The organism is Paenibacillus sp. SJS-P3 (assembly GCF_056711585.1).
Map to the genome: position 1 here is coordinate 15,001 of NZ_CM160043.1, position 115,343 is coordinate 130,343.

Consider the following 115,343-nt stretch of genomic DNA (forward strand, 5'->3'; position numbering starts at 1 on the left):
GCCACCATTTAAAGAGTGCGTAATAGCTCACTGGTCGAGTGACTCTGCGCCGAAAATGTAACGGGGCTAAACACACCACCGAAGCTATGGCATGTACCATTTGGTACTTGGGTAGGGGAGCGTTGTGTATAGGTTGAAGTCAGACCGTAAGGACTGGTGGACAGTACACAAGTGAGAATGCCGGTATGAGTAACGAAAAGATCAGTGAGAATCTGATCCGCCGTAAGCCTAAGGGTTCCTGAGGAAGGTTCGTCCGCTCAGGGTAAGTCGGGACCTAAGGCGAGGCCGAAAGGCGTAGTCGAAGGACAACAGGTTGATATTCCTGTACCACCGCAAGCCGTTATGAGCAATGGAGTGACGCAGAAGGGTAGTGACGCGGACCGATGGATGTGTCCGTCCAAGCAGTGAGGCTGGTTTGTTGGCAAATCCGCAAACCGTAAGGCTGGGCTGTGATGGGGAGGGAAACTTTAGTACCGAAGGTCATGATCTCCAGCTGCCAAGAAAAGCTTCTAGCCAGGCGAAGGTGCCCGTACCGCAAACCGACACAGGTAGGCGAGCAGAGCATGCTAAGGCGCGCGGAGTAACTCTCGTTAAGGAACTCGGCAACATGACCCCGTAACTTCGGGAGAAGGGGTGCCTCGGTAGGGTGAATAGCCCGAGGGGGCCGCAGTGAAAAGGCCCAAGCGACTGTTTAGCAAAAACACAGGTCTGTGCGAAGCCGTAAGGCGAAGTATACGGGCTGACGCCTGCCCGGTGCTGGAAGGTTAAGGGGAGCGGTTAGGGGCAACCCGAAGCTGTGAACCGAAGCCCCAGTAAACGGCGGCCGTAACTATAACGGTCCTAAGGTAGCGAAATTCCTTGTCAGGTAAATTCTGACCCGCACGAATGGCGTAACGACTTGGGCGCTGTCTCAACGAGAGATCCGGTGAAATTTTAATACCTGTGAAGATGCAGGTTACCCGCGACAAGACGGAAAGACCCCATGGAGCTTTACTGCAGCTTGATATTGGACTTTGGTACGATCTGTACAGGATAGGTGGGAGCCTTAGAAGCCGGAGCGCCAGCTTCGGTGGAGGCACCGTTGGGATACCACCCTGATCGTATCGGAGTTCTAACCTGGTACCGTGAAACCGGTACAGGGACCGTGTCAGGCGGGCAGTTTGACTGGGGCGGTCGCCTCCTAAAATGTAACGGAGGCGCCCAAAGGTTCCCTCAGAATGGTTGGAAATCATTCGCAGCGTGCAAAGGCATAAGGGAGCTTGACTGCGAGACCTACAAGTCGAGCAGGGACGAAAGTCGGGCTTAGTGATCCGGTGGTACCGAATGGAAGGGCCATCGCTCAACGGATAAAAGCTACCCTGGGGATAACAGGCTTATCTCCCCCAAGAGTCCACATCGACGGGGAGGTTTGGCACCTCGATGTCGGCTCATCGCATCCTGGGGCTGAAGTAGGTCCCAAGGGTTGGGCTGTTCGCCCATTAAAGCGGTACGCGAGCTGGGTTCAGAACGTCGTGAGACAGTTCGGTCCCTATCTGTCGTGGGCGCAGGAAATTTGAGAGGAGCTGTCCTTAGTACGAGAGGACCGGGATGGACGTACCGCTGGTGTACCAGTTGTTCCGCCAGGAGCACCGCTGGGTAGCTACGTACGGACGGGATAAGCGCTGAAAGCATCTAAGCGCGAAGCCCCCCTCAAGATGAGATTTCCCAGTATGTAAGACCCCTGGTAGACGACCAGGTTGATAGGTTCGGGGTGGAAGCGCAGCAATGCGTGCAGCTGACGAATACTAATCGGTCGAGGGCTTATCCTATGGTAAGAAAAGCAAATGGACTCAGCATCCATGATATTCGTTCGATCCAGTTTTCAAGGCGCAAGCCACGTCTTGAATCAAGCGTAACGTTTGGTGGCGATGGCGGAAGGGAACCACGCGTACCCATCCCGAACACGACCGTTAAGCCTTCCAGCGCCGATGGTACTTGGACCGCAGGGTCCTGGGAGAGTAGGACGTCGCCAAGCACAGAGAGAAGCCTGATCCGCGAGCAATCGCCGGTCAGGCTTTTTTTGATATTCAATGGCATAATGCGACAATAATCCCCCTTGAATTGGAGATTATTGTTTTGCAGGAGGATGTGCGGGTAATAAAAAGAGATTCTTTTTCCGACGCTTATCGGTGATAATACAAATAATAGGGCTCTTCCCAGGGAAGCTTGACGACGCCATCCCTTCTTTCTTTCAGGAGAAAGAAAACGGCGGTCAGATGAGGCGCAAGCAGCCAGAAATGTACAAGCAGCAGGGAAGACAGAGTTTCCGGCTGCAGCCAGGGATAGAACAGCATGATGCAGCACAGCCCTGTCCAGAGCAGATGAATCTGCAGGCGGGTGAAGGCAGCCAGCTCGACAGGGAGCTCGGGAAGATAGCCGACGAGGGGAAATGCAAATCTCCAGGTCCATCTTCGAGACTTGAACTCATGATGGCTGCGCAGTCCGATCAACCGGATCAGAGCGAAATGAAGAAGGGGTATGAACAGCATACCTGCTGCCAAGCCGGCCACGCTGCTGATCGGAGACAGGACAAGCAATGCAACTGCCAGAAGCAGCCCGACAGCCCAATGATAGCGGACCAGTGCAGGTGAAAAATGCAGCTTGCGGACAAGCCGGTACTGATAGATCGTAGCTTCCTTTTGCTCGGACAAAGGCTGAAACATGCTGCTCCTCCTAATTAGGGACTCTTCTTTACTATCGGTCGAGCCGGGGACTCGGTTCAGTTTAATTGGGATAGGCACCGGCAGACGCAGGCTGAATATGGTGTAGGAAGACGTTTATACGAAATTTACATGTATGGATTAATAGATTTCAGGGGATCCTGATAATATCATTGTACTTGAAAGAAAGGCGGATGGACTATGCAGGAGGACGCTTTGTGTGAATGCATCGTATGCGGCCAATTCAAGCCCCAGGACCAGGGACTTCATATCGTATCGGAATTCATTTGCGGCAGTTGCGAGAATGAAATGGTTCAGACGGATGTAAAGGACGAGAAATACCCCTTTTATGTCCATCAGATGAAGCAAATATGGGTGCATAAGAATGTCTGAGCTTTCTTCCTGCGGGAAGAAAGCTTTTTTTTGCTTCTTTTTTCATTACAATGGAAGAAATGAATGCAAACGAAAGGAAAGCTTTTATGAATCAAACGAATATTCCTCTTCTCGCTATGTTGAACTCCCATACAGCCCGCAATCCGGTCTCCTTCCATGTTCCAGGCCACAAAGGGGGAACCGGCAGCAAGACTGTTCTTGATCATGCTGGGGCTGAGAACTCCGGAAATGCGCAGTGGCTCGACATGGTCATGGCAATCGATGTGACCGAGCTGGCAAGCACGGACGATCTCCATGATCCGAGCGGGGCGATCCTGGAAGCTCAGCTGCTCGCGGCAGAATGCTTCGGGGCAGAGGAAACCTCCTTCCTGGTCGGCGGAAGCACGTCGGGAAATATGGCTCTGATCATCGGAACCTGTCTTCCGGGGGATCTGATCCTCGTCCAGCGCAATGTCCACAAATCGGTTCTGAACGGCATTCAGTTAAGCGGGGCCAAAGCGGTATTCCTGGCTCCAGAAATGAACGAGCACACCGGAATAGGATCGGTTCCCTCCTTGCGGACGATTCAAGAGGGGCTCGCCCTCTATCCGGAGGCCAAAGCCGTGTTCCTGTCGAATCCGAACTATTACGGCTTGTCGGCCGATCTTCGCCCTTATGCGGATTATATTCATGAGGCCGGTGCGGTGCTGCTGGTGGATGAAGCCCACGGAGCTCATTACGGGCTGCACCCCTCCTTCCCCGGATCAGCGCTCCAGGCAGAGGCTGACGGAGTTGTCCAGTCCACGCACAAGACACTCTCTGCCCTTACGATGGGAGCCATGCTTCATATGCAAGGAGAGAGGCTGGATCGTTCAAGCGTCAAGCAGGCGCTGACGATGATTCAAAGCTCTTCGCCGTCGTTCCCGATCTTGGCCTCGCTGGACGCTGCCCGCGCCCAGGTCGGCATCTATGGCGAGAATTGGTTTGAGCCTGGATTACAGACCGCGAAGCGAATCCGGGATTGGGCATCGGATCACAATGCGCTGCATCCCTTCCGGTTGTTGGAACGGGAGCTGCAGCAGGAGGAGCTGCGGCTGGATCCTCTCCGAATCGTCTTAGAGGACGCCAGCGGCTGTCTAAGCGGGTTCAGGCTGCAGAAGGAGCTTGAGAAACGCGGCTGCTGGCCGGAGATGGCGGATGTCCGTTATGTCGTTCTTGTCATTGGAGCCAGGAGTGGAGCAAAAGATGCCGATGCGCTTATTGCCGCTCTTGAGGAGATCGCCTCCGTTAATCGATTGGCCCAGCCAGCCGCCAGCAGACGCATTCTCTCTCCGCAACCGGAATCGGAAAAAAGCCGCGCAGAGGTTGTCTCGCTGCCGGTGGTGCTGAGGCGAAGCAAGAGGAGTCCGGATCAAGAAGAAAAGGTGATGATCAAGGATTCGGCAGGCCGGCTTGCCGCTGAGAGAATCATTCCGTACCCGCCGGGAATTCCGCTTGTTTATGAGGGAGAGCGGATAACTCCTGAAACGGCGGCTCATATGCAGAAGCTGCTGAAGGCGGGAGCCAGATTCCAAGGAATGAGCGATGAGGACCGGGGTTGCATCGCAGTCCGTCTTCCTTCCTCGGAGTGAGCCGCTCTATTTGGTCTCTGGGAATGAGAGGGGTGCTGCTTTGCTTTCCTTCCCGGTCCGGAAATGAGCGGCAGAATTAGGCTCGCCTCACTGTCTTCCCATGCTGGGAAAACTCGGCTCTAGAAGCATTCCGATAGGTAAGCGGCGCCGGTCATGGTATGATAGGTAAAAACCGAGCAGGGAGCATGTTACAAGTGGAGCGAGGAAGGTTTATTACGATAGAAGGCGGGGAAGGCGCGGGCAAGACGACGCTGATCCAATCCCTTGCCGCTGGCTTGGAGCAGCAAGGATATGCAGTCCTGACAACGAGGGAGCCCGGAGGCATTCCTATTGCCGAGAAGATCCGAGAGGTCATCCTGGACCGGACGCACACCGGAATGGACAGCCGGACGGAAGCGCTCCTGTATGCGGCGGCTAGAAGGCAGCATCTGACAGAGAAGGTCATTCCGGCGCTGGAGGCGGGGATGACCGTCATCTGCGACCGCTACATCGACAGCAGCCTCGCTTATCAGGGATATGCGCGCGGCCTTGGAATGAGCGCCATTGAAGAAATCAACCGGTTTGCGATCGAAGGCTGGATGCCGGATGTGACGCTGTTTCTGGATTTGCCGGTCGAGATCGGCCTGAGGCGGATCGCCAAGGCGGGAGAAAGGGAAATCAACCGTCTCGATCTGGAACGGGAGTCCTTTCATGCCAAGGTGCGCGCCGGATATCTGAAGCTTCTGAAGATGCACCCGCGGCGGATCGTCCGCATCGATGCGGAGCAATCGCCAGAATCGGTATTAATCGACGCGATGGCCGCTTTATCGATGTGACAAGCAGGAATTCGGCCTGTTTTGTCCAATTTTATATCTAAACAAATAGGAGGAATGAGGATGAAGCTAGTCATTGCCGTTGTACAAGACAAGGACAGCAACCGTCTGTCGAACGCTCTTGTCCGCGAAGGATTCCGTGCCACCAAACTGGCGAGCACCGGAGGATTCCTGAAGGCGGGCAACACCACGTTCATGATCGGGATCGAGGATGAGCGAGTGCATGAAGTGCTGCACTGCATCCGTTCCAACTGCAAGGTCCGCGACCAGCTCGTGACGCCGGTGTCGCCTATGGGCGGGACGACCGATTCGTATATCCCGTTCCCGGTCGAGGTTCAGGTTGGCGGTGCCGCCGTATTCGTCATGCCGGTGGAGCGTTTTGAACATTTCTAATTCAGATCTACCTGACAGGAGCGTGCGCAGATGAAGATCGATCCGGGCTGGCGTCCGCTGGGGCAGGATCGCGCAAGAGACAGCGCGGCGGGCAAGCCGGTGCAGTCCAAATCATTCGCCGATGCGATGCGCTATCAGGACCAAAGCCGAAGCCGAGAAGAGCTGGAGCAGAAGCTGCAGGATATCCAGCAGCAGGGAGAGCGTCTCTCCCGCTCGATGACGATGCGCGAGCTGAAAGCCTACAAAGCGATGGTTAAGCAGTTCCTGGAGATGACCGTTCGACGCGGCGTCGGAATCAAGGATGTGCGCAGCATGGACCGGCGCGGCAGGATCAAGCGGCATAAGCTGCTGGACGAGATTGACGAGAGCCTGCTCGCCATGGCCGATGAGCTGCTGCTGAGCGAGCAAGGGCGCATGGAGCTGCTGCAGCGCGTCGGAGACATCCGCGGCTTGCTGATCAACCTGTTATTTTAGAGCGAGGAAAGGACAGCTATGAGACTTGCGGAAATCCCCGGCCAGGAAAAGGCCAAGCAAATATTGCGGCATGCGCTTCAGAGCGGCAAGGTATCTCATGCCTATCTGTTCCACGGGCCGGGAGGCACGGGCAGGCTGCAGACGGCTCTTGCCTTTGCCCAGGCTCTGTTCTGCACGGCTGGCGGAGACGACGCCTGCGGAGAATGCCTGGAATGCCGCAAGTTCGAGCATGGCAATCAGCCTGATCTTCACCGGATCGCTCCGGATGGCAATTCAATCAAGCTTGGACAAATTGACGACTTGCAGCGGGAGATGTCCTATCGGACAGCGGATCCCTCCCGGCGCAAGGTGTATATCATGGAGAAAGCGGAATCGATGACTCCTCCCGCCTCCAACAGCCTGCTGAAATTCCTTGAAGAGCCTGTCTCTCCGACAGTAGCGATTCTGCTCGCGACGCATGCCGGAGCCGTGCTGCCCACTATTGCCTCCCGTACGCAGCCGGTCCCTTTTTTGCCCTATTCGCCCAAGGAGATGCTGGAGCAGCTCGCGCAGGAAGGATATCCTGCCGCGCATGTCCGCGCAGCCGTCCATTTGGCTTCCGGCCTCGACGGATGCCGCGCTGTAATAGAACAGATTGGGTTTGCAGAAATCCGAAATGTAGTGATACAATTAGGCAAGGAGAGCACTTCCCGATTCACTGCGGGCATGGTGACCGTCCAGCAGAGGCTGATCAAGGCCGATCTGGGTTCGAGCTCGCAGCTGCTACTGTCTTTATTGGTGTTATGGTTCAGAGACATGATTCATTATCAGGCTGGAAGGTCTGAACAGATGGTTTTCATAGATCAGTTGGATTGGATTAGTCAGCATGCGTACACGAAGCCGGCCGCTTACTGGGTTTCGTGCATGGAGCATGCAATGGAGGCAGCGGGGAAGATCAAGGCCAATGTGGCTCCCCAGCTCGCCATAGAGCAATTATTGGTACGTCTACAGGAGGGTTAAATCCTTGTATAATGTCGTCGGTGTCCGCTTCAAAAAAGCGGGCAAGATCTATTACTTTGATCCCGTCGAGCATCCCGTAGGCACGGACCATCACGTTATTGTGGAAACCGCCAGGGGTGTGGAATACGGCAAAGTCGTAGTCGGACAGAAGCAGGTAGACGAATCGGATGTAGTTCTCCCACTCAAAAAAGTCATTCGCATCGCCAGCGATCAGGACGCCAAGGTCGTCGAGGAGAATCGAGGCGCCGCGCAGAACGCGTTCTCGGTCTGCCTGGATAAGATCCGCGCGCATGGGCTCAAGATGAAGCTGGTGGATGTCGAATTCACGTTTGACCGCAATAAAATCATTTTCTATTTCACGGCAGAAGGCCGGATCGACTTCCGTGAGCTCGTCAAGGACTTGGCCAGCGTATTCCGTACCCGGATCGAGCTCAGACAGATCGGCGTGCGCGACGAAGCCAAGATGCTCGGAGGCATCGGTCCTTGCGGACGCGTTCTGTGCTGCTCTTCCTGGCTGGGCGATTTCGATCCCGTATCCATCAAGATGGCCAAGGATCAAAGCTTGTCGCTGAACCCGACGAAAATATCGGGATTATGCGGAAGGCTCATGTGCTGCCTGAAATTTGAGCATGATAACTACGAAAGCGTGCGGGAGGAAATGCCCGCCATCGGCAAGACCGTCGTCACCTCACTCGGAGAAGGACGGGTTACCGGCATCAATGCGGCTTCCAAGAGCGTCTACGTCCAGCTGTTCGAGATCAGCGGAAGACCGAAAGAAATGCCGATCGACGATGTTGTTGTAAAATGAAAATGAACCTGAACGTCATGCATGAAAGCTCTGGGGTGTGAGTTCTTGGAGAATAAAGATCTTTTCCTTCATATGGATGAGCTTGAAACTAGAATGGGCGGCTTTCACAAGGAATTAGGCGAGCTCAAACAAATCGTCAAGCAGCTGGTGGAGGCGAACAAACAGCTCTCGATCGAGAATCGGCAACTGCGCAAGGTGTTGAGGAAGGAAACCAATCCTCACACGGAGAAGGCGATGCAGCCGGTGCATTCCGGTTCATCGGCTCCTGCCCGGCAGCTGGCTTCCGATTCGGGGGCTTTGACCGAGGAACTGCCACAGGCGGTTGGAGAAGGACACGATAATCTGGCAAGGCTTTATTACGAAGGCTTCCATATTTGCAACGTGTACTATGGTCATCTCCGTACTGAAGGAGACTGCCTGTTCTGCCTGTCGTTCCTGAATAAATAATGCAGACCAAGGGACCCGTGAGCGGGTCCTCTTTGTCGTCGCAGAGGTTTTTGGGTTCCTTCCAAGTGGGAGAGGCCGGAAAGGGGAAAGGAAGCATTTTGGATATCGAATTGCAGCCAAGCGAAAGGCTGGACGATCTGCTTACACATGAGCTTCGCATCATCCAGAGCCGGGAAGTGTTCAGCTTCTCCATGGATGCGGTGCTTCTTGCGCATTTTGCCGGAGTTCCGCCCTCTGGACGAATCGTGGATCTATGCACCGGCAACGGGGTCATCCCGCTGCTGCTGACGACGAGGACCCGCGCTTCAATCGATGCCGTGGAAATTCAGCCTCGCCTCGCCGACATGGCTCGCCGCAGCGTGGAAATCAACGGAATGGGAACGCGGATTCGGATCGTAGAGGGAGATCTGCGCGAGAAATCAAGAGAGCTCGGCTGGGGAAGCTATGATGCTGTGACCGTCAATCCGCCTTATATGCCTCCTCTTACGGGAGACCGGAACGGCAATGAGCATTATGCGGTCGCGCGTCATGAAGTGCACGGCACTTTGGAGGAAATTGTCGAGAATTGCGCCAGGCTGGTCCGTACCGGCGGCAAAGTATGTATGGTGCACCGGCCAGGGCGTCTCGTGGAAATCTTGGCATCGATGACCCGCTGGAAGCTGGAGCCGAAGCGGCTTCGATTCGTACATCCCCATGCCGGCTCCGAAGCGAATATGGTGTTGATTGAAGCCGTACGTGATGCCAAGCCTTCGCTGAGGCTGCAGCCGCCGCTGATCGTCTATGCGGACAAGGAGCGATACAGTCAGGAAATCATGGAAATTTACTATGGACATAAAGGAGGCTCTGCGGATGAACAGGCAAAAGAGCTTTGAGGAGCACAGCTGCGGCACGCTTTATCTGGTCGCAACGCCGATCGGCAACCTGGAGGATATCACGATGCGGGCCATCCGCATCCTGAAGGAAGTCTCCATGATTGCTGCGGAGGATACGAGGCAGACCCGCAAGCTGCTCAGCCGCTTCGAGATCGACGGCCGCCTCGTCAGCTATCATGAGCATAACAAAGCAGCCAGCGGCCCTGAGCTTATCCGGCTTCTGGAGGAAGGAAGCAGCATCGCGCTCGTGAGCGACGCCGGGATGCCCGCCATATCCGATCCGGGAGCCGATCTGGTGAAGGATGCCGTGAAACGGGGCATTCCCGTCGTACCCGTGCCGGGAGCCAATGCCGCGCTCGCCGCGCTCATCATCTCGGGATTGCCCACAGAACGCTTCATGTTTGCCGGCTTTCCTCCCCGGGACAAGAAATCGCTGGAGAACTGGCTGCTCGGGCTGAAGCGGCTGGACAGCACGCTGCTGTTCTATGAATCGCCTCACCGGGTAGCGAAAACGCTGCCTGTAATTCGGGCCGTGCTCGGCGATCGAAGGATGGCGATGATTCGCGAGCTGACCAAAAAGCATGAAGAAGCCGTTCGGGGAACCGTCTCGGAATGCGAACAATGGCTGGAGGAGAACGAGCCGCTCGGGGAATACTGTCTTGTTGTCGAGGGAGCGGGAGAAGATGAAGCGGCGGAGCAAGGCCCGTCCTGGTGGGAAGGACTCAGCCTGGAAGAGCATGCATCCAAGTACGAAGAGCAAGGGGAGCCGAGAAAGGAAGCCATTCGGAAAACCGCCGCAGACCGGGGGCTCCAGAAACGGGATGTCTACAACGAGCTCATGCGCAAATAAGCCGGCTTGTCGGCCAGCCTCGTGACAGTGTTTCGCAAAAAGCGAACTTTAAATGGAGCGGGAGGCTGAAGAAGCACAGGAGACCGGCCCGGAATAAAAAAAGGACCTTCCCGGGCTGTCGCCAGCTCAGGAAGGCAAGGTAGGAGTATAAAAAGGTTAGAAATACCTTGGTTAAAGTTGCTAAAGTTAAGTATAACTGATTATGCTTATTTTGTCACAGGGGTAGGCATTTCGGAAAGGCAGGAATTGCAGACGATTTTGCCTTTGAAGTATGCGACGTTCTCCGCGTTGCCGCAGAAGATGCATGCCGGCTCATATTTCTTGAGCATGATGCGTTCTCCGTCTACATAAATTTCCAGAGCGTCTTTCTCGCCGATTCCAAGCGTACGGCGCAGCTCGATTGGAATAACAACGCGGCCAAGCTCGTCAACTTTCCGAACGATACCGGTGGATTTCATCATAATGGGCGACCAGCCTCTCTTGATTTATTTCGTCAACGTTCGACATAAAACTACTTTTTATGATTTTAATAATACCAACCATTCCCAAATCAGTCAACCATCAAAAAGTCTAGTTTTAGCACGTAAATTCAAGGTTTTAGAACAGGAAAGGGATTAAATCTCTAGTTATCTTACTACAAGACTAGAAAAATTGGAAATCTTATTACGACACTATTCGACAAACAGCATGTTTATTTTGTCGAAAGTTTGAACGAAAGGTGGATGACGATGACAAAGCTGGAAGAGGAAAAGGTGTTCAAGGATCCGGTCCACAAGTACATTTACGTTCAGGATCAGCTGATTTGGGACCTGATCGATACGCCGGAATTTCAAAGGCTGAGAAGAATCCGCCAGCTTGGCACCACGTTTCTCACCTTCCATGGCGCGGAGCACAGCCGATTCAGCCATTCGCTCGGCGTCTATGAGCTGACGCGCCGCATCATCTCGCAGTTCGAACGCAGCGAATACCCCGACTGGCCCAGGGAAGAGAAGCTTCTTAGCCTCTGCGCGGCTTTGCTTCATGATCTCGGGCATGGGCCGTTCTCCCATTCCATTGAAGAAATCATGGAATTCGACCATGAGGAATGGAGCTGCTCTATTATAGAAGGAGATACGGAAGTGAACCGGCTCCTGCGTTCCGTCGAGCCTGGATTTCCTGGCAAAGTAGCCTCAGTTATCCGGAAAACCTACGAGAAGCCGATCGTCATTAATTTGGTGTCGAGCCAAATGGATGCGGACCGCATGGATTACCTGCTGCGGGATGCCTACTTTACCGGGGTCAATTACGGTACGTTCGATCTGGACCGGATTCTCCGCGTGCTGCGCCCCCACCAAGGCAGGATTGTCGTCAAGGACAGCGGCATGCATGCGGTCGAGGATTATCTGATGAGCCGATATCAGATGTATTGGCAGGTATATTTCCATCCGGTGACACGCAGCTCGGAGATCGTACTGAGGAAAATTCTTCTGAGGGCCCAGGAGCTGTGCCGTTCGGGCTATTCCTTCTCCTGGATTCCCGAGCCGATCAAGCGGCTGTTCAACCAGGAGCTGGATGTGGTTTCTTATTTGAAGCTGGACGAATCGCTTGTCCAAACGGTTTTTGCCGCTTGGACCGAAGAGGAGGATAAGTTGCTGGCATCATTATGCACCCGATTCCTTAATCGCAAATTGTACAAATATATAACCTTCGACCGCGAACATGAATCAGACGCCCAGTTTTTCTGCGAACGGCTGGCCGCCGCTGGAATGGACCGCGATTACGAGCTGGAGATTGATTTCCCTTATGATCTTCCCTATCATGTGTATCGTTCGGGAATGGACAAGCAGGAGGAAGGAAACCGGGGCAAGCCTCCGATCCTGCTTCTTGACAGCTCCATGCAGCTGACGGAAATATCCGCGCAGTCCGATGTAGTGAGGTCGATAACGGGCATGCACCGCGGCCAATACCGGCTCTTCTACGATGCCGAAGCGGCTTCGCTGCTCAGCTATCGCATGGAACCGGAAATTCGGGAAAGACTTGGCCTGTAGGCCGTATTCGAAAGGAGTCGAAACATGGCAGGATTGATTGACACGCATACGCATCTGGACTCCCCCAAATTCGACAATGACCGCGAGGAAGTAATCCAGCGCGCCCGCGACGCGGGCGTGGAGCTGATGTTCAATGTCGGATTCAACCGCGAGACGATTCCGACGACGCTGGAACTTGCCGAAAAATATCCGTTCATCTACGCCATTGTCGGGTGGCATCCGACGGACAGCGCCGATGTGAGGGAAGGGGACCTCGAACGGGTGGAGGCGCTGATGGCGCATCCAAAGGTCGTCGCTATCGGGGAAATCGGACTGGACTATTATTGGGATACCGCTCCCAAGGATGTCCAGCAGCAAGTATTCCGGGAGCAGATCCGCATCGCGAAGCGTACGGGCAAGCCGATCGTCATTCATAACCGCGATGCCCATGAGGATGTCGTCCGCATTCTTCGGGAAGAGAAGGCGGCTGAGGTCGGAGGCATCATGCACTGCTTCTCCGGCAGCTGGGAGACCGCCAAGCAGTGTCTGGACATGAACTTCTATATTTCGTTCGGCGGGCCGGTGACATTCAAGAATGCCAGGGTGCCGAAAGAAGTTCTTGCGCAGGTTCCACTGGACCGTCTGCTGATCGAAACGGACTCCCCATATCTGGCTCCTCATCCTCATCGAGGGAAGCGGAATGAGTCCGCATTCGTGGCATTGGTTGCCGAGACAGCGGCGGAAATAAAAGGTAAAAATGTGAATGAGATCGTTTCCATCACATCCGCAAATGCAAGAAAATGTTTCCAGCTTTCTTAAAATCGGGCGAAAAAGCTTGTAAAAAGGTGCTTGGTTGAGAAAAATTATATTTTCGCTCCATCAAACCGCCAAAAACGGCCGGATTTTCCTCTAATTTGGCTGAAAGAGTCTTTTATCTCTTCTTTACAATCGGTTGACCAAAACTGTATGATTCAACTCAGAGCTTTGAGTGATGCAGTTTTGTATTCATTCGCTTAATCTCCCCACAAGGGAGAGCGGGGGAACCAAGCAGCGATTCCATGCAGTCCCGGATGACATGATATTCCGGAGCGGACTGGATGGACGAACTGACCTTTTCCAGGGGTGAATTTTGCCAAAAGGCCTTGAGCAGGCCAAGTAGGCGAATAGGGCAGCTCTCTTGTCCGAACCCGTCAGCTAACCTCGTAAGCGCATATAAGAGAGATCAACCTCGTGCTCCACTTTCCATGTGTTCAGCGTGACCAACCCGGGAAGCCACGATACAGATCCTCTGTCGACGGCTTCTTTTTGTTTGAATATTGCGTAAACCGTCGACATAGGGTTAACCGTGGAGGTGAAGCAAGAGGTTGATAGGCGTGCTGCTCGGCACGTACAAAACCTAATAGTCGCGTCTTAAATAGTCATGCGTAACACGAGGCGGCGGGGCTATGTAAGGAGGACCGAAGAAGTGGGCGCAATTCCCTTTAAGGACACCCATGTACAACGATCATCCAGCAAGTCTTTCCAATGGCGATGGAAGCATGAAAACCTGCGTTTGATCCTACTGAGCTTAATTATCTCAATCGCGATGACTTTCATGTTTTTGGTGTTGTTGCACGGAACGTCTGAGAAGAACGTCTCCGTAGTGTTGAACGGACAGGAAACGATCCTGAGCACGAAGCAGGATGTCCTGCAGCACCTACTGGATGAACAAGCTATAACTGTCGGACCGCACGACCAGATTTCAGTTCCGCTGAGCGCGGCGCTCAAGGATGGGGACCGGATCATTGTCGATCAGGCTGTGCCGGTGACGATTATGGCTGACGGAAAGACTACGACGGTGTACACGACCGAAAAAACCGTGAAGGCCGCGATCGGAGAGTCCAATATTCCGATTCGCGAGCAAGACAAAATTTTCCCTGACACCTCCTCGCAGCTGAAACCGAACATGACGATTCGGGTGCTGCGAATCGACAAGCATACGACCACGACAAAGCACGATATTCCTTTCACCGTCATCCGCAAAGAGGATGCTACCTTGGAAAAGGGGCAGCTAAAAATGGTGAAGGCCGGCCAAAATGGCCAATTGGTCAAAACCTTCGAAAAGGTATACCAGGATGGCAAGATGGTATCCATGACGCTGCTCGCCAAATCGATGGAACAGCCCGCCGTGAACAAGATCGTTGCGGTCGGCACCAAGGAAAAGCCGAAGCCTAAAGCAGTCGCTCTCAGCGCGGCGTCTTCGGCATCGCAATCCGTCACCAAATCGGGCCTATCGCTCAAAGCCAAGAAAGTGCTGAACAACGTAACCCTGACGGCTTATACCGCCGGCTTGGCCTCTACGGGCAAATCCAAAGGCGATGCCGGCTACGGCATCACTGCTTCCGGAGCAAAAGTATCGGAAGGCCGTACCATTGCAGTCGACCCGGATGTCATCCCGTTGGGATGGTGGGTATATATAGAAGGAATCGGCTTCCGTCGTGCAGAAGATACGGGGAGCGCGATCAACGGCAAGAAGATCGACGTGTTCTACGAGAGTGAATCTTACGCGAGGCAGTTCGGCAAGAAGCGCGGATACACCGTATACGTGCTGGGTCCAACCAAGCCGAAGCTGAGCTGATTCAAGCGATACGGGTCCGCCTCTACGAGGCGGTCCCGTTTTGGACGTTTACCGGGCATGAGGAGAGTAGAGAGGGCTTTTTTGGCCCATGCTAGTACCACTGCTGTCCTTTTCCGGCCGCAGTCCGGATTCGGACCTGGCTGTCATTCAAGAGGCTCAAGCCTCTTTTTCTTTTTATACCCCTCAAACGCGTATTGAATTAAAGGAGACAAGGCCTTGATCAAAGAAATTATCGTCGTGGAGGGCAAGGACGACACGGCAGCGATTCGGCGCGCCGTGGAAGCCGACACGATCGAAACGAACGGCTCGGCGATCGGCGAGGAAGTGCTGCGCCGGATCGAGCTCGCCATGCAGCGTCGGGGAGTCATCATCTTCACCGATCCCGACCATGCAGGAGAGAGAATACGCAAAATCGTCTCGCAGCGGGTGCCTGGCTGCAAGCATGCTTTTCTGCCGCAGGAGGACGCCCTGTACAAAGGCGACATCGGAGTGGAGAACGCTTCTCCCGAAGCGGTCAGGAGGGCTCTGGCGTCCGTTCGGACGGAGGGAGATCCAGAGAAGGCGGAAATCTCAAACGGTGATCTGCTGGAAGCGGGTCTGCTGGTGCATAGCGATGCGGCCCGGCGGCGCTTGCTCATGGGCAACCGGCTGGGCATCGGCTATTGCAACGGCAAGCAGTTCCTGAAGCGCTGCGCCAGCTTTCAGATCACGAAGGAAGAATTCGGACAAGCCTTGCGGCAGATGGAGGAGGAGATCGCCCATGGACGTAGCGACACCTAGAAGAACGAAGGAAATCATCGAGAGGCATGGTTTCTCCTTCAAGAAGAGCCTGGGGCAGAACTTCCTGATCGACCCCAATATTCTGAACAAGATCGTAACCGCGGCCGGACTGGACCCCACCAAAGGGGCGCTGGAGATCGGTCCCGGCATCGGCGCGTTGACCCAGCAGCTGGCAAGGGAAGCGGGCAAGGTGGCAGCGGTCGAGATCGACCGGCGGCTGATCCCGATTCTTCAGGAAGTGCTGGAAGCCGACGAGAATGTGCATATCGTTCACGGCGACGTGCTGGAGATCGACCTGCAGGCGCTGTTCAAGGAGCAGTTCGGCGAGGTGAGCGGTGTCAGCGTCGTGGCCAATCTGCCTTATTACGTGACGACTCCGATCCTGATGAAGCTTCTGGAGGAGCGGCTGCCGCTGGAGAACATCGTGGTGATGATCCAGAAGGAAGTCGCCGAGCGGATGGCGGCCAAGCCCGGCACGAAAGCCTATGGCAGCCTCAGCGTGGCAGTCCAGTATTACGCGGTGCCGGAGCTTGTCTGCATCGTACCTCATACGGTATTCATTCCGCAGCCGAACGTCGACTCGGCCGTCATCAAGCTGGCGATGCGGGACAAGCCTGCCGTGGACGTGGCGGACGAAGATTTCTTCTTCCGCACGGTTCAAGCCTGCTTCGCGCAGCGCCGCAAGACGATCCACAACAATCTGTCCTCCTGGCTGGGCAAGGACAAGCGGGAAGAGCTTACCCGCATCCTCGAATCGACGGGAATCGATCCCGTGCGGCGCGGCGAGACGCTGTCGCTGCAGGAATATGCCTCTCTGACGGCTGCGCTTGAAGCGCATGGCCTAAAGGGCTGACAGACCCGGCAGCGTTGCTCCGGCTAAGCGAAGCTCTTCATGAGGATCCGTTCGGATTCTGTCATGGAGGGCTTTTTGTATTGGGAGCCGCGCCAGAGACGCAGCGCCGAAAACCCGTTGTCACCTCCGGCGGCCTATGCCCATACCATAAGGCAGAGGTGATGGGCCTAATGAATGAAGGGGATTTTGTCGTTCGGCGCTCCTACGGCGGGGATGTATTGTTCCGCATTGAAGCTGTCCGCGGGGATACCGCCATTTTGAAGGGAGCGGAGTACCGTCTGCTCGCCGACGCGCCGCTCGGCGACCTGACGAAGGTGGGCGATCCGGAGGAGCTGAGCGTCACGAAGTCGGTCCGAAGCAAGGTGAAGGCGTCCAACCAGCGGATGAGCCAAGAGCTGATCGATCAGTCCGTCCATCACGAGATGGACTTCCGTCCCGGAGACTCCAATGCTTCCGCACAAGCATATTTCGACCTGCCAGGCAAAGTTCTGCATCTGGACGGCGACGCCAATTATATGCGCAAAAGCATGCAGCTGTACAATCAGATGAAGGTGCCGGCTCAAGGCCTTCATGTCGGCGAAGCGCAGATGGCGGATCTGCTGTACCATCTGCTGCCGCAGGTGAAGCCGGATGTCGTCGTCATTACCGGCCATGACGGCCTGCTCAAGAACCGCCCTAGTGGCGATCTCTACAGCATAGGCAGTTATAAGAACTCCCAGAACTTCGTCAACGCGGTTCATGTGGCCCGGGAGTATGACAAGAACCGCGACAATCTGATCGTGGTCGCAGGGGCGTGCCAGTCCCATTATGAGGCGCTGCTGCAGTCCGGAGCCAATTTCGCCAGCTCGCCGGGACGCATCCTCATCCATGCGCTCGATCCGGTCTATATCGCAATCAAGGCAAGCTACACCTCGATTCGGGAGCCGATCAACCTGCCGGATGTCATTCACGGCACGATTTCGGGAATCGAAGGGGTGGGCGGAATCGAGACGATGGGACGCTACAGGGTCGGTCTTCCGAAACCGCAGACGATTGCAAATGTGAAGCCAAACCCTTATTATGCGTAAGCTGTAAATCCTTATTCATCTTGAAAACGAAGTCAAAAAATTTTCATTGACACTAAAGTTAGACCGATGATATAATTTTCGTTTATTTGACAACGCCTCCTCCCTTGGGCTATAATGGACAAGGAAAGAGGTGGTAGTTGCCAATGGCTAGAAATGCTTTGTCTGAGATCAAGCGCAGCATGGAAGCACATGTTGGAGCCAAAATCATGCTGCGGGCTAACGGAGGCCGGCGCAAGACGGTTGAACGTTCCGGTGTTTTGGAAGAAACCTACCCATCTGTTTTCATTGTCAAGCTGGATCAGGATCAGCATGCTTTCAAGCGTGTGTCCTATAGTTACGCGGACATTCTGACGGATTCCGTCGAGGTCACCGTCTGCAACGACGAGGGCCAAGTTCGGATCAATCCCGTTCACTGATCGTCCCATATATGCTTAACCGGGGAACTTCGCGCGACCGCTGCCGGCTGTCGTGCTTTTTTTATGCTTGCTTTCGGGGACCGCATATAAGCGGGAGTCCGCTCTCATACTACAGGAAGGGCTGTCGCCGATGGACGCCCAATACAGCCGCAGGGCAAGGAGGCTACGCATGAGCCGCAGAAGACGCAGCATGATGTCCGATCAGCTGAAGGTGGAGCTCGCCAAGGATCTTGGCTTTTACGACACGGTCCAGGAAGAAGGATGGGGCGGCATCAAAGCCAAGGACGCGGGGAATATGGTCAAGCGCGCCATTCAGATGGCCGAGCAGGCCGCAGCACGCCAGAACCAGCGTTAGAGCATAACAAGCGGCTTCCGGCGCGGCTTCCCGCGCAGGGGGCCGCTTTCGCTTTTATCCGTTCGGATGGTATAATAAATCCAGTTTATCTAACGAACGGGTGACGACATATGAAAGTCTACGAGAAGGCCCCGGCCAAAATCAATCTGCTGCTTGACGTGCTGCGCAAGCGTGCGGACGGCTACCACGAGGTTGAAATGATCATGACCATGGTAGATCTGTCGGATCGCTTGGAGATGGAAGAGCTTCAGAGAGACACAATCATCATTTCCAGCCAGGCGGGCTACATACCGCTGGACGAGAAGAATCTGGCCTTCCAAGCCGCGCGTCTCATCAAGGAGCGCTACGATGTGCGCAAAGGCGTGTATATCCATCTGGACAAGAAGATTCCGGTCGCCGCCGGACTCGCAGGGGGAAGCAGCGATGCCGCCGCGGCGCTTCGAGGACTGAACCGCTTGTGGAAGCTCGGCATTCCGGATGAGGAGCTGTGCAAGCTCGGAGCGGAGCTCGGCTCCGACGTGCCGTTCTGCGTCACGGGAGGAACGGCCCTTGCCACGGGACGCGGAGAGATCCTGCAGCGCATCGACAACCCGCCTTCCTGCTGGGTCGTGCTGGCGAAGCCTCCCATCAACGTGTCGACCGCCGATGTCTACGGACGTTTTCGTGCCGACAACATGCCGGGCCATCCTTCGCTCAGCGGCATGATGGAGGCAATCCGCACGGGATCGTTCCAGGGGGTCTGCGAGGAGATGGGCAATGTGCTGGAGGACGTCACCTTGTCCCTATATCCGGAAGTCGCGCAGCTCAAGGAAAGCATGCAGCGCCTCGGAGCGGACGGCGTGCTGATGTCGGGCAGCGGCCCGACGGTATTCGGCCTCGTAACCAAGGAATCCAAGCTCGCCAGAATCTACAATGGACTCCGAGGATTTTGCAAGGAAGTCTATGTGGTAAGAATGCTGACATAGAATGGACATCAACCTTGATTGAATCCGTATAAAGATGGTATATTGTCTTTATAATATTCGGATTTAGCCAGGGGGATTCCCAATGAAGAAATTAAAGCGAAGCGCAAGACTGGTCGAGATGACCCAATATCTATTATCCCGCCCCCATACGTTAATATCTCTTACAGCTTTTGCTGATCGATATCAGTCTGCCAAATCCTCCATCAGCGAGGATCTGGCTATCATCAAGGAAGTATTCGAAGAGGAAGGCATCGGCCAGCTCCAGACGCTGGCTGGAGCGGCGGGCGGAGTGCGCTATATCCCGCGCATGCCGCAGGAGCCGGCGATGGAGATCATCCGGGGCGTATGCCGCGAGCTTGAGCTTCCGGAGCGTGTGCTGCCGGGCGGCTATCTGTACATGACGGATATGCTCGGGCAGCCCGGACTGCTCGCCGATGTCGGCCGGATTTTTGCGACCGCTTTCGCGGACCGCCGCATCGACGTCATCATGACGGTTGAGACCAAGGGGATTCCGCTCGCTTACGCTACCGCGAGCTGCCTCAATCTTCCCGTCGTCATCGTCAGGCGCGACAACAAGGTGACGGAGGGCTCTGCCGTCAGCATCAACTACGTATCCGGCTCCAATAAGCGGATCCAGACGATGTCGCTGGCCCGCCGCGCGCTCAAGGAGCAGTCCCGCGTCCTGATCATCGACGACTTCATGAAGGCGGGAGGAACCGTGCAGGGCATGATGGACCTGCTGCATGAATTCAACGCGACCGTCGCCGGCGTCGGCGTGTTCGTCGAATCCGGAGAGGTCGGGACCGAGGAGCGGCTTCTCGAGGATTACGTGTCTCTGGCCAAGCTGACGGCCGTGGATATGAAGACGAAGCAGACGACCGTCGTTCCAGGCAACTATTTCACTTCCTAGGAGGCTACTTATCCATGAATGTCCAACCGATTACAGCCGCCGGCGCTCCTGCCGCGATCGGCCCCTACTCCCACGCGGTCCAGTTCGGCAGCCTTCTGTTCACATCGGGCCAGATTCCGCTGCTTGAGGACGGATCCCTGATCGAAGGCGGCATCCAGGAACAAGCCCATCAAGTATTCCGCAATCTGCAAGCCGTGCTTGCAGCAGGCGGCTCGTCGCTCGGCAATGTGATCAAGGCGACCGTCTTTCTGAAGGACATGAACCAGTTCGCGGCGGTCAACGAGATCTATGCTTCCTACTTCGGAGAGCACAAGCCGGCCCGTTCGGCCGTAGAAGTCGCACGCCTTCCGAAGGATGTTCTTGTCGAAATCGAACTGATCGCTTCGATCCCTGTCGAATCGTAACGAATTATATTTTTTTCCAAAATTTATTTCTTAAAACGGGTTTCAATTCCCAGAATTAAGAAGGAATCTGCATGGAAATGTGGAATTATACACCAAGTCTTCGATAGGCAAAGGTGGTGAACACAAGTGCAGATTACCGATGTCAGACTCCGCCGCGTTAATTCCGAAGGGCGTATGAAGGCCATTGCTTCCATCACCATTGATAATGAATTTGTCGTTCATGATATTCGCGTCATTGACGGCAACAATGGAATGTTCGTCGCAATGCCAAGCAAGCGTACGCCGGATGGGGAATTCCGGGATATTGCCCACCCGATCTCTTCCACCACTCGGGAGAAGATTCAAGCTGCCGTACTCGCCGAGTACGAGCGCGCAGCAACGGAAGAAGAAGTTGCAATCGAAGAAGGTGCCTGAATCATTAGGGCCTTTCGGACAAATGCATGGATGGGGGGCCCCTCGGGCTCCCTTTCTTTTTGCCCTATGATGGGATATAGTCAGTGTACATAATGGGGAACACAGGAGGGAATCAACCGGTGAATGTGATGGCGGTCGTGCTTGCGGCAGGACAAGGCAAGCGGATGAAATCCAAGCTGTACAAGGTGCTGCATCCCGTATGCGGCAAGCCGATGGTAGGGCATGTCGTGGATACGGTCGAGCAGGCGTCCTGCTCCAGAACCGTCGTTGTCGTCGGCCACGGAGCTGCAGCCGTGCAATCTTATTTGGGAGATCGCGCCGAATTCGTGCTGCAGGAGCAGCAGCTCGGCACCGGACATGCGGTCGTTCAAGCCAAGGAGCTGCTCGGGCAAGAGGAAGGCATTACGCTCGTCGTCTGCGGGGATACGCCGCTCGTGACGGTCGAGACGGTCGATGCGATGATCGAGCTTCATCGGACAAGCGGCGCGGCGGCAACGGTGCTGACGGCCGAATTCCCTAATCCGGCCGGCTACGGCCGTGTCATCCGCGGCGCCGAAGGCGCGGTCGAGCGCATCGTGGAGCAGAAGGACTGCTCCCCTGCCGAAGCCGCTGTCCGCGAGATCAACACGGGCACGTACTGCTTCGACAACCGCAAGCTGTTCGATGCGCTCTCCCGCGTCACCAATGACAACGCTCAGGGAGAATACTACCTGACCGATGTCATCGGCATTTTCGTCTCGGAAGGCGAGACGGTTCAGGCCTACTGCACGAGCGATCTGGCCGAGGCGATCGGCATCAACGACCGCGTCGCGCTCGGAGAGGCGGAAAGCCTCATGCGCCAGCGCATCGTGCGCCGCCATCAAGTGAACGGCGTCACGGTCATCGATACGGGCAGCGCCTATATCGAAGCGGATGTGAAGATCGGAGCCGATACGGTTCTCTACCCCGGCACCGTTCTGAGGGGCTCCACAGTCATCGGAGAGGACTGCATCATCGGCCCGTCGGCGGATATCGCGGACTCCGTCATCGGAGACGGCGTCACCGTCCGCTATTCCACGATCGATCAGTCCGAAGCGGGCGCCGGCAGCTCGATCGGCCCTTACGCCAATCTGCGGCCGGGCTCCAAGCTCGGCAAGGATTGCAAGATCGGCGACTTCGTGGAGCTGAAAAACGCCGTGCTCGGAGATGACAGCAAAGTATCCCATCTGAGCTACGTGGGCGATGCGGAAGTAGGCCGCGGGGTCAATATCGGCTGCGGCGCCATCACGGTCAACTATGACGGCTTCAACAAGTCGAAGACGGTCATCGGCGACGAAGCCTTCATCGGCAGCAACGTCAATCTCATCGCTCCGGTCCATATCGGAGATGGAGCTTATGTCGTAGCCGGCTCCACCGTCACGCATGACGTGCCGGGAGGCGATCTCGCCATCGCCCGAGAGCGCCAGGTGAACAAGCCGGGCTATGCGGACAAGATCCGCTCGAGAGCCAAGGCGAAAAAGGAACGCAGCAAAACGGAATAGCCTTTGCCATTCCCCCTGATCCTCTATAGCGGATCGGGGGGTTTTTGCTGTCTCGGGAAAGAGAGAAGCACTCCAAAAGGAAGCGGCCGGAGATACGCCGCAAGCCCGCCAGGTGTTTAAACGAGCGCCCGGATGGGTATAGTTAGGGAAAGTCGGACAATATGTCCACAGGTGTATGACCTATAGAGGAGGAAAATCGATTATGGCAATTACGATGCAAGCACAGACCCGCACGAACGCTTCCAAAGGAAGCCTGCGCCAGCTCCGCAAGGAGGGAAAGGTGCCTGCGGTTGTATATGGCAAGAAATTGGAATCTTCATCGGTTATTTCCCTGGATGAAAAGGAAATCATGCATCTGCTCCGTTCCCATCCGAACGCGATCATCGAGCTTTCGATTCCGGATGCGGGCAAGCAGCCGGTCATGATCACGGACGTGCAGCGCGACGCGCTTTCCCGCAAGGTGGTCCATATCGATCTTCATCAGATCAATATGAATGAGGAAATCAAGACAACCGTGCGCATCGACCTTATGGGAGATTCCGCCGGCGTCCGCGAAGGCGGCGTCCTGTCGGTGTCTTTGCATGAGCTTGAGATTCAATGCCTCCCGAATGACATTCCAGAATCCATCGAGGCGGATATTTCTTCCCTTGCGGTCGGCGAGAACCTGCTTGTCGGCGATCTGAAGCTGCCTGGCAACGTAACGGCGTTGTCGGATGCCGAGCAGGTCGTCGTGGCCGTCCTTGCTCCGCAGAAGGAAGTTTCCGAGGAGGAAGCCGACGAAGCGGCCAAGGAAGACTTTAAGGGGGCTGCCCGTTCCGAAGATGCCAACGCGGTGGACGAGGAATAGTCCTGCCGCAGCCATGGCGCGTCCCCAGCGGGCGCGCTTTTTCGTTTCCATTCTTGCTGCAGGGAAGGCTGTCGCCCGCACCGCCTGCTCGTAGCCGCAGCAGCGGTCTTTATGGTACAGTGACAGGATAGAAGCGCTCCATGAGGAGCGGCAGGACAAGGAAGGTGCGGCAGCAGATGAAATGGATCGTCGGCTTGGGGAATCCAGGCAGCCAGTATGAGGATACCCGGCATAATATCGGCTTCAAAGTGGTGGATGCTCTGGCAAAAAAATGGGATATAAAGGTCAATACGAGCAAATGCAAGGCGCTGATCGGCGAAGGACGCGTGGGAGCGGAGAAGGTCGTCCTGATCAAGCCGATGACATATATGAACCTGTCCGGCGAGTCGATGCGGGCCTATATGGATTATTTTGGAGCCAAGCTGGAAGACCTCATCGTCGTCTATGACGACATGGATACGGAGACGGGCAAGATCCGCCTGCGCTATCAAGGAGGGCCGGGCGGCCACAACGGCATCAAATCCATCATCCAGCATATGGGCACACAGAATTTCAACCGGATCCGCATGGGAGTGTCGCGCCCGACGAACGGCATGATCATCGCCGATTACGTGCTCTCGAATTTCCCGAAGGCAGACCGGGATGCTGTGCAGGCGATGATCGACAAGGCATGCGATGCGGCGGAGTACGCGCTGGATCATCCGTTCGACGATACGATGGGCAAGTTCAACGCTTGACGGCAAGCCAACGGTTGCAATGATCATTGCGGAGCCGCCTAAATAGAGCGGCATAGAACAGGAAGATCGCTGCCGCCTGCCGGACAGGAGTTAGAAAACCAGAAAGTGGGCATACTGTAGTCAACGATATGTTGGACAGGAGGCCCCACATGGCAATCCATTATGAATGCCGGCACTGCCGGACGCCGCTCGGCTCGATCTCCAGCTTGCAAGGAATTACGGAGAATAGGCTCGGCCTGCATTTCTTGACCCTCGAAGAACGCAGCGATATAATAGCGTATAACCCGGATGGCGATATGGTGGTAAAGGTTGTCTGCGAGTATTGCAGCGAGGCCGTCGCCCGGAATCCGGAACTGCTGCTGGTATCAAGCCCGCTGCAGTAGCATGATGGACGATAAGCAGATTTTCGCGCTTCGCGTATAGCAAGAGCCTTGGCCTGAAGCTGAGGCTTCTTTGCGTGTTCAAGGCGGAGACTTCTTTGGCCCCGAGCGGTATGGGGCCTTGTTGCTGTCCCTCGGGACAGATGCTCTATGCCTGCGCAGCGCACGGTTTTCATATGAAAAGGGGTGCCGCAGCCATTGAAAGCGTTACTTGAGGCTTTTGCCGCGGACCGGGACTTCCAATCGGTCGTCTCCGGGTTCCGCAAAGGGATGAGGGAGCAGCTGATTTCAGGCTTGGCAGGCTCCTCCCGCCAGGTGCTGATGGCGGCTCTGCGCCGCGAATTCGATCAGCCGATCCTGGTCGTGACCCACAATATGTTCTCGGCACAGAAAATCGCCGAGGACCTGCAGGAGCTCTGCAAGGATGATGAAGTCCTGCTGTATCCCGCGAACGAACTGGTCGCCGCCGAAGCCGCCGTCTCGAGTCCCGAGATGCTCGCCCAGCGGATGGATGTGCTCATCCGACTGTCCAGGGGATTCCGCGGGATCGTTGTCGTTCCCTTCTCCGGCGTTCGCCGCTATCTGCCTCTCAAAGGCGTGATGGCAGAAGCGCAGATCGAGATCAAGGTCGGGGATACGCTCCCGCTGGAGCAGTTTCTTCAGCGCATGAACAGCTTAGGCTATGTCCGTGTGGACCGCGTAGAGAACCGGGGAGAGATGAGCGTTCGCGGCGGCATAGCGGACTTCTACCCGCTGACTTCGCCGGTCGCCGTGCGGATGGAATGGTTCGACGACGAGATCGACTCCATCCGTTCGTTCGATCCGGAAGGGCAGCGCTCCATCGACAAGATGAACGCATACACCGTTCCCCCGTGCCAAGAGCTGATCGCGGACGAACGGCGCTTCGGCGCGGCCGCGCAGCATGGCGCGGAGCTGCTCGAGAAGCAGCTGGAGCGCATGACCGACCGAACCGCGAAGGAACGGCTGCGCACGGAAATCGGAGCGGAGCTGGAGCGGCTGCGCCAGCACATCCATTTCCCCGATCTTTATAAATACATCGCCTTGCTCTATCCCGAGCGCCAGACGCTGTTCGACTATATGCCGGAGGATACGCTGCTCGTGCTCGACGAGCCGACGCGGCTCATCGAGACGGGCCGCCAGCTGGAGCGCGACGAGGCGGAGTGGCAGGCTCATCTGCTCTCGAACGGCAAGTCGCTGCCTGGCATCCAGCTGGCCCGCGAGGCGGACGAGGTGCTGCACAACCGCAAGTTCCCGGCGCTCTTCCTTTCACTGTTCCTGCGCCAGATTCCGCATACGCAGCCGCAGAACATCCTGAACTTCATGTGCCGCAGCATGCAGAATTTCCATGGGCAGATGAACGTGCTGAAGGCGGAGATGGAGCGATGGAAAAAAGCCGGCGCAAGCGTGCTCATGCTGGCCGGCGGCAGCGAGCGGATCGAGCGCCTGCGCCGGGTGCTCGGCGATTACGACATCGAACCGCCAGTCATACTGGAAGGCGGCTTGCAGAGCGGCTTCGAGCTTCCGGGCTCGCATCTGGTCGTCATTACGGAGAGCGAGCTGTTCTCGCAGAAATCGCGCAAGACCCGCCGCGTGGACAAGAATATCGACAATGCCGAGCGGATCAAGAGCTATACGGAGCTCAAGGTCGGCGATTATGTCGTCCATCAGAACCATGGCATCGGCAAGTACATGGGCATCGGAACGCTTGAGATCGGCGGCATCCACAAGGACTACATGCATATCATGTATGCCGGCGGCGACAAGCTCTCCGTGCCGATCGACCAGATCGACCTCATCCAGAAATACGTCGGATCCGAGGAGAAGGAGCCGAAGGTCTATAAGCTTGGCGGCAACGAATGGACACGGGTCAAGAACAAGGTCCGCAGCTCCGTCAAGGATATCGCCGACGATCTCATCAAGCTGTACGCCCAGCGCCAGGAAGCCAAGGGCTTCGGCTTCGGACAGGATACGGCCTACCAGAACGAATTCGAGGCGATGTTCCCGTACGACGAGACCCCTGACCAGCTGCGCGCCATTCGCGAAATCAAGAAGGACATGGAGCTGCAGCGTCCGATGGACCGGCTGCTGTGCGGCGACGTCGGCTACGGCAAGACCGAGGTTGCCGTCCGCGCCGCCTTCAAAGCTGCCATCGAAGGCAAGCAGGTTGCCGTGCTCGTGCCGACGACGATCCTCGCCCAGCAGCATTACGAGACATTCCGGGAGCGGTTCGCCGACTTTCCGTTCAATGTCCAGGTGCTCAGCCGCTTCCGCTCCCGCAAGGAGCAGACGGATACGATGAAAGGGCTCAAGGCCGGAACGGTCGACGTCGTCATCGGCACGCATCGTCTGCTGTCGCAAGATATCGTGTTCAAGGACCTCGGACTGCTCATCGTCGACGAGGAGCAGCGGTTCGGCGTGTCCCACAAGGAGAAGCTCAAGCGGCTCAAGACCAATGTGGACGTGCTGACGCTGACGGCGACTCCGATACCGCGGACGCTGCATATGTCCATGCTCGGCGTGCGCGACCTGTCCGTCATCGAGACGCCTCCTGAGAACCGGTTCCCGGTGCAGACCTACGTCGTCGAATACAATACGGCTCTCGTGCGCGAGGCGATCGAGCGCGAGCTGGCCCGCGGCGGACAGGTGTACTACCTGTACAACCGGGTCCAAGGCATTTATCAGATGGCGGAGCTGCTCTCCTCGCTCGTGCCGGAGGCGCGGGTGGCGGTCGGCCACGGGCAGATGTCGGAGCAGGAGCTGGAAAAGACGATTCTCGATTTCCTCGACGGGGAATCGGATGTCCTGGTGAGCACGAGCATCATCGAGACCGGCGTCGACATTCCGAACGTCAACACGCTCATCGTCCATGACGCGGACAAAATGGGCCTGTCCCAGCTGTACCAGCTGCGGGGACGGGTCGGCCGCTCCAACCGGATCGCCTACGCCTACTTCACCTACCAGCGCGACAAGGTGCTGACGGAAGTCGCCGAGAAGAGGCTCCAGTCGATCAAGGAGTTCACGGAGCTCGGCTCCGGCTTCAAGATCGCGATGAGGGATCTTGCCATTCGCGGAGCGGGCAATCTGCTCGGAGCGGAGCAGCATGGCTTCATCGCCTCGGTCGGCTTCGATCTGTATTCGCAGATGCTGGCCGACGAGATCGCCCGCCGCAAGAAGGAAATGTACGGGGAGGAAGAAGAGACGGAGAAGCCTGTCAGCACCGTCATCGACCTCAGCCTGGATGCTTACCTGCCTTCGGATTATATTTACGACAGCATCCAGAAGATCGAGATCTACAAGAAGGTCGCTTCCCTGTCCTCGCTGGACGATGCCGAAGACTTGCGCGAGGAGCTGACCGACCGCTTCGGCGATCTGCCGCAGGCGGTCGATACTCTGCTCGACGTGGCGAGGCTGAAAATCTACGGCTCGTTGTACGGCATCGAGTCCGTAAGCGGCAAGGGCGACGAATGGACGCTCAATTTCGCGGCACGCGCGGCGCAGCGGATCGATATCCGGGCGATTGACAAGCTATGCCTCGACTTCGAGAACCGGTTCAAGCGCGGCGGCGCCAAGGACGCGGTGACGGAGCTGGCGCTGCGGGGCAAGGGACTCGGCAGCGAGGAGCGTCTCGCGCTCACGCTTAGCTTCCTGGAGCGGATGAAGGAAGCGGTGAAGCCGGCAGCACAGCTGGAGAAATCGGCAGGGGGCAAATAAGTCCCCCTGTTCAGGCGACCAGTTTCAATGGACTATTGTCCGGCTTGCAGACCGCAAACCGCTTACATGGCATAGATGGAAAACATCTGGTACACTGGAATCAAGCCTGAAAAGACCGAGAGGAGAACGTTATGCATATTTCGAGCAAGCGCCCTGCCTGGGGACGCAGCCTGCTGCTGATTCTTGCGGCTGTCCTGGCCGTGTCGCTGGCAGCATGCGGCAAGAAGGACAATGGGGAATCCGGCTCCAAGGATTCCGGGAAGACGATCGCCGAGTACAAGGGCGGAACGGTAACGGAAAAGGAATTCACCACGTTCACGAACGTGCTCAAGATCATCAACCCGCAAATGGAGCCATACCTCGGAATGGCCGAATACAAAAATATGCTGCTCGACCAGTATATCGGGTACCACATCGTCTATAACGACGCCTCCAAGGAAGCGAAGGACAAAGCAACCAAGGACGCGGATACCGAATATGGCAAGATCGAGGAAGCCGTTACGAAGGACAAGCTCGACGAAGAGCTCAAGACCAACAGCATCACCTCGACCGACGTGAAGGATTTCATCCGCCTCTCTATCGGCGTATCCGAAGCGATGGCAGCCAAGGTTACGGATGAAGACGTGACGAAATACTTCAATGACAACAAGCAAAGCCTGATCAAGGTCGACGTGCGCCACGTGCTGGTCGGCTTCCAGGATTCCGCCGGCAAGGAACGTTCCAAGGAAGACGCTCTGAAGCGCGCCAAGGAAGCCAAGGCGAAGCTTGAAGCTGCAGGCGCGGACTGGAATGCCCTCGCCAAGGAATACTCCGATGATCCCGGCTCCAGCAGCACCGGAGGCCTGTACTCGAATGCCGATCCTTCCACATATGTAGAGGCATTCAAGAAAGCTTGCCTGGAGCAGAAGGTCGGCGTCGTAGGCGAACCTGTGGAGACAGAATACGGCTACCACGTCATCAAGGTCGAGAAGCGCGATGAGCCGACGCTGGAAAACTCCAAGCAGACGATCAAGGAAACGATCGGCCAGACCAAGCTGAACGATTACATGCAGAATGAAGTTCCAAAGCTGATCACGAAGAAGGAAGAATTCAAGGATCCGTCCCCGAGCCCTGCAGCCAGCCCTGCAGCTAGCCCGGCGGCCAACTCCGGCGCCGAGAACGGTGCGGCTACGAATTCCTCCGACGCGGCAGCGAACAACGGCTCCAAGTAAACCAATGGCTACACCCGCGCGCGGCTTCCGCATGCGGGTGTTTTTTTCCTGAAGAGAATAAAAAGCACCGATGCAGATACGGCTAAGAAGATGGTATCCATCCCATCGAATTACTTGGTAATACTATGTATGATTTGGAAATCGAACGCAGCTGGAGAGAAGCAGGAACAGATGAGCGGCTCCTGTACCGGTTGAAACCCATAAGGCATAAGGGAAATCCAGGAGCCGCCCGTTCGGAATTCCCCCGTTCTGAATAGAGCTCCTGTTCGCCTAGGGCGGGACGGGCGGCTGGAGAATTTGGGAGTACGGGAAGCCAGACTGGGCAAAATAAGTCGGCAAGCCGAATTCAGGCGGGCGGCCTCAGGCAGCTGCAGGCGGGATTTCGAACCCCGCCCGGCCTAGCTCCCGCGGAGGCTCGGACCGGCCGGGCCTGCATAAGAATTTGGGAGCGGATGAATACTATGGTCAGATTCGAAGATATACGCCTGACAAGGATCAGCTCCTGTTTCCGCATAAAAGAAGCAAACGCCAGCGTCCAGTCGACTTTACTACTCTTCAAGGAAAGTGGGGCAACATGACAATGAAAGCAACTGGAATCGTGCGCCGGATCGATGATCTCGGCCGTGTCGTTATCCCGAAGGAAATCCGCCGTACGCTTCGCATCCGCGAAGGAGACCCGCTGGAGATATTTGTCGATCGCGACGGGGAAGTCATCCTCAAGAAGTACTCCCCGATCGGCGAGCTGGGCGACTTCGCCAAGGAATATGCGGAATCGCTCAGCGAAGGCACCGGACACATCACCCTGATCACGGACCGGGATACGGTCATCGCCAGCGCGGGAGCTTCCAAGAAGGAATATATGGACAAGCCGGTCGGTCCTCTGCTGGAAACGGCGATGGACAACCGCAAGACGGCAGTGGAAACGGCAAGCGGCGAATACGAAGTCGTCAAGAACGGTCCCGAAACCTATTCCTCCTTCGTCGCGGCCCCGATCATCGCCGGCGGGGATCCGATCGGCACGGTCGTTCTGCTCAGCAAGGACGATTCCGTCAAAATGGCGCAGATGGAAATCAAGATGTCGGAAACCGCAGCCGGCTTCCTGGCCAAGCAAATGGAACAGTAGCATACAGCAGGACAAGCTTCCTTCGGGCATCACGCGAGCGGGAGCTTGTTTTTTTGCATCCGAATGAAGCGTTCAAGATCCGTCCGCAAGTACGATCAAGCCGCTGTCGCCCGCAAACAGAAGGGTCGCGGCTTGGGCGGGGGAGAGCGTGACCGACTGCGGAGAGAGCAGCGTCCGAAGCGACCCTGCCTCGCACAGCTCCAGCTCGAGCTCGGCCGGGTTCAGCGTGATGTAGGACGAAGATGAGCCGTAAGCCACACTCCGGAACAGCGTGCCTCCATCCCGAATCATGAGGTCGGCAGGGGCTCGGCCGGCAGCCAGATGGAGCAGCCGGATCCGGGCGCGGTCGGCAGACGACTCCCGCTCATCCTCGAACAGGAGAAGCTCCCCGTCTCCGGCTGCAGCCGCCGTCATCCAAGTTCCGCTGCGCAAGTCGAGGTCTGCTGCGGCGACGGGGGATCGGGATTGCTCCTCCTGAATTCTAAGCAGGCAACGGCCTGGACGGACTTCAAGATAGGCGGATGCCCCAAGATAATCGAGCTGCTGAACGGTCGTTCCGAGGTGGAATTCAAGTTTCTCCTTGCCGGTCTGGACATGGAGAAGCCGGATATAAGCGGGCGGGAGCTCGGCTGAATCGGGCAGCTCGGGAGCGGGATGGAGCTCGCCGCCTCCTGTCTGCGGTTCTCTGGGAACAGGGCTTCCCGAATTCGACAAATAGGGGCTATCCGTCGAACTGCCATAAGAAGAGGCCGAAGAGAGCGGCAATCCGCCTGCAGCCGCTGCAGCGGACTTCTGCGGGGCTGCGCCGGCCGCCCAGTCGGGCATGATTGAAGCTGCGCCAGCTGGCCCAGGCCAGAAGCTTGGGGAGGGGTGGCCGTAGCTGCCCGGATAACCCGTCGATGCGGAGAGCCCTTGGAAACCGGAGGGAGCTGGAAAGCCTGGGAAAGAGGGAGGGAACCCCGCTTCCTCGGAACTCCAATGCGGTGCGGCCGCTTGGTAAGGCAGAGCGGCATTTCCTGGCTGCCCATGCGGGGCGGGATAACCGTAGGGGTTGGCGCCGGCGTATCCGGACAAGCCAGGAGCGGCGTTGTAGTTCGCGGATCCGGGATAGGCCGCAGCCGGCTGCCAGGCTTGCGGGCCGTCGAGTCCGGGAAGTCCGGACACGGCGGCAGCCGGAGTTCCGTGAGCCGGAGCGGCGCCGAACGGAAGACCGTGCTGCCGCACAAGCGCGGCCAGCCGGGACAGCGCCTCGGAGTGAAGCTGGCGGTAATAACGCCCCCATTCGGGCTCGCTGTATTCGTAAAGTCCGGCCAGCATGCCGTAAAGGCTGGCCTTCTGCCATTCTTCCCATACGGGCTGATGGTTGGACATGGACAAGTCTCCTCCCTGTCTGGGTCATCGCTCTTCAACACCTGCTATTCGACTATATGCGCCAATGGTTATCCAACATACGGAGTTGGGCCCCGTACTTTCGACAGCTAGTCGTCCTCTTCATCCCGTTCGGGCGAATAAGGTATAATGAGGCGACGAATTCGGTCGGGGAGACAAAGAGGATATGCCGAAGCAGAAGTGGGAGAAAGGCGCGTTAAGCGGTGCGGCGCTGCTTGCGGGAGCGGCTCTGCTGTCCAAGCTTATCGGGACGCTCCAGAAAATACCGCTGCAAAATATTGCAGGCGACCGGGTTTTCGGCATTTATAATGCCGTTTATCCGTTCTATCAGCTGATGCTGGTGCTGGCAACGGCCGGGCTGCCCGTGGCGGTCGCCATCCGTACCGCATCGCTGTTGGAAGAAGGGGACAAGCAGGGAGCGCGCCGCGCGGGAGCGGCCGGCGTCCTGCTGCTCTCGGTGCTTGGAGCGGCCGGGTTCGCCATTTTGTGGACCGGCGCTTCCGGTTTCGCAGACCTGATCGGCGATTCCTCGGCAGAAACATCGATCCGGGCGGTCGCGGCGGCGCTGTGGGTCGTGCCTGCGATGGCCGCTTTGCGTGGTTATACGCAGGGAACAGGGGATATGAGGCCGACCGCCTGGTCGCAGCTGATCGAGCAGCTCGTGCGCGTTGCGGTCATGCTGCTGCTGCTTGATCTGGGATGGTCCGCCGGCTGGGATGATTCCTCGTTGGCGGCCGGGGCGATGTCGGGCTCATTTTTCGGCGGTTTTGCCGGCCTGCTGTTCATGATTCGGATGGTTGCGGGGAGAAGGGGAGCAGGGAATCTGGCAAAGGTTGCGGGGAGAAGAAGGGGCCAAGAGGATCTGGCAAAGGCTGCGGAGCGGCGGCTGCCGCTGCCGCTTGTGCTGAGACTGGCTGCAATGGGGATTGAAATTCGCCGTCTTGCAGTGCTGGCGCTGCCCGTCGCGCTCGGCGCGATCGTGGCGCCGGTGCTTGGGGCCGTCGATGCTTTCACGGTCCCGCGTCTTCTTGCAGCCGCGGGCAGCAGTCCGGCCGAAGCGATGAGCGCTTTCGGCCTTTACAGCCGGGGCCAGCCTCTCGTGCAGCTGGTCTCGATGGTCGCCGCCGCCGCCGCCGGAGCGCTCGTGCCGGCGCTGGTGCGCCAGCGGCGGAGCCGCCCGGAGGCGGCAGCGGCGCAAGCCCGGCTCGCCATGCGCGCAGCCTGGCTGATCGGCCTGGCCTCGGCGGCGGGGCTCGTTCTGCTGGCAGAGCCGCTGAACGTCATGTTCTACACCGATGCGGAGGCGACCGGGACGTTGGCGCTTGTATGCGGCACGGCGCTCTTCGCGGCGGTCACCGCGGTCAGTGCGCCGGTGCTGCAGGGGCTTGGCGCCGTGCGCGCGCCGGTGCTCCTGCTGCTGCTCGCCGCGCTGATCAAGACGGCGCTGAACGCCGCGCTCGTGCCGCCGCTCGGCATCGCTGGCGCCGCTTGGGCCGGCATCGCCGCCACCGGCGCCGCCGCGCTGCTCGGCGCGCTCGCGGCCTCGCGCTCGGCGGCTGCGCTCGGCGCGCCTAACCGTGGCGCTCGGCGCGCCAATGGCGCCGCTGCGGCGCTGGCTGCGCTCGCGGCACTGACCGCCGCGGCGCTCGCGGCCTCGCGCGGCCTCGAGCCGCTGCTCGCCGCCGCGCTGCCGCCGCGCCTGCTCGCCGCGGCGCTCACGCTCGCCGGCGTGCTGGCCGGCGGCGCGGCTTATGCCGCCGCCCTGCTGCGGCTGGGCGGCGTCAGCGCCGCGGAGCTTCGCCAGCTGCCTGGCGGCGAGACGCTCGAAGCCGGGCTGCGCCGCCTGAAGCTTCTGCCTCCGGCCTGAAACTCGCAGCTCAGACCCAGACCTAAATATATTGTTGCTGTTATAAGGGCAGGCTTCCCGGGGAGGCTCAGCACTCAAACTGCATGAGCGCTCCAAAAAACTGTTAATTGCCTATAGCATGGTGGTTAGCCATCATTTTCGCGTCCGAAGACAACAACTCTTCCTTACGGGAACTGCCTCATAGACTCATAGTAATAGTACAGGAGCAAATCAAATGAACGGCATGTGGCATTTCGACGAATATCGGACATAGGATCCGTTATTTGCACTTAAAATGGGTTTTTCGCAATTTATCGGACATAAGATCCGTTATTTGTGAACTTTTATCAAGATAGCGAGAGTGGAGAAGGAAATAGCGGAACCAATGTCCGATAGCCCAGCCACGATCACGAATACGGTCAAATAGCGGAACCAATGTCCGATAGCCCAGCAGCGGACACGAATACGGTCAAATAGCGGAACCGATGTCCGATAGCCCGGCAGCGGACACGTAATCCCCCATGCCCTCCGCCCAGCTTAACGCCAATTCCCTCTGCCGCTTCCGCATTATCCCTGCCCAAAACCGAGTTTGAGGTTAAAATATCCTTATTTTCGGCCTCTGGAACCGGTCCGGCTTGCTTCCGGGGCTCGGGACAAGTAAAGTCAGAGGAGGGCCAAGCGCATGCGGAAGCCGCCCTTACCGGGGCTTTAGCTTCTTCTTGCCTCATAGAGCGCTCTTCTTCGTCCCAAAAGGAGGCATTCACAGCCATGACATCCGGATCATCCAGCCTGCCGGGAGCGGCTGAACACATAACGGCCCGGCCGTCCATCACCGTAGCCGGTCTCGGCACAGGCGACGCGGACCAGCTGACGCTGGGCATATGGCGGAGGCTGCAGGCAGCGGCCAAAGTCTATGTCCGCACCGAGAAACATCCTATGATGAGCATGCTTCGCGAGCAAGGCATCGCCGTGGAGCCGTTCGACCTGTTCTACGAGGAATCGGATTCATTCCCGGAGGTATATGACCGGATCGTCGCCGAGCTGTCTTCCCTGGCCAAGGCGGACTTCGAATCGTCCGGCTCCGGCATCCTGTATGCCGTGCCCGGCCACCCGATGGTCGCCGAGCGCACGGTGCAGCTGCTGCGGGAGGTTTGTCCGCAAGAGGACATCGAGCTGACCGTTCTCGGCGGCGAGAGCTTCCTCGACATGGCCTTCACCCGGCTCGGCTTCGACCCGATCGAGGGCTTCCAGCTGCTCGATTCGGCAGAGCTCAAGACGTCGATGCTGCGGCCGCAGCTGCATACGCTGATCGGCCAGGTCTACGATGCGTTCACCGCGTCGGACGTCAAGCTGACGCTGATGGAGCGGTATCCGGAGGACCATCCGGTCGTCATCGGCCATGCGCTCGGCGTGCCGGGCGAGGAGCGCATTCTCACCGTGCCTCTGTACGAGCTCGACAGGGGCCAAGAGTACGGCAACCTGAGCCTGATCTACATACCGGCCAGCTTCGATGAGCGGCTGCAGAACCGCAGCTTCGACCGGCTGCATGAGATCGTCTCCATTCTGCGCAGTCCCGGGGGCTGTCCGTGGGACCGGGAGCAGACTCATCAGTCCATCCGCAAGAACTTCATCGAAGAGCTGTACGAGGCGCTCGAAGCGATCGACCAGGACGACCCTGACGGCATGCGTGAGGAATTCGGCGACGTCATCCTGCAAGTCATGCTTCATAGCCAGATGGAAGAGGAGACCGGGGCGTTCAACGTCTACGACGTCATCCAGGAGCTGAACGAGAAGCTCGTGTTCCGCCATCCTCATGTGTTCGGCGATACGGGAGCTTCGGATTCCGGAGAGGCGCTCGCCAGCTGGGAACGCATGAAAGCCGAGGAGAAGCGGATCAAAGGCCGGGACGGGGACCGCATCTCCGTACTGGACGGAATTCCGCAGGATCTCCCCGCGCTTATGCGCGCTTACAAGCTGCAGAAGAAGGCCTCCAAGGTCGGCTTCGACTGGGACGAGCTCGGTCCGGTCCTCGCCAAGATCGAAGAGGAGCTTCGCGAGGTGCGGGAGGCTGCGGCGCTTGGAGACAAGGACGCCCAGGCCGGCGAGCTCGGCGACCTGCTCTTCGCGGTCGTCAATGCGGCCCGTTTCCTGGATGCGGATCCCGAAGAGGCGCTGGCCCGCACGAACGCCAAATTCCGCAGCCGCTTTCTCTATATCGAGGAGCAGCTCCGTATAAACGGCAAATCTTTTGACCAGACTGATCTACTAGAAATGGATCGCTGGTGGGATGAAGCGAAGAAGAAAGGTTAATAGCCTCCGTTCGACCCTATTCGCGGCTTCTCGACTCTTTTCCGCAAAAAAATTTGGGCAGGCAGCAGGATTTCTCCGTTCTTGAGACGAATACGTTACCCTCGTAAAATTTTCTCTCATGCTCTTGGGCACCGCTTGCGGGAGAGAAGGCAAGAAGCGGCAGGAAGCCGCCGCCTTGTCCGTCAATAAGGGAACGGCTGCTGCTTGCACAGGGCAACTGTCGCACTTTACATGAACATCCATTATCGGGAGGAAATTACTATGAACAAGAACGACCTGATCAACAGCATCGCAACGAAAAGCGGCCTGACCAAGCGCGACGTAGAATCCGTACTCAACAGCTTCCTCGGCGAAGTAACCGACGCCCTGGCATCCGGCGACAAAGTCCAACTGATCGGCTTCGGAACGTTCGAAACCCGCACTCGTTCCGGCCGCACCGGCCGCAACCCGCAAACGGGCCAAGAAATCACGATTCCGGAATCCAAAGTTCCGGCATTCAAAGCCGGCAACAAACTGAAAGAAGCCATCAAGTAAATTGCGTCTGGACAAATTCCTCAAGGTCTCCCGGCTCATCAAGCGGCGCACGGTCGCCAAGGATGTGTCGGAGCAAGGCCGGGTATGGGTGAACGGCCGCGAAGCCAAGCCGAGCAGCTCGGTCAAAGCCGGTGATGAGCTGCGCATCCAGTACGGGCAGAAGTACATCACCGTCCGCATCGAGCGGACGGCGGAGACGACCCGCAAGGACGAGGCTGCGACGATGTACACCTTGCTCAAGGAAGAAGCGCGCGAGCGGGAGGATGACGGCCTCGGCTTCTAGCCGTGATTCCCGAGACCCTCCGCGCCGCGGGCGCGAATGAATAAGCCGATTGGAATGCAGGCCATCTGCATTCCAATCGGCTTTTTTGTCATGTTGTCAAGAAAATTTGAGAGTTTGGCTATTATAGGGTTGACTCGGCGAGCATGCTTTATTATAGTGAACAAGGGGGTAAGTGATAATGATTCTCATTCTTATACAACTAAAAGATTTACAACTACATAGGCCTATGGAGATTTTCAGCCGGTGAGAATGGCCATTCTTTTGCCGCTGCTGGTGATTCTGTCTTTTACCTCCCTGTTTATCGGCGTGCAGCAGCTGTCTCTGACCGATCTGTTCTCCCTGACGGCCGACCAGAAGGAGCTCATCTGGATCAGCCGGATGCCGAGACTGATCAGCCTGATCATCGCCGGCATGAGCCTCAGCATCGCCGGCCTCATCATGCAGCAGCTCAGCCGCAACAAGTTCGTCTCCCCGTCGACGTCGGGAACGATGGAGGCCGCAGGGCTCGGCCTGCTCGTCGCGCTGCTGGTATTCGACAGCGCGAGCATGATGCAGAAGATGGCGATCAGCTTCGCCTTTGCCTTGGCCGGAACCTTCGTCTTCATGAAGATGCTGGAGAAGATCAAGTTCAAGGACGCGGTGTTCATTCCGCTTGTCGGACTTATGTTCGGCGGCGTGCTGGCCAGCGTGACGACCTTCTTCGCGTACAAATACGACCTCATCCAGAGCGTGAATTCCTGGATGCAGGGCAGCTTCTCCGGCGTGCTGAGAGGCCGCTACGAGCTGCTGTACATCAGCGTGCCGGCGACGATCGCGGCTTATCTGTTCGCCAGCCGCTTCACCATCGCGGGAATGGGCGAGGAATTCTCAGTCAACCTAGGCATCAGCTACAGCAAGATCGTCAACATCGGCCTCGTCCTGATCGCGCTGATCAGCTCCTCGGTCATCCTGACCGTCGGGTCGATTCCGTTCCTCGGGCTGATCATCCCGAATCTCGTCTCCATCTTCCGTGGAGACAACCTGCAGCGCAACCTGCCGATCACGGCCGTCTTCGGCGCGATATTCGTCATCGGCTGCGACATTCTGAGCCGTGTCCTCATCCGCCCCTACGAGCTGCCGATCAGCCTGATCGTCGGCGTTCTCGGCAGCATCATCTTCCTGTACCTCATCATGAGGAGGGATGCGTATGCAAGCTGAGGCGTCCCGCGGATTGTCCGTGAAGAGCAAGCTGCTGGTGCTCGCAGGCCTGGCCGCCGTCATGGCGGCGCTGTTCCTTACGTACGGGGTGGACGATTGGAGCTACGCCCTTCCGAGAAGGCTCAAGAAAGCGGCGGCGATCGTGCTTACCGGCTTTGCGATCGCCTTGTCGACCGTAATCTTCCAGACGATTACGAACAACCGCATTCTGACGCCGAGCATTATCGGACTCGATGCGCTCTATAACTTGCTGCAGACGATCATCGTGTACGCATTCGGGGGCATGGCTTTCCTTGTCGTCAGCAAGCAGGCGAACTACCTGCTGTCGATCGTGCTCATGATGATTTTCTCGGCTTTGCTTTACCGGCTCATGTTCCGCCGCGAGAACAGCAACATTTACCTGCTGCTGCTCACGGGACTCATCTTCGGCACCTTGTTCCAGAGCGGTTCATCCTTCATGCAGGCTCTCATCAATCCGGATGATTTCCTGGTCGTCCAGGCCAAGATGTTCGCCAGCTTCAACAACATCGAGTATGATCTGCTGGCGTTGTCCTACATGCTGATCGGAGCCGTCCTGCTGTGGTACTGGAGGCTGTCCAAGTACATGGATGCCTTGTCCCTCGGCAAGGATCACGCGCTCAATCTCGGCATTCCTTACGAGCGGGTCACACGACAGCTGCTCATCATCATCGCGGTGCTGGTCGCCGTATCGACGGCGCTTGTCGGTCCGATCACCTTCCTGGGCCTGCTCGTCGCCAACACGGCCTACCAGTTCCTCGGCACGTACCGCCATCCCGCTCTGATAACGGGCGCGGCGCTCGTCAGCTTCATCGCTCTCCTCGGAGGACAGTTCCTGGTCGAGCATGTGTTCACCTTCTCAACGACAATCAGCGTCATCATCAACTTTGTAGGCGGAGCCTATTTCCTCTACCTGCTGCTAAAGGAGAATCGAGCGTGATTGAAGCCAGATCCGTATCCAAGAGTTATGCCGGCAAAAAAGTCATCGACGGCGTGTCGGTCACGATCCGTCCGGGAACGATCACCTCGTTCATCGGTCCGAACGGCGCAGGCAAGAGCACGCTGCTGTCGATGATGACCCGCCTGATGGCGCATGACGAGGGCGAGGTTCTCGTCGAGGGCAAGCCGATCGGCTCCTGGGACAACAAGGAGCTGGCGAAGAAGCTCTCCATTCTCAAGCAATCCAATCATATCAATGTCCGGCTTACCGTCCGGGAGCTGGTCAGCTTCGGCCGCTTTCCTTACTGCCAGGGCCGTCTTCGCAAGGAAGACTGGGCTTACGTCGAAGAAGCCATCGATTATATGGAGCTCGGTCCGATGCAGCATAAGTACATCGACCAGCTCAGCGGGGGACAGCGGCAGCGCGCGTATATCGCGATGGTCGTCGCCCAGAACACGGAGTATATCTTCCTCGACGAGCCGCTCAACAATCTGGACATGAAGCATGCCGTCGGCATCATGCATGTCCTGCGCCGTCTGGTGGAGGAGAAGGGGAAGACCGTCATCCTCGTCATCCATGACGTCAATTTCGCAAGCTTCCACTCGGATCATATCGTCGCTCTGAAGGACGGAAAGGTCGTCCGGGAAGGCACGACATCAACGATCGTCACGCAGGAAGTGCTCAAGGAGCTGTACGGGATGGATGTTCCGATCCAGGAAGTGGACGGCAGGCGGGTATGCGTTTATTTCGGCTGAAGAAGCAAGCGGAAATTCCAACTATGACTATATGGAGGCAACACATATGAAAAAGATGAAATGGCTCTCCTTGGCTGCGATCATGGTGCTGACGCTGGTGCTGTCGGCATGCGGCTCCTCGAATTCCAACAACGGCGGCAGCGCGTCTCCTGCTCCAACGGCTTCCCCCGAAGCGAGCCCGGCAGCCCATGCAGGCGGCGAAGCGGCAGCGGACGGCGGCACGGTCACGATCAAGCACAAGCTCGGCGAAGCGACCATCGCGAAGAATCCGCAGAAGATCGTCGCCTTCGACTTCGGCGCTCTCGATACGCTGGACGCGCTTGGCCTGGAGGCGAATATCGCGGGCGCTCCCGCGACAAGCCTTCCAGCTTACCTGGAAAAGTACAAGAGCGGCCAGGTTGCGAACGTAGGCGGACTGAAAGAGCCCGACTTCGAGAAGATCAACTCCGTGAAGCCGGACCTGATCATCATCAGCGGACGCCAGCAGGACTCTTATGACGAATTCAGCAAAATCGCTCCGACTCTGTTCGTCGAGCTGGACCAGACCGATTATTTCAACTCCTTCTCCACCAACGTGAAGACGCTGGCAGGCCTGTTCGGCAAGGAAGCCGACGCGGATGCGAAGCTGGCCGAGATCAAGACGAGCGTGGATGCCGTCAGCGAAAAAGCGAAAGCGGAAGGCAAAAAAGGCCTGATCGTGCTGGCTGCGGGCGGCAAGCTGAGCGCGTACGGAGTAGGCTCGCGCTTCGGCATCATCCACAACGCCATGGGAGTAGAAGCTGTAGATCCGACGTTGAAGGTTGAAACGCACGGCCAAAGCATCACCTCCGAATTCATTGGCGAGAAAAATCCGGATTATCTGTTCGTCATCGACCGCGACGCCGCTCTAGGCGAAGGGGACAACGCGAAGGGCGTCATCGAGAATGAACTCGTGAACAAAACGAATGCGGCCAAGGAAGGCAAAATCATCTACCTGAGCCCGCAATACTGGTATCTCTCCGGCGGCGGACTTCTCTCCGTGTCCGAAATGGTGAAAGAAGTCCAAGCCGGCATTTAAGTTCCGGACAAGGCATACAATAAATTTCGGGAGGCGTCTGTTTCAACTCTCCGGCAGGAGGTTAATGATGCCTACCCCCCACTCCTATAGGTTCTAAAACTCGTCCCCTCCTAATAAGCATAGGCTTATAAGGAGGGGACGAGGCATGATTGAACCTGTAAAAGGGCAGAAGCGGCAAGAGGTCAAGATGCTCAACCGCAAGCTGCTGGAGATAACGGGCGTACTCAACGTCGAAAGCTTCGACAACGAGGAGTTTTTGCTCGAGACAGAGCTTGGCTTTCTAGCCATTCGAGGCCAGAATCTGCATATGAAGCATCTCAGCCTGGAGCAAGAGCTCGTCGCGATCGAAGGGCTTGTCCATTCTCTCGCCTACCTGGACGGAAGCCAGAGCGCCAAATCCAAGGGATTATTCGGGAAGATCTTCAAGTGACGCTGGACACCCAAGGCTGGACGCTTGCCATGATGATGGCGACAGGCCTGCTGATGGGAGGCGTGTTCGACGGATACCGGGTCGTATCCCATGAGCTGCGCTTTCCCCGGTGGATTTTGCCTGCGCTTGATATCGGCTATTGGCTCGCGGCGGCGCTGGCCGCCTTCCGGATTCTGTACGCCACCAACAACGGCGAGGTGCGGGCGTATGTATATCTTGGAATCCTGATCGGGATCTGCTTCTACTTTCTGGCTCTGAGCGGGACGGTCATCGCGCTGGTCCGCTGGCTGATCGTCGCGACCAGAGCGGTCATACGCTTTTTGCTGCGCTGCATGGATCTGCTGCTGATTCGGCCTGTCATAGGCATCTACCGGATTCTTCGGGTTTTGGCCGGATTTTTGGTTGTCTTTTCTATTTTCGTGGTGAAGATTGTGCTACAATTATTGCGACCGCTCGCCAAATTGATTCTCTGGATGATCCGCCCGCTGACGCGGCCGCTCCTATCATGGCTGCAGGGAATAATGATTCGCTGGAAGGTGCAGGAGACTGCCCGCCGCGTGTCGAATGGATTCATTCAGGCTTGGAAGAGGCTTTTCCGCAAGTGATTGGAATGCTTTCCGGTCCTTCAAGCCTTAATCTACACGATGGAACGGGAGGAAATCACGTGACGGATGGTTCGCGCAGAAGATACAAGCTATGGCTTCTGTTCATGACGGTAGTTCTAGCGTGGGCAGGGTATACCCTGTTCTCTCAAATGCAGGCTCAGGCCGCGACCCGGGAACGTCTCGGGACCTCGGAAGCCCGCCTCGCGGAAATACAGAAGACGACGCAGGAGCTGCAGGCCAAGATCAAGCAGCTCAACGACCCGGAATATATCGCTCAGCTGGCAACCAAGCAGCAGGGACTCGTGAAGCCCGGGGAGCAGCTTATACAGCCTAATGACTAAGAAGCCTCAGGACAGCAGGGAAAGCAGGCTCGGGTCTGTTGACCTTGCTTTTGCGATTACGCTATAATTGATTCAAGCGTGCCCTCCTGAGGGAGGGTCGGCATGAACGGTCCCATGAGGAGCAGATCATGCTTCGCACATACTTTTAGGGAGGAACATTTTATTTTATGGCAATAGAAGTGGGCGCCAAATTACAGGGCAAAGTGACAGGCATTACTCATTTTGGGGCATTCGTCGATTTGTCGGGGGGTGTCACCGGCCTCGTACACATCTCCGAGATTGCCGATAACTACGTGAAGGACGTCAAGGACCATTTGAAGCTGGAGGATGTGGTGACGGTCAAAGTCATCAACATCGACCAAGGCGGCAAAATCGGTCTGTCCATCAAGCAGGCGATTGACCGGCCGGAAGGCAGCGCGCCACCTGCTCGCGAGCGCTTCAACCGCGAAGGCGGATCCGGAGGCCCGAGCGGCGGATTCGGACGCGGCCCAGGCGGACCCGGAGGTCCAGGCGGTGCCGGACGCGGTCCGGGCGGCGGTGGAGGCTTCGGCGGCGGAGGCCGTGGACCTGGGGGAGGCGGCGGAGGCCGTCCGTTCAACAAGTCCGGCGCAGGCCGACCTGCATTTGGCAAGCCCTCCTTTGAGGATAAGATGTCCCGTTTCCTAAAAGACAGCGAAGAACGGATCTCGTCGCTCAAGAAGAATACCGAAGGCAAACGCGGAGGACGCGGAGCCAAGCGGGTCTAACAGCAAGCCGATCGGATAGACCCGGAGAACAGAGCCCTTTAGGGGGCTCTGTTCTTTTGCGTTTTGAGGACTTCGGGATGCTCGGCACCCTCTCCTTGACGGAAAACCGATGCTGCCTATCGGAATGACAATGAATACTGAGCCCTTAGACCCTATAAAGTTTCCGTGTTTATTCCAGAAGACCTAACGGAGACTCTCGATTTTGACGATGATATTTGAATATAGCATCAACCAGATTGCGGAGGTTATCGATCATGTGCAAACCAGGCGGCAGCGGGGGAGAAGAAGGGTTCACTCTGGTCGAAATCATGGCCTCGATCGTGATCCTGTCGGTCGTTTCGTTGACGCTGAGCGGGTTTTTCATTCAAGCGATGTCCTATGCCAAGCATAACCAGAGCAAGACGATCGCCGTTCAGCTCGGACGCAACGCGCTCTCCTATCTCCAGAAGCAGCCTTTCCAGCCGCTCAAGGATTATCTATCGGAAAAGGAGGATGGCGCCTCGCCTCGGATTCTAAGCGGCGAAGCCTGTTTGGATCCATCCGAACAGGAAGCATGCCAAGGATTGGCTAAAAATCCGGCCGTCCTCCAGCAGGTTCTGCATCCTGCCATCAACGGAGTTCTGTATACGGTATCAGTACGTTATCAGGAGAGCCTTGCTCCCGGACTCCAGCTCGCCCCCGACGAGCTGGATGAAGTGCGCAAGGGAGATGGAATGCAAAGCCAGATCGGCCGTTATCTGCTGCCTGTCGTCGTGACGGTCGCTCCGAATTCGGGAAGCCCCGGCGACAGCGTGGAAGTGGAGGGGTATTTGATCGATGAAACGATTCGTTGACCGTCTCCGCAGGGAGGATGGAGGGTTCACGCTGATCGAGCTGATTGCCGCTCTCAGCCTGCTGTCGGTTGTCCTGGGCGTTATCTACGCGACGATTACGTTCGGAATGAGCTCCTATGAGCGGGTAAAGATCCAGAATTCCCTGCGTGATGAAGGCGATCTGGCGATGACGGCCATTATGACCAAGCTGTATGCTTTCGGTCCGGCCGAGTTGTCTCAGCTGGGCTCGGGGAGCGGTGTCGAGCTTATTCCTGCTCTTGCGGTCGCAGGAGCGCCGCAGCAGGAATCGATTTGGATTGCAAAGGATAATCAGGGCAAAGGACAGCTGTACATGGGCAAAAAGGCCGGCTCGGAAGAGATGGAATCCGTCTCCGGACAGTCTCTGGCACTGACTTCTTCATTGGTGACGGAGGGCGAGAAGGCCTCGTCAATCGTACTCACCTGCGAGGGAGCCGGCAATAAATGCGCCAGCGGATTGCTGACGATCCGGCTGAGATTGCAACAAACCTACGGGGGGCGGGATTATGCGCTTGATCTGGAAAGCAGATTCGGTTTCTAGGGGACGAGGCAGCCTTCTTGGAGACGAGCGCGGTTCGTCCTTGCTGCTCGTCGTGTTTCTCATTCTCCTGCTCTCCATGCTCGGAGTGGCCGTGCTGGGAGCTGCCCTTGGAGGGGCGATGCGGACGGAGCGCAGCGAGGAGAACGTGCAGAGCCTTCATCTGGCGCAGAAGGGGCTGGACGAAGCAATCGCCGTCATTTACGAGAGGTTCAACAACCGGACCATCGATCCCGATGATCTGGGCAACCAGCTGACGAGCTTTACGCAGAGCTTCAATGAGCAGCTCGATAATGGGATTTCGACCGGAGCGATGAAAGGCGACAGCGAGTTGTCAGCGGGAGCGAAGCCGTTCTATCAGGTTGTCAGCGTACGCTGCACAAAAGAAGAGGAGGGGACGGGGCGCTGCCTTCCTCCCGGATCCAGCGGAGCGGAGGCGAATTACCAATACTCACTGACCGTGACGGCCGAGGCGGAGGTGGATGGAGCCAGGCGCCGGCTGCAGCAGGTCATCGTTCTCGATACATATCCCGATTTCCTCAAGTATGCATTCGGCACCGAGGGATTGCTGACCGTCAATGGCGCTCCCTACTTCATGGGCAATCTGTATGCCGGTCAGGGACTCCGGATGAACGATACAGCGGAATACATCTACAATTCAGCGGCACGGACGCAGACATCCCAGTTCATGTTCCTGGGCGCCAAGAAGGATAAGGACAACAAGGACATCGCCGGCTCCGGAAGGCTGATTACCGGTGCTCCGTTGAATTTGAAATATGGTTATGGACAAACGTACAGGAATAGAGGGGAAATTCCGAGCGGCTATGATCTTCCCTACGACAAGGATCTGGAGAAAGCGGTTGATTTTCCCGAAAAGGATAAGACCAAAAAGCTCGTCGATGTCATCGATCCTATGCCGCCTCAGAAGTTCGTGTCCATCGACGTGCTGAGCTCCTTCCTCGACAAGGTGCGGGATTCGCTCGGGAATTCAGTGAACGACCCGAAAGAGGTGCGTACGGTCATCCAGGATGTGTATGCAAACAATCAAGCACCCGGCCTGATTCAACTGCTGCTGGATAAGAACTATAGCGGAGCTTATGAAAAGCTGGGTTCGATGCCTACGCTTCGGGAGGAGCCGAAGCTGCCGGACATTCTGCTTAACCAGACGCCGAGCCCGGATCCAGTCGTCCCAGAAGATGGAGAAACGGAGGGCGGGATTCCAGATGGTGGAACGCCTGTCTCTGTCAATCTGCCCTCAGATGAGTATGAGGATGCTCTTGCCCGTTATCAGGCAGATCTCCTCGCGTATGAGCAAGAAAAAGCAGCTTACCAGATAAGCATGGATGAGCTGGCCGTTAAGCTGGCTTCCCTGGGCGACACGGCTCAGGGAAGCCCGGGATCAGCCATTCTCGATGGTTCCCTGGAGCTCGGTCCCAGTCTGAAGACCGTTGATTTTGCCAACAAGGGACGCAACAATTGGCTGATCGTGAATGGGGATTTGATTCTGCGAGGGAACAAGCAGGATGCGACGGATAAGCTGCTGCTGCGGGGCAATCTGCTCGTCACCGGCAATGTCCAGATCTCGGGTGATGTAGATGTCGACGCCACCATCCTGACGCTCGGACGCACGGATATCCGCGACGCCAAAATCCGTGGTCTGAAGACGGACGGGCAGGCCGGAAGCAAGAAGGAACTCGTGTTGATCGGGCTCGGTTCTATCGACCTGTACCGGGTGGATTCATTCCAACAGCTGGACGAGCAAGGGTATAATTCGGCATCCGAGCGCGAGCAGCAAGTGCTGGACGCGTTCCTGTACACGGACAGCTCGGCCAGCCTATACGGTGTAGGCAGCGCATTTTGGATGAACGGCGGCTTCTTCGCCAAGCGCAATCTGACGCTCAACGCCACTCTCGGCACCACAATGGAGAACGCGGCTGAGGACCGGCTGGGTTTTGCGGAACAGACCGGTCTTGGCAAGGAACAAGCGCGTTTCATCATCGAATACAACGATCAAGTCTTTGCCCATCAGAATGTCGCTCTGCCGCGCGTGAACAAGGTCCGGCTGACAACGGGGCCGCTTAAGCTTCTGTAGAACAATAAAAGTTAAAATAATAACCAACCCCCGCAATCCCTGCGGGGGTTGGTTATTATTTTTCAATCCGTGATTCAGTAACGGTCGCCTGAAGGGGCGGTAACGGTCAATTGAATCGTTTTTACGACGTCGGTTTGACCATATTTCGCTGTCAGGGTAGCAGTACCGCGGTTTTTAGCGACGATCTGGCCTTGACTGACGTCAGCGATGTTAGGATTGCTGCTGGTCCAGGTCAACATGGAACTGACCTTGGCATAATAGGACTTGTCCGGCAGCACGGTAAGCACTTTATCAAGCGGAATGGTATCCTTCTGGATCAGGGTCAGGCTGGGAGCAAGCCTGTAATCAACGACGGTAAAGACCTTACTGGCGGAAACCGTGTACGCATCTGTAAGCTTGACGCCAGCCTGGAGGGTGACCGGGCCGGGTGATAGGGCGTTGAGCTTCATGCCTGGTGATCCTGAAATCGGAGTTAGCTGAACCCGCGCGGCTCCGCTCCCCAGCGACCAGGAGAGGGGGCTCAGCGGCAAATCTTCGCCAGACGACCAGATGGCGGAGCTTACCGCCGATTGGCCGGATAGGAGCAGCTCTCCGATACCGTTGATCTGCAGAATCGGTGTCCGCACAGATGCAGCGGTCTGAAGCGGGAACGTATATCCGGTATCTCTCATGCTTATTATGGCTTCGATGCTGCCGGCAGGGCTCACCGGCTTCAAGGCCGTCAAGGTGGCGCCTGCGTTGCTGCTGTCCGAAATGTCCAGTCCGTTTCCGGCTGTCCAGGATACAGAGTAGGGAGGAGCTGCGCCGGCCCATCGAATCGCAAGATTACTCGTCTGAGAAGGCAGCAGGCTGCTCTTGCCGATAGCCAGCTCGGGCTTGGCCACGATGTTGACATTAATGGTCCGGATGCTGAGGGTAATGGCCTCGCTATCCTTATCTCCCGCACGCAGCTTCTGCAGAGCTTCAAGCCTCAGGATGCCGCTGCCCGGCGCTATCGCTTCCATTTTCCTGCTCAAAGAATCCGAATTCCCGGACAAGGCTCCGGAAGCGCCGTTCAGCGGGCTCCACGACCAGCGGTAAATGAGTGGCCTGGATGGATCGCCGACAGGAACGATATCTCCCCAGGAGCGGCTCCACTGTGCCCTGTTGTCGCCGGTGACGATATGATTAGGACCAGTCAGCGTAAGATCCGGTTCGACCACATCAAGGACAAGCGTATTGCTCTCGTATGCACCGCCGGTGGTGTTCACGACAGCTTTGATCGTGTATCTCTTGGGAACAGTCGGATAAAAGGAGCCGCTCCAAGTCTTGCTGTCGATCGCAGCCGTGTCCTCGATGCCCATGTCCGTTGCTTGCAGCGGAGAGACGGTCCAGATGGCATTGCTGGTCACGTTTCTGCCCGTTGACTTCACTAGAGCGGCCTGAAGATCGATCCGGCTGCCCAGGACATATGTGAGCTGATTGCTCTTCACCGAGATGGTCAGGCCGGTCTGAATGACCATGACCTCGGCGGAGGAGCTGAGGTCGGTAATCTTGTCCGTGACGGTGATGATGGAGCGGGTGCCTTGCTGCAGTCCCGTCACGATGCCGGTATCGGTGACGCTGACTGCAGATGGATTGCTCGAGCTCCAGTTGAGTCTCGTAATCGTCGCATCTGCAGGCTCATAGACCGGAATCAGCTTGTAGCTGTCGCCGACGCCGAGCTCGGCACCTGCAATCTCCAGCTTCGTCAGCGGCACGACCGCCTCCAGCGATACGGCGTTGAACGTGGCTTGCGAGGGCGTCAGCTGGCCGATGTTGCGGAAGCTGAGCGCAGCGGCATTCATGGAATACCTGTCGGTCTTCGCTGCATTGGCAGTCACGGTGAACGAAATGGGATCGGCGGAGTATGACGACCCGGACGCATCCGGCCGGTACTGGATATCGGCCAGATTGCCGCTTATCGTATAGCCCTCGGCAAGGGTGCCCGATTTGGTGAAGCCGGATGGGAGGCCGCTCACCTCGATGTTGGCGGGCAGCTTCTCCGTGAAGACGGGCGAGGCTATTACCATGCGGCTAGCTTCTCCCTGGCGATTCTGCACCGGTTTGGGAAGGATCCGGTAGTTGAGCTGGAAGTCCTTGCCGCGTATGGCCATGGGGTCCTTGTACAGACCGTCTATGCTTCGGGATACCTCGAGATTCGCGGATACGACCTCAATCTTGACCGGAATGGAGATCTCCGATCGGGCTCCCTGCTTGTCCTGCACCGAGATTTTAACCTCGATATCCCCGCCTTGCGGGAGGGGATTGGAATACGATTCCGAGATGAGGGCTCCCGAAAGCGCTTGGCTGGACTGGTATTTGGTTTCCGTGACCTTTTTGCCGTTCTTGGTGTAGGTGAACTCGACCTTTGCCTGAAGCTTGCGGTCGTTCAGGTCGAGATCCTCCGGAGTGAAGCTCACTGGAATGTCCTGGTAAGCCGGAATGATGTTGGCCGCGGCAGCGCTGTAGGCGACCGGAAGCTGCACGTTCAGCTCCGGCTTGTGATTGGACCCCATGTAGGCCCGGTACATCGTGTTGACGAACAGCTGCTGCTCCCACGGCGGGAAGCTCAGGTCGTGTCCTGTGCCCGAATAAGTGACATTCCCTTTGGAATAGGTGTAGTAGTGGTTATAGCTGTCATAGCTTTTTTTGCCGCTGTCATCGCGGAGTCCACCGGATATGTTGTACCAGGGCACGATGCTCGGGTCCTCCAGATCCAGCACAAAATACTGATCGTGCGTCTTCGCGACCTCTGGAGTCCGCGCGTTTCCGGCCGAATCTGTAATGAGGTTGAACGGGAAGCGCGTCAATAATCCGTCGTTGACATTTTGAACGGTCGTCGAGGTGAGTGGAGCTCCGTAGCCGATGTTTGTATACGTTTTGGTCTGGCCCGTAATCGTTTTGAAGTTGCTCGTCCAGATATTATCCGTGGTGCCGCCGCTGATGAAGACGGTATCGTGGGTGAACATGACGCTTTGTCCCGTCCCGATGAAGTCCTTGACGGCATCTGCCGCGGCCTGCGAGATGCCGGCGGTGGTGTTGTAGGAATCCTTGAATCCAAAGATAAGCATGTCGTAACGACCGTTGCCGATCATGTCGTAGCTTGTTTCCGTTCCTTTGCGGTTGAAGCCGGTCATATCTATGGTGCGGATGCTGATCTTATAGTCGTCTGAAGTCAAATAGGACTGGTTCATACGAGTGCTGCTGGTCAAAGCGCTGCTCGCATCGTTATTGGGCATGACCTGCAGTACGCTGATTTGGGTCTGCTTGTCGCGAAAGCGAATGATGCCGGAGGTGTAGCTTTTGAGGCCGCTCTCCATATCCAAAAGCTCCAGCTTCCAATAATACAGTCCGGAGAAGCCGCGGGGCAACCTGAACTCGAGGCTGCCTGTCGGGCCGGACGTATCGGATGTAGCCACGATTTGATCCGTTGCATAAGGAAGTGAGGAATCTTGATTCAGATAGAGATTGGTGCGGAGCCCGCTGCGGTCCGGTTTTTCGAATTGAAAGGACAGCGTTTCTCCCGACCGATAGATCTGATTCGGATTTTTGGAATAGTTGACAGGGGAAGCGGTGAGCTTTAGCTGCGGCCGCTGGTTCAGCATGGAAGCATATTTAGGTTGAGAGAGTGTGGCGGCGAGAGTTTGAAGCCCTGCCGCATTGATATAAAGGACATTGTCTCTTCTCCCTGAAGCGGTACTGAAGGGACTGAATTTTTCATTCAGTACTCCGGGAGTCAGGACTCCGGCGCTCGTCTGCTGGTACAGCAAGCCGTTCTTGCTGGCCGCGTCGCTGTAGAGCAAGACAAGCAGACCTTTGTTGACATAGCCGTCCAGGATGGCCTGGGCCTTGAGGTTGGTGATGTCATTGAGCTTGTTGAGAGTATTATGCTTGTCCTGGCGGTTGGCGGCCGTCGTCTCTGTCATACCCTCGGGACTGTACAGGCCCTTGCCGATGTATACGGCGTCGTACAGGCCGTCGATATCGGTCCGCAAAGCGACAAACCTCTTCATGGGAAAGGTGTCGATCTGGTACCCGGCTCCGAGGCTGAGGTCGCTTTTGCCGGATTCGGTGATTTCCAGAATGCGGACGGGGTCGCCCGCGCTGGCAGCAGAGACATGCGAGGCAGCTTTTCCTAGCGGAAGGCATTGGATCAGAAGGAACAGGATGAGCGAATAGAAGACGAAGGCGCGCCGGCTGCGTGGCATGATAAACTCTCCTTCCGAATGTCGAAAGTTTTATAGGGAATATAGACTATTTTAGGCATCTAAGATTATAATTCAAATGCCTGAATAAGGATATATTTCGGTAAAAAAATAGTTTCAAAGGATTGGTATCGAGCCGAAATCGGCCATGATTATGAGAGTTTATAACGATATATCAATACTTGTTAAATGTTATTTCACATTCCGTCCTGAAAATAGAGTTAAATTCCAGACCTAAGACCTAAAAAAATTGATTCCAATTGCCGAATTACTACTACATAGAGCAACGGACGGAGGGCGGAGCAGGCATGAGCATGGGGAAAAAGAGGCTGGGCGACCTGCTTGTGGAGAGCGGTGTCATTACGGAGGCGGAGCTTCAGGAAGCGCTGCGCGAGCAGGGGAAATCCAAGCAGAAGCTGGGCGACCTTCTGATCGCGCAGGGATATATCACGGAGCAGCAGCTCATCGAAGTGCTGGAGTTCCAGCTCGGCATCCCGCATGTCAGCTTGTTCAAATATCAGATCGACCCTTCGATCGCCCAGATCATTCCGGAGAGCCTTGCCCGCCGCTACCAGGTCATCCCGCTGCACAAGGAAGGCGGCAAGCTGATGGTCGCCATGGCGGACCCGCTCGACTACTTCGCGATCGAGGAGCTGCGGATGAGCACGGGCTTCCGGATCGAGCCGGCCATCTCCAGCAAGGAGGAGCTGAACCGGGCGATCGCGCGATTCTACGGCCTGCAGGACTCTATGAGCCAGATCATGGGAGATCTGCCGCTGCAGGAAGACATCGGGGAGATGGAGATCACCGACGAGGATTCTCCTGTCGTGCGGCTCGTCAACGGCATGATCCAGCAGGCGGTCCAGCTTCAGGTATCCGACATCCACGTCGATCCCGGCGAGAGCCAGGTCGTCATCCGCTACCGGATCGACGGCATGCTGCGCTCGGAGCGGATCATTCCGAAGCAGATGCAGGGCTTCATTACGGCACGACTCAAGATCATGGCCCGGCTCAACATCGCGGAACGCCGGCTGCCTCAGGACGGACGCATCAAGATGCAGGTGGATTACCGCACCGTCGATATCCGGGTCTCTTCGCTTCCGACGATACACGGCGAAAAGCTCGTGCTCCGGATTCTGGATCTCAGCGTCGGCGTCAAGGGCATCGACCAGCTCGGCTTCAGCGCTCCGAACTACAGCCTGTTCAAAGGCATGGTGGAATCGCCTTACGGCATCGTGCTTCTGACCGGGCCTACCGGCAGCGGCAAAACGACGACCCTGTACTCTGCGCTGCAGCATCTCAACAAGGACAGCGAAAACATCATCACCATCGAGGATCCGGTCGAGTACCAGCTTGAAGGCATCAACCAGGTCCACGTCAATCCGGCGATCGGCCTGACGTTCGCAGCCGGCCTGCGCTCGATTCTCCGGCAGGATCCCAACATCGTCATGGTCGGGGAAATCCGGGATTCGGAGACGGCGGAGATCGCCATCCGCGCCTCGCTCACGGGCCATCTCGTGCTGTCGACGCTGCATACGAACGACGCGGTCAGCACGGTGACCCGGTTCCGGGACATGGGCATCGCGCCTTACCTGATCGCCAGCTCGCTCGTCGGCGTCGTCGCGCAGCGGCTCGTGCGCCGGGTATGCCCCGACTGCAAGCAGGCGCATGCCCCGACGGAGCAGGAAGCCATCCTGCTCCGCAGCTACGGCGTGGAGACAGATACGCTGTAATCGCGGCACGGGCTGCGGCAACTGCAGCAAGACCGGCTACCGGGGACGGATCGCCATCCACGAGGTGCTGGCCGTATCCGACGAGCTGCGCCGGATGATCGGCAGCGAGGCATCGGTGCTGGAGATGCGAGCCGCTGCGGAGCGGGCCGGACTGGCAGGCCTCCTGCAGGACGGCATGGAGAAGGCAAGGCAAGGGCTGACCACGCTTCAGGAGGTCATGCGCGAAGCGGTCATGCAATAGAAGAGCGGCCGGCTCTTCTTCAATAATAGGATTTCACCTAGTTGCATGTGGAATGAATCGGAACCGGAGAATGAGCATGAGACAGGAGAGATCGCGATGAAGCAGCCGCTGGACAGGATGCTGGAGCTGCTCGGCGAAGCCCGCCGCAGAGGAAGCTCCGATCTTCATTTGTCGCCTGGCGCGCCTCCGATGCTGAGGACGGCCGGACGATTGGAGAGCTGGGGAACGCCGCTCGCCGCCGCCGATACGGAGGCGATGATCCTGCCGCTGCTCGGCAGCGTCATGGAGACCAGCCTGCGCGAGCAAGGCGAGGCCGATCTCGCTTATGAGGCGGATGGAGCGAGGTTCCGCCTTCATGCTTTTCGCCAGCGGGGAGGCATCAGTCTTGCCGCGCGGGTCATACCTGCCTCGGTGCCTTCGCTCGAAGAGCTCGGAGTGCCGGCCGTCGCACGGGAATGGGCAGAGCGCCGTCAAGGGCTGCTGCTCATTACGGGTCCGACGGGAAGCGGCAAATCTTCCACGCTGGCTTCGTTGATCGGGCATATCAATCGGACATCGAGCCGCCATATCGTGACGCTGGAGGATCCGGTCGAGTACGTCCACCCCCACGGAAAGTCGCTGATCGACCAACGGGAGGTCGGAGTCGACACGGCCAGCTTCGAGAGCGGACTGCGCGCGGCGATGCGGGAGGCGCCCGATGTCATCCTGGTCGGCGAAATGCGCGATCCGGAGACGATGGCCGCCGCTCTGACGGCGGCAGAGACGGGGCATCTCGTCCTGTCGACGCTGCATACGGCCGACGCCCCGCAGACGGTGGACCGCATCATCGATTCGTTCCCGGCATCCAGGCAGGGGCAGATCCGCTCCCAGCTCGCCTCGCTGCTCATTGCCGTGCAGTCGCAGCGGCTGCTGCGGCGGGCGGGCGGCACGGGCCGCCTGTGCGCGGCGGAGATCATGGTGAACACTCCGGCGGTGGCCAACCTGATCCGGACGGAGAAGGTGCACCAGATCCGCAGCGTCATGCAGACCGGCAGGGCGCAAGGCATGTGCACGCTGGAGGGCAGCGTGAGGATGCTGCTCGAGCAGGGGCTGGCCGATTCGGCGGAAGCCAGGGCTTATTTGAGCGAAAGGGGCGAATGACGCTTGGCGCAATTTCAATACCACGTCAAAAGCGGCAGCGGCAAGCAGCTGAAGGGCATGCTCACGGCGATGGACAAGGCGTCCGCGATGGAAGAGCTGCGCCGGCGCGGCCTCATCGTCCTTTCGCTGGATGAGCACCGGAACACCGTGTTCAACATGGACATCTATATCGGCAATCCCGTCAAGATGGCTCATTTCATCGTTTACTGCCGCCAGTTCGCCACCTTGATCCGCGCCGGCGTCACGATCGTGGACGCGACCGAGATTCTCGCGCAGCAGACGGAGAGCAAGGCGCTGCGCAAGGCTTTGCAGGATGTGCACTCCGCCCTGCTGAGGGGCAGCTCGTTTTCCCAAGCCGCGCAGGATCACAAGCGGATCTTTCCGGTCATGTTCACCAGCATGATTCGAGCCGGCGAGGAATCCGGCGATCTGGAAGGGACGCTCGAGAGGCTGGCGACGTTCTTCGAGAAGGGGCATGTGACGCGGGAGAAGATCAAGTCTGCGCTTACGTATCCCGTCATCGTCGGCCTGCTGGCGATTGCTGCGGTCGTGTACCTGCTCAAGGCGATCGTGCCGCAGTTCGTCGCGATGTTCGAGTCGATGAACGCGGAGCTGCCGGCGATCACCAAGATCGTCATGGCGATGAGCAAAAGCGTCGAGAACCAATGGTACGTCTGGATTCTCGTCGCGATTGCGGTCGTAGGCGGCATCTATGGCATTTCGCGTACGGACCGGGGCGGATACGGGCTTGATTACCTCAAGCTGAAGATGCCGGTATTCGGCAAGCTGCAGCAGAAGGGCGCCATCGCCCAGGTGTCGCGCACGCTGTCCTCGCTCTATGCGAGCTCGGTGCCGATGCTGCAGTCTCTCCACATCGTGGAGGAGGCTGTCGGCAACAGGGTCATCGCCGGTTATCTGCGCAAGTCGGCGGACTCGCTGCGGCGGGGCAACCCGCTGTCCGAGCCGCTCAAGAAGGCGTGGGTGTTCCCGCCTCTGGTGACGCAGATGATCGCGATCGGCGAAGAGACCGGCGCGCTCGATCAGATGCTCGCCAAGGTCGCGGACTTCTACGAGATGGACGTCGACAACACCGTCGACCGGCTGAAGTCGCTGATCGAGCCGCTTCTGATCGTGTTCCTGGCGGGGGTTGTAGGCCTCATCGTCGCGGCGATCATGCTGCCGATGTTCAGCTTGTATGGGCAGATGGGATAGACAACAAGAATGGATGACATAGATGGATTGGCAGGTTGGAAGGCAAGGCGGGGCATACAGTGAACCCTGATGCCCTTGAGAATGACAACAAATCAATGAATATGGGAGTGATCGACATGACAGCAGTATTGAAACGTCTGAAGAAGGATGAGAAGGGCTTCACGCTGATCGAGCTTTTGGCTGTTATCGTTATTTTGGGTATTATTGCTGCGATTGCGATTCCTTTGATTGGGAGAGTAATGGACAATTCTAGAGACACTTCCGATTTGAACACGGCTCGTCAAATTAGAGATGCAGCTAAATTGTATGTAACAAGTGAAATGAATGGAAATGCAGGAGCTGGCGATCGAGTAATTCCTATTTATGGATCTGCAACCAGTCCTGGACTCGCTTCAGAGGGTTTTCTAGAGAACAATCTCACTTTACCGAGTACTGGAGCAGCTATCTCAGGAGGAAATGTCACATTTACGGACAATGAATTTGCGAGTATCAGTATTGATGTAGCAAACTCAGCTACTGATGTAGTATTCACAGCTGACCAATTACAATGATTTTAAGGTAAGCATGATCGTCATAATCACTCTTTACCTCTTCCTCCTAGGCCTCGCCTGCGGCTCGTTCTTCAACGTCGTCGGCCTGCGCGTGCCGCTCGGCCAGTCGCTCGTCGCGCCGCCGTCGAGCTGCCCGTCCTGCGGGCAGCGGCTCGCCGCGCGGGACCTCGTGCCCGTGCTGAGCTATGCGCTCAGCCGGGGACGCTGCCGACACTGCGCTGCGCCCGTGTCGGCGCTCTATCCGGCCGGCGAGCTGGCGGCCGGCCTGCTGTTCGTCTGGGCCTACCTCCGGTTCGGCCTGACGGCGCAGGGGGCGATCGGCATGCTGCTGGCCAGCCTCGCCGTCATCGTCACCGTGTCGGACATCCGCTATATGCGGATTCCCAACGCGGTGCTGCTGGCTTTCGCGCCGATACTTCTGGCGCTGCGCATATTCTGCCCCGGCGAGCACACCATCCTCTATTACCTGCTGGGCGCATTGGCAGGCGGAGGCATTCTGCTCGCCGCCGCCCTGCTCAGCCGGGGAGGGATGGGGCTCGGCGACGTCAAGCTGCTCGCGGTGCTCGGTCTCGCGCTCGGCTGGCCGGGAACGCTGCTGGCGCTCATGCTCGGCAGCCTGGCAGGCACGATCGGCGGCAGTATCCAGCTCCGGGCCAAGAAACGAAGCGGCGGCGCTGCGCGGCAGCCGATTCCGTTCGGGCCTTACCTGGCGCTGGGCGCGCTCATTGCTTACGGATACGGAGATGCGCTGATTGACGGTTACCTGACTTTATTCACATAGCGGGAAGTGATGATATCTATGCTCGCAATGGGCAGCAAGCGGATCGGGATGACGGTGGACGCCTCCGGAATCCGGTATGCGACTCTACGGAAGAAAAATGGATGGGAGATCGAGAAGACCGGCTTCTACCCGTTCCCGCCCGGGCTCATCGAGCAGGACGGAATCATCAATGACGAAAGCCTGCGCATCTCCATCCGCCAGTGGGCCAAGGAAGAGCGGCTGCAGGGGGCCTCGGCCATCCTCGCCGTGCCGACTTCCCAGGTCATCGTCCGGCGGCTGATGATTCCGGCGGTGAACGACAGGGAGCTTCGCGAGCTCATCCACCTCGAGGTGGAGACAGCGATGCATCTTCCCTTCGACAATCCCGTCTACGATTACGTGCCGGTCGTTCGCGGAGAGGAGACGACACAGGTTCTCGTCTACGCGGCTCCGCGCAGTTGGATCGATCCGCTCGTCTCCATGCTCCGGGAAGCCCGGATCAAGGTTGTCGGCACGGGCATCGCGGCGACGGCCATCCAGGGAGCGGTGAATCCGCTCAACCTGGAGCCGCCTTCGGGCCATATGTACATTCATCTCAAGGGAGCTTCGGTGGAGATCGCCATGTTCCACGAGGGGAATCCTGTCTTCATTCGTTCCATCGACGAAGACGGAACCTCGGAAGGGCTGAGCGGCCTGCGCGTCGGAGAGCTGACGGCCGAGATTTCGCGGATGCTCAGCTTCTACCAGTTCGGCATCCATGAAGGAAGCTCCAAGATTACGAAGGGCATCCTGTCCGGCGGAGGCGACAGCGCCAAAACGCTGATGAACGCTCTGCGCCAAGCGCTGCCGGATGTAGACTTCTATGAGGCGGGAGCGGCTTCCATCGCGGCCGGCATGGAATCGGACATCGCCGAGAATTATTTGATTCCCGGCGGCCTGCTCGTCCGCAGCGAATCGGTTCGGCGGCTCACGCTGCTGCCGCGCATCGATCGCGAGAAACGCTACGCTCCGCTGGCCGTGTCGCTGATCGCGGTCGCCTGGATCGCCTGCGCCGCTCTGTCCGTCTACGGCTATGCGGCGGCAACGGCAGATGCGTCCCGCAAAGAAGAGCGGATACTCGCTTTGGGCCAGGAGCGGCTTGCGCTGCAGCGGCAGATCAGCAAGGCCGGCAGCTCCGCGGCAAGCGGCTCCGATCCGTACGAGCAAGCCGAGCTGCTGCGCGCCTCCAAGCAGGATGTTGCCGCGCTCGCCCGCGGTCTGGAGGACATTCTGCCTCCGGCTTCCCGGCTCGTCAACTTCCGGTATGCCAAGGGAGGCCAGCTCCTCGCCGACGTCCGAATGGCGACGCTGGGCGATGCCTCGAAGTACCTGTTCGATCTGCGGAGGGTTTCCTGGATCGGCCATGCGGAGATGAACACGATCGCCGCCGCCGATTCGGGAGCCGTCCTTGGCCCGGGCGATGCCCGCACCGCTTCGGCTTTGACGGTTTCCTATTCCATCCGCATCATGCCGGCCAATCAACAGCAAGAGAAGGAGGCGACAGCCGATGGCACGGCGCCGTAATACGCTTATCCTGCTCACGGCTGTCATTCTGTTCCTGCTTCTGCTGCTGTACGCTTTCTACTTCGTCAAGCCGGCCTTCGACAAGTCCGCCTCTCTGGACGGAGAGATCGCCCAGCAAGAGAGGCTGACCGAAGTGCTGCGCAAGAAGCTGGCGGAAAAGCAGGTTGCAGCCGATGCCCGTCCCGTCGACGGCGTCCAGGGAGCGCTGCCCTACTGGGACAATACCGAGCAGCTGGCGCTCGATCTGGAGCGCATCGGCGCCGAAGCCAAGGTCAGCCATGCTTCGCTGAGCTTCGCCGGCGACTTGTCCGCGTCGGAGCCGCTGCTCGAACGCAGCGGGACGGCAGCCGGAACCGGCAGCGTCCAAGGCGCTGCCGCAGGCTCGGATGAAGCGGCTCCCGACGCCGCGTCCGATTCTCTGGCCGCTGCTGCGGAAGGCCAGACGGCATCGCCGGACGGGGCAGCCCAAGATGGCGGACAAGCCCAAGCCGCAGCGTCCGAACCCAAAAAGCTGCAGGTCGCTGCTGTGATCAAAGGCAGCTACGAGTCCATATTGGCTTACGTGGAACAGGTGAACCTCATGGAACGGATTACGACCGTCGACTCGCTCGAGATCGCCCGGGGCGCCTCCGGCTCGGAGGACGGACGGGAGCTGACCGTGAACTTCGCCTTCACGGCCTACTTCGACCCTTCCTACCGCAGCCAGGTCGAAGACGCCCTGCTTCCTTTCGCGGAGTCCTCCGCGCCAAGCCAGTAATTGCAAGCACTTCTTCATCCAAGCCGGTCCTCATGGACCGGCTTTTTCGCGTCTTTTCGGCCCCGAAGCTTCGACTGCAGCAGCCCTTCTTTCGCCTTATACCCGATTATGCCAAAAACTTTTCCCCTGATCTCCTTCAATCCCGACAGGCGCCACCTCCATTCGACGGGTTAAGCAATGAACTAAATCCCGTTAAGAATCTTTCAGAAGGTGAAATTCCCCGCATGGCCTGCAAGGTATGGACGCAGCCGCGCATCCCGCCGCTTCAAGCGCGGCAAGCTTTCTTGCCTGCCGCCGACAAACGCGCGCGGCGTATTCGCCAAGCCGGAGGTTTTGTCGGAAAAAACTTTTGGCGCGGACCCTTGTTCTGACAAACTTTCTTAAAACGGCCCTCTATAATCAGACCTACACAAAGCGGAAATGGTGGTGCCGGTATGAAGGAAAAGGCCAACATCGTCCTGTTCCCGGGACAGCAGCGGACAAGCCGTACGGCGGACGCGCTGCGCAAAGGAAAGGAAAGAGCCGCCTCCCTGAGAGCGGTGCAGCTGATCGCCTCGAAGAGGTGGACGATCTTGCTGGCTCTGGTCGGGTTCCTGCTCGGAAGGGCGGTCATTCTGGAAAATTTGATGCCGTTCGCTCCCGCATACTTCGCGGTCGTCTTCTTCCTCCGAAGGGACGTGTACAAGCTGGCGGCCGTGTCGCTCGTCGCGGGAAGCCTGCTGGCGGCGACGCCGAGCGTGATCCCGATCGCGATGGAGATCGCCGTGCTGTTCCTGCTCCTCAAGGGACTGGAAATGTACGAGAAGGCGGAGCTGTCCCAAGCCCCCATCCTCGTCTTCGCCGCCACGCTGGTCGTGAAGCTGTTCGGGGCGTTCGTCCACTCTACGCTCGGCTGGTACGATCTCATGATGGTCGGCGTGGAGTCGGCGCTGGCATTCGTCCTGACGCTCGTGTTCGTCCAGGCGATCCCGGTGCTGACGCTCACCCGCAAGAGCAATGCGCTCAAGAATGAGGAGATCATCTGCCTCATGATCCTGATGGCGTCGGTGATGACCGGGGCGGTCGGATGGAGCGTCTCGGGCTTGTCCCTGGAGCATGTGCTCTCCCGTTACATGCTGCTGCTGTTCGCGCTGGCGGGCGGAGCCCCCCTCGGCGCATCGGTCGGCGTCGTCGCCGGCCTCATCCTCAGCCTCGCCAACCTGAATGCGATCGTGCAGATGAGCCTGCTCGCGTTCTCCGGAATGCTTGCCGGGCTGATGAAGGAAGGCGGCCGGATGGCCGTTGCTTTCGGGATGCTGCTCGGTTCCTCCATTCTCTCTCTTTATATAGGAGGCCAGACGGATGTGATGGCCAGCACCTGGGAGTCGGTCGCAGCGGCGGCGCTGTTCCTGCTCACCCCCAAGATCGTGGTGAAGATGATCTCGAGGTATGTGCCCGGCACGAGCGAGCATGTGAAGTCCCAGCATGAATATGCGAAAAGAGTGCGGGAAGTAACGGCCCAGCGGGTCACGCAGTTCTCGGAAGTGTTCCGCCAGCTGGCGAGCAGCTTCGGACAGCTCAATACGCCGGCGGCGCAGAAGCCCGCGGAGGAAGAGATCCAGCATTTTATGAATGCAGCCTCCCAGAAGGTCTGCTCGAACTGCCACCGCAAGGATATGTGCTGGAACGGCAAGTTCTACGACACTTATAAGATGATGACGGAAATGATGACGGCGGTGGACGAGGGCCATGACGGAATCCGGAAGGACAAGCCCCGCACCTGGACGAGCCATTGCAGCAAAACCCATCTGGTGATAGCGGCGCTGCAGCAGCAGCATGAGCGGTACAAGCATGATCTTCATTGGAAAAAGCAGATCTTCGAATCGCGTCAGCTCGTTGCGGATCAGCTGAGCGGCGTCTCGCAGATCATGGAGGATCTCGCGCGGGAGATCCAGAGAGAGGGCCAGACGCTTCATCTGCAGGAGGAGCAGATCCGCGACGCGCTGGAGTCGCTGGGATTGTCCATACATGGACTCGATATTATCAGCCTGGAGGAAGGAAATGTTGAGATTGAGGTGTACCACACGTTCCCTAAGGGGCATGACGAAAGCCGCAAGATCATCGCGCCGCTGCTTAGTGATATCCTGGGCGAGCATGTCGCGGTAAAGGCGGAGCGGAATCCCGCCAAGCACGGAGAGCCGAACCTGGTCGTCTTCGGTTCCGCCAAGGAGTACGAGATCGTGACGGGCATCGCCGGAGCGGCCAAGGGCGGCGACCTGCTGTCGGGAGACAGCTTCAGCACCGTCGAGCTTGGCAACGGCAAGTTCGCGGTCGCCATCAGCGACGGCATGGGTAACGGGGAGCGGGCGCGGCTGGAGAGCAGCACAGCGCTCAGCATCCTGCAGCAGCTGCTGCAGTCCGGCATGGACGAGCAGCTGGCGATCAAGTCGGTCAACTCGGTGCTGATGCTCCGATCGCCGGATGAGATGTTCGCCACGGTCGACGTGGCTCTGATCGATATGTACACGGCCAATACGACCTTCATGAAGATCGGGTCGACGCCAAGCTTCATCAAGAGGGGCAATGAGGTCATACCCGTGGCGGCCAACAACCTGCCGATCGGCATTTTGCAGGAAATCGACGTCGATCTCATCAGCATGCAGCTGCAGCCGGGGGACACGCTCATCATGATGACGGACGGAATCTACGATGCGCCGGGCCACGCGGTGAACAAGGAGCTGTGGATGAAAAGGGTGATCCAGGAGATGCAGACGACGGATCCGCAGGAGATTGCCGATACGCTGCTGGAGCGGGTCGTTCGCCACTACAAAGGCGAGATCGTCGACGACATGACGGTCGTCGTGGCGAAGATTGAGAAGCATGTGCCGGAATGGGCGTCCTTCCGCTGGCAGGGAGTGAACAAGTTCGAGCGTCCCCGCACGGTGAGCTGAAGTCGCTTTGTTTTCCCCCCAAGTCCGTTCCTTGCGCCCGAGATCGGCGTGAGGGCTATGATAGCCGTCTCCCTTGCGGAGCGTCCAAAACCCAATTATTTAGGAGGAACAATTCCCATGGCGATATCCATCCGTAAAAGCGGTGCCCGTTCCCGTAAAAAGCGCGAGAATCTGCTCATGAAGCAGCTTCAAAGGCTGGAGGAGATCAAGCGGCAGGAAGAGGAGGCCCGCAAGCTGGAGGAAGAGCGGCGGCGCGAGGCGGAGCGGGCCAAGCGCCGCGAGGAAGAGCTGAGGCTCGAGGAGCTGCGCTTGCAGGAGATGCTGCTGAGGGAGATGGACCGGATGCGCCTGCGGACCGACCGCAAGCGCGGCAAGCGGCTCTGGACAGCGGAAGAGCGGATGGCGCAGCGCGTCTTCGCGGCGGCTTTGATGGAGACGGCAGCAGCGTCGGCAGCCGCCCATCAGGCAGAGCAGAGAGGGTATGCCGAAGGCAGGATGGAGGTGCTGTCCGCGGGCGGCGGCAAGCCGGGCTTGCATCGACAAGCGGAGCGGTCGTCGCAGCTGGTCGCGGTGCAGGGCGGACGATCGGCGTCTCAAGCGAGGGATGGCTCGCCGACAGGCCGGCTTGCGGAGCAGCAAGCCTCCGGGGATGACAGCATGAGTGCGGATAAGAGAACGAAGTCAGCAGGATTTCATCCGAAGATAGAGGTTGTCGTCGCACAGCTTGAGGAGAAGCCGGCCATGCGTCGACGAACGGCCTGGCTCCATGACCGCCGAATGCGGCTCGGTCCGGCAAGAAGTCCATGCGGCGAGTGCGTGGAGAGAGGCTCCTTCGGGAGCCGGAAAGAGGAGGTGACGAAAGGCCTGGACTAAGACCCGATTCCAATATCGCCCGCCCTCATCCGGGCAAGGCGTTCCCATAAAGCAGACCGGCAGCCCCCATTCGGGCTGCCGGTCTTTTTTTGCCTGCACCTCTTGACAGGGTGATGCATAGGTTATATGGTTAGTTACATGAGTAATTAACCAATTGGGTGGTGGATATAGTGACGTTTCCGGTGGATGACGGCCGCCCGATTTTCATGCAGGTTGCCGAGCGGATTGAGGACGACATCGTCGATGGAAGTCTGGCGGAGGAAGCGCAGGCGCCGTCGACCACTCATTTCGCCCAGTTCTACGGAATCAATCCGGCGACGGCGGCCAAGGGAGTGAATCTATTGGTGGATCAAGGCATTCTCTACAAGAAGCGGGGAATCGGCATGTTCGTGGCGGAGGGCGCAAGGGAGAAGCTGCTGGCGCGCAGGCGCAATCAGTTCTACGAGCAGTATATCGTGCCGCTGCTGCAGGAGGCGGAGAAGCTGGGCATAAGCGGGGAGCAGCTCGCTTCGCTCATAACGGACAAAGGGAGGGGCGGATGACATGCATGCCGTGGAACTGAATGGGCTTACGAAGACCTATGGAGGGCAGCACGCGCTGGACGGCATTACGCTGAAGATGGAGGAGAACCGGATCTATGGGCTGCTCGGACGCAATGGGGCGGGCAAGACGACTCTTATGCATGTGCTGACCGCCCAGTTGTTCGCCACATCGGGAGAAGTCAAGGTGTTCGGCAGCCATCCTTTCGAGAACGAAGAGATGCTCCGCAAAATCTGCTTCATTAAAGAGAGCCAGAAATACCTGGAAAACTTCCATGTGCACGATGTCCTGGCCGTAGCTTCGTCGCTGTACCCGCGCTGGAGCCAGGAGACGGCGGAGCAGCTGCTCAAGGAATTCCGTCTGCCGGTGAAGAAGCGCGTGAAGAAGCTCTCCCGCGGCATGCTGTCTGCTGTCGGCATCATCGTCGGCCTTGCCAGCCGCGCCGAGCTGACGCTGTTCGATGAGCCTTACCTCGGCCTGGATGCGGTCGCGCGGGAAATCTTCTATCGCAATCTGATTCAGGAATACGCCGAGCTTCCCCGTACGATCGTGCTTTCATCCCACCTTATCGACGAAGTGAGCGGGCTGCTGGAGCACATCTATCTGATCGACCGCGGCAGGCTTATTCTGGACGAGGAAGCGGAGCTGCTTCGGTCGCGGGCGTACAGCGTGGCAGGTCCGGCAGCCAAGGTGGACGCCTTCCTTCGGGGACGAAGCGTGCTGGGCAAGGAGCCTCTGGGTGGATTTCTCCGCGCCTCAGTGTTCGGAGAGCTGGGCGACGGCGGCATGGCGGCAGCCAAGACGGCTGGCCTTGAGGCGGCGCCGCTCACCCTGCAGCAGCTGGTCGTGCAGATGACCGCAAATGAATCCGGAAACGAGGAGGGATCGGCATGAACCGGACGGCAAGCGTAGCGCTCATGCATGCCAGGGACAAGTGGACCTGGCTGTACATTCCCTGGATGGTGCTCCTGTCAAGCTTCATCGTCAATTTTGCGATCGGACTCATCGCGCGGCCGGAAAATTTCACGACGGGCGGACTGTTGTCCATCCTGATCTATATGCTGGTGGCCGGCATGGTCGTCATCCACCAGACGTTCTCCTTCTCGCTCGGGCTTTGTATCACCCGCCGCAGCTATTTTGCCGGGACGGCCGCGGCGGCCGGCGGATTCATTCTCCTGTCGGCCTTGCTGCTGACCGTTATGCTTCTGCTGGAACAGGCGACCGATGGCTGGGGAGTCGGTCTTCATTTCTTCGAGATTCCTTACCTCAGCGATTCCGGAGCGGGACTCGCGCTATGGACGTTCTTCAGCCTGCTGCTGTTCATGTTTTTCGGAGGCATGGCGACGGGAAGCCTGTTCCGCCGCTTCGGCAAGAAAGGATTGTTCTCCTTCTTCCTCCTGTCGATGCTCGGCTTAGGAGGCTGGACGGCGGTCGTGACGGCCAAAAACTGGTGGCGGGGCGTCGGCAGTTGGCTCATGAAGCTCGACTTTACGATCGTCCAGACGACATTCCTCCTGCTCGCCTGCACGTTGGCGCTGGCCGCCGTCTCGTACATGCTGCTCCGGCGTTCCACGGTTCAGGCGTAGAAAATCGAAAGAGGCTGTCCCATTAAGTCACCAACAATGACTTATGAGACAGCCTCTTATAGCAGAGACAAAGGTTACGGTTTCAAAATGTCATCGATTTTTTGCAATTCCTCGGTGCTGAATTCAAGGTTGTTTAGAGCGGCAACATTTTCTTCGATTTGGCTTACTTTGCTCGCTCCGATCAGTGCGGAGGTTACTCTGCCGCCGCGAAGCACCCAAGCAAGAGACATTTGCGCGAGGCTTTGTCCGCGTGCGGCCGCCACCTCATTCAGTTTTCTCACCTTCTGGACCGTCTCTTCCTTGACGTCGTTCTCGCGAAGAAACGTGTTCGGCTTTGCTGCTCTGGAATCGCTCGGAACTCCAGACAAATAGCGGCTTGTCAACAGCCCTTGAGCCAGCGGACAGAAGGCGATGCTGCCTGTACCATTTTCTTCAAGCACATCAAGCAGACCATCCTCCACCCAACGATTGAGCATCGAGTAGGAAGGTTGATGAATGAGCATCGGCGTGCCGAGCTGCTTCAAAATCTGGATGGCTTCGGCCGATTGTTCGGGGCTGTAGCTCGAAATGCCTACGTAAAGCGCTTTCCCTTGACGAACGACTTGATCGAGCGCCGCCATCGTTTCTTCCATTGGTGTTTCCGGGTCCGGTCGATGAGAATAGAAAATATCGACGTAGTCCAGTCCCATCCGTTTCAAGCTTTGGTCCAAGCTGGCAATCAGGTACTTCCTGGAACCCCATTCTCCGTAAGGACCTTCCCACATCCCATATCCGGCTTTCGTCGAGACGACGAGCTCGTCCCGATAAGGTTTCAAATCCTTTCGCAGCACTTCGCCGAACGTTTCTTCTGCAGATCCTGGAGGCGGCCCATAATTGTTAGCCAAATCGAAATGCGTAATCCCCAGATCGAATGCCCGGAGCAGCATGGCTCGGGAATTTTCGAAACTATCGACCCCCCCGAAATTATGCCACAAGCCGAGCGAAATTCCGGGGAGCTTAAGTCCGGATTTTCCGGTGCGGAAATATTTCATGGAACCGTAGCGGTTTTTATTTGCTTGATAAGGCACGATATCACGATCCTTTCATCTGTGCTTCGTATGGTTTGCATGGGTAATCAAAAGAAACGGCTATTCTGCGGGCAATTCTTGGATTTTGGGTTATGACCGCTGATTATTCGAGAGTAATGTCATTTACAACAGCCGTGGTGGCAGCTTCGCTTGCATGTGAAGTAATAGCCAGACCTAAATAAAATTCATGAGAAAGCTTCATCGTAAATTGAGTATAGCGCTTCCAAGACCGACCGTCCGAGCTGTGAAATGCCGTGAATTCGTCGCCAATCCGTTTCAGACGCAGCCATGTATCCGGATATTGGACAGGGAACTCCGGCGGCACCGTTGTATAATCATCGGGATAGATTGCAACGCTATCGCCGCCCGCTGTCTCACGGTATTGAAACTCGCAGCCTCCGTTGTTTTTATTTCGCAGGCTATTATCGGGGAATGCCATCATATATACGTGAGGGCTGTCGGCGTCCAGAGCTGCACGAGCCATTATCCCTGCCTTCGTATATAAGTGAGGCATGTCCAGCGACTCCAAACGGACTTTAAAATCAAAGTCGCCTGTATGAATGACATAGGCAAAATGGAACTGATCTCTGACACCCCATATGTCTTCGCCGCCCGCGACAATTTCGTAACGTCCGGCTTGCTGTTTGAATGAACCTTGTATCGAAGGGTCTCCAATATTCGCGCTTGATAAGATGATATTTCCCACATCTATCCCTCAATCCGATTTATATTATTCAGCTATCTTCCCGTTCTCAGGCTTTGATTGAGACTGGCGGCATTCTTTTTGATCCCACTCGTCTTAGGAACCTTCCCATATGCAGTTCCCGGTTTAATCTCCTCCTATCTGTGCTTATTCAAAAATAAAGGAAGCGAAGGAATAATTCCATGTTGTCATGAAAGATTAATATGGCATAATGAAAGGAATTGTTGGTGAGGGGGAGTCGAAATGGATACCGGGTTTGACTTACTTTATCATTATCACGGGCAAGAAATCCGGCTGTCCTGGTCATAACTGGGGGCCTGGGGTCAAGGACCACTATAAGTTCCATTTCATTCATTCCGGAAAAGGTGTCTTCAAGGCGGAAGGGAAGACCTGGTCTCTGGGCAGGGGGCAAGGTTTTTTGATTTACCCCGATTCGGTATCGCAATATACCGCCGACGAAACGGATCCGTGGATTTGTTCGTGGCTGGCGTTCAGCGGCAGTTCTGCGGAACCATTGCTTGCGGAAATTAATTTGACGCGAGACAATCCCATATTCTTCGCTGCAGACTACTCGTGGTTTGAGACGTTCATCCATGCATTCGATGCTCATAGCGCATATAGTGCAAGCTTGGCATTCGCTCGCCAAAGTTCGCTATACCGCTTTTTCAAAGAGCTCGCCGACCTGGCTGTTGTCACGCAACGAAACCAGAGCGGTAGGCCGCAGGGCCAGAAAGAGCGGTATATCCGTCAAGCAATAGGGTATGTGCACATGAATTTCGGCAACCGGATTTACATATCCGACATCGCGCTTAACGTCGGCATCGATCGGATTTACCTGGCAAGCCTGTTCAAGGAGGCCTTGTCCATGTCGCCACAGGACTATCTGATGAAATACCGAATGGAGAAAGCCTGCGAACTGCTTCGCGACTCCCGTTTGTCGATCGCCGACATTGCGCGCTCTGTCGGATATGAGGACCCGCTTCTTTTTTCCAAAATGTTTAAGAAGAAAATAGGAATACCGCCCCGGAATTTTCGAACGATTAGGTCTATTCGAAATAATGCCGAATAATTGAAAGAAATAACTAGAGGCCGTTGTTGCTTCATGACCATAAAACTCCCTTTTGTGTACGGGTTAATTGAGTTTGGTTGGAGTATGGCCGGAATGATTTATTGCCTGAGCACGTAGAATCAGTTCGAATCACGCTCAATCGGGTCTGTAGATGGAGGCTCATGAAGCTCGACTTTACGATCGTCCAGACGACATTCCTCCTGCTCGCCTGCGCCTTGACTGGCCGCCGTCTCTTATATGCTGCTGCGGCGCTCCACCGTCCAGGCCTAAAGGCCGCTTTCTATCCGCGTTCCCCTGCCGAGGGGAACGCGGTTTTTTTGTTTTGCCTGCGGAATGGATATAATAGAGGCAAGTCGATATTACCGGAAGCAGAGAAAGAAGGAGAGAGTGGAATGGCCAAGCTGTCGGACAAGATCATCGTCAAGAACCTCGAGCTGAAGAACCGGATCGTCATGCCGCCGATGTGCCAATACTCGGTTGATGCCGAGGACGGCACGCCGAACGAATGGCATTATGTGCATTATGTCTCGCGGGCGGTTGGTGGAGCCGGGCTGATTATTATGGAAATGACCAATGTCGAGCCGGACGGACGGATTACGAACCGCTGCCTCGGCCTGTGGTCGGATGAGCAGATTCCGGCCTATAAGCGCATCGTGGACGAGTGCCGGCGCTACGGCGCCAAGGTCGGGGTGCAGATCGCGCATGCCGGACGCAAGGCGACCGATGCGGCGGTGCCGGTCAGCTCTTCTCCGATTCCCGTCGAGCCGGAGGGCTGGAAGACTCCCCGGGAGCTTACGACGGAGGAGGCGGAAGCCCAGGTGGAGCTGTTCCGTCAAGCCGCCCGCCGCGCGGTGGAAGCCGGGTTCGACACGATCGAGCTGCATGGCGCCCACGGCTATTTGATCCATCAGTTCCATTCCCCGTCTCTCAACCATCGGACGGACAAGTACGGACAGGACAAAATGCTCTTCGGCTGCGAGGTGATCCGGGCGGTCAAAGAGGTGCTGCCGGAAGGCATGCCGCTCGTCATGCGGATCTCGGCCATCGAATACATCGCAGGAGGGTACGATCTGGACTACGGCGCCGAGCTGGCCCGCCGCTATCAGGAAGCCGGAGTCGATGCCTTTCATGTTTCCTCCGGCGGCGAGGCGCCTCCGAACGGCGATCTGAAGCCGGGCAACTACCCTGCCTATCAGGTTCCGATGGCTCGCAGGATCAAGGAAGAGACGGGCCTCCCCGTCATCGCTGTCGGCATGCTCGACGAGCCCGAAGTCGCCGCCGCGGTCGTCGGAACGGGCGATGCGGATCTGGCGGCCGTCGGCCGCGGGATGCTGCGCAATCCTTACTGGGCGGTCAATGCCATCCTCAAGACGGAGGGCGGCCGCACGGAGCAGGTTCCTTACAAACGGGGATATCCTCTGCGCTAAGTTATGAATCCTTCCAGAATCGGGAAAGCTGGTAGATAGATAAGTTGATTTCTAGACTTACCTGCATCCCAAGTTCTGGAGGGCAAATCATGAAACAAATTCTGCTTATAACGGACGGCTGCTCCAATGTCGGCCTCAGCCCCGTCGTGGCGGCGGCTCAGGCGCTGTCGGACGGCATTACGGTGAATGTGGTCGGCGTGCTCGACGGCGGGGACCTCGGCGAATACGGAGCCAAGGAAATTCAGGAGATCGCCCATGCGGGCGGCGGCATGAGCCGGATGGCGAGCACCCGCCAGCTGTCGCAGACAGTGCAGATGATGACGCGCAAAACCGTCGTGCAGACGATCCAGCAGGTCGTGCAGAAGGAACTGAAGTCGGTGCTCGGCGGCCAAGGCGCCATCGAGGAGCTGCCGCCGGAGAAGCGCAGCGAGGTCGTGCGCGTGATGGACGAGCTCGGAGAGACGAGCAAGCTGCGGGTCGCGCTGCTCATCGACGCCAGCGCAAGCATGAAGCCCAAGATGGCGGCCGTGGAGGAAGCCATCCGCGACCTGATGCTCAGCCTGCAGTCGAGGCAGGGAATCAGCGAGCTGTCCGTCTTTCATTTCCCAGGCAATGGGCATGGCGACGACGCTTCCCTGGATATGGACTGGACGACGAACCTGAGCGGCGTGCAGTCTCTGTTTCCCAAGCTGCAGATGCGCGGCACGACGCCGACAGGCCCCGCTCTGCTGCAGGTCATCGAGCATTATCGCGGCAGGGACGACCGGCGGCGGGGCGGCGAAGAGGACGGGATGATGAGTGGATACGTCGTTTAAGCTTCATTTGGATAAAGGCATGGTCATCACCGGCAAGTGGCGCAAACGCCGCTACCGGGTCGAGCGCATGCTCGGAGAAGGGGCCAACGGCAAAGTGTACCTGGTCGAGCGGGACCGGCGCCTGCTGGCGCTGAAGGTCGGCTCGGACACGGTCGACCTGCAGTCCGAGATCAACGTGCTGCAGGCGCTGGAAGGCCGGGCCGGGAGCCGGGCCGAGCCTTTCCTGCATGACGTCGACGATTTGAAGCTCGCAGGCGGCAAGGAATATCCATTCTATGTGATGAAATATGTGCGGGGAACGAAGCTCCCCGCCTTTCTTGCTGCCCGGGGGCCGGAATGGTTTCCGATCGCGGGCTACAACCTGCTGCAGCGTCTGGCCGAGCTGCATGAGTCGGGATGGGCCTTCGGCGATCTCAAGATGGACAATATTCTCGCAGCCGAATACGGGCATGTGGAGCTGGTCGATTACGGAGGCGTTACAGCGTTCGGCAAGAGCATCCGCCAATTCACGGAGATTTACGACCGCGGCTATTGGAATGCGGGCACTCGCGCTTCGGACGCGGCCTACGACCTTTTCTCCTTCGGGGTGCTGTGCGTCCAGCTGTTTCAAGAAAAGGCGCTCTACCGCCATACGGCCGGCACCTTGCCGCAAAACCGCTCGCCGCAGGAGCTGCTGAAGCTTGCTTCAGAATGCCCCGAGCTGCGTCCGTTCGCAGGCTGGCTGGAGAGGGCGTTTGCCGGCGGCTTCCGAAATGCGGAGGAGGCGGGCGCGGCATGGAGCGTCGTCATGCGGAGAATCGGGACGGGAGGCGGCCCCAAGAAGCGGAAGGGCGCCGTTCCGGGATGGACGAAGGCGCTGTTCCTGCTGTCGTCCGGGGCGCTCGCCGCGGTCCTGTACTGGCTTCTGCTCGGCCAGGGATAAGAAAAGGCGTTCTTAAAGGGGGAGGGTTGGAGCATGGAGAGGCTGGTCGAAGAGCTGGAGCGCGGATTCAAGGATCGCCTCTGGGAACGGGGGGCGGCGATCGTCGTCGCCGTCAGCGGGGGGCCGGATTCCATGGCTTTGCTGCATGCGCTCCATGCAGCTGCCGGGCGCTGGGAGCTGCGGCTTGGGGCGGCCCATGCGAATCACGGCTTCAGGCCGGAGGAGTCAAGGTCCGAGCATGAGGGAGTGCGGGCTTTCGCCGAGCGGCTCGGCATCCCTTTTTATTCCGCGGAGCTGGATGTGCCGGCTTATCTGGAGAGAAGAGGCGGCAACAAGCAGGATGCGGCCCGCAAGCTGCGCTACAAGTTCCTGCATGAAGCCGCGGCAGCCCACGGGGCGTCGGCGATCGCGCTTGCCCACCATGCGGACGACCAGGCGGAGACCGTGCTGATGCGGATCATCCGTGGCACGGCGCCGTCCGGCCTTGCGGGCATTGCGCCCCGGCGCAGCGAAGGGGGAGTGGAACTTATCCGTCCTCTCCTGCGTATAGGCAAGTCGGACCTCCTGGATTACTGCAGCCGCTTCGGCGTTCCTTCCTTCACGGACAGCAGCAACGAACATCCGGATTACTTCCGCAACGCCGTTCGGCTCGAGGCGATTCCTTCGCTGGAGCGTTTCAACTCCCGGCTCCGGCCGTCGCTGTGCCGGCTTGCCGAGGCCGCCTCGGCGGAAGCGGATTTCCTGGACCGGGAAACGGAGTCCCTCCATCGGTCTCTGGTCGCCTCCACCGCAGGCGGAATGACGATGCGTGGCGCGGATTTGGCGGGTCTCCACGTCGCTTTACAAAGGAGATTGATTAAACTAATATTAGATTATCTCGCTCTGGAAAAGGAACCCACCGGGTTTGAAGAGGTGGAGAATATACGTCTTGGCGCCCTGGCGGCGGAGCCGTCCAACTGGCGCATCGACCTCTCCCGCGGACTGCGCTTCCGCCGGGAATACGGGCAGCTCTCCTGGGAGCGGCGCCCCGCCGTGAAGGCAGCCCTGGAGGAACGCGAGGCTCCGCTGGACGGACGGCTCGTTCTTGAAGAGGCGGGCCTTCTGTTTGCATTCCGGACGCTGGAAGATCTGGACGGGGACGCAGTCGGGAAGGCGGCGCAGGCTGGTCCGCACCGCGCCGTATTCGACCTGGATAAGCTGTCGCTTCCTCTTCCCGTGCGGCCCCGCAGGGCAGGCGACCGGATGAGCGCCATGGGACTAAACGGCACCAAAAAGGTGCAAGATATGTTCGTTGACGCCAAGGTTCCGCCTTCCCGCAGGGACTTGCTGCCGCTTCTGTGCGACGGCGAGGGAACAATCCTTTGGATTCCGGGCATCCGCCGCTCGGCGGAAGCTGCGGCGGAGCCGGAGAGCCGGCGGCTGCTCGTCGTCGAATCGGCGCCGAATCCGGCCCGAGGCCTCGGCAGCGAAGAGAATGGAGAATAACCAGGCTTATTGGATTCATAATTATAGGATTAAGGTCATCGGGAGGAACACAACTTGCATAACGACATTCAAGAGATTCTGCACAGCGAGGAAGAGATCCAGAGGAAGGTCAAGGAGCTCGGAGAGATTCTGACCGGCGATTACGAAGGCCGCAATCCGCTTGTCATCTGTGTGCTCAAGGGCGCGTTTATCTTCATGGCGGACCTGGTTAAGGAAATACGCGTGCCTCTGGAAATGGACTTCATGGCCGTATCGAGCTACGGAGCTTCAACGAAATCCTCCGGGGTCGTCAAGATCATCAAGGATTTGGACGTTTCCGTGGAAGGCCGCGACGTGCTGATCGTGGAGGATATCATCGACAGCGGGCTCACGCTCAGCTATCTGATCGACGTGCTTGAGAGGCGCAACGCCAAGTCCGTCACGGTCGTCACCCTCTTCGACAAGCCGTCGGGACGCTCGGTCGATCTCGATGCCGACTATACCGGCTTCACGCTGCCGGATGCTTTCGTCGTCGGATACGGCCTCGACTATGCGGAATACTACCGCAATCTCCCTTACATCGGCATCCTGAAACCGGAAGTCTACACCAAATAGTCCCTTTGCGATTTCCCTTGCCTGCCCTGAACCGGGGTTCTGTTGAGATGGTCAGACAGGCTATGGTAAAATATTTGAAGCGTCTTGAGAGGAGGTAGGGGATGAATCGAATCATCCGGAACACTGGATTTTACCTGCTTATTTTCCTGGTAACCGTCGGAATTGTCCAATTCATCAGCAATCAGGACGAAAACAGCACCCAGATTCGTTACGACGAGTTCCAACATCAGCTCCAGGCTGACAATATCGACAAGCTGACGGTTCAATTCGACAGTTACACGTATCTGGTGACCGGTGAATACAAGAAAGCGCCAGCGGGGTCTGAAAGCAATTCGCTCAAGTTCTTCACCTACACAAATGCGGAGGAATACACCTCCAAGCAGATTTCGGATACAGCCTTGAAGAATGGAATCGCGATCGAGTACAAGAAAATGAAAGGCCAGAGCATCTGGCTTACATTCCTGACCTCCATCATTCCGTTCGTGATCATCTTCATCCTGTTCTTCTTCCTGATCAATCAGGCACAGGGCGGCGGCGGCAAGGTCATGAACTTTGGCAAGAGCAAAGCCCGTCTGTATAACGAAGAGAAGAAGCGGGTCACGTTCGAGGACGTCGCCGGCGCCGACGAGGAGAAGCAAGAGCTCGTCGAGGTCGTCGAATTCCTCAAGGATCCGCGCAAGTTCGCCGCAGTCGGCGCCCGCATTCCGAAAGGCGTGCTGCTGGTGGGCCCTCCGGGTACCGGCAAGACGCTCCTGGCCCGCGCTGTCGCAGGCGAAGCCGGAGTTCCTTTCTTCAGCATCTCCGGCTCGGACTTCGTCGAGATGTTCGTCGGCGTAGGCGCATCCCGTGTCCGCGACCTGTTCGAGAACGCCAAGAAGAACGCGCCTTGCATCATCTTCATCGACGAGATCGATGCTGTCGGACGCCAGCGGGGCGCAGGCCTCGGCGGCGGACATGACGAGCGCGAGCAGACGCTCAACCAATTGCTCGTCGAGATGGACGGCTTCGGCGCCAACGAAGGCATCATCATCGTAGCTGCCACCAACCGTCCGGACATTCTGGATCCCGCGCTGCTTCGTCCAGGCCGCTTCGACCGTCAGATCACGGTTGACCGTCCGGATGTTAAAGGACGCGAAGCCGTCCTCAAAGTCCATGCGCGGAACAAGCCGCTCAACAAGGACGTCAAGCTGGAGATCATCGCGAAGCGGACGACCGGCTTTACCGGCGCCGATCTCGAGAACCTTCTTAATGAAGCGGCATTGCTTGCCGCAAGACGCAACAAGAAGGATATCGGCATGACCGAGGTCGATGAAGCGATCGACCGCGTCATCGTGGGCACGGAGAAGAAGAGCCGCGTCATCAGCGATCGCGAGAAGCGCATCGTGGCTTACCACGAGGCGGGCCACACCATCATCGGCTACTTCCTGGAGAATGCCGACATGGTGCACAAGGTCACGATCATTCCTCGCGGACGCGCCGGCGGTTATGTCATCATGCTTCCTAAGGAAGACCGCATGCTCATCACCAAGCAGGAAATGCTCGACAAGATCACCGGCTTGCTGGGCGGCCGCGTAGCCGAAGAGCTGTTCATCGGAGAAATCGGCACCGGTGCATACAGCGACTTCAAGCAAGCGACCGGAATCGTCCGCAGCATGGTCATGGAATACGGCATGAGCGACAAGCTCGGCCCGATGCAGTTCGGCAGCACGCAAGGCCAAGTATTCCTTGGACGGGATATCGGCCACGAGCAGAACTACTCCGACAAGATCGCTTACGAGATCGACCAGGAGATGCAGAACTTCATCAACGAGAGCTACAACCGCGCGAAGCAGCTGCTTACCGAGAAGAGCAAGGAAGTGCATCTGATCGCTCAGACGCTGCTTCGCCTCGAGACGCTCGACCTGGAGCAGATCCGCAACCTGATCGAGACCGGCTCCGAGAACGGCGACGGTTCGGGCAGCGGCGACGCAGGCGGCGAAGAACCTTCCAGCGAGCCGACGATCGACACGATCGGCGGTGTCAAGATCCGCATCCAGCCTCGCGATCCCGGCGAAGGATCGTCTGCAGGCGAGAGCATTACTGACGCCAATACAGGCGGCTCCGACATCGGCGGAGACGGTACCGGCAGCGGTCCGGACAAAGTCTAAGTTATCGATTGAAACCTTGCAGCCCTCATGCACAATTGTGCATGAGGGCTGTTGCTTATGCTCAGGCGGTCCGGTATAATATCCGAGGGTGAGGGAAAGGTAACAGGGTAGAAATAATTCCCTCTGTAAGGGCTATGTAAGTTTTATAGATGAATAGAGGTCATATTTATCCAATTTATTTCATGAAAAATGAAAATGCTTTGGATTATTCAGATGTAAATGCTTTCACCGTGTAAGTTTTAATAACATTTTCTCATTGACTCTTATTGATTATAGGCTATAATAACTATATCCAATCAAAACGTATAGGACAGGGGAGAAATACACAGATGAAATGGACAAGCAAGCCGTTCCAAGTGCTGAGTGTATCTGCGCTCGCTATGATGCTCGTTGTTTCCGGTTGCGGTTCGAAGAATAATAACAACTCCGAGAATGCGGGCGGAGCAGCGGGTACCAATACACCTGCCAATACGGAGAGTGCAGGCGGCTCCAACGCCGACTACTCCAAGCTCAAGATCGGCATGGTTACGGACGGCGGCGGCATCAACGACAAGTCCTTCAACCAATCCGCTTGGGAAGGCCTCCAGAAGCTCGAGAAAGACACCGGCATCAAAGTAAAGGCTCTTGAATCGAAGGGCGACGCCGACTTCGAGCCTAACCTGAACACGCTGATCAAAGGCGGCTACGACCTCACTTGGGGCATCGGCTTCATGATGAATAAAGCGATGACCAATGTGGCCACTCAAAACCCGGATGCGAAGCTCGCGAGCATCGACTCCGTAGTAGACGCTCCTAACGTAGAATCTGTCATGTTCGCCGAGAACGAAGGCTCCTTCCTCGTCGGCGTCGTTGCGGGCCTGACGACCAAGACGAACAAAATCGGCTTCGTCGGCGGCGTAGAAGGGGACCTGATCGGCAAATTCGAAGCTGGCTTCACGGCTGGCGTGAAAGCTGTCAACCCGGATGCTGCGGTAAAAGTCAGCTATGTGGGCGACTTCACGAAGCCTGACCTTGGCAAAGCGGCAGCAGCTACGATCTACAACGATGGCGCCGACATCATCTACCATGCAGCAGGCGGCAGCGGCAACGGCGTCTTCACCGAAGCCAAAGAGCGCGTCAGCAAAGGTCAAAAAGTATGGGTTATCGGCGTCGACAAAGACCAATCCGTCGACTTCGGCAATGACATCACGCTGACTTCCATGATCAAGCGCGTTGACCAAGCGGTAGAAATGGTTTCCAAAGATCTGGCCGACGGCAAATTCGAAGGCGGATCGACTCGTACGCTGAGCCTGAAAGACGGCGGCGTAGGCCTTCCTGAGAACAACCCTAACGTCCCTGAGGACGTAATGGCCAAAGTAAAAGAGTACGAAGCGAAAATTACGGGCGGAGAAATCACGGTACCAACCGCGCCAAGCAAGTAAGATTGTCCGAGCCCAAAGACAAGGCCAGCCTCTAGAGCCGGCCTTGTTCTTTTTGCCGTAAAAGGGAAGGAGATGCAAGGATGGAGCAAAGGCCGATCGTAGCAGAACTGAAAGGAATCACCAAGAGATTTCCCGGCATTGTCGCGAACGACAACATCAGCCTGCAGCTTGGAAAGGGAGAGATCCACGCCCTTCTAGGAGAGAACGGCGCCGGCAAGTCGACTCTCATGAATATCCTTTTCGGGCTCTATCAGCCAGACGAGGGGCATATCGAAATCAACGGCAGTCCCGTGGTTATCGACGGTGCCGGCAAGGCGATCGAGCTGCGGATCGGCATGGTCCATCAGCACTTCAAGCTGGTCAAGCCTTTTACAGTAGCGGAGAATATCATTTTGGGCAACGAGCCTACCAAAGGCGCTACGATCGATATCAAAAGCGCCAATGAACGCGTGAAGCAGATTTCCGAGCAGTACGGCCTGAAAGTGGATCCGCGCGTAAAGATCGAGGATATTACCGTAGGCATGCAGCAGCGGGTCGAAATTCTGAAGACGCTTTACCGCGGAGCGGACATTCTCATCTTCGACGAGCCTACAGCCGTTCTGACCGTTCAGGAGATCGAAGAGCTGATCGTCATTCTGCGCAATCTGGCTCGCGAAGGAAAATCGATCATTCTCATCACGCATAAGCTCAAGGAAATCATGGAGATTGCGGATACCTGCACCGTCATCCGGCGCGGCAAGGTCATCGGCACCGTTTCCGTGAAGGAATCCAACGAGCGCCAGCTGGCGGAAATGATGGTTGGCCGTTCGGTCAGCTTCCAAGTGGACAAGCAGAAGAGCAAGCCGGGCAAGCCGGTGCTGGAAGTGAAGGATCTGGTCGTTCCGGGCGAGCACGGCAAGCCGGTCGTCGACCATGTCACCTTCGACATCCGCGCAGGCGAAGTGTTCGGCATCGCCGGCGTCGACGGCAACGGACAGACGCAGCTCGTCGAGGCGATCACCGGCATGCGCAAGGCAAGCGGCGGCTCGGTAAAGGTGCTCGGCAAGGAATTGCTGGGAACCTCCGTACGTACGGTGACGGAAGCCGGCGTATCGCATATTCCCGAGGACAGGCACAAGCACGGTCTCGTGCTCGACTTCAGCGTCAGCGAGAATATGGTGCTGAACAACTATTACAAAGAGCCTTTTACCCACAAAGGTTTATTGAACTACAAGGCGATGGACCAGAACGCCAAGAAGCTCTCCGAGCAGTTCGACGTGCGGATGTCCGGCATCCATACGGAGGCCCGCTCCTTGTCGGGCGGCAACCAGCAGAAGGCGATCATCGCCCGGGAGCTTACCCGCGATCCGGAGCTGATCATCGCCGTGCAGCCGACTCGCGGTCTTGACGTCGGCGCCATCGAATTCGTGCACAAGCAGCTGATCGAAGCCCGCAACGAAGGCAAGGCAGTGCTTCTCGTCTCCTTCGAGCTGGAGGAGCTGTACGGCCTCTCCGACCGCCTTGCGGTCATCTATGAGGGACGGTTCATGGGCCAGATGGAAGCGGACGAGAAAAACGAAGAGCAAATCGGACTCATGATGGCGGGCAACGCCATGGGAGCCGCCGCCGGCCATACAGGCTGAGACAGGAGGACAACGGATGCAGCGTCTCAATCAAATCTTTACGAAACAGTCCACCTATGTTCCGATTCTGGCCATTATTCTCGGCCTGATCGTCGGCGCCATCGTCATGTGGATGGGCGGATTCAACCCTTTCGAAGCCTATAAAGCCATGCTGGTCAAAATTTTCGGGACAACCTACGACTTCGGCGAAGCCATCCGCCAGGTTACGCCGCTCATCTTCACCGGCTTGTCGGTTGCGTTCGCGTTCCGCGCGGGATTATTCAACATCGGTGCGGAAGGCCAGTTCATCATGGGGATGACGGCCGCTACATGGGTCGGCATCAATACCGATCTGCCTTGGTTCATCCATCTTCCGCTGGCCGTTCTGGCAGGCGGCCTCGCAGGCGCGATCTGGTCGGGGCTTGCCGGCTGGCTCAAAGCGACTCGCGGAATCAACGAAGTCATTTCGACGATCATGCTGAACTGGATCGCTTATTACTTCGCGAACTTCATGGTTCGCGTCGTCATGATCGAGAAAGGGCAGAACCGCTCCCAGGATGTGCTGCCGTCGGCTTCGGCATCCATCGACTGGCTGTCCGCTCTGATGGACAATGCCCGCGTCCACTGGGGCACGGTCATCGCTCTGCTCTGCTCCGGCATTTTCTACTACATTCTTTGGAAGACCCGTCAAGGGTACGAGCTTCGCGCCAGCGGCCACAACGCGGATGCCGCTTTCTATGCGGGTATCAACGTCAAGGGCAGCATCGTCAAGGCGATGATGATCTCCGGCGCTTTCGCCGGTCTCGGCGGCGCCTTCGAGATTCTCGGCGTGTTCAAGTCCATGGCGGTCATGAACGCGCAGCCAGGCTACGGATTCGACGGCATCGCCGTTTCCCTGCTCGGCGGCAACAACCCGTTCGGCATCGTGTTCGGCGCGATTCTGTTCGGCTTCCTCAGCTACGGCTCGCAAGGCATGAACTTCGAGCTTGAGGTTCCGAACGAAATCATCCGGATCGTCATCGGCTCGGTCATCTTCTTCGTAGCCAGCCACGGCATCGTCAAATGGTTCCTCAAGCCGTTCTTCAAAAAACGGCGGGAAGAAAAGAAGGGGGCGGCGTAAATGGATCTTTTGGCTCAGCTGATCAACACGACGCTGGTCTTCTCGACCGCCCTGATTCTGGCCGCGCTCGGCGGCATCTTCTCGGAACGCTCCGGCGTCGTCAACATCGGCCTTGAAGGCCTCATGATCGTCGGCGCGTTCAGCGCTGCCGTGTTCACGTATTTCTCCAGCGAATGGGGCTTCGGCGGCGGCTCGCCATGGTTCGGCCTCCTCATGGCGGTCGTCTGCGGCGTCATCTTCTCCCTGCTGCATGCGGTGGCTTCCATCACGCTGAAGGCCAACCAGGTCATTATCGGGGTCGTCATCAATATCCTTGCTCTGGGCGCGACCATCTATCTGGTCAAGAGCCTGTTCGACGGCCAGGGCCAGTCGGAGAACCTGACCGGCATCGCCTTCACCAAATGGAACATTCCGGGCCTGTCCGATATCCCGTTCATCGGCGAAGCGCTGTTCAAGGCCTACCCGACCACGTACATCTGCTACGTGCTCGTGTTCCTGAGCTGGTTCGTCCTGTACCGGACCCGCTTCGGCCTGCGCCTGCGCGCCGTCGGCGAGCATCCGGGCGCGGCGGACACCGTCGGCATCAGCGTCACAAAGTACCGCTACATCGGCGTCATGCTGAGCGGCGCGTTCGCCGGTCTCGGCGGCGCGGCGATCTCGCTGACGACGACGTACGATTTCTCGCACACGACGATCAGCGGCCAGGGCTTCATCGCGATCGCGGCGATCATCTTCGGGCGCTGGCATCCGATCGGCGCGGCAGGGGCGGCCTTGTTCTTCGGCTTTGCCCAGGCTCTGCGGTTCCAAGCCCAGCTGTTCGAATGGTCCAAGGCCATTCCGAACGAGTTCCTGTACATGCTGCCTTACGTGCTCACGCTTCTGCTGCTCGCGTTCGCGGCGGGCAAGAACCGTGCTCCGGCGGCGGCGGGAGAGCCTTACGATCCCGGCAAGCGTTAATATCGACTCACAGCCTCTTGCATTCATATGCAAGAGGCTTTTTTTACAACCTCGAAAACGGAGAGAACAAGAAAGAAAGGAGGACTGCCATGTTGGCCATGCGTCAAAAAAAGGATTCCAGCCACAGAAGCGATGGAGCTCTCTGCCCCCATTTTCACCGAAGGGACCTATAAGCTCCAGACAGCCGGTCATCCTTGAAAATCGCGGCTCCGCAAGCAAAATTCCTTGGTTGACAGCCTCGGAGCAGGGGTGTAAATTAGGTGGTACTGAATCGTCACATCTTATCAACATTGTGAATCATTTCACGAGTTAAAAGGGGCATCCGGCATGGAATGTCCGGATGGTTGAGCATACTATAACGGGTCCGCGCCTGCGTCGACGCAAGGCAGTGACGGACTTTGAAGGAGATGGATCGACGTGGAAGCTTTGGCTCTGGAGCGCAAGGCGGAACAGAACCGGGAACTGCGCGAGAGGCTGCTGCAGCTGAAGAAAGAACGCAACGCCATCATTCTCGCCCACTATTATCAGAGGGATGAAATTCAAGAGGTTGCCGATTTCCGGGGCGATTCGTTCCTGCTGGCGCAAAAGGCGGCAGAAACCGACGCGGATACGATCGTATTCTGCGGCGTCCACTTCATGGGCGAGAGCGCCAAGATTCTGGCTCCGGGCAAGACCGTCATCATTCCCGACGAGCGGGCCGGCTGCCCGATGGCCGACATGGTCAATGTCGAGGGCCTGCGCAAGCTGAAGGCGCAGCATCCCAATGCGAAGGTCGTCACCTATATCAACTCTTCGGCCGAGATCAAGGCGGAGACGGATATTTGCTGCACGTCGGCCAACGCCGTGAAGGTCGTCAACTCGGTCGACAGCGACGAGATCATCTGGGTGCCGGACAAGAACCTGGGCCATTATGTCCAGCAGAAGACCGACAAGAAGATGATCATCTGGGAAGGCTACTGCAATACCCATGACATGCTGACCGTCAAGGACGTCGAGGAAATGAAGGCCAAATACCCGAACGCGGAATTTGTCGTCCATCCCGAATGCCGTCCGGAAGTCGTCGAGCTCGGCGATTTTGTCGGAAGCACGACGGCCATCATCAAATATTGCAAGGAATCGCCCAATAAGGAATTCATCGTCGGAACCGAGGACGGCACCGGCTACCAGCTTCGTCTGGACAGCCCGGACAAGACGTTCCATTTCGCGACCAAATACCTGGTATGCCCCAACATGAAGGTCAACAACCTCAAGAAGCTTGTGCGCTGCCTGGAAAATATGTCTCCGCAAATCTATGTGCCGGATGCCGTTGCCGAGAAGGCGCGTCTGTCCCTGGAGCGCATGCTGCTGGTGAAGTAGCATGCGCTACTCCCATGTCCGGAGGAGCTTGCACCTATGATACCTAGATATTTAGTCGATCTGAATCTCGACGAGCTGCCTGTCGTGGAGAAGGATGTCATCGTCATCGGGGCCGGCATTGCCGGTCTTTTTACCGCTATACGGGCCAGCGAACGCAATTCGGTCCTGATGATCACCAAGAAATCGCTCATGGACAGCAACACGCGCTACGCGCAGGGGGGCATTGCCGCCGTCATCTCCGACGAGGATTCTCCCGACTTCCATCTGGAGGATACGCTCGTGGCCGGCGCCGGCCTATGCGATCGCGACGCTGTGGAGGTGCTGGTGCATGAAGGGCCCAAGGGCGTGCGCAGCCTGATCGGCATGGGCACCCAATTCGATCTGGAGAACGGGGAGTTCGCCCTGACGAAGGAGGGCGCGCACAGCCAGCGGCGCATCCTGCACGCCAACGGCGACGCGACCGGCTTCGAGATCGTCCGCGCCTTGTCGGAGAAGGCGATGTCCGCCGAGAGGATCGAAGTATGGGACGACCACTTCGCCATCGACCTCATCACGCGGGACAATGAATGCTGCGGCGCCCTTGTGCAGAAGCCGGACGGCAGCCGGGTATTCGTGCGCGGCAAAGCGACGATTCTGTGCACAGGCGGCACGGGACAGATGTTCCGGTATACGACCAATCCGGAAGTGGCGACCGGAGACGGCGTCGCGATGGCTTACCGTGCCGGAGCCTACATAAGAGACATGGAATTCATCCAGTTCCATCCGACGACGCTTTGCTATCCAGGCGCGCCCCGCTTCCTCATCTCGGAGGCCGTCCGCGGGGAAGGAGCGATTCTGCGCAACATCCACGGCGACCGCTTCATGGAGCGCTACCATCCGCAGCTGGAGCTGGCGCCGCGCGACGTCGTGGCCAATGCCATCGTCAGCGAGCTGGAGCAGACGCGGTCGACATTCGTCTATCTGGACGTGACGCATGAGTCGGAGGAGATGGTTCGCCACCGGTTCCCGACGATCTACGAAACCTGCCTGCAATACGGCCTCGATCTGACGACGGACTGGATTCCGGTCGCTCCGGCGGCTCATTATACGATGGGCGGCGTCAAGACGGATCTGAACGGGGAGACGAATCTCTCCCGCCTGTTCGCCTGCGGCGAAGTGTCTTCGACCGGCGTGCATGGCGCGAACCGGCTGGCGAGCAACTCGCTGTCGGAGGCGATCGTGTTCGGGCGCCGCATCATCCACCGCATCGAGGAGCTGCCGCCGCTTGAGGGCGCGGTTCATGTACGGGAAGAAAAGGAAGGGCATAGCGCCATCTCCAGACAGGCGGTCGTGGAGAAGCGGCTCAAGCTGCAGAAGGTCATGGTCCGCTATGTCGGCTTGCGCCGCAGCTCGGACAGCCTGGCCAAAGGGCTTGTCGAGCTGAAGAGGCAATTGCCGTTCCTTTCGTCGGTCATGGCCAAATGGGAAGATTTCGAGTTCGCCAATCTGCTGACCATCTCCATGCTGACTGCAGAGTCCGCGGCTGCACGCGAGGAAAGCCGCGGCGCGCATTACCGGGTGGATCATCCTCAGCGGGATGACCGCAATTGGCGCAAACATACGGTTCTGCACCGAGTGCAGGGCATTACGGAGGAATCGGTATATGATGGATCAGCGATTTGAGGCCGGCCTAGGCCTCGGCGGTTATGATAAAAGTCTTCGGGACAGCATCCAGAGCTGGTTGGCCGAGGATATCGGCACCGGGGATGTGACGACCCGCACGACTATTCCGGCTGGCAGCAACATGAAAGCCGTCATCCACGTCAAGGAGGACGGGATTATCGCCGGCCTGCCCGTCGCGCAGACCGTCTTCTCTGTCGTCGATCCCTCCCTTGCCTTCACGGCTCATGTACAGGACGGAGACCGGGTAACGGCCGGCACGGTCATCGCGGAAGTGGAAGGCAGCACGCACAGCATTCTGACGGGCGAGCGCCTCGCGCTCAATCTGATGCAGCGCTTGTCGGGCATCGCGACCAAAACGAGCCGCTTCGTCGACATTCTGGACGGGCTTCCGACACGTCTGGTCGACACCCGCAAGACGACTCCGGGCCACCGGATGCTGGAGAAGTACGCCGTCCGCGTCGGCGGCGGCGCCAATCACCGCTTCGGCTTGTACGACGCCGTCATGATCAAGGACAACCATATCAAGGGAGCAGGCGGCATCACGGCGGCCGTGACCGCGTCCCGTTCCGCCATCCCGCACACGATGAAGATCGAGGTCGAGACGGAATCGATGGAGCAGGTCGGCGAAGCCCTTGATTGCGGCGCGGACATCATCATGCTCGACAATATGAAGCCGGAGCTTATGGCGGAGGCCGTTCGTCTTGTCAAGAGCCGTTCTCCTCATGTCCGGACGGAAGCCTCGGGCGGAGTGCGGCTGGAAACGATCCGGGCCATCGCCGAGACCGGCGTGGACATCATTTCCGTCGGCGCCCTCACGTATTCGTTCGAAGCTCTCGATATCAGCCTCGACCTGGGCGGCAAGAAGGGGAGGTCGTAATCCGTGATTGTCGTCATTGACGTAGGCAATACGAACATCGTGCTCGGCATCTACCGCGGACAGGAGCTGCTCCATCACTGGCGCATGAGCACCAACCGCTCGGCGACGAGCGACGAGTACGGCATGATGGTGTACAACTTCTTCCAATTCGCCGGCATCTCCATCGATGCCATCGACGGAGTCGTCGTCTCCTCGGTCGTGCCGCCGCTCATGAGGACGCTGGAGCAGCTGTCGGTCAACTACCTTCGGCACTCCCCTCTCGTCATCGGTCCCGGCATCAAGACGGGACTCAACATCCGGTACGAGAATCCGCGCGAGGTCGGTGCGGACCGCATCGTGAATTCTGTCGCCGGAATCGAGAAATACGGCTCGCCGCTCATCGTCGTCGACTTCGGGACGGCGACGACGTTCGATTATATCGATCCGAGCGGCGCTTATCTGGGCGGCGCCATCGTGCCGGGCATCGGCATCTCGACGGAAGCGCTTTATCAGAAAGCGGCCAAGCTGCCGCGCATAGAGCTTGTCCGGCCGCGCAGCGTCATCGGCCGCAATCCGGTGACTTCGATGCAGGCCGGCATCATTTTCGGCTATGCCGGACAGGTGGACGGCATCGTTCGCCGGATCCGCCAGGAGTTCGGAACCGACCCGCGCGTCATCGCGACGGGCGGCCTGGCCGACATGATCGCGGCGGAATCGGAGACGATCGAGAAGGTGGACCAGCTGCTCACGCTCGAAGGGCTGCGCATCATTTATGAGCGCAACCAGGACCAGCATGGTTAATAAAGTCGGAGAACGAGCAAATTTAAATAGGAGCAAGTGAGATAGGCTGAAATCTTGAGCATCAACGGCAATGAAGAAACCAATGGAGGACAAGGAGGGATTCATTGATGAGCGATTACAAGGAAGGAGCCCGCGAGGGCGACTATCTCGTCCGGGGAACGGCATGGGGCGGCAAAGTCCGCGTATTCGCGGCGCGCACGACCGAGCTGGTCGGCGAGCTGCAGCGGCGTCACGGAACCTACCCGACCGCTTCCGCAGCGCTGGGACGCACAGCGACGATCGGGTCGATGATGGGCATGATGCTCAAGGGCGAGGAGAAGCTGACGCTTCAGGTCAAAGGCGACGGTCCGATCGGCCAGATCGTCGTGGATGCCAACGCCAAGGGCGAGGTGCGCGGTTATGTCGACAATCCGGAGGCGCATGTGCCGAGCAATTCGCTCGGCAAGCTCGATGTGGCAGGCGTCGTCGGTACGACGGGCTTCGTCCATGTCACCAAGGATCTAGGCCTCAAGGAGCCTTATCGCGGCAGCGTTCCGATCGTCTCCGGCGAGCTGGGCGAGGATTTCACCTATTACTTCGCTTCCTCCGAGCAGACGCCTTCGGCGGTCGGAGTCGGCGTGCTGGTGGACGTGGACGGAAGGGTCCTGCATGCAGGAGGCTTCATTCTCCAGCTGCTGCCGGGCTTGACCGATGAGGAGATCGAGCGGCTCGAGACGGCTCTGGGCGGACTGCCGCATGTCACGGCCCTTCTGGATCAGGGAGAGACCCCGGAAGAAATTCTGCGGTGGGTCGTCGGCGACGAGCTTACTGTGCATGAGACGATGGACGTGAAGTTCGTCTGTCAATGCTCTCCGGAAAAGGTGGAGCAGACGCTGATCAGCATGGGCGAGGCCGAACTGAGGAACTTGATCGAAGAGGAAGGGTCGGCGGAGGTCGTCTGCCACTTCTGCAACGAGGCCTACACGTTCGACAAGCCTCATCTGGAAAGGCTGCTCCAAGAAGCCACCGCCGGCAAGAACGGGTAAGGGAAGACTGGAGATATGGGCAAGGACAAAATGCTCAAGGGAATCATCGGCTTGCAGGCGGTCTGCATGATCGTGCTCGCCGTTTTCGTTGTCCTCCAGCAGCTTCCCGAGTCGGCTCCCGCATCGGGCGACATGCCTGGAGCGGGAGCCGGAGGCTCGGACGGCGAAGCGGCTGTCGTCGGGGACCAGTCCATCCGGAATTCGGACTGGGTGGAGCATCTCAAGCAGCAGTACGGAGACAGCGTGCTGAGGATGCTGATGCTGCGCAGCGCGCTGGACCAGGAGAGCGCCAAGGGGAGCCTGGAAGTGACGGCCGAAGAGATTCAGTCGGAGCTGGCTTCCCAGATGGAAGGCTACGAGGATGAGGACGCCTTCTACCGGGAAATGAAGGAGCAGCTCGGCATGAGCCGGGATGACGTATGGAGCGACGCCATGTACCGCCTGCTTCTGGAAAAGTGGATGACGCGCGGCATCGAGGTTCCGGACAAGGAAGTAGACGCTTATATGAAGGAGCATCAGGCAGAGCTCTCCCCTTCCTCGCGCCTGCATCTCCGCTGGATCGTGCTTGCGGATTCGGACAAGGCCTCTGCGGTGTTGGATGAGCTGGAGCAGGGGGCCGACTTCGAGGAGCTGGCGCAGCGGGAATCGCTGGATGAAGGAACGGCTTCAAGCGGTGGAGATCTCGGCCTGATCGACGAGCGGGATCCATTCCTCGACCCGGGGGCGGCCAAGGCGGCCGCCGGCCTGCAGCCCGGCGACATCGCCGGGCCGGTGGAGGTGGCCGGAGGTTATGCGGTCATTGAGCTGCTGGAGCGGATCACGCCTCCGGACCCCGGCAAGGCCGCCATGCGCGAGCGGGTCAAGCGCATGATCGCCCTGGACGAAGCAGGGTCCCTGAAGGATGGGGAAGAGAAGCTTCTCAAGCAATATCAGGCAACGGTGCTGCCCGATCCGACACCGGAACCGACCAAAGGATAGCGAAATGACGATACGGTCATGCTGTCCTCCGCGATTCTATTGACAAGGGCCGAAAGGCCTTGTTAAGATAGAAACAGTTATAACCTACTATTTTAGTCGGAATATAGATGAGGAGGCAGTTGACTATGGCCAGAATTGTGCAGAATGTGACCGAACTGATCGGAGATACGCCGCTTGTCCGCTTGAACCGCTTGGTGCCGGAGGGAAGCGCCGAAGTGTACGTGAAGCTGGAATATCAGAATCCAGGCTCCAGCGTCAAGGACCGCATCGCCATCAGCATGATCAATGTTGCGGAAGAGCAAGGTCTGATCCAGCCGGGCGTGACGACAATCGTCGAACCGACGAGCGGCAACACAGGAATCGGTCTGGCCATGGTTGCTGCAGCCAAAGGCTACCGTTCCGTGCTCGTCATGCCGGAGACGATGAGCCTTGAGCGCCGCAACCTGCTTCGCGCTTACGGCGCTGAGCTGGTGCTGACGCCTGGAGCGGAAGGAATGAACGGCGCCGTCAAGAAGGCGGAGCAGCTGGCGGAGGAGAACGAGAACTACTTCATCCCGCAGCAGTTCAAGAACCCGGCCAACGTCAAGGTCCACCGCGAGACGACGGGACCTGAGATCGTCGAGGCGATCAACGGCTACGACGGCAAGCTGGATGCGTTCGTAGCGGGCATCGGTACCGGCGGCACGATCAGCGGCACGGGCGAAGTGCTGCGCAAGAGCTTCCCGAACATCCACATCGTCGCGGTCGAGCCTGCGGCATCGCCGCTGCTGTCCGGCGGCAAGCCTGGCGGCCACAAGATCCAGGGCATCGGCGCCAACTTCATTCCGGATATCCTGGATCGCGAGATCTACGATGAGGTCATTACGGTCGAGAACGAGGAAGCATTCGAGTATGCGCGCCGCGCTGCCAAGGAAGAAGGCCTGCTCGTCGGCATCAGCTCCGGCGCAGCCATCTCTGCAGCGCTGCAGGTCGCCAAGAAGCTGGGCCCGGGCAAGCGCGTCATCGCGGTTGTGCCGAGCAACGGCGAGCGCTACCTGAGCACGCCGCTGTTCAACTTCGAGAACTAGGTTCCGGATAACACGAAGGCTCGCCGACGATCGGAGGCAGAGGCTTCATGCAGGGCAAGCCGTTCCGACGCCATCTCTATCGATGGCGCGGGGCGGTTTTTTCATGGCCGGAAACGCCATCCCGCAGAGGAGGGGTTCCGTGTTTCCATGGCAAGCGCTTTCGGAGGCGAGCGGTTTCCATCAGGGTGGAATGGGGTCTTTTTCAGCTTGATTTTGCCCTATCAAAAGGATACGATCAGTCGATAGAGAAAAGGACGAAGCATGAACGGGGGAAGCGGGGCCATGGCAGAGATCATCGGATGCACGTCTTGGGAGCGGTGGAAATCTTGGCTGGGCGGGGAGAAGAGGTACACGACTCTGCCGGTGCTGGCCAGCCTGCCGCTGCCGGAGGAGAGCCTGCTGCCGGAATCCTGGGAAGTGATGTGGCTGGAGGCGGGGCCTTGCTCCATCGTTCTGGAGAGCGGCAAAAGCGGAAGGTACACCTATATGGGACGGCGGCCCGCCGAGCTGCTGCAGGGCAAGGGCGGTTATGCCGAACAGCTCCGGCTTCGGACCGGAGAGGATGGCGAGCCGGCAGATTACGAGCTGGTCGAGCGTTTCGAGGCCGCTCCGCTGGAGGCGGTCAGGCGATGGATGCGAGGATCGGAGGGGCCGAGGCTTCCTGCGGAAGAAGGTCCGGCGTGGACCGGGGGCATCGGCGGGTTCTGGAGCTACGACATCATCCGCTCCATCGAGCGTCTCCCGGAGCTGGCCGAAGACGATCTCGGCTTGCCGGACTATCTGTTCATGCGGCTGGACGAGCTGTGGATCGTCGACCACCAGGAGCGTCTGCTGTACGCTTCGGTTCATGTCCCGCTGGCCGGCCAAGCTGATGCAGGCGCCATAAGAGCTGCATACGATGCGGCTGTCATCCGGGCGGAAGAAATGCTTCGGGAATGGGCGGACTGGAGCGCCGCATCCGGTGCGGCAGCGGAGCTTGCCGATTCCCGCCGCCAGCTCCTGGCGCAGGAGCGGGACGGCTCTGCCCCTCCTTTCGCGGATGTGCCCGAAGGGGCCGCGAGCCCGTTCCTCAAGGATCGCTATATGAATGCTGTCCGCCGGATCCAGGAATACATCGCGGCGGGCGACGTCTTTCAAGTCAATCTCTCGCTCAGGCAGCAGTGCCGGACGGAGACGTCTCCGGAAGAGCTGTATGAATGGCTTCGGCTCATCAATCCTTCTCCTTATATGGGCTTGCTGCGCACGCCGGCCTTCCAGCTGGTGTCCGCCTCGCCGGAGCTGCTCGTCGAGATGAAGGACGGCCGGCTGGCCACGCGTCCGATCGCCGGAACAAGGCGGCGCGGGCGCACTCCGGAGGAGGACGCAGCGATGGAGCGGGAGCTTAGAGCGAGCGAGAAGGAGACCGCCGAGCATATCATGCTCGTCGACCTGGAACGCAACGACCTCGGACGCGTGTCGAGCTATGGCAGCGTGCGCGTGGAGGAGCTGATGGCGGTGGAGCGCTACTCCCATGTCATGCATATGGCTTCCCAGGTGGAAGGCCGCCTTGCCGAAGGGCTCGATGCATTCGACGTCATCTCCGGGGTGTTTCCCGGGGGAACGATTACCGGCGCGCCCAAAATCCGCACGATGGAAATCATCGAGGAGCTGGAACCGGTCCGCCGCGGTCCGTATACGGGCTCGATGGGCTGGATTGACTACAGCGGGGATATGGAATTTAATATTATTATCCGCACGATGGCCGTCCGGGACGGTCAAGTGCATATCCAGGCCGGGGCCGGCATCGTGATCGATTCCGACCCCGAGCGGGAATATAAGGAATCCATCAGCAAGGCAAGAGCGCTGTGGCGCGCTTTCCAATACGCGGAGCTGCATCGTGCCGCGGATGCCGCGCCGGCATCCGACACCAACTGACAGGGGGCTATCGAGATGATTCTCGTACTCGACAATTACGATTCCTTCACGTACAACCTCGTGCAGTACCTGGGCGAGCTGAACGAAGAGATCGTCGTGAAGCGCAATGACGAGATTACGCTGGAGGAGGTCGCCCGGCTGGCTCCGGATCACATCCTGATTTCTCCGGGACCTTGCTCGCCGAACGAAGCCGGCATCAGCCTCGCTCTGATCGAGCGCTTCAAGGGCGAGATTCCGATCTTCGGCGTCTGCCTGGGGCACCAGGCGATCGGACAAGCCTTCGGAGGCGAAGTGGTGCGGGCGGAGCGGCTCATGCACGGCAAGACGTCTCCGATCCTTCACGAGGGAAGGGGCGTATTCCGGGGCTTGCCGTCGCCGTTCACCGCTACCCGCTACCACTCCCTCATCGTGCGGCGCGAGACGCTGCCGGACGAGCTGGAGATCACGGCTGAGACGGCCGAAGGCGAGATCATGGGCTTGCGGCACAAGAAATATGCCGTTGAAGGCGTGCAGTTCCATCCGGAATCCATCATTACGGAGAACGGATTGGCGCTGCTGCGCAATTTCCTGTCGGAGACGGCCGTTCGATGAAGATTGGTTATAACGGATCCGTGGCCGATTCCGAAGATGTCCGCATCTCGGTTTTCGATCACGGATTTTTATATGGAATGGGACTGTTCGAGACGTTCCGCACGTATGGCGGCGAACCGTACTTGCTGGAGCGGCATTTGCAGCGGCTGGAGGACGGCTGCATGCGTCTTCAGATCTCCTATCGGCCGGAGCCGGCTGCCATCCGCAGGCTGGTCCGCGAGCTGATGGCTGCCGCAGCAATCGACGGCGATGCCTATGTCCGCATGACGGTGTCCGCCGGCGACGAAGGACTTGGCTTGCCGGCCGGTCCTTACACTTCGCCTTCGGAGATCGTCATGGTCAAGCATCTGCCGCCTTCGTCTCCGGATCTATATGTCCGGGGGCGCGAACTTCGCCTGCTCCGGACAACGCGCAATACGCCCGAGCTCGGCATTCGGATGAAGTCGTTGCATTACATGAACAGCATTGTTGCCAAACAGGAGCTGATGGTCTCCGGAGCTTCACCCGGATCCGAAGGGCTGATGCTTACAGCCGATGGATGGCTGGCGGAGGGGATCGTCAGCAATCTGTTCTTCGTATCGGGCGGCATCGTCCGCACGCCTTCCCTGGAGACGGGGATCCTGCCCGGAATCACGCGCGGCCGCGTCATGGAGCTGGCGCGGGAAGCGGGGATGCCGGTCGAGGAAGGGCTGTACCGGTGGAAGGATCTTTTGGAGGCGGACGAGGTTTGGACGACCGGGTCGGTGCAGGAGCTGGTTCCGGTCACCTTGCTGGCTGACGGTTCGGGGAAACCCGCCCATCCACGTGGAGGAGCGGCGGCGGGTCCGATATGCAGCCAATTGATCGAGCGGTATCGCGCAGACTCGCAGAGCGGCTGTTCAGGCGATGCCTGACGAGCGGATCCGGCAGAGCCATCCAGATGAAGCCTGACTGGCTGATACGGCAGCATAACGAGCTTGACCGTCAACCTATTTGGGAGGGATCCGATGTATTTTCAACGAAAGCGCCATACGGTTATGAAGCGGAGCTATGAACTGGGAGGCGGCGTCAAGCTCGAGCTTGGAGAGCGAACCTTGATCATGGGCATCCTGAATGCGACCCCGGATTCGTTCTCCGACGGCGGACGCCATGCTCAGGTGGATGAAGCGGTGCGCCACGCCCTGAAGATGGCGCGGGAGGGCGCGGACATCATTGATGTCGGGGGAGAATCCACCCGTCCCGGCTTCACCCCTGTTCCGCATGAGGAGGAGCTGCGGCGCGTCGTCCCCTTGATCGAGAGGCTGCGCCTGGAGCTGCCGGAGATGCCTCTTTCCATTGATACGTACAAGTTCGAGACGGCAAGGGCGGCGCTTCAAGCCGGGGCGCATATCATCAACGATATATGGGGTCTGCGGTTCGATTCCCGAATGGCGGATACCGCCGCCGAGTTCGGCTGCCCGGTCATCATCAGCCACAACCGCCAGGAGAGGAACTATGAGGATCTCGTTCCGGATGTCGTTTCCGACCTTGAGGGAAGCGTCGAGATCGCCAGGGCGGCGGGCGTGGCGGAGGAGAACATCTGGCTCGATCCCGGCATCGGTTTTGCCAAGACCCATGAAGACAACATAGCGTTGATGGGGAGCTTGTCCGAGCTTGCGGAGCTGGGCTACCCGGTGCTGCTCGGCACTTCGCGCAAACGGTTCATCCGGGACACGCTCGGACTGCCGGCCGGAGAGCTGATCGAGGGGACGGCAGCGACGGTAGCGCTTGGAATCGCTCAAGGCTGCCAGATCGTGCGCGTGCACGATGTCGAAGCGATCCGGAAAACATGCGCGATGACAGACGCGATCGTCTACGGTCCTCGCTGAATACTGTGGGACAGAAAGGAATGGACCGGCCGACAATGGACAAGATGACACTTAACGGCATGCGGTTTTTCGGTTATCATGGCGTATTTCCGGAGGAGAACCGGCTGGGACAGAACTTCCATGTCGACCTCGTTCTCAAGCTGGATCTTGAGCTGGCTGCCCGCACCGACGAGCTGGAGCATTCGATCAACTATGCCGACCTGCACGCGGTGACCAAGAAAATCGTGGAAGGGCCGCCCGTGAAGCTGATCGAGGCGCTGGCGGGCCGTATTGCAACTGCACTGCTCGAGACGTATACTGGCATTACTGAATTGACCGTTCGCGTGACGAAACCGAATCCTCCGTTCGAGATCCACTTCGACGGCGTTGTCGTCGAACTGGTGCGAAAGCGGGATGAGCATGGACAAATCGTCCCCGCATAGCGGGACTGCCGGGAACATGAGCAGGGCTTATGTCGCTCTCGGCTCCAATATAGGGAAACGCGCGGACCTGCTCGCGCAGGCGCTGAAGCTTCTTGACGGCAGCGAAGGCGTAGCGGTGGAGGAGGTATCCTCCGCGTATGAGACCGATCCGGTCGGTTACGCCGACCAGCCGGCGTTCCTCAATATGGCGGCTTCTCTGCGGACGCGCCTCGATCCTCTGGAGCTGCTGCGCCTGATGCTCGACATCGAGCGCCGGCTTGGCCGGGTCCGCGATATCCGCAACGGCCCAAGAACGATTGATTTGGATCTGCTTTTATATGAAGATGTGTTCATGGATAAGGAAGAGCTGCAGCTCCCTCATCCTAGAATGGAGGAGCGGGCGTTCGTGATGGTTCCCCTGGCCGAAGTGCTGGAACCGGGCCACCCTCTGCTGGCCAAGGCGGAGTCGATGGCGGTCGCGGCATTACGGGATGGAAAGGAAGGCATTGCTCAATGGAATACGATCAACTGGCGCAGCGGATCCGCGCCTTTAGGAAGTTGAAGGGCTTCACCCAGCAGCAGCTGGCCGACAAGCTGGAAGTATCCGTCGCGGTGCTCGGCTCGCTCGAGCGCGGCACGCGCAAGCCGGAAGCCAAGCTTCTGGGACGGATCGCCGACACTCTCGGCATCGACTATGAAGAATTGACGTCCGTGACGAGCGGCGGTCTGCGATAGAAGGAAGGAACGGTTATGCTTAAAATCGGAAATATTGAAATGAAGAATAATGTCGTTCTCGCTCCCATGGCCGGCGTCTGCAACCCTGCATTCCGGCTCATCGCCAAAGAGTTCGGCACCGGGCTCGTATGCGCGGAGATGGTGAGCGACAAGGCGATTGTCCACGGCAACAAGCGCACGCGCGAAATGCTGTTCGTGGATGAGCGCGAAAAGCCGCTCAGCCTGCAGATTTTCGGCGGAGACCGCGAATCCCTGGTTCAGGCGGCGAAAGTCGTCGACAAGGAGACGAACGCGGACATCATCGACATCAACATGGGCTGTCCGGTGCCGAAGGTGACCAAATGCGATGCAGGCGCCCGCTGGCTGCTCAATCCGGACAAGATCTACGAGATGGTCAGCTCGGTCGTCGACGCTGTCGACAAGCCGGTTACGGTCAAGATGAGGATCGGCTGGGACAGCGACCATATCTTCGTGGTCGAAAATGCCCGCGCCGTCGAACGCGCCGGAGGCAAAGCCGTCAGCGTGCACGGACGCACCCGGGAGCAGCTGTATACGGGCCATGCCGACTGGAGCTACATCCGGCAGGCCAAGGAAGCGGTGAGCATTCCGGTCATCGGCAACGGCGACGTCAACACTCCCGAGGACGCCAAGCGCATGATCGCCGAAACCGGCTGCGACGGCGTCATGATCGGACGCGCGGCGCTCGGCAACCCATGGATGCTCTACCGCACGATTCATTACCTTACGCATGACGAGCTGCTGCCGGAGCCGAACGCCGTAGAGAAGATGGAGATCGCCATCCTTCACATGGATCGGCTGATCGCGCTCAAAGGCGAGGGCGTGGCCGTGAAGGAAATGCGCAAGCATCTGGCCTGGTATCTCAAAGGCCTCAAGGGCGCTGCCCGCATCAAGGACAGCATCATGGAAGAGACGAGCCGCGATGTGATGGTCAATATCCTGAACGAGTATATCCGGTCTCTCGGCCAGGATGCCCAGACGCCGGCCGTTCCGGAAGCAGCGGTCAACTGAAGCCATAGCACTGCCGCCCGCGTCAAGACACTTTCCCTTGCGGGGAGCGTCCTCGCGGGCGGCCGTCTTTGCCGGGAGCCTCTCATTGACACGCCGGGTGCAATTGCATATAATCTTGCAATATAATCCTGTGCCGTCTGTTCTTGGTGGATTATGGACACGGTTTCAGGCACTGGGAATCCTGCTTTAATTCCTTTCGCTTTCAACGCGAGGTAAGCAAATACGCCACGACAGGAGAATCGGCAATGAGCGACAAAGAAGTGATTCTGACTCAGGACGGACTCAAGAGGCTGGAAGAGGAACTGGAGAATCTCAAATCCGTGAAACGTCGCGAAGTGGCCGAGCGGATCAAAGTCGCTATCGGTTATGGCGACATCAGCGAAAACTCCGAGTATGAAGATGCCAAAAACGAGCAAGCTTTTATCGAAGGCCGCATCCTTACGCTTGAGAAAATGCTGCGCAACGCGCGCATCATCAATAATGACGATATCGCCGTAGATACGGTAAGCATCGGCTCCATCGTGACGATCGAGGATCTCGAGTTCGGCGATACGATCGAATACGCCATCGTCGGCACGGCGGAATCCGATCCGCTGCAGAACAAGATCTCCAATGAAAGCCCGCTCGGGCGGGCGATTCTCGGCAAGAAGAAGGGCACGACCGTCGAGGTCAACGTTCCGGCCGGCGTCATTCAATACCGAATCCTGGACATCAAGAAGTAATTCAGGCATCCAGACAAGACCCAACAGCTATACTTCCATTCAAGAGCTTCCTACCTATAGGAAGCTTTTTTAAGGGATAGACAAGCAAGGAGATGAAGATCAAGTGAGTCAAGAGAACGGCACAGTGGATCAACAGGAACAGCAGGACCTAAGCGAGCTTCTGCAGCTTCGGCGGGCGAAGCTCGATGAGCTTCGCGATCTGGGCGTGGACCCGTTCGGCAGCAAGTTCGAGCGCACGGCGACAGCCGGCGGCATTGCTTCCGAATTCGGCGATCTGACAAAGGAAGAGCTGGAGGAGAAGGGCGCTGCCGCTCGTATCGCCGGCCGCATCATGACCAAGCGCGGCATGGGCAAGGCCGCGTTCGCCACGATTCAGGACCTGACCGGCCGCATTCAGATCTATGTCCGTCAGGATTCGGTCGAAGAAAGCCAGTACAAGGCTTTTGACCTGCTCGATATCGGAGATATCGTCGGCGTCGACGGCACGATATTCAAAACGAAAACGGGCGAAATTTCCGTCAAAGCCAAGGAAGTAACGGTCCTCAGCAAGTCGCTTCTTCCTTTGCCGGACAAATTCCATGGACTCAAGGACGTGGAGCAGCGCTACCGCCAGCGTTACGTCGATCTGATCACCAACCCGGACGTGCAGCAGACGTTCATCCTGCGTTCCCGCATCATCCAGTCCATGCGCCGTTACCTGGATTCTCTCGGCTATCTCGAGGTTGAAACGCCGACTCTCCATACGATTGCCGGCGGAGCGGCTGCTCGGCCGTTCATTACGCATCACAATGCGCTTGATATGCAGCTCTATATGAGGATCGCCATCGAGCTTCACCTCAAGCGGCTGATCGTCGGCGGTCTCGAGAAGGTCTATGAGATCGGCCGCGTCTACCGCAACGAGGGCATGAGCACTCGCCACAACCCTGAATTTACAATGATCGAGCTCTACGAGGCCTATGCCGACTACAAGGACATCATGTCCCTGACGGAGAACCTCATCGCGCATATCGCCCAAGAGGTGCACGGCAGCACGGTCATCGACTATCAAGGCCAGCAAGTGGATCTGACCGTTCCATGGCGCCGCGTATCGATGATGGAGCTCATCAAGGACGCGACCGGAGTCGATTTCACGCAGCAGCTGTCCATTGAGGATGCGCAGCTGCTGGCCAAAGAACATAAGGTTCCGGTGGAGCCGCATATGACCTATGGCCATATCGTCAATGCTTTCTTCGAGACTTTCGTGGAGCATACGCTCGTTCAGCCTACGTTCGTTACCGGCCATCCCGTGGATATCTCGCCTCTCGCCAAGAAGAACGATGAGGATCCGCGCTTTACGGACCGTTTTGAGCTGTTCATCGTATCCCGCGAGCATGCCAATGCTTTCACGGAGCTCAATGATCCGATCGACCAGCGGCAGCGCTTCGAGGCTCAGATGGTGGAGAAGGAAGCGGGCAACGACGAGGCGCATGAGATGGATGACGATTTCATCCGCGCTTTGGAATACGGCATGCCGCCTACAGGCGGTCTCGGCATCGGCATCGACCGTCTAGTGATGCTGCTGACGGATTCGGCTTCTATCCGCGATGTGCTTCTATTCCCTCATATGAGAAACGAATAGCTGAAAACCCGCATAAAACCTAGGTTTTATGCGGGTTTTTCTTCTCTCTAGCAGACTATCAATAAAGAAATGAAAAAAGTTATAAAAAACACTTGCATTGGCCTATGCGGCCGTGATATATTATCTAAGTCGCCGCTGAGAGGCACGACGGAAACAAGCGAAACAGAAGCGAATTTGTTCTTTGAAAACTGAACAACGAGTGAAGCAAGTCAACGTTATAAATGAGCAAGTCAAACACCTTTATGGAGAGTTTGATCCTGGCTCAGGACGAACGCTGGCGGCGTGCCTAATACATGCAAGTCGAGCGGATCTTGTCCTTCGGGACAAGGTTAGCGGCGGACGGGTGAGTAACACGTAGGCAACCTGCCCTCAAGACTGGGATAACCTCCGGAAACGGATGCTAATACCGGATATGCGGTCTCTCCTCCTGGAGAGACCGGGAAAGACGGAGCAATCTGTCACTTGAGGATGGGCCTGCGGCGCATTAGCTAGTTGGTGAGGTAACGGCTCACCAAGGCGACGATGCGTAGCCGACCTGAGAGGGTGATCGGCCACACTGGGACTGAGACACGGCCCAGACTCCTACGGGAGGCAGCAGTAGGGAATCTTCCGCAATGGACGCAAGTCTGACGGAGCAACGCCGCGTGAGTGAGGAAGGCCTTCGGGTCGTAAAGCTCTGTTGCCAGGGAAGAACGGGTGGAAGAGTAACTGCTTCCGCCATGACGGTACCTGAGAAGAAAGCCCCGGCTAACTACGTGCCAGCAGCCGCGGTAATACGTAGGGGGCAAGCGTTGTCCGGAATTATTGGGCGTAAAGCGCGCGCAGGCGGCTTTGTAAGTCCGGTGTTTAATCTTGGGGCTCAACCCCAAGTCGCACGGGAAACTGCAAGGCTTGAGTGCAGAAGAGGAAAGTGGAATTCCACGTGTAGCGGTGAAATGCGTAGAGATGTGGAGGAACACCAGTGGCGAAGGCGACTTTCTGGGCTGTAACTGACGCTGAGGCGCGAAAGCGTGGGGAGCAAACAGGATTAGATACCCTGGTAGTCCACGCCGTAAACGATGAATGCTAGGTGTTAGGGGTTTCGATACCCTTGGTGCCGAAGTTAACACAATAAGCATTCCGCCTGGGGAGTACGCTCGCAAGAGTGAAACTCAAAGGAATTGACGGGGACCCGCACAAGCAGTGGAGTATGTGGTTTAATTCGAAGCAACGCGAAGAACCTTACCAGGTCTTGACATCCCCCTGAATCTGCTAGAGATAGCAGCGGCCTTCGGGACAGGGGAGACAGGTGGTGCATGGTTGTCGTCAGCTCGTGTCGTGAGATGTTGGGTTAAGTCCCGCAACGAGCGCAACCCTTGATTTTAGTTGCCAGCACCTCGGGTGGGCACTCTAGAATGACTGCCGGTGACAAACCGGAGGAAGGCGGGGATGACGTCAAATCATCATGCCCCTTATGACCTGGGCTACACACGTACTACAATGGCCGGTACAACGGGCCGCGAAGCCGCGAGGCGGAGCCAATCCTTAAAAGCCGGTCTCAGTTCGGATTGCAGGCTGCAACTCGCCTGCATGAAGTCGGAATTGCTAGTAATCGCGGATCAGCATGCCGCGGTGAATACGTTCCCGGGTCTTGTACACACCGCCCGTCACACCACGAGAGTTTACAACACCCGAAGTCGGTGGGGTAACCCGCAAGGGAGCCAGCCGCCGAAGGTGGGGTAGATGATTGGGGTGAAGTCGTAACAAGGTAGCCGTATCGGAAGGTGCGGCTGGATCACCTCCTTTCTATGGAGAATCGCTTCCTGCAACGGAAGCATTCAAATTCGGAGTGTCGCCAGACACTCCACGAGAAGCCCTCGGGTTTCAAATCGGAATCGCAAGATTCCAACCGGCTTGTCACTCACTCGTTGTCAGTTTTGAAAGAGCAAGTCTCTTTCTACAGGAGCTCTTGTTTTTTTCTTCTGTTTGGAGGAAAAAATGTTCTCCACATGGGAACCAAGTCAATATCGACGAGGGCCTTTAGCTCAGCTGGTTAGAGCGCACCCCTGATAAGGGTGAGGTCGGTGGTTCGAGTCCACTAAGGCCCACCATTTGTCTTTGCAGACAACCTTATACGGGGCCATAGCTCAGCTGGGAGAGCGCCTGCCTTGCAAGCAGGAGGTCAGGAGTTCGATCCTCCTTGGCTCCACCAACCATTTTATTGGAAGTGTCTTTTGCTGAGGCAACACTCGGTGGACGGCTCATCCGTAAAAACACTTGTTCCTTGAAAACTGGATACGAACGAATATGAAATGCTGAAACATCCTTAGCTGTTTCTTAACCAGGCTATACAGCCTTAGGTTAAGCTACTAAGAGCGCACGGAGGATGCCTAGGCGCCAGAAGCCGATGAAGGACGTGGCGAACCACGATAGGCCTCGGGGAGCTGTAAGCAAGCGTTGATCCGGGGATTTCCGAATGGGGAAACCCAGCTGGAGTAATGTCCAGTTACTGCAGAGTGAATACATAGCTCTGCGTGAGGCATACCAGGGGAACTGAAACATCTAAGTACCCTGAGGAAGAGAAAACAATAGTGATTCCGTCAGTAGCGGCGAGCGAACGCGGATTAGCCCAAACCAGGAGGCTTGCCTCCTGGGGTTGTGGGACGTCTCACATGGAGTTACAAAGGAATGGGTTAGGCGAAGAGGTCTGGAAAGGCCCGCTACAAGAGGTAAAAGCCCTGTACCCAAAAGTCCATTCCCTCCGAGACGGATCCCGAGTACCGCGAGACACGTGAAACCTCGTGGGAATCCGGCAGGACCATCTGCCAAGGCTAAATACTCTCTGGCGACCGATAGTGAAGCAGTACCGTGAGGGAAAGGTGAAAAGCACCGCGGGAGCGGAGTGAAATAGAACCTGAAACCGTGCGCTTACAAGAAGTCAGAGCCCTCTATATGGGTGATGGCGTGCCTTTTGTAGAATGAACCGGCGAGTTACGTTCACGTGCAAGGTTAAGTCGGGAAGACGGAGCCGCAGCGAAAGCGAGTCTGAATAGGGCGCCATAGTACGTGGGTGTAGACCCGAAACCGTGTGATCTACCCCTGTCCAGGGTGAAGGTGCGGTAACACGCACTGGAGGCCCGAACCCACGAATGTTGAAAAATTCGGGGATGAGGTGGGGGTAGCGGAGAAATTCCAATCGAACTCGGAAATAGCTGGTTCTCCCCGAAATAGCTTTAGGGCTAGCCTCGGTGTTGAGCATGCTGGAGGTAGAGCACTGATTGGGTGCGGGGCCCGCCAAGGGTTACCAAGTCCAGTCAAACTCCGAATGCCAGTCATGTATAACCGGGAGTCAGACGGTGAGTGCTAAGATCCATCGTCAAGAGGGAAACAGCCCAGATCATCAGCTAAGGTCCCCAAGTGTGTGTTAAGTGGGAAAGGATGTGGAGTTGCCCAGACAACCAGGATGTTGGCTTAGAAGCAGCCACCATTTAAAGAGTGCGTAATAGCTCACTGGTCGAGTGACTCTGCGCCGAAAATGTAACGGGGCTAAACACACCACCGAAGCTATGGCATGTACCTTTTGGTACTTGGGTAGGGGAGCGTTGTGTATAGGTTGAAGTCAGACCGTAAGGACTGGTGGACAGTACACAAGTGAGAATGCCGGTATGAGTAACGAAAAGATCAGTGAGAATCTGATCCGCCGTAAGCCTAAGGGTTCCTGAGGAAGGTTCGTCCGCTCAGGGTAAGTCGGGACCTAAGGCGAGGCCGAAAGGCGTAGTCGAAGGACAACAGGTTGATATTCCTGTACCACCGCAAGCCGTTACGAGCAATGGAGTGACGCAGAAGGGTAGTGACGCGGACCGATGGATGTGTCCGTCCAAGCAGTGAGGCTGGTTTGTTGGCAAATCCGCAAACCGTAAGGCTGGGCTGTGATGGGGAGGGAAACTTTAGTACCGAAGGTCATGATCTCCAGCTGCCAAGAAAAGCTTCTAGCCAGGCGAAGGTGCCCGTACCGCAAACCGACACAGGTAGGCGAGCAGAGCATGCTAAGGCGCGCGGAGTAACTCTCGTTAAGGAACTCGGCAACATGACCCCGTAACTTCGGGAGAAGGGGTGCCTCGGTAGGGTGAATAGCCCGAGGGGGCCGCAGTGAAAAGGCCCAAGCGACTGTTTAGCAAAAACACAGGTCTGTGCGAAGCCGTAAGGCGAAGTATACGGGCTGACGCCTGCCCGGTGCTGGAAGGTTAAGGGGAGCGGTTAGGGGCAACCCGAAGCTGTGAACCGAAGCCCCAGTAAACGGCGGCCGTAACTATAACGGTCCTAAGGTAGCGAAATTCCTTGTCAGGTAAATTCTGACCCGCACGAATGGCGTAACGACTTGGGCGCTGTCTCAACGAGAGATCCGGTGAAATTTTAATACCTGTGAAGATGCAGGTTACCCGCGACAAGACGGAAAGACCCCATGGAGCTTTACTGCAGCTTGATATTGGACTTTGGTACGATCTGTACAGGATAGGTGGGAGCCTTAGAAGCCGGAGCGCCAGCTTCGGTGGAGGCACCGTTGGGATACCACCCTGATCGTATCGGAGTTCTAACCTGGTACCGTGAAGCCGGTACAGGGACCGTGTCAGGCGGGCAGTTTGACTGGGGCGGTCGCCTCCTAAAATGTAACGGAGGCGCCCAAAGGTTCCCTCAGAATGGTTGGAAATCATTCGCAGCGTGCAAAGGCATAAGGGAGCTTGACTGCGAGACCTACAAGTCGAGCAGGGACGAAAGTCGGGCTTAGTGATCCGGTGGTACCGAATGGAAGGGCCATCGCTCAACGGATAAAAGCTACCCTGGGGATAACAGGCTTATCTCCCCCAAGAGTCCACATCGACGGGGAGGTTTGGCACCTCGATGTCGGCTCATCGCATCCTGGGGCTGAAGTAGGTCCCAAGGGTTGGGCTGTTCGCCCATTAAAGCGGTACGCGAGCTGGGTTCAGAACGTCGTGAGACAGTTCGGTCCCTATCTGTCGTGGGCGCAGGAAATTTGAGAGGAGCTGTCCTTAGTACGAGAGGACCGGGATGGACGTACCGCTGGTGTACCAGTTGTTCCGCCAGGAGCACCGCTGGGTAGCTACGTACGGACGGGATAAGCGCTGAAAGCATCTAAGCGCGAAGCCCCCCTCAAGATGAGATTTCCCAGTATGTAAGACCCCTGGTAGACGACCAGGTTGATAGGTTCGGGGTGGAAGCGCAGCAATGCGTGCAGCTGACGAATACTAATCGGTCGAGGGCTTATCCTATGGTAAGAAAAGCAAATGGACTCAGCATCCATGATATTCGTTCGATCCAGTTTTCAAGGCGCAAGCCACGTCTTGAATCAAGCGTAACGTTTGGTGGCGATGGCGGAAGGGAACCACGCGTACCCATCCCGAACACGACCGTTAAGCCTTCCAGCGCCGATGGTACTTGGACCGCAGGGTCCTGGGAGAGTAGGACGTCGCCAAGCACAGAGAGAAGCCTGATCCGCGAGCAATCGCCGGTCAGGCTTTTTTTGTATATTCAGAACAGGCGCATGTATTTTGGATAGATGCACTTTTCGGATAACCGTCTTTTCCCGATTATTTCCCTTCAATCCGCTCATACTAATCAACACAAATCGGACATTGGAGGTGAAGCGGATGAAGGGGAATCGAAGCATTCGAGTCGCGCTGGCCACAGCCGGGATCATGATATTGGGGCTTGCCATCCCCCAAGGCAATGGAATCGCACCCGGAGCGCATATGCTGACGGCTTCCAACCAAGGCTGGAGCACTGGTATCGAGAAGAAGCATTCGGATGATCTCGAAAAGCAGGCTGACCATGCCCAAGCGGTTGCTGAAAATCCTTTAGAGATGCTTAAGGAACCTTTCGCAGTCAGTAGTACAGCCGTGGCAGCCGGCACGAAAGAGCCGACCGGACTCGGAGAGCGGGCGGATTCAGTCAAAGGGCCTGTTGCCGAACCCGTCAGAGGCATCTATGTATCCGGATACGCAGCAGGAAGCCCGAAGGCGATGGGAAGGCTTCGCGATCTGGCGAAGCGGACAGAAATCAATGCCATGGTCATCGATGTCAAAGATGATTACGGCTTGCTGACGTATCCTTCCAAATTGCTGCTGGCCCATCGAATTGGAGCCGATCGCAGGCCCCTTATGGCTCAGCCCAGGCAATTGATCGAGGAGCTTCACGCCGAAGGGCTTTACGTCATCGGCAGGCTCGTCGTTTTCAAGGATGCCTGGCTGGCCAGCCGTGTACCGGAATGGGCTTTGCATGAGCGGAGCGGCAAGGTATGGAAGGATTCAAAGGGTAAGGCCTGGATCAACCCTTATCGAAGCGAGGTCTGGAATTATAATATCGCGATCGCCCAGGAAGCCGCCGAGCTGGGATTTGATGAGATTCAATTCGATTACGTCCGCTTTCCCGCCAATGGAAAGCGGGCAGATGCGGTCATTGATTACGGCTCGCACGGGACAACGAAGCCGGAAGCGATCGGGCAATTCCTCGGCCGCGCGCGGGACAAGCTGCATGGAAAGCCGATATCGGCGGATGTATTCGGCCTGGTTACATCCTCATCGGATGATATGGGGATCGGTCAGACATGGCGTTCGGTAGCTTCGAGCGTGGATGCCATCTCGCCGATGGTCTATCCTTCCCATTACTCGGCGGGTATGTATGGAATTCCACAGCCCGATCTGGATCCGTCCGCTGTCATCCGGAAAGCGATGAGCGACGCCGCCGCCCGCAACCGCTATCTGATCCAGAGCGGAATCAAGCCCGCTCAGATCAGGCCTTGGCTGCAAAGCTTTACGGCGACATGGCTGCATCCTCACCTTGCCTATGGAGAGAAGGAAATCCGGGAGCAGATTCGGGCCGCCCGCGAAGCAGGAGTCGATCAATATCTGCTCTGGAGTCCGCGCTGCATCTATCCTTTAACTTCGTCATCTTAATTGGCAACGTTAGGCGAAGAGAAGAGGGAATGGCATTTGCGGCAAGCAAGGATGATCAGCATCCGTCAAGGTTGAAGTACAGCAAGCAAGGATGATCAGCATCCGTCAAGGTTGAAGTACAGCAAGCAAGGATGATCAGCATCCGTCAAGGTTGAAGTACAGCAAGCAAGGATATCAGCATCCGTCAAGGTTGAAGGGCAAGCATGGACAGCACCTGCCGCTGCAGGCTTGCATCCAAGAGACACAAGGTATGGAAAGAGGTGGAAGCACCTCTGAAAATGACTATGAAAGCAAGATTCCGCTAGGTTGACAGCCCTATACCCCTCTGCTAAGATGGTCAATAATATATTTCGGCAAGCCATAACAAATAGGAGGAAATCATTCGTGTGGGAATCGAAATTCGCTAAAGAAGGCCTCACGTTCGACGATGTGCTGCTTGTACCCCGCCGCTCGGAGGTGCTGCCGCGCGCAGTCCAGGTCGGTACCCAGCTGAGCGAGAACGTCAAGCTGAACATCCCGCTGATCAGCGCGGGCATGGATACCGTAACGGAGGCTGCCTTGGCGATCGCGCTGGCGAGAGAAGGCGGCATCGGCATCATTCACAAGAACATGACGATCGCCCAGCAGGCGGAAGAGGTCGACCGCGTCAAGCGCTCCGAGAGCGGCGTCATTACGAACCCGTTCTCCCTGACTCCCGAGCATCATGTGTACGACGCGGAAGAGTTGATGGGCAAATACCGCATTTCCGGCGTACCGATTGTCAACGAAGAGGGCAAGCTGGTCGGCATTTTGACCAACCGCGACCTTCGTTTCGTGCATGATTACTCCATGAAGATCAAAGAAGTGATGACTCACGAAGAGCTGGTAACGGCTCCTGTGGGAACGACGCTGCAAGAAGCGGAAGTTCTGCTTCAGAAGCATAAGATCGAGAAGCTGCCGCTCGTAGACGAGACGAATACGCTTAAAGGCCTCATCACGATCAAAGACATCGAAAAAGCGATTCAATTCCCGAGCGCTGCCAAGGACAAGCAAGGCAGGCTGTTATGCGGAGCTGCCGTCGGCATCTCCAAGGACACGGAAGAGCGCGCTGCGGCGCTTGTAGAAGCAGGCATCGACGTCCTGGTCGTGGACTCCGCGCACGGGCATCATATTAATATTATCGAAGCCGTCCGCAATTTGCGGAGCATTTATCCAGAGCTGACGATCATCGCGGGCAACGTCGCGACGGCTGAAGCGACGAGAGACCTGATCGAAGCTGGAGCCTCGGTCGTCAAAGTCGGCATCGGTCCTGGTTCCATCTGTACGACGCGCGTCATCGCCGGCATCGGCGTGCCGCAGGTAACGGCGATTTATGACTGCGCGACGGCAGCACGCGAATACAACGTGCCGGTCATCGCCGACGGCGGCATCAAGTACTCCGGCGACATCACAAAAGCGATCGCAGCCGGCGCCAGCGCGATCATGATCGGCAGCCTGTTCGCCGGTACGGAAGAAAGCCCGGGCGAATCGGAGATCTACCAGGGCCGCCGCTTCAAGGTTTATCGCGGCATGGGCTCGCTAGGAGCGATGAAGGAAGGCAGCAAGGACCGCTACTTCCAGGAGAACGAGAACAAGCTCGTACCGGAAGGCATCGAAGGCCGCTTGCCTTACAAAGGGCCGCTGGCCGATACGGTCCATCAGCTGATCGGCGGTCTTCGCGCAGGAATGGGCTATTGCGGAACGGCGAACATAGAAGAGCTCAAGAACGATACCTCGTTCATTCGCATCACGGGCGCGGGACTTCGGGAGAGCCATCCGCATGACGTGCAGATCACGAAGGAAGCCCCGAACTATTCGCTCTAAGACCAAGGATTAGATTTTTCTAAGAAGCAGTCCGCGCCGCGCGCGGACTGCTCTTTTTGCATGTCGGATAAAGCAAAAACATCCCCCGCCTCGTTAACGGTATGGTACAATGAAACCTGATTAATCCATGGTGAAGGAGAGAACAAAGTTGAAAGCAAGATTCGCCCCGGCTCTCGTGAAGCCGGTTGTCTCCGCCATCGTGGCGGCTACTCTCATTACAGGCTCTTATATCGCTCCGGCTATTACTCCCGCGGCATCCGCGGCGCCCAATACGAGCAGCAGCAACGCCCCGGCAGTCAGCAAGGAAAATCCGCTTGGCCTGGCTGCCGACGCCGCCATCCTGATCGATGCCGACACGGGACAAGTGCTCTATTCCTATAACATAGACAAGCCCCTGCCTCCGGCAAGCATGACCAAGATGATGACGGAATATATGGTTCTCAGCGCCGTCAAAAGCGGCAAGCTGAAGTGGGATCAGGAAATATCGGTCAGCAATGAAGCGGCAAGCACGCCGAAGGACGGATCCCAGATCTATCTGGCGGAAGGCGATACCCATACGGTCAAGGAACTGTACACCGCTATGTCGGTCGCGTCTGCCAATGATGCGACTGTCGCGCTGGCTTCCTTCCTGGGAGGATCCGAGGCCGGCTTCGTCACCGAGATGAATGCCAAGGCTCAGGAGCTCGGCCTCAAGACGGCTGAATTCACGAGCGCGACAGGGCTTCTCGACACGACCGTCATCGCGGCCAAGGATATGGCCAAGCTCGCCATGATCATTTTGAAGGAAACCCCGGAGTTCCTCGACTACTCCAAGATTCCTTCCGTGAAATTCCGCGAACGGGACGCCAAGCCGATGATCAACAACGACTGGATGCTTGAAGGCAACAAGGGCAACACCAACTTCAAGCAGTATGTCTATGACGGCGTGGACGGCATGAAGACAGGCTACCTCAGCGCAGCCGGGTATTGCTTCACGGGAACGGTCAAGCGCGGCGACACCCGCCTGATCAGCGTCGTGTACCATACCAAGACCAAAGGCGCCCGTTTCCTCGAGACGCGCAAGCTGTACGACTGGGCGTTCAGCAACCTGGAGCGCAAAACGATCGTTCAGCCGAAAACCGTAGTAGAATCCGCCGCGGAGGCTACAATAACAAAAGGCAAAGAAAAAACCGTCGGCCTGGTGACGGAATCCGACTTCACGCTCATGGTGAAGAAAGGCGCGGCAGTCGAGCCGAAGATCATTGCCACGTCGATCCCCAAGGCGGGCGAGCTTGTCGCTCCGGTCGCACAGGGACAGAAGATCGGAACGGTTACGTATAAGTATACGGATGCCGACACCGGCACTGCGGTTACGAAAGAAATCAATCTGATCGCAGCCGAAGGCGTGGAGAAGGCCGGCTGGTTCAAGCTGATGCTGCGCGGCATCGGAGGATTTTTCTCCGGGCTGTTCAAGGGCATCGTGGATTTGTTCTAACCGGACGGGTAAATAGCAGCAGGCCAGCAACGACCAGGCTGCCCGCGATCGGTTAAGCTGGTCGAGCTGTCTGCAAGGACAACCTCAAAGGTGTCAGGTGTCTGCCAGAAGAGCCTCGTAAGCGGGCACTTGCTCCTATGGCTTTCCTGCAGCAAGTTTCATGCATGAGTTGTCGCCGCTTGGCGTACATGATAGAATTTGGGATAATCAACTCGGAAAAGTTGTCATCGCCCTGTCTTGGGCGAACAGACTATAGGAGGCTTTCAGACCATGTTGGAAACAGGAACATCGCGAGTTAAACGAGGTATGGCGGAAATGCAAAAAGGCGGCGTCATCATGGACGTCATGAACGCGGAGCAGGCCAAGATCGCCGAAGCGGCAGGCGCTACGGCAGTCATGGCTCTTGAGCGCGTGCCTTCGGATATCCGCGCGGCAGGCGGCGTTGCCCGCATGGCGGACCCGACCGTCCTCGAAGAGGTGATGAAGGTCGTTTCCATCCCGGTCATGGCCAAAGCCCGCATCGGCCACTATGTGGAAGCACGCGTACTGGAAGCGCTCGGCGCCGACTATATCGACGAGAGCGAAGTGCTCACGCCGGCCGACGAAGTGTTCCATATCGACAAGCGCGAATTCACGGTTCCGTTCGTATGCGGAGCCAAGGATCTGGGCGAGGCTCTGCGCCGCATTCAGGAAGGCGCATCGATGATGCGTACCAAGGGAGAGCCGGGAACGGGCAACATCGTTGAAGCCGTTCGCCACATGCGCCTGATCACGGGCCAGATCCGCAAGATCAAAGGCCTGTCCAAGGACGAGCTGTATGCGGAAGCCAAAAACCTTGGCGTCAACTACGAGCTGCTGCTCGACGTGCACGAGACGGGCAAGCTGCCGGTCGTCAACTTCGCTGCAGGCGGCGTGGCTACGCCATCCGACGCAGCTCTGATGATGCATCTGGGCGCTGACGGCGTATTCGTCGGCTCCGGCATCTTCAAGTCCGACAACCCGGAGAAATTCGCCCGCGCCATCGTGGAAGCGACGACTCACTATACGGACTACAAGCTAATCGCCGAAGTATCCAAAAACCTCGGCGGCGCGATGAAGGGCATCGAGATCTCCAAGCTGGCGCCGCATGAGCGCATGTCCGACCGCGGCTGGTAAGCGGCTGCAGCGGCAGAAAGAAAGAAGGCCTTAGCGAAATGACCCAGAAGATCGGTGTACTGGCGCTGCAGGGCGCCGTAGCAGAGCATATCCGCAGTCTCCAGGCTGCCGGCGCGGAAGCGGTCGCGGTCAAGCGAGTCGAGGATCTGGAGCAGCTGGACGGGCTTGTCATCCCTGGCGGCGAGAGCACGACCATCGGCAAGCTGATGCGCAAGTACGGCTTCATCGAAGCGCTGCGGGAGTTCCATGAGGCGGGCAAGCCGCTGTTCGGAACCTGCGCGGGGCTTATCGTCTTGGCCAAGACGATCGAAGGGGGCGAGGATCCTCATCTCGGCTTGATGGACATGACTGTCGTACGGAACGCATTCGGCCGCCAGCGCGAAAGCTTCGAGACGGAGCTCGCCATCCAAGGCATCGACAATCCGGTGCGTGCCGTGTTCATCCGCGCTCCATTGATCGGCGAGGTAGGCAGCGGCGTCGAGGTTCTCTCGACGCATAACGGCGAGATTGTCGCTGCACGCGAAGGAACGCTGCTGGCGGCATCGTTCCATCCGGAGCTTACCGATGATTACAGCCTGCACGCCTATTTTGCGAGCATGGTTCAAGAAGCGGCGCAGGTGAAGCGATAATCAATCCGTCAGGGTGGACGTTACAACGTCCGCCCTGATGTCTGTTTTTTTCAAGAATCAGAGAGGGGTGCCCCGACCGTGCTTGACGTACGACTGCTTAGAAATGAATATGACCGGGTAGCCAAAGCGCTGACCGACCGCAAGAAACCGCTGGATCTGATCTCTTCCTTCCCGGAGCTGGACGCGAAGCGCCGCGGAATTCTGCAGGAAGGCGAAACGCTGAAGAACCGCCGCAACACGGTGTCTCAGGAAGTAGCCAAGCTGAAGAAAAGCGGCGGCGACGCCGAAGCCCTCATCGTGGAGATGCGCGAGGTCGGCGACCGGATCAAGGAGCTCGACGAAGAGCTGCGCGTGCTTGACGAGGAGCTTGAAGCTCTTCTGCTCGCGATTCCGAACATGCCGAATGAAAGCGTGCCGGTCGGCGGCGGCGAGGAAGACAACGTCGAGATCCGCCGTCATGGCGAGCCCCGCACCTATGAGTTCGAGCCGAAGGCCCATTGGGATCTGGCCGAAGGACTCGGCCTTCTCGACTTCGAGCGTGCGGCCAAGGTAACCGGCTCCCGGTTCGTCTTCTACACCGGTCTCGGCGCACGTCTGGAGCGTGCTCTCCTCAACTTCATGATGGATCTGCACAGCGACCAGCACGGCTACTCCGAGGTGCTGCCTCCGCAGATCGTGAACCGCGACAGCCTGGTCGGAACCGGCCAGCTGCCGAAGTTCGAAGAAGACCTGTTCAAGATCAAGGACAGCGAGTACTATCTGATCCCGACGGCGGAGGTTTCGGTAACGAACCTGCACCGGGAAGAAATTCTTGCCGCGGATGACCTTCCGAAGCGTTTCGTCGCTTTCAGCGCCTGCTTCCGTTCCGAAGCCGGAGCGGCAGGACGGGACACGCGCGGCCTGATCCGCCAGCATCAGTTCAACAAGGTGGAGCTCGTGAAGCTGGCCAAGCCCGAGGAGTCCTATGACGAGCTGGAGTCCATGACGCAGAACGCCGAGCGCGTGCTGCAGCTGCTGGGCCTTCCCTACCGGGTGCTGCAGCTCTGCACCGGCGACATGGGCTTCTCGGCCGCGAAGACTTATGATCTCGAGGTATGGCTTCCAAGCGCCGATACGTACCGCGAAATCTCTTCCTGCTCCAACTGCGAGGACTTCCAGGCCCGCCGTGCCGGAATCCGCTTCAAGCGCGACGCCAAGAGCAAGCCGGAATTCGTGCATACGCTGAACGGTTCCGGTCTTGCGGTAGGCCGTACGGTCGCCGCAGTCCTGGAGAACTATCAGCAAGCCGACGGAACGATTCTCGTGCCTGAGGTGCTTCGTCCTTACATGGGCGGCATCGAGGTTATCGGTCCGCGCGGTTGATTCTTATGCTTTGAAGCGCCACTCCTTCGAGGGATGGCGCTTTTTTTCCCTTGGATCGGTTGCCTAGAGGGAAACGGCTATGGTACAATGCTCAGGTATTGAACGATGGAGAGATACCGAAGCGGTCATAACGGGGCGGTCTTGAAAACCGTTAGGGTGCAAGCCCACGTGGGTTCGAATCCCACTCTCTCCGCCATTTCATTTCAACTAAAGCTCAAGCCGGGACAGGAATGTCCGGGCTTTTTTTGTTTTTGCGGCGACCGGAGCAGCTCGTCGTTCAGCCGCCAGGGAGCATCTTGCGAGGCATCTTCGTCATGCGCCGCATCAGGCTGCGTCGAGGCATAGAAAACCTGATTTCGATGCAACCTACGGGATGGAGGTGGAAGGCCAATGAGCAATCCCGATATGCTTCTGCTGGACCAGTCCCGCTTGGTCGAGGCCTGGAACGAAACGCTCCCGACAACGATGAATGAGACCGACCGCTGTGAAGTCCATGCCGATGAAGAGGATCCGCGCTCGCTGCGCGTCACGATCTTCGGCGCCGGGCACCAGATGTACTCGTATGATTTCAAGGTCACGTATGTCGACAGCCGGGAAGTGAAGGTGACGCTGATCGATGTCGACCAGGACAAGCAGACGATCGACGAACGCAAGGAGCTCGTTCAGGAGCAGGTAGCCGACTATATCCGGCATCTGCATGAATGCGCCCAGGCGCTGCATCGCTTGACCAAAGTCTAATGCAAAGGGTGATGGAGCTTGACGAAGCAAAAAGGACCGGATAAAAACCTGCAGAATGTGGCCAAGGATCTTGAACTGGAGCCGGTGAACGCGCATAATGCCAACCAGCTGCAGCGCCAGTCGGAGGACCGCAGGCATCAGGACAACCTGAACCATGAGGACGAGACCGATCTGGATCATCAATTGACCTGACCTTAGACAGCAAAAGGAGGAGAAGCCGATGAGCAAGCCGGACAGCATTCCGGTTCCGAATCCGGATGAAGACCGCAAGGCATCCCGCGACCGGGACCATGGACAGCCGCAGCAGCCGATGTCGGGCAGCAAGACGGTCAAAAACCGCAATCATGTCGACCATCACAATCCCGAAGGCGGTTGAGCCGGAAGGAACAGAGGGTGGGATCGAGGCCGTTCCCGTACTGCGGGAGCGGTTTTTTCCATATGCAGATTATTATTCGAATCGAATAATTTTTTTGATTACTTGTTCTCCCCCTTATTCAATTCCCATCGACAATGGTAGAATACAAAGAGTAGATTTCACGCATGATTCAAAGGAGGAAATACATTGAAAGCGAAAAACCGGCCCTGGAAGCAAACGCTGGCAGTCCTGTCCGCTGCGGCGCTTGTAGCGGCCGCCGGATGCAGCAAATCCCCATCTCCGAAGGCAGAGCTAGAATCCGCCCTTGCAAGCATCGCAGCGGCTTCATCTTATGCTTTCCACTCGACCGTTAAATTTGACGATCTTCAGCTCCCTTCCAGCCGCGCTGCCGGCGCAACATCCGGCGAAGCCGCCAGCCTGCTGAAGGGAATGAACATAACGATGGACGGCGTCTACCAAAAGGATCCGATGCGCACGGACGCCAATGTCCAGCTGGCGCTTCCCGGCAATCCCCAAATGAATCTGACGCTGCCGATCATCATGACCGGCAACAAACTGTATGTGAAGGTTCCGTCGATTCCGGCCCTGCCTGCGACCGCGCAGCTGGCGGACAAGTATGTCGTCATCGATACGGACAAGCTGGCCGAGGAGCAGGGCGAGCAAGCCGCGGCGCTGGATCCTGCGGTGCAGCAGAAGCTTATACTGGAAGCCGGAGCGGCTTTCATCAAGCCTTTTGAAGAGAAGACCTACTTCAAAAGCTTGAAAGCGAAAGACGTGCAAGGTCTTCCTGAAGGCCTGGAGCCGGACTCCGTCTCCCAATTCCTGATCGACTCCTCGAATGCCGAGGATGTCAAGGCGACAGCGGCGCAGAAGGCGATTCCTGCCGTGCTTGACGTGCTGCTCGGCAACGAGCAGTACCTGAAGGCGCTCGGCATGGACAAGGCGGAAGCGGAGACCAGCAGGAAGCAGCTGCAAGATCCGCAATCGGAGCTGTCCAAGAAGCTGAAGGAACAGCTGAAGCTCAGCGAGGTCAAGGTGCTCGGGGCGGTCAAGGACGGCAAAATGGCCTACGAGAGCGTCGACGCCAACATCGAGTATGCCGGAGGCGAATCCGGTCCGCTCAAGCTCGTCATGCATTCGACGACGTCATACAGCAAGGTCGGCGAGAAGGCTGCCTTCACGGGCGCCATTCCGACCGATGCGATTCCGGTCGAGCAGCTTGAAGCAGCATTGGAAGGTTCAGCCAGCAGCAAATAAGAATAGGTCTGAAGCCATGCTTGAATCGGCTTCTGTCCTTCCATGGAACCGCCTCGGCCCGAGGCGGTTTTTTGCATGCGTAAAATATCGAAAGAGCAATCGGCTTGCAATGAAAATGGAAGCGATTACTTTTTCGTTGACAGAAGAAAAAAGGGAATGATATGCTAAATAATAGAATCATGCGCAAACGTTTGCACTTATTTTCATTGGCCTTATATAGGCCCTATTCTAATCTGGGGGGAAACAAGATGAAATGGCAGCGGATCATCCGCAACCGCAGCATAGGCGCCGTCATGGCCTGCCTGCTTGTCATGCAGCTGTTGGCCGGCATTGGACAGGCTCCGATTGTAAGCGCTAACACCGAGACGCCTGTTCCTACAGCATCATCGAGCGTCTATCAGGATCAGCCGGGCGGCACGTCCAGCTGGTATGTCGCCGGCACCGTGAACGGCTGGAACAATGCCGACGCCAATTGGAAATTCAAGCATCTGACCGGCGGCTTGTACGCCTATACGGCGGCGCTCGATGCCGGCAATTATGAGTTCAAGCTGACCAAGAACGGCACTTGGGACGGCTTCGGCGACAACGGGGAAAACTTCAAGCTGAAGCTGGACCAAGCCGAATCGGTCACCTTCTTCGTCAACGACGAGATCGGACAAGCCCGTATCTCGGTGCCCGGGGTGCATGGACTGGCTCAATACGTTCCGTCGCTGGACGAGAACAAATGGCCGCGTCTGGTCGGAACCATGCAGAAGAAGCTCGGCGATCCCGCGGATTGGGATCCGGCCGGAGCGACATACCGGTTCCTCGACTACAACCTGGACGGCAGCGTGTACAAGCTCCAAGTGCAGCTGCCTGAAGGCCGGTATGAGGCCAAGGTTGCCTTTGGCCCGAACTGGAATGAGAACTACGGAGCGACAGGTGAAAACGGCGAAAATCTGAACATTGTCGGAGGCGACGATCTGTACGCCATCTTCAGCATCGACTACAAAGGAGATCAAAAGCTGAAGGCCGACACATTCCTTGCCGGCGGCGGCTCGAACGGCAAGATCAACAAGGACGCGATCCAGTTCGACAGCCGCTCGCTCACCTTCAAGAAGCCGTTCGGCGCCATCGCCGAGAACGGCGCGGATCTCACTCTCCGCGTGGCGGCTGCCCAGGATGACGTGGAGATGGCGCGGGTGGAGCTGACGAATGCGGAAGGTCTCGCATCGACGCATGAAATGCGCAAGGTGACGACTGTGGACGGCAAGGACTACTGGGAAGCCGTCATTCCGAGATCCGTCTTTACCGGAATTGGAATCTGGGGCTATAAATTCATCCTCATCGACGGCTCGGCCAAGCTGGAGCTCGGCGACGACAAGAACGGCACGGCCAGCCGCGGCGGAACGGGCGTCGCGATGGAGGACGGCGCGGTGCCGTTCGACCTGACGGTATACAAAGCGGACTTCAAGACACCGGACTGGATGAAGAACGCCGTCGTGTACCAGATCTTCCCGGACCGCTTCTTCGACGGGAATCCGGACAACAACCGCGCCAAGCTGGTGGACGGCTACCGCGGGGATCGGAACGAGGAGCGGGCCGTCAAGGACGCTCCGATCAAGTCGCTGCCTCTGCAATACTTTGACGGCGGCGTAGCGAACGACCCCGCTCCCGGACAAGTCGCGGGCCAGTGGAGCGACGTGCCGGAAAATCCGGATCGCGTGAAGCCGGAAAACAAGCCGTATTACCCGAACGCGACTTCGGACGGCACCTGGACCAACGAATTCTACGGCGGGGATATCCAGGGCATCGGGATGAAGCTGGATTACCTGCAGTCTCTCGGCGTGACCGCGATCTACCTCAATCCCGTCGCTTGGGCGGCGTCCAACCACAAATACGATGCCACCGACTACAAGCATCTGGACCCGATGTTCGGCGAGCCGGTGTACAACACGCCTGGCGATCCGGCCTCCGGCCTCAACTACGAGGAGACGCGCAAGGCGTCGGACAAAGTGTTCATCGACTTCTCCAAGGCCGTCAAGGCCAGGGGCATGCATCTCATTACGGACGGCGTGTTCAACCACGTCGGCGACGACAGCATTTATTTCGACCGCTACAGCAAATATCCGGAGATCGGCGCTTACGAGTATTGGGCGAAGGTCTATGACTTGCAAAACGCGGCGAAAGATAAAGGAGAGAGCCTCGACAAGGCGGCTGCCGAGCAGCAGGCCCGTGCTTTCTTTACGGGCAAGGTGAACTCCGCGACGGGCAAGAACTACGAATACCCGGCCGACTTCGGCTTCATCGACTGGTTCACGGTGGAGAATGTGAAGGTGGCGGATAAGGACAGCACGAGCACGCATTACAAATACGATGCCTGGTGGGGCTACGATTCCCTGCCGGCGATGGATGCCAAGACGCCGCAGCCGGGTGACGCGGACGCGATCGGCTCCTCCGAGGAGCAGCATGAGTGGAACAATATCGGCTACCGCGAAGCGGTCATCGGCCATGATCTGAGCGGCAAATCCGCCGAGGATGCCGAAGCGGCCATGCAGGACGTCGTCTCGCAGCGCTGGCCTTGGATGGGCTCCGGCGGCTGGCGGCTGGACGTCGCTCCCGATGTCTCGACCGGAACCTGGCAGAAGTTCCGCGAAGCCGTCAAGTCGACGGCGGGCCTCAAGGACGCCGGCGGCAACGATATCGAGGATCCGATCATTTTGGGCGAGGAGTGGGGCGTAGCGACCCATTACCTGCTCGGAGACCAATTCGACTCCGTCATGAACTACCGCTTCCGCGGAGCGCTGCAGGCGTTCCTCATCGGCGGCGACGCCAAAACCTTCAACGATACGCTTGAATCCATCCGCGAGGATTACCCGGAGCAGGCGTGGCAGGCCATGCTCAACCTGGTGG

100 protein-coding genes, 3 tRNA genes, 5 rRNA genes, 1 pseudogene and 1 riboswitch (2 of these 110 only partly in view) are annotated in these 115,343 nt (G+C 57.8%); of the genes and pseudogenes, 103 read left to right on the forward strand and 6 right to left on the reverse strand.

Annotation, left to right across the window (positions count from 1 at the left end):
• A 23S ribosomal RNA gene (locus AC06G8_RS00060) occupies nt 1-1,808 on the forward strand (it extends 1,121 nt beyond the left edge of the window).
• Between the two features lie 89 nt (nt 1,809-1,897).
• Nucleotides 1,898-2,014, forward strand: a 5S ribosomal RNA gene (gene rrf, locus AC06G8_RS00065).
• Nucleotides 2,015-2,162: 148 nt separating this feature from the next.
• Here rrf (AC06G8_RS00065) and AC06G8_RS00070 read toward each other — a convergent pair.
• Complete coding sequence (locus AC06G8_RS00070; RefSeq protein WP_480284056.1) at nt 2,163-2,702, reverse strand: transposase; 540 nt, start codon at nt 2,700-2,702, stop codon at nt 2,163-2,165.
• A 198-nt stretch (nt 2,703-2,900) separates the two neighbouring features.
• Between AC06G8_RS00070 and AC06G8_RS00075 the strand changes: the two genes are divergently transcribed.
• The 10 genes from AC06G8_RS00075 (at nt 2,901) to rsmI (ending at nt 10,357) form a co-directional block, all read left to right on the forward strand.
• Nucleotides 2,901-3,092, forward strand: coding sequence for a sigma factor G inhibitor Gin (locus tag AC06G8_RS00075; protein WP_480284057.1), 192 nt, complete (start codon nt 2,901-2,903; stop codon nt 3,090-3,092).
• A gap of 86 nt (nt 3,093-3,178) precedes the next feature.
• On the forward strand, nt 3,179-4,702 hold the full coding sequence (locus AC06G8_RS00080; RefSeq protein ID WP_480284058.1) for an aminotransferase class I/II-fold pyridoxal phosphate-dependent enzyme: 1,524 nt from the start codon (nt 3,179-3,181) through the stop codon (nt 4,700-4,702).
• A 194-nt stretch (nt 4,703-4,896) separates the two neighbouring features.
• On the forward strand, nt 4,897-5,517 hold the full coding sequence (gene tmk, locus AC06G8_RS00085; RefSeq protein ID WP_480284059.1) for a dTMP kinase: 621 nt from the start codon (nt 4,897-4,899) through the stop codon (nt 5,515-5,517).
• 60 nt (nt 5,518-5,577) lie between these two features.
• On the forward strand, nt 5,578-5,907 hold the full coding sequence (locus AC06G8_RS00090) for a cyclic-di-AMP receptor (RefSeq protein ID WP_048745308.1): 330 nt from the start codon (nt 5,578-5,580) through the stop codon (nt 5,905-5,907).
• Between the two features lie 30 nt (nt 5,908-5,937).
• Nucleotides 5,938-6,381 (forward strand): YaaR family protein, encoded by a 444-nt coding sequence (locus tag AC06G8_RS00095; RefSeq protein ID WP_447665392.1) that lies wholly within the window; start codon nt 5,938-5,940, stop codon nt 6,379-6,381.
• An 18-nt stretch (nt 6,382-6,399) separates the two neighbouring features.
• Nucleotides 6,400-7,380, forward strand: coding sequence for a DNA polymerase III subunit delta' (gene holB / locus AC06G8_RS00100; protein ID WP_021878484.1), 981 nt, complete (start codon nt 6,400-6,402; stop codon nt 7,378-7,380).
• A gap of 4 nt (nt 7,381-7,384) precedes the next feature.
• On the forward strand, nt 7,385-8,188 hold the full coding sequence (locus tag AC06G8_RS00105) for a PSP1 domain-containing protein (protein WP_447665391.1): 804 nt from the start codon (nt 7,385-7,387) through the stop codon (nt 8,186-8,188).
• A gap of 45 nt (nt 8,189-8,233) precedes the next feature.
• Entirely contained in the window at nt 8,234-8,635 is a 402-nt protein-coding gene (locus tag AC06G8_RS00110) for an initiation-control protein YabA (protein ID WP_447665399.1), read from the forward strand.
• Nucleotides 8,636-8,730: 95 nt separating this feature from the next.
• Nucleotides 8,731-9,507, forward strand: a complete 777-nt coding sequence (locus AC06G8_RS00115; protein ID WP_447665398.1) for a tRNA1(Val) (adenine(37)-N6)-methyltransferase — start codon at nt 8,731-8,733, stop codon at nt 9,505-9,507.
• Nucleotides 9,485-10,357, forward strand: a complete 873-nt coding sequence (rsmI, locus tag AC06G8_RS00120; protein WP_480284060.1) for a 16S rRNA (cytidine(1402)-2'-O)-methyltransferase — start codon at nt 9,485-9,487, stop codon at nt 10,355-10,357. The genes AC06G8_RS00115 and rsmI overlap by 23 nt, the downstream gene beginning before the upstream one ends.
• Before the next feature lie 206 nt (nt 10,358-10,563).
• Here the strand turns inward: rsmI and AC06G8_RS00125 are convergent, their stop codons facing one another.
• Nucleotides 10,564-10,818, reverse strand: coding sequence for an AbrB/MazE/SpoVT family DNA-binding domain-containing protein (locus tag AC06G8_RS00125; protein ID WP_048746960.1), 255 nt, complete (start codon nt 10,816-10,818; stop codon nt 10,564-10,566).
• A 261-nt stretch (nt 10,819-11,079) separates the two neighbouring features.
• On the opposite strand from AC06G8_RS00125, the gene AC06G8_RS00130 reads away from it, so the two are divergent.
• The 19 genes from AC06G8_RS00130 (at nt 11,080) to spoVT (ending at nt 30,694) form a co-directional block, all read left to right on the forward strand.
• On the forward strand, nt 11,080-12,384 hold the full coding sequence (locus tag AC06G8_RS00130) for an HD domain-containing protein (RefSeq protein ID WP_480284061.1): 1,305 nt from the start codon (nt 11,080-11,082) through the stop codon (nt 12,382-12,384).
• A gap of 24 nt (nt 12,385-12,408) precedes the next feature.
• Nucleotides 12,409-13,182, forward strand: a complete 774-nt coding sequence (locus AC06G8_RS00135; protein WP_480284062.1) for a TatD family hydrolase — start codon at nt 12,409-12,411, stop codon at nt 13,180-13,182.
• A gap of 181 nt (nt 13,183-13,363) precedes the next feature.
• Nucleotides 13,364-13,587, forward strand: a riboswitch (cyclic di-AMP (ydaO/yuaA leader).
• Between the two features lie 241 nt (nt 13,588-13,828).
• Nucleotides 13,829-14,980, forward strand: coding sequence for a G5 domain-containing protein (locus AC06G8_RS00140; RefSeq protein ID WP_447665387.1), 1,152 nt, complete (start codon nt 13,829-13,831; stop codon nt 14,978-14,980).
• 216 nt (nt 14,981-15,196) lie between these two features.
• On the forward strand, nt 15,197-15,760 hold the full coding sequence (gene rnmV, locus AC06G8_RS00145; RefSeq protein ID WP_480284063.1) for a ribonuclease M5: 564 nt from the start codon (nt 15,197-15,199) through the stop codon (nt 15,758-15,760).
• The gene (gene rsmA / locus AC06G8_RS00150) at nt 15,741-16,613 is read left to right on the forward strand and encodes a 16S rRNA (adenine(1518)-N(6)/adenine(1519)-N(6))-dimethyltransferase RsmA (protein WP_480284064.1); all 873 of its coding nucleotides are present in this window, start codon (nt 15,741-15,743) and stop codon (nt 16,611-16,613) included. The genes rnmV and rsmA overlap by 20 nt, the downstream gene beginning before the upstream one ends.
• A gap of 170 nt (nt 16,614-16,783) precedes the next feature.
• Nucleotides 16,784-17,680, forward strand: coding sequence for a sporulation peptidase YabG (gene yabG, locus AC06G8_RS00155; protein ID WP_480284065.1), 897 nt, complete (start codon nt 16,784-16,786; stop codon nt 17,678-17,680).
• A 143-nt stretch (nt 17,681-17,823) separates the two neighbouring features.
• Nucleotides 17,824-18,096: a biofilm formation stimulator Veg gene (veg, locus tag AC06G8_RS00160; RefSeq protein ID WP_048749666.1), complete on the forward strand. Its 273-nt coding sequence runs from the start codon at nt 17,824-17,826 to the stop codon at nt 18,094-18,096.
• A gap of 169 nt (nt 18,097-18,265) precedes the next feature.
• Complete coding sequence (locus tag AC06G8_RS00165) at nt 18,266-18,451, forward strand: small, acid-soluble spore protein, alpha/beta type (RefSeq protein WP_480284066.1); 186 nt, start codon at nt 18,266-18,268, stop codon at nt 18,449-18,451.
• A gap of 110 nt (nt 18,452-18,561) precedes the next feature.
• The gene (gene ispE / locus AC06G8_RS00170; protein WP_480284067.1) at nt 18,562-19,416 is read left to right on the forward strand and encodes a 4-(cytidine 5'-diphospho)-2-C-methyl-D-erythritol kinase; all 855 of its coding nucleotides are present in this window, start codon (nt 18,562-18,564) and stop codon (nt 19,414-19,416) included.
• An 82-nt stretch (nt 19,417-19,498) separates the two neighbouring features.
• A complete protein-coding gene (gene purR / locus AC06G8_RS00175) occupies nt 19,499-20,326 on the forward strand; it encodes a pur operon repressor (RefSeq protein WP_447665381.1) in 828 nt (275 codons plus the stop codon).
• A 14-nt stretch (nt 20,327-20,340) separates the two neighbouring features.
• On the forward strand, nt 20,341-20,730 hold the full coding sequence (locus AC06G8_RS00180) for a Rid family detoxifying hydrolase (protein WP_447665380.1): 390 nt from the start codon (nt 20,341-20,343) through the stop codon (nt 20,728-20,730).
• 126 nt (nt 20,731-20,856) lie between these two features.
• Nucleotides 20,857-21,144 carry a septation regulator SpoVG gene (gene spoVG / locus AC06G8_RS00185; protein WP_020620824.1) on the forward strand — a complete coding sequence of 96 codons (288 nt, stop codon included), beginning with the start codon at nt 20,857-20,859 and terminating at the stop codon, nt 21,142-21,144.
• Between the two features lie 119 nt (nt 21,145-21,263).
• Complete coding sequence (gene glmU / locus AC06G8_RS00190; RefSeq protein ID WP_480284068.1) at nt 21,264-22,664, forward strand: bifunctional UDP-N-acetylglucosamine diphosphorylase/glucosamine-1-phosphate N-acetyltransferase GlmU; 1,401 nt, start codon at nt 21,264-21,266, stop codon at nt 22,662-22,664.
• Between the two features lie 202 nt (nt 22,665-22,866).
• A complete protein-coding gene (locus tag AC06G8_RS00195) occupies nt 22,867-23,511 on the forward strand; it encodes a 50S ribosomal protein L25/general stress protein Ctc (RefSeq protein WP_447665378.1) in 645 nt (214 codons plus the stop codon).
• 176 nt (nt 23,512-23,687) lie between these two features.
• Complete coding sequence (pth, locus tag AC06G8_RS00200) at nt 23,688-24,248, forward strand: aminoacyl-tRNA hydrolase (RefSeq protein WP_480284069.1); 561 nt, start codon at nt 23,688-23,690, stop codon at nt 24,246-24,248.
• A 149-nt stretch (nt 24,249-24,397) separates the two neighbouring features.
• Complete coding sequence (locus tag AC06G8_RS00205) at nt 24,398-24,631, forward strand: anti-sigma-F factor Fin (RefSeq protein WP_447665376.1); 234 nt, start codon at nt 24,398-24,400, stop codon at nt 24,629-24,631.
• 195 nt (nt 24,632-24,826) lie between these two features.
• Nucleotides 24,827-28,360, forward strand: a complete 3,534-nt coding sequence (gene mfd, locus AC06G8_RS00210; RefSeq protein ID WP_447665375.1) for a transcription-repair coupling factor — start codon at nt 24,827-24,829, stop codon at nt 28,358-28,360.
• Between the two features lie 131 nt (nt 28,361-28,491).
• A complete protein-coding gene (locus tag AC06G8_RS00215) occupies nt 28,492-29,571 on the forward strand; it encodes a peptidylprolyl isomerase (protein ID WP_480284070.1) in 1,080 nt (359 codons plus the stop codon).
• A 580-nt stretch (nt 29,572-30,151) separates the two neighbouring features.
• Nucleotides 30,152-30,694, forward strand: a complete 543-nt coding sequence (gene spoVT / locus AC06G8_RS00220) for a stage V sporulation protein T (RefSeq protein ID WP_447665397.1) — start codon at nt 30,152-30,154, stop codon at nt 30,692-30,694.
• Between the two features lie 72 nt (nt 30,695-30,766).
• On the opposite strand, the gene AC06G8_RS00225 is transcribed toward spoVT, so the two are convergent.
• A complete protein-coding gene (locus tag AC06G8_RS00225; RefSeq protein WP_480284071.1) occupies nt 30,767-32,065 on the reverse strand; it encodes a DUF4397 domain-containing protein in 1,299 nt (432 codons plus the stop codon).
• Between the two features lie 184 nt (nt 32,066-32,249).
• On the opposite strand from AC06G8_RS00225, the gene AC06G8_RS00230 reads away from it, so the two are divergent.
• The 15 genes from AC06G8_RS00230 to AC06G8_RS00300 all read left to right on the forward strand — a co-directional run bounded on the left by AC06G8_RS00230 (nt 32,250) and on the right by AC06G8_RS00300 (nt 46,626).
• A complete protein-coding gene (locus tag AC06G8_RS00230; RefSeq protein ID WP_480284072.1) occupies nt 32,250-33,950 on the forward strand; it encodes a polysaccharide biosynthesis protein in 1,701 nt (566 codons plus the stop codon).
• A 747-nt stretch (nt 33,951-34,697) separates the two neighbouring features.
• A complete protein-coding gene (gene yabN / locus AC06G8_RS00235; RefSeq protein ID WP_480284073.1) occupies nt 34,698-36,239 on the forward strand; it encodes a bifunctional methyltransferase/pyrophosphohydrolase YabN in 1,542 nt (513 codons plus the stop codon).
• A 231-nt stretch (nt 36,240-36,470) separates the two neighbouring features.
• Nucleotides 36,471-36,773 (forward strand): HU family DNA-binding protein, encoded by a 303-nt coding sequence (locus tag AC06G8_RS00240; protein WP_159442458.1) that lies wholly within the window; start codon nt 36,471-36,473, stop codon nt 36,771-36,773.
• Between the two features lies 1 nt (nt 36,774).
• Nucleotides 36,775-37,056: an RNA-binding S4 domain-containing protein gene (locus AC06G8_RS00245; RefSeq protein ID WP_021881315.1), complete on the forward strand. Its 282-nt coding sequence runs from the start codon at nt 36,775-36,777 to the stop codon at nt 37,054-37,056.
• Nucleotides 37,057-37,305: 249 nt separating this feature from the next.
• Complete coding sequence (locus AC06G8_RS00250; protein ID WP_480285357.1) at nt 37,306-38,253, forward strand: ABC transporter permease; 948 nt, start codon at nt 37,306-37,308, stop codon at nt 38,251-38,253.
• Between the two features lie 13 nt (nt 38,254-38,266).
• Nucleotides 38,267-39,211 carry an iron chelate uptake ABC transporter family permease subunit gene (locus AC06G8_RS00255; RefSeq protein WP_480285358.1) on the forward strand — a complete coding sequence of 315 codons (945 nt, stop codon included), beginning with the start codon at nt 38,267-38,269 and terminating at the stop codon, nt 39,209-39,211.
• Complete coding sequence (locus AC06G8_RS00260) at nt 39,208-39,966, forward strand: iron ABC transporter ATP-binding protein (RefSeq protein ID WP_480284074.1); 759 nt, start codon at nt 39,208-39,210, stop codon at nt 39,964-39,966. Before AC06G8_RS00255 ends, AC06G8_RS00260 begins: the two co-directional genes overlap by 4 nt.
• 46 nt (nt 39,967-40,012) lie before the next feature.
• Nucleotides 40,013-41,023, forward strand: coding sequence for a siderophore ABC transporter substrate-binding protein (locus AC06G8_RS00265; protein ID WP_480284075.1), 1,011 nt, complete (start codon nt 40,013-40,015; stop codon nt 41,021-41,023).
• Between the two features lie 145 nt (nt 41,024-41,168).
• On the forward strand, nt 41,169-41,453 hold the full coding sequence (gene yabP / locus AC06G8_RS00270) for a sporulation protein YabP (protein ID WP_447665146.1): 285 nt from the start codon (nt 41,169-41,171) through the stop codon (nt 41,451-41,453).
• Nucleotides 41,450-42,058: a spore cortex biosynthesis protein YabQ gene (yabQ, locus tag AC06G8_RS00275; protein WP_447665147.1), complete on the forward strand. Its 609-nt coding sequence runs from the start codon at nt 41,450-41,452 to the stop codon at nt 42,056-42,058. Before yabP ends, yabQ begins: the two co-directional genes overlap by 4 nt.
• A gap of 59 nt (nt 42,059-42,117) precedes the next feature.
• Nucleotides 42,118-42,399: an FtsB family cell division protein gene (locus tag AC06G8_RS00280; RefSeq protein ID WP_447665148.1), complete on the forward strand. Its 282-nt coding sequence runs from the start codon at nt 42,118-42,120 to the stop codon at nt 42,397-42,399.
• Between the two features lie 167 nt (nt 42,400-42,566).
• A complete protein-coding gene (locus tag AC06G8_RS00285; protein WP_076359966.1) occupies nt 42,567-43,145 on the forward strand; it encodes a S1 domain-containing RNA-binding protein in 579 nt (192 codons plus the stop codon).
• Between the two features lie 254 nt (nt 43,146-43,399).
• Nucleotides 43,400-43,978, forward strand: a complete 579-nt coding sequence (locus tag AC06G8_RS00290) for a type IV pilus modification PilV family protein (RefSeq protein WP_447665150.1) — start codon at nt 43,400-43,402, stop codon at nt 43,976-43,978.
• Entirely contained in the window at nt 43,962-44,537 is a 576-nt protein-coding gene (locus tag AC06G8_RS00295) for a PulJ/GspJ family protein (RefSeq protein ID WP_447665151.1), read from the forward strand. Before AC06G8_RS00290 ends, AC06G8_RS00295 begins: the two co-directional genes overlap by 17 nt.
• Nucleotides 44,503-46,626, forward strand: coding sequence for a hypothetical protein (locus AC06G8_RS00300; RefSeq protein WP_447665152.1), 2,124 nt, complete (start codon nt 44,503-44,505; stop codon nt 46,624-46,626). The genes AC06G8_RS00295 and AC06G8_RS00300 overlap by 35 nt, the downstream gene beginning before the upstream one ends.
• A gap of 74 nt (nt 46,627-46,700) precedes the next feature.
• On the opposite strand, the gene AC06G8_RS00305 is transcribed toward AC06G8_RS00300, so the two are convergent.
• Entirely contained in the window at nt 46,701-50,855 is a 4,155-nt protein-coding gene (locus AC06G8_RS00305; protein WP_447665153.1) for an Ig-like domain-containing protein, read from the reverse strand.
• Between the two features lie 305 nt (nt 50,856-51,160).
• Here AC06G8_RS00305 and AC06G8_RS00310 point away from each other — a divergent pair.
• The 12 genes and pseudogenes from AC06G8_RS00310 (at nt 51,161) to AC06G8_RS00365 (ending at nt 64,738) form a co-directional block, all read left to right on the forward strand.
• A pseudogene (locus tag AC06G8_RS00310) lies at nt 51,161-52,826 on the forward strand (GspE/PulE family protein).
• 96 nt (nt 52,827-52,922) lie between these two features.
• Nucleotides 52,923-53,966, forward strand: a complete 1,044-nt coding sequence (locus AC06G8_RS00315; protein WP_447665190.1) for a type IV pilus twitching motility protein PilT — start codon at nt 52,923-52,925, stop codon at nt 53,964-53,966.
• A 3-nt stretch (nt 53,967-53,969) separates the two neighbouring features.
• The gene (locus tag AC06G8_RS00320) at nt 53,970-55,178 is read left to right on the forward strand and encodes a type II secretion system F family protein (RefSeq protein ID WP_447665155.1); all 1,209 of its coding nucleotides are present in this window, start codon (nt 53,970-53,972) and stop codon (nt 55,176-55,178) included.
• A gap of 35 nt (nt 55,179-55,213) precedes the next feature.
• Nucleotides 55,214-55,729: a type II secretion system protein gene (locus AC06G8_RS00325; protein ID WP_447665156.1), complete on the forward strand. Its 516-nt coding sequence runs from the start codon at nt 55,214-55,216 to the stop codon at nt 55,727-55,729.
• 13 nt (nt 55,730-55,742) lie between these two features.
• Entirely contained in the window at nt 55,743-56,510 is a 768-nt protein-coding gene (locus tag AC06G8_RS00330) for a prepilin peptidase (protein ID WP_447665157.1), read from the forward strand.
• A gap of 18 nt (nt 56,511-56,528) precedes the next feature.
• Nucleotides 56,529-58,052: a type IV pilus biogenesis protein PilM gene (gene pilM / locus AC06G8_RS00335; protein ID WP_447665158.1), complete on the forward strand. Its 1,524-nt coding sequence runs from the start codon at nt 56,529-56,531 to the stop codon at nt 58,050-58,052.
• Nucleotides 58,036-58,809 carry a type 4a pilus biogenesis protein PilO gene (pilO, locus tag AC06G8_RS00340; RefSeq protein ID WP_447665159.1) on the forward strand — a complete coding sequence of 258 codons (774 nt, stop codon included), beginning with the start codon at nt 58,036-58,038 and terminating at the stop codon, nt 58,807-58,809. Before pilM ends, pilO begins: the two co-directional genes overlap by 17 nt.
• A 434-nt stretch (nt 58,810-59,243) precedes the next feature.
• Nucleotides 59,244-61,739 carry a stage II sporulation protein E gene (gene spoIIE / locus AC06G8_RS00345; protein WP_447665160.1) on the forward strand — a complete coding sequence of 832 codons (2,496 nt, stop codon included), beginning with the start codon at nt 59,244-59,246 and terminating at the stop codon, nt 61,737-61,739.
• 117 nt (nt 61,740-61,856) lie between these two features.
• On the forward strand, nt 61,857-62,612 hold the full coding sequence (locus AC06G8_RS00350) for a hypothetical protein (RefSeq protein ID WP_447665161.1): 756 nt from the start codon (nt 61,857-61,859) through the stop codon (nt 62,610-62,612).
• Between the two features lie 170 nt (nt 62,613-62,782).
• Nucleotides 62,783-63,154, forward strand: a complete 372-nt coding sequence (locus tag AC06G8_RS00355; RefSeq protein ID WP_447665162.1) for a GntR family transcriptional regulator — start codon at nt 62,783-62,785, stop codon at nt 63,152-63,154.
• Nucleotide 63,155: 1 nt separating this feature from the next.
• Nucleotides 63,156-64,046: an ABC transporter ATP-binding protein gene (locus tag AC06G8_RS00360; protein ID WP_480284076.1), complete on the forward strand. Its 891-nt coding sequence runs from the start codon at nt 63,156-63,158 to the stop codon at nt 64,044-64,046.
• Complete coding sequence (locus tag AC06G8_RS00365) at nt 64,043-64,738, forward strand: hypothetical protein (protein ID WP_447665164.1); 696 nt, start codon at nt 64,043-64,045, stop codon at nt 64,736-64,738. Before AC06G8_RS00360 ends, AC06G8_RS00365 begins: the two co-directional genes overlap by 4 nt.
• Before the next feature lie 74 nt (nt 64,739-64,812).
• On the opposite strand, the gene mgrA is transcribed toward AC06G8_RS00365, so the two are convergent.
• Entirely contained in the window at nt 64,813-65,805 is a 993-nt protein-coding gene (gene mgrA, locus AC06G8_RS00370; protein ID WP_447665165.1) for an L-glyceraldehyde 3-phosphate reductase, read from the reverse strand.
• A gap of 103 nt (nt 65,806-65,908) precedes the next feature.
• The gene (locus AC06G8_RS00375) at nt 65,909-66,511 is read right to left on the reverse strand and encodes a DUF1349 domain-containing protein (RefSeq protein ID WP_447665166.1); all 603 of its coding nucleotides are present in this window, start codon (nt 66,509-66,511) and stop codon (nt 65,909-65,911) included.
• 208 nt (nt 66,512-66,719) lie between these two features.
• Between AC06G8_RS00375 and AC06G8_RS00380 the strand changes: the two genes are divergently transcribed.
• The 45 genes from AC06G8_RS00380 to AC06G8_RS00600 form a co-directional block, all read left to right on the forward strand.
• Nucleotides 66,720-67,577, forward strand: a complete 858-nt coding sequence (locus AC06G8_RS00380; RefSeq protein WP_480284077.1) for an AraC family transcriptional regulator — start codon at nt 66,720-66,722, stop codon at nt 67,575-67,577.
• 392 nt (nt 67,578-67,969) lie between these two features.
• Nucleotides 67,970-69,004, forward strand: a complete 1,035-nt coding sequence (locus AC06G8_RS00385; protein WP_447665168.1) for an NADH:flavin oxidoreductase/NADH oxidase — start codon at nt 67,970-67,972, stop codon at nt 69,002-69,004.
• 89 nt (nt 69,005-69,093) lie between these two features.
• Nucleotides 69,094-69,819, forward strand: a complete 726-nt coding sequence (locus AC06G8_RS00390; protein WP_447665169.1) for a vWA domain-containing protein — start codon at nt 69,094-69,096, stop codon at nt 69,817-69,819.
• A complete protein-coding gene (locus tag AC06G8_RS00395) occupies nt 69,803-70,741 on the forward strand; it encodes a protein kinase domain-containing protein (RefSeq protein ID WP_447665170.1) in 939 nt (312 codons plus the stop codon). The genes AC06G8_RS00390 and AC06G8_RS00395 overlap by 17 nt, the downstream gene beginning before the upstream one ends.
• A gap of 33 nt (nt 70,742-70,774) precedes the next feature.
• The gene (tilS, locus tag AC06G8_RS00400; protein ID WP_480284078.1) at nt 70,775-72,226 is read left to right on the forward strand and encodes a tRNA lysidine(34) synthetase TilS; all 1,452 of its coding nucleotides are present in this window, start codon (nt 70,775-70,777) and stop codon (nt 72,224-72,226) included.
• Nucleotides 72,227-72,280: 54 nt separating this feature from the next.
• Nucleotides 72,281-72,820: a hypoxanthine phosphoribosyltransferase gene (gene hpt / locus AC06G8_RS00405; protein ID WP_021878939.1), complete on the forward strand. Its 540-nt coding sequence runs from the start codon at nt 72,281-72,283 to the stop codon at nt 72,818-72,820.
• A gap of 101 nt (nt 72,821-72,921) precedes the next feature.
• The gene (ftsH, locus tag AC06G8_RS00410) at nt 72,922-74,967 is read left to right on the forward strand and encodes an ATP-dependent zinc metalloprotease FtsH (RefSeq protein ID WP_480284079.1); all 2,046 of its coding nucleotides are present in this window, start codon (nt 72,922-72,924) and stop codon (nt 74,965-74,967) included.
• A 329-nt stretch (nt 74,968-75,296) separates the two neighbouring features.
• Nucleotides 75,297-76,388: a BMP family lipoprotein gene (locus tag AC06G8_RS00415; RefSeq protein WP_480284080.1), complete on the forward strand. Its 1,092-nt coding sequence runs from the start codon at nt 75,297-75,299 to the stop codon at nt 76,386-76,388.
• An 80-nt stretch (nt 76,389-76,468) separates the two neighbouring features.
• The gene (locus AC06G8_RS00420) at nt 76,469-78,010 is read left to right on the forward strand and encodes an ABC transporter ATP-binding protein (RefSeq protein ID WP_480284081.1); all 1,542 of its coding nucleotides are present in this window, start codon (nt 76,469-76,471) and stop codon (nt 78,008-78,010) included.
• Between the two features lie 16 nt (nt 78,011-78,026).
• Entirely contained in the window at nt 78,027-79,109 is a 1,083-nt protein-coding gene (locus tag AC06G8_RS00425) for an ABC transporter permease (protein ID WP_076360012.1), read from the forward strand.
• On the forward strand, nt 79,110-80,066 hold the full coding sequence (locus tag AC06G8_RS00430) for an ABC transporter permease (protein WP_076360014.1): 957 nt from the start codon (nt 79,110-79,112) through the stop codon (nt 80,064-80,066).
• A 417-nt stretch (nt 80,067-80,483) separates the two neighbouring features.
• Nucleotides 80,484-81,422 carry a quinolinate synthase NadA gene (gene nadA, locus AC06G8_RS00435; protein WP_480284082.1) on the forward strand — a complete coding sequence of 313 codons (939 nt, stop codon included), beginning with the start codon at nt 80,484-80,486 and terminating at the stop codon, nt 81,420-81,422.
• 36 nt (nt 81,423-81,458) lie between these two features.
• On the forward strand, nt 81,459-83,084 hold the full coding sequence (gene nadB / locus AC06G8_RS00440) for an L-aspartate oxidase (RefSeq protein WP_447665176.1): 1,626 nt from the start codon (nt 81,459-81,461) through the stop codon (nt 83,082-83,084).
• The gene (nadC, locus tag AC06G8_RS00445) at nt 83,065-83,961 is read left to right on the forward strand and encodes a carboxylating nicotinate-nucleotide diphosphorylase (protein ID WP_447665177.1); all 897 of its coding nucleotides are present in this window, start codon (nt 83,065-83,067) and stop codon (nt 83,959-83,961) included. The genes nadB and nadC overlap by 20 nt, the downstream gene beginning before the upstream one ends.
• A 3-nt stretch (nt 83,962-83,964) precedes the next feature.
• The gene (locus AC06G8_RS00450; RefSeq protein WP_076360020.1) at nt 83,965-84,741 is read left to right on the forward strand and encodes a type III pantothenate kinase; all 777 of its coding nucleotides are present in this window, start codon (nt 83,965-83,967) and stop codon (nt 84,739-84,741) included.
• 107 nt (nt 84,742-84,848) lie between these two features.
• Nucleotides 84,849-85,766, forward strand: coding sequence for an Hsp33 family molecular chaperone HslO (gene hslO, locus AC06G8_RS00455; protein WP_480284083.1), 918 nt, complete (start codon nt 84,849-84,851; stop codon nt 85,764-85,766).
• Between the two features lie 15 nt (nt 85,767-85,781).
• Complete coding sequence (locus AC06G8_RS00460) at nt 85,782-86,744, forward strand: peptidylprolyl isomerase (RefSeq protein ID WP_447665180.1); 963 nt, start codon at nt 85,782-85,784, stop codon at nt 86,742-86,744.
• Nucleotides 86,745-86,869: 125 nt separating this feature from the next.
• Nucleotides 86,870-87,811, forward strand: coding sequence for a cysteine synthase A (cysK, locus tag AC06G8_RS00465; protein WP_447665181.1), 942 nt, complete (start codon nt 86,870-86,872; stop codon nt 87,809-87,811).
• Nucleotides 87,812-88,093: 282 nt separating this feature from the next.
• On the forward strand, nt 88,094-89,725 hold the full coding sequence (locus AC06G8_RS00470) for an anthranilate synthase component I family protein (RefSeq protein WP_480284084.1): 1,632 nt from the start codon (nt 88,094-88,096) through the stop codon (nt 89,723-89,725).
• 15 nt (nt 89,726-89,740) lie between these two features.
• Nucleotides 89,741-90,316, forward strand: a complete 576-nt coding sequence (gene pabA, locus AC06G8_RS00475; protein WP_076360028.1) for an aminodeoxychorismate/anthranilate synthase component II — start codon at nt 89,741-89,743, stop codon at nt 90,314-90,316.
• A complete protein-coding gene (locus tag AC06G8_RS00480; protein ID WP_480284085.1) occupies nt 90,313-91,209 on the forward strand; it encodes an aminotransferase class IV in 897 nt (298 codons plus the stop codon). Before pabA ends, AC06G8_RS00480 begins: the two co-directional genes overlap by 4 nt.
• 93 nt (nt 91,210-91,302) lie before the next feature.
• A complete protein-coding gene (gene folP, locus AC06G8_RS00485) occupies nt 91,303-92,163 on the forward strand; it encodes a dihydropteroate synthase (RefSeq protein WP_480284086.1) in 861 nt (286 codons plus the stop codon).
• Between the two features lie 35 nt (nt 92,164-92,198).
• On the forward strand, nt 92,199-92,585 hold the full coding sequence (gene folB / locus AC06G8_RS00490) for a dihydroneopterin aldolase (RefSeq protein ID WP_480285359.1): 387 nt from the start codon (nt 92,199-92,201) through the stop codon (nt 92,583-92,585).
• Between the two features lie 16 nt (nt 92,586-92,601).
• A complete protein-coding gene (gene folK / locus AC06G8_RS00495) occupies nt 92,602-93,126 on the forward strand; it encodes a 2-amino-4-hydroxy-6-hydroxymethyldihydropteridine diphosphokinase (RefSeq protein ID WP_480284087.1) in 525 nt (174 codons plus the stop codon).
• Nucleotides 93,078-93,299 carry a helix-turn-helix domain-containing protein gene (locus tag AC06G8_RS00500; RefSeq protein WP_480284088.1) on the forward strand — a complete coding sequence of 74 codons (222 nt, stop codon included), beginning with the start codon at nt 93,078-93,080 and terminating at the stop codon, nt 93,297-93,299. Before folK ends, AC06G8_RS00500 begins: the two co-directional genes overlap by 49 nt.
• Nucleotides 93,300-93,314: 15 nt before the next feature.
• The gene (gene dusB / locus AC06G8_RS00505) at nt 93,315-94,328 is read left to right on the forward strand and encodes a tRNA dihydrouridine synthase DusB (RefSeq protein WP_447665187.1); all 1,014 of its coding nucleotides are present in this window, start codon (nt 93,315-93,317) and stop codon (nt 94,326-94,328) included.
• Between the two features lie 245 nt (nt 94,329-94,573).
• Nucleotides 94,574-95,050 carry a transcription elongation factor GreA gene (greA, locus tag AC06G8_RS00510; protein ID WP_048743662.1) on the forward strand — a complete coding sequence of 159 codons (477 nt, stop codon included), beginning with the start codon at nt 94,574-94,576 and terminating at the stop codon, nt 95,048-95,050.
• 103 nt (nt 95,051-95,153) lie between these two features.
• The gene (gene lysS, locus AC06G8_RS00515) at nt 95,154-96,668 is read left to right on the forward strand and encodes a lysine--tRNA ligase (RefSeq protein WP_480284089.1); all 1,515 of its coding nucleotides are present in this window, start codon (nt 95,154-95,156) and stop codon (nt 96,666-96,668) included.
• A gap of 239 nt (nt 96,669-96,907) precedes the next feature.
• Nucleotides 96,908-98,453: ribosomal RNA gene (locus AC06G8_RS00520) — 16S ribosomal RNA — on the forward strand.
• A 228-nt stretch (nt 98,454-98,681) separates the two neighbouring features.
• Nucleotides 98,682-98,758: transfer RNA gene (locus tag AC06G8_RS00525), tRNA-Ile, on the forward strand.
• A gap of 25 nt (nt 98,759-98,783) precedes the next feature.
• Nucleotides 98,784-98,859: transfer RNA gene (locus AC06G8_RS00530), tRNA-Ala, on the forward strand.
• Between the two features lie 147 nt (nt 98,860-99,006).
• Nucleotides 99,007-101,935, forward strand: a 23S ribosomal RNA gene (locus tag AC06G8_RS00535).
• A gap of 89 nt (nt 101,936-102,024) precedes the next feature.
• Nucleotides 102,025-102,141, forward strand: a 5S ribosomal RNA gene (rrf, locus tag AC06G8_RS00540).
• Together the 16S, 23S and 5S rRNA genes with 2 tRNA genes alongside form the textbook arrangement of a ribosomal RNA operon.
• Before the next feature lie 172 nt (nt 102,142-102,313).
• A complete protein-coding gene (locus AC06G8_RS00545) occupies nt 102,314-103,618 on the forward strand; it encodes a putative glycoside hydrolase (protein WP_480284090.1) in 1,305 nt (434 codons plus the stop codon).
• 384 nt (nt 103,619-104,002) lie between these two features.
• Nucleotides 104,003-105,460 carry an IMP dehydrogenase gene (gene guaB, locus AC06G8_RS00550; RefSeq protein WP_447665089.1) on the forward strand — a complete coding sequence of 486 codons (1,458 nt, stop codon included), beginning with the start codon at nt 104,003-104,005 and terminating at the stop codon, nt 105,458-105,460.
• Between the two features lie 148 nt (nt 105,461-105,608).
• Nucleotides 105,609-106,934: a D-alanyl-D-alanine carboxypeptidase family protein gene (locus tag AC06G8_RS00555; RefSeq protein ID WP_480284091.1), complete on the forward strand. Its 1,326-nt coding sequence runs from the start codon at nt 105,609-105,611 to the stop codon at nt 106,932-106,934.
• 270 nt (nt 106,935-107,204) lie between these two features.
• Entirely contained in the window at nt 107,205-108,089 is an 885-nt protein-coding gene (gene pdxS, locus AC06G8_RS00560; protein WP_200801164.1) for a pyridoxal 5'-phosphate synthase lyase subunit PdxS, read from the forward strand.
• Nucleotides 108,090-108,127: 38 nt separating this feature from the next.
• Nucleotides 108,128-108,718: a pyridoxal 5'-phosphate synthase glutaminase subunit PdxT gene (gene pdxT, locus AC06G8_RS00565; RefSeq protein WP_480284092.1), complete on the forward strand. Its 591-nt coding sequence runs from the start codon at nt 108,128-108,130 to the stop codon at nt 108,716-108,718.
• 78 nt (nt 108,719-108,796) lie between these two features.
• Nucleotides 108,797-110,080, forward strand: coding sequence for a serine--tRNA ligase (serS, locus tag AC06G8_RS00570; RefSeq protein ID WP_447665092.1), 1,284 nt, complete (start codon nt 108,797-108,799; stop codon nt 110,078-110,080).
• A gap of 107 nt (nt 110,081-110,187) precedes the next feature.
• Nucleotides 110,188-110,276, forward strand: a tRNA-Ser gene (locus tag AC06G8_RS00575).
• Nucleotides 110,277-110,470: 194 nt separating this feature from the next.
• Nucleotides 110,471-110,818: a hypothetical protein gene (locus tag AC06G8_RS00580; protein WP_076359617.1), complete on the forward strand. Its 348-nt coding sequence runs from the start codon at nt 110,471-110,473 to the stop codon at nt 110,816-110,818.
• A gap of 18 nt (nt 110,819-110,836) precedes the next feature.
• Nucleotides 110,837-111,010: a hypothetical protein gene (locus AC06G8_RS00585; RefSeq protein ID WP_447665093.1), complete on the forward strand. Its 174-nt coding sequence runs from the start codon at nt 110,837-110,839 to the stop codon at nt 111,008-111,010.
• 28 nt (nt 111,011-111,038) lie between these two features.
• On the forward strand, nt 111,039-111,194 hold the full coding sequence (locus tag AC06G8_RS00590; protein ID WP_076359616.1) for a small acid-soluble spore protein P: 156 nt from the start codon (nt 111,039-111,041) through the stop codon (nt 111,192-111,194).
• 186 nt (nt 111,195-111,380) lie between these two features.
• Nucleotides 111,381-112,451 carry a hypothetical protein gene (locus tag AC06G8_RS00595; RefSeq protein WP_480284093.1) on the forward strand — a complete coding sequence of 357 codons (1,071 nt, stop codon included), beginning with the start codon at nt 111,381-111,383 and terminating at the stop codon, nt 112,449-112,451.
• 248 nt (nt 112,452-112,699) lie between these two features.
• Nucleotides 112,700-115,343, forward strand: partial view of an alpha-amylase family glycosyl hydrolase gene (locus AC06G8_RS00600; RefSeq protein WP_480284094.1) — the 5' portion only. 3,635 nt of this gene lie beyond the right edge of the window; the window shows 2,644 of its 6,279 coding nt (coding positions 1-2,644); the start codon lies at nt 112,700-112,702; its stop codon lies beyond the right edge, outside the window.

Excerpts from the sequence above, each read along its gene's own strand:
- AC06G8_RS00090 (WP_048745308.1), top strand. The coding sequence starts at position 5,578 with ATGAAGCTAGTCATTGCCGTTGTACAAGACAAGGACAGCAACCGTCTG.
- yabP (WP_447665146.1), top strand. The coding sequence starts at position 41,169 with ATGATTGAACCTGTAAAAGGGCAGAAGCGGCAAGAGGTCAAGATGCTC.
- AC06G8_RS00390 (WP_447665169.1), top strand. The coding sequence starts at position 69,094 with ATGAAACAAATTCTGCTTATAACGGACGGCTGCTCCAATGTCGGCCTC.
- AC06G8_RS00385 (WP_447665168.1), top strand. The coding sequence starts at position 67,970 with ATGGCCAAGCTGTCGGACAAGATCATCGTCAAGAACCTCGAGCTGAAG.
- AC06G8_RS00240 (WP_159442458.1), top strand. The coding sequence starts at position 36,471 with ATGAACATCCATTATCGGGAGGAAATTACTATGAACAAGAACGACCTG.
- AC06G8_RS00415 (WP_480284080.1), top strand. The coding sequence starts at position 75,297 with ATGAAATGGACAAGCAAGCCGTTCCAAGTGCTGAGTGTATCTGCGCTC.
- AC06G8_RS00380 (WP_480284077.1), top strand. The coding sequence starts at position 66,720 with ATGAAAGGAATTGTTGGTGAGGGGGAGTCGAAATGGATACCGGGTTTG.
- AC06G8_RS00480 (WP_480284085.1), top strand. The coding sequence starts at position 90,313 with ATGAAGATTGGTTATAACGGATCCGTGGCCGATTCCGAAGATGTCCGC.
- pdxT (WP_480284092.1), top strand. The coding sequence starts at position 108,128 with ATGACCCAGAAGATCGGTGTACTGGCGCTGCAGGGCGCCGTAGCAGAG.
- AC06G8_RS00165 (WP_480284066.1), top strand. The coding sequence starts at position 18,266 with ATGAGCCGCAGAAGACGCAGCATGATGTCCGATCAGCTGAAGGTGGAG.
- AC06G8_RS00225 (WP_480284071.1), bottom strand. The coding sequence starts at position 32,065 with ATGTCCAACCATCAGCCCGTATGGGAAGAATGGCAGAAGGCCAGCCTT.
- AC06G8_RS00590 (WP_076359616.1), top strand. The coding sequence starts at position 111,039 with ATGAGCAAGCCGGACAGCATTCCGGTTCCGAATCCGGATGAAGACCGC.
- nadB (WP_447665176.1), top strand. The coding sequence starts at position 81,459 with ATGATACCTAGATATTTAGTCGATCTGAATCTCGACGAGCTGCCTGTC.
- AC06G8_RS00360 (WP_480284076.1), top strand. The coding sequence starts at position 63,156 with ATGCATGCCGTGGAACTGAATGGGCTTACGAAGACCTATGGAGGGCAG.
- ispE (WP_480284067.1), top strand. The coding sequence starts at position 18,562 with ATGAAAGTCTACGAGAAGGCCCCGGCCAAAATCAATCTGCTGCTTGAC.
- AC06G8_RS00315 (WP_447665190.1), top strand. The coding sequence starts at position 52,923 with ATGAAGCAGCCGCTGGACAGGATGCTGGAGCTGCTCGGCGAAGCCCGC.
- AC06G8_RS00285 (WP_076359966.1), top strand. The coding sequence starts at position 42,567 with ATGGCAATAGAAGTGGGCGCCAAATTACAGGGCAAAGTGACAGGCATT.
- spoVT (WP_447665397.1), top strand. The coding sequence starts at position 30,152 with ATGAAAGCAACTGGAATCGTGCGCCGGATCGATGATCTCGGCCGTGTC.
- AC06G8_RS00195 (WP_447665378.1), top strand. The coding sequence starts at position 22,867 with ATGGCAATTACGATGCAAGCACAGACCCGCACGAACGCTTCCAAAGGA.
- folB (WP_480285359.1), top strand. The coding sequence starts at position 92,199 with ATGGACAAGATGACACTTAACGGCATGCGGTTTTTCGGTTATCATGGC.
- pdxS (WP_200801164.1), top strand. The coding sequence starts at position 107,205 with ATGTTGGAAACAGGAACATCGCGAGTTAAACGAGGTATGGCGGAAATG.
- rsmI (WP_480284060.1), top strand. The coding sequence starts at position 9,485 with ATGAACAGGCAAAAGAGCTTTGAGGAGCACAGCTGCGGCACGCTTTAT.
- AC06G8_RS00350 (WP_447665161.1), top strand. The coding sequence starts at position 61,857 with ATGGCGATATCCATCCGTAAAAGCGGTGCCCGTTCCCGTAAAAAGCGC.
- rsmA (WP_480284064.1), top strand. The coding sequence starts at position 15,741 with ATGGACGTAGCGACACCTAGAAGAACGAAGGAAATCATCGAGAGGCAT.
- ftsH (WP_480284079.1), top strand. The coding sequence starts at position 72,922 with ATGAATCGAATCATCCGGAACACTGGATTTTACCTGCTTATTTTCCTG.
- AC06G8_RS00425 (WP_076360012.1), top strand. The coding sequence starts at position 78,027 with ATGCAGCGTCTCAATCAAATCTTTACGAAACAGTCCACCTATGTTCCG.
- AC06G8_RS00070 (WP_480284056.1), bottom strand. The coding sequence starts at position 2,702 with ATGTTTCAGCCTTTGTCCGAGCAAAAGGAAGCTACGATCTATCAGTAC.
- AC06G8_RS00580 (WP_076359617.1), top strand. The coding sequence starts at position 110,471 with ATGAGCAATCCCGATATGCTTCTGCTGGACCAGTCCCGCTTGGTCGAG.
- AC06G8_RS00180 (WP_447665380.1), top strand. The coding sequence starts at position 20,341 with ATGAATGTCCAACCGATTACAGCCGCCGGCGCTCCTGCCGCGATCGGC.
- AC06G8_RS00075 (WP_480284057.1), top strand. The coding sequence starts at position 2,901 with ATGCAGGAGGACGCTTTGTGTGAATGCATCGTATGCGGCCAATTCAAG.
- AC06G8_RS00290 (WP_447665150.1), top strand. The coding sequence starts at position 43,400 with ATGTGCAAACCAGGCGGCAGCGGGGGAGAAGAAGGGTTCACTCTGGTC.
- pth (WP_480284069.1), top strand. The coding sequence starts at position 23,688 with ATGAAATGGATCGTCGGCTTGGGGAATCCAGGCAGCCAGTATGAGGAT.
- hslO (WP_480284083.1), top strand. The coding sequence starts at position 84,849 with ATGAGCGATTACAAGGAAGGAGCCCGCGAGGGCGACTATCTCGTCCGG.
- AC06G8_RS00420 (WP_480284081.1), top strand. The coding sequence starts at position 76,469 with ATGGAGCAAAGGCCGATCGTAGCAGAACTGAAAGGAATCACCAAGAGA.
- AC06G8_RS00470 (WP_480284084.1), top strand. The coding sequence starts at position 88,094 with ATGGCAGAGATCATCGGATGCACGTCTTGGGAGCGGTGGAAATCTTGG.
- AC06G8_RS00095 (WP_447665392.1), top strand. The coding sequence starts at position 5,938 with ATGAAGATCGATCCGGGCTGGCGTCCGCTGGGGCAGGATCGCGCAAGA.
- holB (WP_021878484.1), top strand. The coding sequence starts at position 6,400 with ATGAGACTTGCGGAAATCCCCGGCCAGGAAAAGGCCAAGCAAATATTG.
- AC06G8_RS00460 (WP_447665180.1), top strand. The coding sequence starts at position 85,782 with ATGGGCAAGGACAAAATGCTCAAGGGAATCATCGGCTTGCAGGCGGTC.
- AC06G8_RS00300 (WP_447665152.1), top strand. The coding sequence starts at position 44,503 with ATGCGCTTGATCTGGAAAGCAGATTCGGTTTCTAGGGGACGAGGCAGC.
- nadC (WP_447665177.1), top strand. The coding sequence starts at position 83,065 with ATGATGGATCAGCGATTTGAGGCCGGCCTAGGCCTCGGCGGTTATGAT.
- cysK (WP_447665181.1), top strand. The coding sequence starts at position 86,870 with ATGGCCAGAATTGTGCAGAATGTGACCGAACTGATCGGAGATACGCCG.
- purR (WP_447665381.1), top strand. The coding sequence starts at position 19,499 with ATGAAGAAATTAAAGCGAAGCGCAAGACTGGTCGAGATGACCCAATAT.
- AC06G8_RS00305 (WP_447665153.1), bottom strand. The coding sequence starts at position 50,855 with ATGCCACGCAGCCGGCGCGCCTTCGTCTTCTATTCGCTCATCCTGTTC.
- AC06G8_RS00500 (WP_480284088.1), top strand. The coding sequence starts at position 93,078 with ATGGAATACGATCAACTGGCGCAGCGGATCCGCGCCTTTAGGAAGTTG.
- pilM (WP_447665158.1), top strand. The coding sequence starts at position 56,529 with ATGCTCGCAATGGGCAGCAAGCGGATCGGGATGACGGTGGACGCCTCC.
- dusB (WP_447665187.1), top strand. The coding sequence starts at position 93,315 with ATGCTTAAAATCGGAAATATTGAAATGAAGAATAATGTCGTTCTCGCT.
- AC06G8_RS00215 (WP_480284070.1), top strand. The coding sequence starts at position 28,492 with ATGCATATTTCGAGCAAGCGCCCTGCCTGGGGACGCAGCCTGCTGCTG.
- yabN (WP_480284073.1), top strand. The coding sequence starts at position 34,698 with ATGACATCCGGATCATCCAGCCTGCCGGGAGCGGCTGAACACATAACG.
- AC06G8_RS00430 (WP_076360014.1), top strand. The coding sequence starts at position 79,110 with ATGGATCTTTTGGCTCAGCTGATCAACACGACGCTGGTCTTCTCGACC.
- AC06G8_RS00205 (WP_447665376.1), top strand. The coding sequence starts at position 24,398 with ATGGCAATCCATTATGAATGCCGGCACTGCCGGACGCCGCTCGGCTCG.
- folK (WP_480284087.1), top strand. The coding sequence starts at position 92,602 with ATGAGCAGGGCTTATGTCGCTCTCGGCTCCAATATAGGGAAACGCGCG.
- AC06G8_RS00230 (WP_480284072.1), top strand. The coding sequence starts at position 32,250 with ATGCCGAAGCAGAAGTGGGAGAAAGGCGCGTTAAGCGGTGCGGCGCTG.
- AC06G8_RS00080 (WP_480284058.1), top strand. The coding sequence starts at position 3,179 with ATGAATCAAACGAATATTCCTCTTCTCGCTATGTTGAACTCCCATACA.
- AC06G8_RS00365 (WP_447665164.1), top strand. The coding sequence starts at position 64,043 with ATGAACCGGACGGCAAGCGTAGCGCTCATGCATGCCAGGGACAAGTGG.
- AC06G8_RS00130 (WP_480284061.1), top strand. The coding sequence starts at position 11,080 with ATGACGATGACAAAGCTGGAAGAGGAAAAGGTGTTCAAGGATCCGGTC.
- folP (WP_480284086.1), top strand. The coding sequence starts at position 91,303 with ATGTATTTTCAACGAAAGCGCCATACGGTTATGAAGCGGAGCTATGAA.
- greA (WP_048743662.1), top strand. The coding sequence starts at position 94,574 with ATGAGCGACAAAGAAGTGATTCTGACTCAGGACGGACTCAAGAGGCTG.
- veg (WP_048749666.1), top strand. The coding sequence starts at position 17,824 with ATGGCTAGAAATGCTTTGTCTGAGATCAAGCGCAGCATGGAAGCACAT.
- AC06G8_RS00125 (WP_048746960.1), bottom strand. The coding sequence starts at position 10,818 with ATGATGAAATCCACCGGTATCGTTCGGAAAGTTGACGAGCTTGGCCGC.
- AC06G8_RS00265 (WP_480284075.1), top strand. The coding sequence starts at position 40,013 with ATGAAAAAGATGAAATGGCTCTCCTTGGCTGCGATCATGGTGCTGACG.
- spoIIE (WP_447665160.1), top strand. The coding sequence starts at position 59,244 with ATGAAGGAAAAGGCCAACATCGTCCTGTTCCCGGGACAGCAGCGGACA.
- AC06G8_RS00295 (WP_447665151.1), top strand. The coding sequence starts at position 43,962 with ATGAAACGATTCGTTGACCGTCTCCGCAGGGAGGATGGAGGGTTCACG.
- AC06G8_RS00545 (WP_480284090.1), top strand. The coding sequence starts at position 102,314 with ATGAAGGGGAATCGAAGCATTCGAGTCGCGCTGGCCACAGCCGGGATC.
- AC06G8_RS00330 (WP_447665157.1), top strand. The coding sequence starts at position 55,743 with ATGATCGTCATAATCACTCTTTACCTCTTCCTCCTAGGCCTCGCCTGC.
- pabA (WP_076360028.1), top strand. The coding sequence starts at position 89,741 with ATGATTCTCGTACTCGACAATTACGATTCCTTCACGTACAACCTCGTG.
- AC06G8_RS00135 (WP_480284062.1), top strand. The coding sequence starts at position 12,409 with ATGGCAGGATTGATTGACACGCATACGCATCTGGACTCCCCCAAATTC.
- pilO (WP_447665159.1), top strand. The coding sequence starts at position 58,036 with ATGGCACGGCGCCGTAATACGCTTATCCTGCTCACGGCTGTCATTCTG.
- tilS (WP_480284078.1), top strand. The coding sequence starts at position 70,775 with ATGGAGAGGCTGGTCGAAGAGCTGGAGCGCGGATTCAAGGATCGCCTC.
- yabG (WP_480284065.1), top strand. The coding sequence starts at position 16,784 with ATGAATGAAGGGGATTTTGTCGTTCGGCGCTCCTACGGCGGGGATGTA.
- AC06G8_RS00250 (WP_480285357.1), top strand. The coding sequence starts at position 37,306 with ATGGCCATTCTTTTGCCGCTGCTGGTGATTCTGTCTTTTACCTCCCTG.